Origin of the sequence: Lysinibacillus sp. FSL K6-0075, assembly GCF_038592945.1 — a bacterium.
GTDB lineage: Bacteria > Bacillota > Bacilli > Bacillales_A > Planococcaceae > Lysinibacillus > Lysinibacillus fusiformis_F.
The window spans coordinates 1384116-1496771 of the sequence record NZ_CP151947.1 but is presented as its reverse complement, the minus strand read 5'-3'; the positions used below and the strand labels follow the sequence as shown (position 1 = coordinate 1496771).

Annotated in this window: 139 protein-coding genes, 1 pseudogene and 1 riboswitch (1 of these 141 cut by a window edge); of the genes and pseudogenes, 34 read left to right on the top strand and 106 right to left on the bottom strand. The window is 37.1% G+C overall.

The annotated features are described in order from the left end of the window. Positions 1 to 236: 236 nt before the first annotated feature. Positions 237 to 821, top strand: coding sequence for a hypothetical protein (locus MHB65_RS07195; protein ID WP_342442923.1), 585 nt, complete (start codon positions 237 to 239; stop codon positions 819 to 821). An 80-nt stretch (positions 822 to 901) separates the two neighbouring features. Here MHB65_RS07195 and MHB65_RS07190 read toward each other — a convergent pair whose 3' ends face one another. The 42 genes from MHB65_RS07190 to MHB65_RS06985 all read right to left on the bottom strand — a co-directional run bounded on the left by MHB65_RS07190 (position 902) and on the right by MHB65_RS06985 (position 31571). Continuing rightward, on the bottom strand, positions 902 to 1348 hold the full coding sequence (locus tag MHB65_RS07190; RefSeq protein ID WP_342442922.1) for a hypothetical protein: 447 nt from the start codon (positions 1346 to 1348) through the stop codon (positions 902 to 904). Positions 1349 to 1469: 121 nt separating this feature from the next. Continuing rightward, positions 1470 to 1811 (bottom strand): aconitate hydratase, encoded by a 342-nt coding sequence (locus MHB65_RS07185; protein ID WP_342442921.1) that lies wholly within the window; start codon positions 1809 to 1811, stop codon positions 1470 to 1472. Then, on the bottom strand, positions 1804 to 2142 hold the full coding sequence (locus tag MHB65_RS07180) for a YolD-like family protein (protein ID WP_342442920.1): 339 nt from the start codon (positions 2140 to 2142) through the stop codon (positions 1804 to 1806). Before MHB65_RS07180 ends, MHB65_RS07185 begins: the two co-directional genes overlap by 8 nt. Positions 2143 to 2152: 10 nt before the next feature. Then, positions 2153 to 3412 (bottom strand): UV damage repair protein UvrX, encoded by a 1260-nt coding sequence (locus tag MHB65_RS07175; RefSeq protein ID WP_342442919.1) that lies wholly within the window; start codon positions 3410 to 3412, stop codon positions 2153 to 2155. Continuing rightward, positions 3409 to 3630 (bottom strand): transcriptional regulator, encoded by a 222-nt coding sequence (locus MHB65_RS07170; RefSeq protein WP_342442918.1) that lies wholly within the window; start codon positions 3628 to 3630, stop codon positions 3409 to 3411. Before MHB65_RS07170 ends, MHB65_RS07175 begins: the two co-directional genes overlap by 4 nt. Then, positions 3611 to 3901, bottom strand: coding sequence for a hypothetical protein (locus tag MHB65_RS07165; RefSeq protein WP_342442917.1), 291 nt, complete (start codon positions 3899 to 3901; stop codon positions 3611 to 3613). The genes MHB65_RS07170 and MHB65_RS07165 overlap by 20 nt, the downstream gene beginning before the upstream one ends. A 137-nt stretch (positions 3902 to 4038) precedes the next feature. Next, a complete protein-coding gene (locus MHB65_RS07160; protein WP_342442916.1) occupies positions 4039 to 4734 on the bottom strand; it encodes an N-acetylmuramoyl-L-alanine amidase in 696 nt (231 codons plus the stop codon). Continuing rightward, positions 4734 to 4991 carry a phage holin gene (locus MHB65_RS07155; protein ID WP_342442915.1) on the bottom strand — a complete coding sequence of 86 codons (258 nt, stop codon included), beginning with the start codon at positions 4989 to 4991 and terminating at the stop codon, positions 4734 to 4736. Before MHB65_RS07155 ends, MHB65_RS07160 begins: the two co-directional genes overlap by 1 nt. Further along, positions 4981 to 5280 (bottom strand): hypothetical protein, encoded by a 300-nt coding sequence (locus tag MHB65_RS07150; protein ID WP_342442914.1) that lies wholly within the window; start codon positions 5278 to 5280, stop codon positions 4981 to 4983. The genes MHB65_RS07155 and MHB65_RS07150 overlap by 11 nt, the downstream gene beginning before the upstream one ends. A gap of 346 nt (positions 5281 to 5626) precedes the next feature. Beyond that, positions 5627 to 5755, bottom strand: coding sequence for a hypothetical protein (locus MHB65_RS07145; protein ID WP_342442913.1), 129 nt, complete (start codon positions 5753 to 5755; stop codon positions 5627 to 5629). A gap of 47 nt (positions 5756 to 5802) precedes the next feature. Further along, positions 5803 to 6006 (bottom strand): hypothetical protein, encoded by a 204-nt coding sequence (locus MHB65_RS07140; protein ID WP_342442912.1) that lies wholly within the window; start codon positions 6004 to 6006, stop codon positions 5803 to 5805. Next, positions 6006 to 7847, bottom strand: a complete 1842-nt coding sequence (locus MHB65_RS07135) for a DUF6273 domain-containing protein (RefSeq protein WP_342442911.1) — start codon at positions 7845 to 7847, stop codon at positions 6006 to 6008. The genes MHB65_RS07140 and MHB65_RS07135 overlap by 1 nt, the downstream gene beginning before the upstream one ends. A gap of 1 nt (position 7848) precedes the next feature. Next, positions 7849 to 8493 (bottom strand): hypothetical protein, encoded by a 645-nt coding sequence (locus tag MHB65_RS07130; RefSeq protein WP_342442910.1) that lies wholly within the window; start codon positions 8491 to 8493, stop codon positions 7849 to 7851. After that, complete coding sequence (locus tag MHB65_RS07125; RefSeq protein WP_342442909.1) at positions 8490 to 8792, bottom strand: hypothetical protein; 303 nt, start codon at positions 8790 to 8792, stop codon at positions 8490 to 8492. The genes MHB65_RS07130 and MHB65_RS07125 overlap by 4 nt, the downstream gene beginning before the upstream one ends. After that, positions 8786 to 9466 carry a phage tail protein I gene (locus MHB65_RS07120; protein WP_342442908.1) on the bottom strand — a complete coding sequence of 227 codons (681 nt, stop codon included), beginning with the start codon at positions 9464 to 9466 and terminating at the stop codon, positions 8786 to 8788. The genes MHB65_RS07125 and MHB65_RS07120 overlap by 7 nt, the downstream gene beginning before the upstream one ends. Beyond that, positions 9459 to 10574, bottom strand: coding sequence for a baseplate J/gp47 family protein (locus tag MHB65_RS07115; protein ID WP_342442907.1), 1116 nt, complete (start codon positions 10572 to 10574; stop codon positions 9459 to 9461). Before MHB65_RS07115 ends, MHB65_RS07120 begins: the two co-directional genes overlap by 8 nt. Next, positions 10561 to 10869, bottom strand: coding sequence for a hypothetical protein (locus MHB65_RS07110; protein WP_342442906.1), 309 nt, complete (start codon positions 10867 to 10869; stop codon positions 10561 to 10563). Before MHB65_RS07110 ends, MHB65_RS07115 begins: the two co-directional genes overlap by 14 nt. A gap of 4 nt (positions 10870 to 10873) precedes the next feature. Continuing rightward, on the bottom strand, positions 10874 to 11530 hold the full coding sequence (locus MHB65_RS07105) for a phage tail protein (protein ID WP_342442905.1): 657 nt from the start codon (positions 11528 to 11530) through the stop codon (positions 10874 to 10876). A 15-nt stretch (positions 11531 to 11545) separates the two neighbouring features. Further along, entirely contained in the window at positions 11546 to 11959 is a 414-nt protein-coding gene (locus MHB65_RS07100) for a phage baseplate assembly protein V (RefSeq protein ID WP_342442904.1), read from the bottom strand. Beyond that, complete coding sequence (locus MHB65_RS07095; protein ID WP_342442903.1) at positions 11960 to 12982, bottom strand: contractile injection system protein, VgrG/Pvc8 family; 1023 nt, start codon at positions 12980 to 12982, stop codon at positions 11960 to 11962. Further along, positions 12979 to 13194, bottom strand: a complete 216-nt coding sequence (locus MHB65_RS07090; RefSeq protein WP_342442902.1) for a phage tail protein — start codon at positions 13192 to 13194, stop codon at positions 12979 to 12981. Before MHB65_RS07090 ends, MHB65_RS07095 begins: the two co-directional genes overlap by 4 nt. After that, positions 13187 to 16030 carry a phage tail tape measure protein gene (locus tag MHB65_RS07085; RefSeq protein WP_342442901.1) on the bottom strand — a complete coding sequence of 948 codons (2844 nt, stop codon included), beginning with the start codon at positions 16028 to 16030 and terminating at the stop codon, positions 13187 to 13189. Before MHB65_RS07085 ends, MHB65_RS07090 begins: the two co-directional genes overlap by 8 nt. A 147-nt stretch (positions 16031 to 16177) precedes the next feature. Next, the gene (locus MHB65_RS07080; protein WP_342442900.1) at positions 16178 to 16522 is read right to left on the bottom strand and encodes a hypothetical protein; all 345 of its coding nucleotides are present in this window, start codon (positions 16520 to 16522) and stop codon (positions 16178 to 16180) included. A gap of 21 nt (positions 16523 to 16543) precedes the next feature. Further along, positions 16544 to 17059 (bottom strand): phage major tail tube protein, encoded by a 516-nt coding sequence (locus tag MHB65_RS07075; protein WP_342442899.1) that lies wholly within the window; start codon positions 17057 to 17059, stop codon positions 16544 to 16546. Between the two features lie 11 nt (positions 17060 to 17070). Continuing rightward, positions 17071 to 18510, bottom strand: coding sequence for a phage tail sheath family protein (locus MHB65_RS07070; protein ID WP_342442898.1), 1440 nt, complete (start codon positions 18508 to 18510; stop codon positions 17071 to 17073). A gap of 2 nt (positions 18511 to 18512) precedes the next feature. Beyond that, positions 18513 to 18818: a hypothetical protein gene (locus tag MHB65_RS07065; RefSeq protein ID WP_342442897.1), complete on the bottom strand. Its 306-nt coding sequence runs from the start codon at positions 18816 to 18818 to the stop codon at positions 18513 to 18515. Beyond that, positions 18802 to 19296 carry a hypothetical protein gene (locus MHB65_RS07060; RefSeq protein WP_342442896.1) on the bottom strand — a complete coding sequence of 165 codons (495 nt, stop codon included), beginning with the start codon at positions 19294 to 19296 and terminating at the stop codon, positions 18802 to 18804. The genes MHB65_RS07065 and MHB65_RS07060 overlap by 17 nt, the downstream gene beginning before the upstream one ends. 4 nt (positions 19297 to 19300) lie before the next feature. Continuing rightward, a complete protein-coding gene (locus MHB65_RS07055) occupies positions 19301 to 19849 on the bottom strand; it encodes a phage tail protein (RefSeq protein WP_342442895.1) in 549 nt (182 codons plus the stop codon). An 8-nt stretch (positions 19850 to 19857) separates the two neighbouring features. Continuing rightward, positions 19858 to 20184, bottom strand: a complete 327-nt coding sequence (locus MHB65_RS07050; RefSeq protein WP_342442894.1) for a hypothetical protein — start codon at positions 20182 to 20184, stop codon at positions 19858 to 19860. A gap of 13 nt (positions 20185 to 20197) precedes the next feature. Next, positions 20198 to 20569: a hypothetical protein gene (locus MHB65_RS07045; RefSeq protein WP_342442893.1), complete on the bottom strand. Its 372-nt coding sequence runs from the start codon at positions 20567 to 20569 to the stop codon at positions 20198 to 20200. Between the two features lie 19 nt (positions 20570 to 20588). Further along, positions 20589 to 21635, bottom strand: coding sequence for a major capsid protein (locus MHB65_RS07040; protein ID WP_342442892.1), 1047 nt, complete (start codon positions 21633 to 21635; stop codon positions 20589 to 20591). 14 nt (positions 21636 to 21649) lie between these two features. Then, positions 21650 to 22018, bottom strand: coding sequence for a hypothetical protein (locus MHB65_RS07035; RefSeq protein WP_342442891.1), 369 nt, complete (start codon positions 22016 to 22018; stop codon positions 21650 to 21652). Further along, positions 22015 to 23073 (bottom strand): head maturation protease, ClpP-related, encoded by a 1059-nt coding sequence (locus MHB65_RS07030; RefSeq protein WP_342442890.1) that lies wholly within the window; start codon positions 23071 to 23073, stop codon positions 22015 to 22017. Before MHB65_RS07030 ends, MHB65_RS07035 begins: the two co-directional genes overlap by 4 nt. Continuing rightward, entirely contained in the window at positions 23063 to 23296 is a 234-nt protein-coding gene (locus tag MHB65_RS07025; RefSeq protein WP_342442889.1) for a hypothetical protein, read from the bottom strand. Before MHB65_RS07025 ends, MHB65_RS07030 begins: the two co-directional genes overlap by 11 nt. Before the next feature lie 15 nt (positions 23297 to 23311). After that, a complete protein-coding gene (locus MHB65_RS07020; RefSeq protein WP_342442888.1) occupies positions 23312 to 24928 on the bottom strand; it encodes a phage portal protein in 1617 nt (538 codons plus the stop codon). Between the two features lie 17 nt (positions 24929 to 24945). Then, entirely contained in the window at positions 24946 to 25179 is a 234-nt protein-coding gene (locus tag MHB65_RS07015) for a DUF6148 family protein (protein ID WP_342442887.1), read from the bottom strand. A 6-nt stretch (positions 25180 to 25185) separates the two neighbouring features. Next, positions 25186 to 26982 (bottom strand): phage terminase large subunit family protein, encoded by a 1797-nt coding sequence (locus MHB65_RS07010; protein WP_342442886.1) that lies wholly within the window; start codon positions 26980 to 26982, stop codon positions 25186 to 25188. Between the two features lie 2 nt (positions 26983 to 26984). Then, on the bottom strand, positions 26985 to 27494 hold the full coding sequence (locus MHB65_RS07005; RefSeq protein ID WP_342442885.1) for a hypothetical protein: 510 nt from the start codon (positions 27492 to 27494) through the stop codon (positions 26985 to 26987). A gap of 308 nt (positions 27495 to 27802) precedes the next feature. Further along, the gene (locus tag MHB65_RS07000; RefSeq protein ID WP_342442884.1) at positions 27803 to 28345 is read right to left on the bottom strand and encodes a hypothetical protein; all 543 of its coding nucleotides are present in this window, start codon (positions 28343 to 28345) and stop codon (positions 27803 to 27805) included. Positions 28346 to 28482: 137 nt separating this feature from the next. Continuing rightward, positions 28483 to 28710 (bottom strand): hypothetical protein, encoded by a 228-nt coding sequence (locus MHB65_RS06995; protein WP_342442883.1) that lies wholly within the window; start codon positions 28708 to 28710, stop codon positions 28483 to 28485. 207 nt (positions 28711 to 28917) lie between these two features. Further along, entirely contained in the window at positions 28918 to 29316 is a 399-nt protein-coding gene (locus MHB65_RS06990) for a hypothetical protein (protein ID WP_342442882.1), read from the bottom strand. 362 nt (positions 29317 to 29678) lie between these two features. After that, positions 29679 to 31571 (bottom strand): phage/plasmid primase, P4 family, encoded by a 1893-nt coding sequence (locus MHB65_RS06985; RefSeq protein ID WP_342442881.1) that lies wholly within the window; start codon positions 31569 to 31571, stop codon positions 29679 to 29681. A gap of 84 nt (positions 31572 to 31655) precedes the next feature. Here MHB65_RS06985 and MHB65_RS06980 point away from each other — a divergent pair, with 84 nt between their 5' ends. After that, complete coding sequence (locus MHB65_RS06980; RefSeq protein ID WP_342442880.1) at positions 31656 to 32228, top strand: DUF4145 domain-containing protein; 573 nt, start codon at positions 31656 to 31658, stop codon at positions 32226 to 32228. A 41-nt stretch (positions 32229 to 32269) separates the two neighbouring features. On the opposite strand, the gene MHB65_RS06975 is transcribed toward MHB65_RS06980, so the two are convergent. Further along, on the bottom strand, positions 32270 to 32647 hold the full coding sequence (locus tag MHB65_RS06975; RefSeq protein ID WP_342442879.1) for a hypothetical protein: 378 nt from the start codon (positions 32645 to 32647) through the stop codon (positions 32270 to 32272). Positions 32648 to 32808: 161 nt separating this feature from the next. Between MHB65_RS06975 and MHB65_RS06970 the strand changes: the two genes are divergently transcribed. Then, the gene (locus tag MHB65_RS06970; RefSeq protein ID WP_333880330.1) at positions 32809 to 32973 is read left to right on the top strand and encodes a hypothetical protein; all 165 of its coding nucleotides are present in this window, start codon (positions 32809 to 32811) and stop codon (positions 32971 to 32973) included. Positions 32974 to 33011: 38 nt separating this feature from the next. Here the strand turns inward: MHB65_RS06970 and MHB65_RS06965 are convergent, their stop codons facing one another. The 20 genes and pseudogenes from MHB65_RS06965 to MHB65_RS06870 all read right to left on the bottom strand — a co-directional run bounded on the left by MHB65_RS06965 (position 33012) and on the right by MHB65_RS06870 (position 43615). Continuing rightward, entirely contained in the window at positions 33012 to 34730 is a 1719-nt protein-coding gene (locus MHB65_RS06965; RefSeq protein ID WP_342442878.1) for a DNA polymerase B, read from the bottom strand. 14 nt (positions 34731 to 34744) lie between these two features. Then, on the bottom strand, positions 34745 to 35542 hold the full coding sequence (locus MHB65_RS06960) for a zinc-finger-containing protein (protein ID WP_342442877.1): 798 nt from the start codon (positions 35540 to 35542) through the stop codon (positions 34745 to 34747). After that, positions 35539 to 36612: an AAA family ATPase gene (locus MHB65_RS06955; protein WP_342442876.1), complete on the bottom strand. Its 1074-nt coding sequence runs from the start codon at positions 36610 to 36612 to the stop codon at positions 35539 to 35541. Before MHB65_RS06955 ends, MHB65_RS06960 begins: the two co-directional genes overlap by 4 nt. 1 nt (position 36613) lies before the next feature. Then, positions 36614 to 37525 carry a YqaJ viral recombinase family protein gene (locus MHB65_RS06950; protein WP_342442875.1) on the bottom strand — a complete coding sequence of 304 codons (912 nt, stop codon included), beginning with the start codon at positions 37523 to 37525 and terminating at the stop codon, positions 36614 to 36616. 4 nt (positions 37526 to 37529) lie between these two features. Further along, the gene (locus MHB65_RS06945; RefSeq protein WP_342442874.1) at positions 37530 to 37661 is read right to left on the bottom strand and encodes a hypothetical protein; all 132 of its coding nucleotides are present in this window, start codon (positions 37659 to 37661) and stop codon (positions 37530 to 37532) included. 5 nt (positions 37662 to 37666) lie between these two features. Beyond that, positions 37667 to 38923, bottom strand: coding sequence for a DEAD/DEAH box helicase (locus tag MHB65_RS06940; RefSeq protein ID WP_342442873.1), 1257 nt, complete (start codon positions 38921 to 38923; stop codon positions 37667 to 37669). Next, positions 38865 to 39161, bottom strand: coding sequence for a VRR-NUC domain-containing protein (locus tag MHB65_RS06935; protein ID WP_313469249.1), 297 nt, complete (start codon positions 39159 to 39161; stop codon positions 38865 to 38867). The genes MHB65_RS06940 and MHB65_RS06935 overlap by 59 nt, the downstream gene beginning before the upstream one ends. Before the next feature lie 88 nt (positions 39162 to 39249). Further along, positions 39250 to 39408: a hypothetical protein gene (locus tag MHB65_RS06930; RefSeq protein WP_342442872.1), complete on the bottom strand. Its 159-nt coding sequence runs from the start codon at positions 39406 to 39408 to the stop codon at positions 39250 to 39252. Positions 39409 to 39417: 9 nt separating this feature from the next. Beyond that, entirely contained in the window at positions 39418 to 39669 is a 252-nt protein-coding gene (locus MHB65_RS06925) for a DNA-entry nuclease (RefSeq protein ID WP_342442871.1), read from the bottom strand. Positions 39670 to 39780: 111 nt separating this feature from the next. Beyond that, positions 39781 to 39939 (bottom strand): annotated as a pseudogene (locus tag MHB65_RS06920) (AbrB/MazE/SpoVT family DNA-binding domain-containing protein); the annotation flags it as partial. Beyond that, positions 39936 to 40541 carry an HNH endonuclease signature motif containing protein gene (locus tag MHB65_RS06915; protein WP_342442870.1) on the bottom strand — a complete coding sequence of 202 codons (606 nt, stop codon included), beginning with the start codon at positions 40539 to 40541 and terminating at the stop codon, positions 39936 to 39938. The pseudogene MHB65_RS06920 and the gene MHB65_RS06915, both read right to left, overlap by 4 nt. A 5-nt stretch (positions 40542 to 40546) precedes the next feature. Next, entirely contained in the window at positions 40547 to 40777 is a 231-nt protein-coding gene (locus MHB65_RS06910) for a hypothetical protein (protein ID WP_112116255.1), read from the bottom strand. Next, positions 40777 to 41088 carry a hypothetical protein gene (locus MHB65_RS06905; protein WP_342442869.1) on the bottom strand — a complete coding sequence of 104 codons (312 nt, stop codon included), beginning with the start codon at positions 41086 to 41088 and terminating at the stop codon, positions 40777 to 40779. The genes MHB65_RS06910 and MHB65_RS06905 overlap by 1 nt, the downstream gene beginning before the upstream one ends. A gap of 16 nt (positions 41089 to 41104) precedes the next feature. Continuing rightward, on the bottom strand, positions 41105 to 41311 hold the full coding sequence (locus MHB65_RS06900) for an IDEAL domain-containing protein (protein ID WP_342442868.1): 207 nt from the start codon (positions 41309 to 41311) through the stop codon (positions 41105 to 41107). A 5-nt stretch (positions 41312 to 41316) separates the two neighbouring features. Next, entirely contained in the window at positions 41317 to 41547 is a 231-nt protein-coding gene (locus tag MHB65_RS06895; protein ID WP_342442867.1) for a hypothetical protein, read from the bottom strand. Then, positions 41544 to 41780: a DUF6877 family protein gene (locus MHB65_RS06890; protein WP_342442866.1), complete on the bottom strand. Its 237-nt coding sequence runs from the start codon at positions 41778 to 41780 to the stop codon at positions 41544 to 41546. The genes MHB65_RS06895 and MHB65_RS06890 overlap by 4 nt, the downstream gene beginning before the upstream one ends. Positions 41781 to 41825: 45 nt before the next feature. After that, complete coding sequence (locus MHB65_RS06885; protein WP_342442865.1) at positions 41826 to 41975, bottom strand: hypothetical protein; 150 nt, start codon at positions 41973 to 41975, stop codon at positions 41826 to 41828. 47 nt (positions 41976 to 42022) lie between these two features. Further along, complete coding sequence (locus tag MHB65_RS06880; protein WP_342442864.1) at positions 42023 to 42739, bottom strand: ORF6C domain-containing protein; 717 nt, start codon at positions 42737 to 42739, stop codon at positions 42023 to 42025. Positions 42740 to 43053: 314 nt separating this feature from the next. Then, positions 43054 to 43272 (bottom strand): hypothetical protein, encoded by a 219-nt coding sequence (locus MHB65_RS06875; RefSeq protein ID WP_328025077.1) that lies wholly within the window; start codon positions 43270 to 43272, stop codon positions 43054 to 43056. 109 nt (positions 43273 to 43381) lie between these two features. Further along, positions 43382 to 43615, bottom strand: coding sequence for a helix-turn-helix transcriptional regulator (locus tag MHB65_RS06870; RefSeq protein ID WP_342442863.1), 234 nt, complete (start codon positions 43613 to 43615; stop codon positions 43382 to 43384). 175 nt (positions 43616 to 43790) lie between these two features. On the opposite strand from MHB65_RS06870, the gene MHB65_RS06865 reads away from it, so the two are divergent. The 3 genes from MHB65_RS06865 (at position 43791) to MHB65_RS06855 (ending at position 46113) form a co-directional block, all read left to right on the top strand. Then, a complete protein-coding gene (locus MHB65_RS06865) occupies positions 43791 to 44450 on the top strand; it encodes an XRE family transcriptional regulator (RefSeq protein ID WP_342442862.1) in 660 nt (219 codons plus the stop codon). A gap of 84 nt (positions 44451 to 44534) precedes the next feature. Further along, a complete protein-coding gene (locus tag MHB65_RS06860) occupies positions 44535 to 45956 on the top strand; it encodes a recombinase family protein (protein WP_342442861.1) in 1422 nt (473 codons plus the stop codon). Next, entirely contained in the window at positions 45940 to 46113 is a 174-nt protein-coding gene (locus MHB65_RS06855) for a hypothetical protein (protein ID WP_342443795.1), read from the top strand. Before MHB65_RS06860 ends, MHB65_RS06855 begins: the two co-directional genes overlap by 17 nt. Before the next feature lie 50 nt (positions 46114 to 46163). On the opposite strand, the gene MHB65_RS06850 is transcribed toward MHB65_RS06855, so the two are convergent. Genes MHB65_RS06850 through MHB65_RS06835 form a run of 4 tightly spaced genes read right to left on the bottom strand, consistent with a single transcriptional unit; the run spans position 46164 to position 48492 of the window. After that, positions 46164 to 46547 carry a GntR family transcriptional regulator gene (locus MHB65_RS06850; RefSeq protein ID WP_342442860.1) on the bottom strand — a complete coding sequence of 128 codons (384 nt, stop codon included), beginning with the start codon at positions 46545 to 46547 and terminating at the stop codon, positions 46164 to 46166. Between the two features lie 21 nt (positions 46548 to 46568). Next, positions 46569 to 47348, bottom strand: a complete 780-nt coding sequence (locus MHB65_RS06845) for an ABC transporter permease subunit (protein ID WP_342442859.1) — start codon at positions 47346 to 47348, stop codon at positions 46569 to 46571. Between the two features lie 6 nt (positions 47349 to 47354). Then, entirely contained in the window at positions 47355 to 48257 is a 903-nt protein-coding gene (locus MHB65_RS06840) for an ABC transporter ATP-binding protein (protein WP_342442858.1), read from the bottom strand. After that, complete coding sequence (locus MHB65_RS06835; protein WP_342442857.1) at positions 48241 to 48492, bottom strand: PLD nuclease N-terminal domain-containing protein; 252 nt, start codon at positions 48490 to 48492, stop codon at positions 48241 to 48243. Before MHB65_RS06835 ends, MHB65_RS06840 begins: the two co-directional genes overlap by 17 nt. A gap of 183 nt (positions 48493 to 48675) precedes the next feature. On the opposite strand from MHB65_RS06835, the gene MHB65_RS06830 reads away from it, so the two are divergent. Together MHB65_RS06830 and MHB65_RS06825 are read left to right on the top strand one after the other, a co-directional pair. Beyond that, complete coding sequence (locus tag MHB65_RS06830) at positions 48676 to 49215, top strand: transcriptional regulator (RefSeq protein WP_342442856.1); 540 nt, start codon at positions 48676 to 48678, stop codon at positions 49213 to 49215. A gap of 32 nt (positions 49216 to 49247) precedes the next feature. Continuing rightward, entirely contained in the window at positions 49248 to 50108 is an 861-nt protein-coding gene (locus MHB65_RS06825) for a YitT family protein (RefSeq protein WP_205442227.1), read from the top strand. Between the two features lie 44 nt (positions 50109 to 50152). Here MHB65_RS06825 and MHB65_RS06820 read toward each other — a convergent pair whose 3' ends face one another. Continuing rightward, entirely contained in the window at positions 50153 to 51319 is a 1167-nt protein-coding gene (locus MHB65_RS06820) for a YbfB/YjiJ family MFS transporter (RefSeq protein ID WP_342442855.1), read from the bottom strand. 100 nt (positions 51320 to 51419) lie between these two features. On the opposite strand from MHB65_RS06820, the gene MHB65_RS06815 reads away from it, so the two are divergent. Together MHB65_RS06815 and MHB65_RS06810 are read left to right on the top strand one after the other, a co-directional pair. Beyond that, the gene (locus tag MHB65_RS06815) at positions 51420 to 52298 is read left to right on the top strand and encodes a LysR family transcriptional regulator (protein WP_342442854.1); all 879 of its coding nucleotides are present in this window, start codon (positions 51420 to 51422) and stop codon (positions 52296 to 52298) included. Positions 52299 to 52515: 217 nt separating this feature from the next. Further along, complete coding sequence (locus tag MHB65_RS06810) at positions 52516 to 52821, top strand: hypothetical protein (RefSeq protein WP_205442224.1); 306 nt, start codon at positions 52516 to 52518, stop codon at positions 52819 to 52821. A 6-nt stretch (positions 52822 to 52827) separates the two neighbouring features. Here MHB65_RS06810 and MHB65_RS06805 read toward each other — a convergent pair whose 3' ends face one another. The 6 genes from MHB65_RS06805 to MHB65_RS06780 form a co-directional block, all read right to left on the bottom strand. Further along, entirely contained in the window at positions 52828 to 54339 is a 1512-nt protein-coding gene (locus MHB65_RS06805) for an ATP-binding protein (protein ID WP_342442853.1), read from the bottom strand. After that, a complete protein-coding gene (locus tag MHB65_RS06800) occupies positions 54323 to 55024 on the bottom strand; it encodes a response regulator transcription factor (protein WP_342442852.1) in 702 nt (233 codons plus the stop codon). Before MHB65_RS06800 ends, MHB65_RS06805 begins: the two co-directional genes overlap by 17 nt. 53 nt (positions 55025 to 55077) lie before the next feature. Further along, a complete protein-coding gene (locus MHB65_RS06795) occupies positions 55078 to 55665 on the bottom strand; it encodes a DedA family protein (RefSeq protein WP_205442219.1) in 588 nt (195 codons plus the stop codon). After that, the gene (locus tag MHB65_RS06790) at positions 55665 to 56237 is read right to left on the bottom strand and encodes an rRNA adenine N-6-methyltransferase family protein (protein WP_342442851.1); all 573 of its coding nucleotides are present in this window, start codon (positions 56235 to 56237) and stop codon (positions 55665 to 55667) included. Before MHB65_RS06790 ends, MHB65_RS06795 begins: the two co-directional genes overlap by 1 nt. A gap of 191 nt (positions 56238 to 56428) precedes the next feature. Then, positions 56429 to 56902: a GNAT family N-acetyltransferase gene (locus MHB65_RS06785; protein ID WP_342442850.1), complete on the bottom strand. Its 474-nt coding sequence runs from the start codon at positions 56900 to 56902 to the stop codon at positions 56429 to 56431. An 86-nt stretch (positions 56903 to 56988) separates the two neighbouring features. Then, positions 56989 to 57354: a hypothetical protein gene (locus MHB65_RS06780; protein ID WP_342442849.1), complete on the bottom strand. Its 366-nt coding sequence runs from the start codon at positions 57352 to 57354 to the stop codon at positions 56989 to 56991. A 283-nt stretch (positions 57355 to 57637) separates the two neighbouring features. Between MHB65_RS06780 and MHB65_RS06775 the strand changes: the two genes are divergently transcribed. The 4 genes from MHB65_RS06775 (at position 57638) to MHB65_RS06760 (ending at position 61013) form a co-directional block, all read left to right on the top strand. Continuing rightward, positions 57638 to 58537 carry a hypothetical protein gene (locus tag MHB65_RS06775; RefSeq protein WP_342442848.1) on the top strand — a complete coding sequence of 300 codons (900 nt, stop codon included), beginning with the start codon at positions 57638 to 57640 and terminating at the stop codon, positions 58535 to 58537. A gap of 137 nt (positions 58538 to 58674) precedes the next feature. Further along, entirely contained in the window at positions 58675 to 59310 is a 636-nt protein-coding gene (locus MHB65_RS06770) for a TetR/AcrR family transcriptional regulator (protein WP_243456072.1), read from the top strand. A gap of 15 nt (positions 59311 to 59325) precedes the next feature. Further along, positions 59326 to 60219, top strand: coding sequence for an ABC transporter ATP-binding protein (locus MHB65_RS06765; RefSeq protein ID WP_342442847.1), 894 nt, complete (start codon positions 59326 to 59328; stop codon positions 60217 to 60219). Continuing rightward, positions 60216 to 61013, top strand: coding sequence for an ABC transporter permease subunit (locus tag MHB65_RS06760; RefSeq protein WP_342442846.1), 798 nt, complete (start codon positions 60216 to 60218; stop codon positions 61011 to 61013). The genes MHB65_RS06765 and MHB65_RS06760 overlap by 4 nt, the downstream gene beginning before the upstream one ends. A gap of 40 nt (positions 61014 to 61053) precedes the next feature. On the opposite strand, the gene MHB65_RS06755 is transcribed toward MHB65_RS06760, so the two are convergent. Beyond that, the gene (locus MHB65_RS06755; protein WP_342442845.1) at positions 61054 to 61650 is read right to left on the bottom strand and encodes a TetR/AcrR family transcriptional regulator; all 597 of its coding nucleotides are present in this window, start codon (positions 61648 to 61650) and stop codon (positions 61054 to 61056) included. Between the two features lie 116 nt (positions 61651 to 61766). Between MHB65_RS06755 and MHB65_RS06750 the strand changes: the two genes are divergently transcribed. The 4 genes from MHB65_RS06750 (at position 61767) to MHB65_RS06735 (ending at position 65210) form a co-directional block, all read left to right on the top strand. Next, positions 61767 to 62495 (top strand): ABC transporter ATP-binding protein, encoded by a 729-nt coding sequence (locus tag MHB65_RS06750; RefSeq protein ID WP_205442209.1) that lies wholly within the window; start codon positions 61767 to 61769, stop codon positions 62493 to 62495. Continuing rightward, positions 62492 to 63508 carry an ABC transporter permease gene (locus MHB65_RS06745; RefSeq protein ID WP_342442844.1) on the top strand — a complete coding sequence of 339 codons (1017 nt, stop codon included), beginning with the start codon at positions 62492 to 62494 and terminating at the stop codon, positions 63506 to 63508. Before MHB65_RS06750 ends, MHB65_RS06745 begins: the two co-directional genes overlap by 4 nt. A 129-nt stretch (positions 63509 to 63637) precedes the next feature. Beyond that, positions 63638 to 64510: an ABC transporter ATP-binding protein gene (locus MHB65_RS06740; RefSeq protein ID WP_342442843.1), complete on the top strand. Its 873-nt coding sequence runs from the start codon at positions 63638 to 63640 to the stop codon at positions 64508 to 64510. After that, the gene (locus MHB65_RS06735; RefSeq protein WP_342442842.1) at positions 64503 to 65210 is read left to right on the top strand and encodes an ABC transporter permease; all 708 of its coding nucleotides are present in this window, start codon (positions 64503 to 64505) and stop codon (positions 65208 to 65210) included. Before MHB65_RS06740 ends, MHB65_RS06735 begins: the two co-directional genes overlap by 8 nt. Before the next feature lie 19 nt (positions 65211 to 65229). Here the strand turns inward: MHB65_RS06735 and MHB65_RS06730 are convergent, their stop codons facing one another. Together MHB65_RS06730 and MHB65_RS06725 are read right to left on the bottom strand one after the other, a co-directional pair. Continuing rightward, the gene (locus tag MHB65_RS06730) at positions 65230 to 65994 is read right to left on the bottom strand and encodes a DUF4184 family protein (protein WP_342442841.1); all 765 of its coding nucleotides are present in this window, start codon (positions 65992 to 65994) and stop codon (positions 65230 to 65232) included. A 76-nt stretch (positions 65995 to 66070) separates the two neighbouring features. Then, positions 66071 to 66517, bottom strand: coding sequence for a DUF523 domain-containing protein (locus tag MHB65_RS06725; RefSeq protein ID WP_342442840.1), 447 nt, complete (start codon positions 66515 to 66517; stop codon positions 66071 to 66073). Positions 66518 to 66602: 85 nt separating this feature from the next. Here MHB65_RS06725 and MHB65_RS06720 point away from each other — a divergent pair, with 85 nt between their 5' ends. From MHB65_RS06720 to MHB65_RS06695, 6 genes are all read left to right on the top strand, one after another. Next, the gene (locus MHB65_RS06720; protein ID WP_342442839.1) at positions 66603 to 67148 is read left to right on the top strand and encodes a GrpB family protein; all 546 of its coding nucleotides are present in this window, start codon (positions 66603 to 66605) and stop codon (positions 67146 to 67148) included. 19 nt (positions 67149 to 67167) lie between these two features. Continuing rightward, positions 67168 to 67653, top strand: coding sequence for an 8-oxo-dGTP diphosphatase (locus MHB65_RS06715; RefSeq protein WP_342442838.1), 486 nt, complete (start codon positions 67168 to 67170; stop codon positions 67651 to 67653). 347 nt (positions 67654 to 68000) lie between these two features. Continuing rightward, positions 68001 to 69062, top strand: coding sequence for an iron-siderophore ABC transporter substrate-binding protein (locus tag MHB65_RS06710; RefSeq protein WP_342442837.1), 1062 nt, complete (start codon positions 68001 to 68003; stop codon positions 69060 to 69062). A 1-nt stretch (position 69063) separates the two neighbouring features. Then, on the top strand, positions 69064 to 70098 hold the full coding sequence (locus MHB65_RS06705; RefSeq protein WP_342442836.1) for an iron ABC transporter permease: 1035 nt from the start codon (positions 69064 to 69066) through the stop codon (positions 70096 to 70098). After that, positions 70095 to 71126 (top strand): iron chelate uptake ABC transporter family permease subunit, encoded by a 1032-nt coding sequence (locus MHB65_RS06700; RefSeq protein WP_342442835.1) that lies wholly within the window; start codon positions 70095 to 70097, stop codon positions 71124 to 71126. The genes MHB65_RS06705 and MHB65_RS06700 overlap by 4 nt, the downstream gene beginning before the upstream one ends. Then, the gene (locus MHB65_RS06695) at positions 71126 to 71926 is read left to right on the top strand and encodes an ABC transporter ATP-binding protein (RefSeq protein ID WP_342443704.1); all 801 of its coding nucleotides are present in this window, start codon (positions 71126 to 71128) and stop codon (positions 71924 to 71926) included. The genes MHB65_RS06700 and MHB65_RS06695 overlap by 1 nt, the downstream gene beginning before the upstream one ends. A gap of 498 nt (positions 71927 to 72424) precedes the next feature. Here the strand turns inward: MHB65_RS06695 and MHB65_RS06690 are convergent, their stop codons facing one another. The 3 genes from MHB65_RS06690 to MHB65_RS06680 all read right to left on the bottom strand — a co-directional run bounded on the left by MHB65_RS06690 (position 72425) and on the right by MHB65_RS06680 (position 75655). Continuing rightward, the gene (locus tag MHB65_RS06690; RefSeq protein WP_342442834.1) at positions 72425 to 72940 is read right to left on the bottom strand and encodes a DUF6886 family protein; all 516 of its coding nucleotides are present in this window, start codon (positions 72938 to 72940) and stop codon (positions 72425 to 72427) included. A gap of 14 nt (positions 72941 to 72954) precedes the next feature. Further along, on the bottom strand, positions 72955 to 73695 hold the full coding sequence (locus MHB65_RS06685; RefSeq protein WP_342442833.1) for a class I SAM-dependent methyltransferase: 741 nt from the start codon (positions 73693 to 73695) through the stop codon (positions 72955 to 72957). Between the two features lie 775 nt (positions 73696 to 74470). Continuing rightward, positions 74471 to 75655 carry a YbfB/YjiJ family MFS transporter gene (locus MHB65_RS06680; RefSeq protein WP_342442832.1) on the bottom strand — a complete coding sequence of 395 codons (1185 nt, stop codon included), beginning with the start codon at positions 75653 to 75655 and terminating at the stop codon, positions 74471 to 74473. Between the two features lie 116 nt (positions 75656 to 75771). On the opposite strand from MHB65_RS06680, the gene MHB65_RS06675 reads away from it, so the two are divergent. The 4 genes from MHB65_RS06675 (at position 75772) to solA (ending at position 80869) form a co-directional block, all read left to right on the top strand. Further along, the gene (locus MHB65_RS06675) at positions 75772 to 76662 is read left to right on the top strand and encodes a LysR family transcriptional regulator (RefSeq protein WP_205442192.1); all 891 of its coding nucleotides are present in this window, start codon (positions 75772 to 75774) and stop codon (positions 76660 to 76662) included. A gap of 194 nt (positions 76663 to 76856) precedes the next feature. After that, positions 76857 to 78224: a guanine deaminase gene (guaD, locus tag MHB65_RS06670; RefSeq protein ID WP_342442831.1), complete on the top strand. Its 1368-nt coding sequence runs from the start codon at positions 76857 to 76859 to the stop codon at positions 78222 to 78224. Positions 78225 to 78275: 51 nt separating this feature from the next. Beyond that, entirely contained in the window at positions 78276 to 79625 is a 1350-nt protein-coding gene (locus tag MHB65_RS06665; protein WP_342442830.1) for a solute carrier family 23 protein, read from the top strand. A gap of 128 nt (positions 79626 to 79753) precedes the next feature. Beyond that, positions 79754 to 80869, top strand: coding sequence for an N-methyl-L-tryptophan oxidase (solA, locus tag MHB65_RS06660; RefSeq protein WP_342442829.1), 1116 nt, complete (start codon positions 79754 to 79756; stop codon positions 80867 to 80869). 43 nt (positions 80870 to 80912) lie between these two features. Here solA and MHB65_RS06655 read toward each other — a convergent pair whose 3' ends face one another. From MHB65_RS06655 to MHB65_RS06640, 4 genes are read right to left on the bottom strand one after another with little or no spacing between them, the layout of a single operon-like run. Further along, positions 80913 to 81476 carry an HAD family acid phosphatase gene (locus MHB65_RS06655; protein WP_205442187.1) on the bottom strand — a complete coding sequence of 188 codons (564 nt, stop codon included), beginning with the start codon at positions 81474 to 81476 and terminating at the stop codon, positions 80913 to 80915. Between the two features lie 16 nt (positions 81477 to 81492). Continuing rightward, on the bottom strand, positions 81493 to 82578 hold the full coding sequence (locus tag MHB65_RS06650) for an FAD-dependent oxidoreductase (protein ID WP_342442828.1): 1086 nt from the start codon (positions 82576 to 82578) through the stop codon (positions 81493 to 81495). Next, complete coding sequence (gene ribD, locus MHB65_RS06645; protein ID WP_342443703.1) at positions 82575 to 83687, bottom strand: bifunctional diaminohydroxyphosphoribosylaminopyrimidine deaminase/5-amino-6-(5-phosphoribosylamino)uracil reductase RibD; 1113 nt, start codon at positions 83685 to 83687, stop codon at positions 82575 to 82577. Before ribD ends, MHB65_RS06650 begins: the two co-directional genes overlap by 4 nt. A gap of 15 nt (positions 83688 to 83702) precedes the next feature. Beyond that, complete coding sequence (locus tag MHB65_RS06640) at positions 83703 to 84434, bottom strand: GTP cyclohydrolase II (RefSeq protein WP_205442184.1); 732 nt, start codon at positions 84432 to 84434, stop codon at positions 83703 to 83705. A 269-nt stretch (positions 84435 to 84703) separates the two neighbouring features. Here MHB65_RS06640 and MHB65_RS06635 point away from each other — a divergent pair, with 269 nt between their 5' ends. The 4 genes from MHB65_RS06635 (at position 84704) to MHB65_RS06620 (ending at position 88512) form a co-directional block, all read left to right on the top strand. Next, positions 84704 to 85339 carry a TrkA C-terminal domain-containing protein gene (locus tag MHB65_RS06635; protein WP_342442827.1) on the top strand — a complete coding sequence of 212 codons (636 nt, stop codon included), beginning with the start codon at positions 84704 to 84706 and terminating at the stop codon, positions 85337 to 85339. A 158-nt stretch (positions 85340 to 85497) separates the two neighbouring features. Beyond that, positions 85498 to 86697, top strand: a complete 1200-nt coding sequence (locus tag MHB65_RS06630) for a glycine betaine/L-proline ABC transporter ATP-binding protein (RefSeq protein WP_205442182.1) — start codon at positions 85498 to 85500, stop codon at positions 86695 to 86697. Beyond that, on the top strand, positions 86690 to 87544 hold the full coding sequence (locus tag MHB65_RS06625; protein WP_016991840.1) for a proline/glycine betaine ABC transporter permease: 855 nt from the start codon (positions 86690 to 86692) through the stop codon (positions 87542 to 87544). The genes MHB65_RS06630 and MHB65_RS06625 overlap by 8 nt, the downstream gene beginning before the upstream one ends. Positions 87545 to 87627: 83 nt before the next feature. After that, the gene (locus tag MHB65_RS06620) at positions 87628 to 88512 is read left to right on the top strand and encodes a glycine betaine ABC transporter substrate-binding protein (RefSeq protein ID WP_342442826.1); all 885 of its coding nucleotides are present in this window, start codon (positions 87628 to 87630) and stop codon (positions 88510 to 88512) included. Between the two features lie 493 nt (positions 88513 to 89005). On the opposite strand, the gene MHB65_RS06615 is transcribed toward MHB65_RS06620, so the two are convergent. The 5 genes from MHB65_RS06615 to MHB65_RS06595 form a co-directional block, all read right to left on the bottom strand. Further along, the gene (locus MHB65_RS06615; protein WP_342443702.1) at positions 89006 to 89998 is read right to left on the bottom strand and encodes an IS4 family transposase; all 993 of its coding nucleotides are present in this window, start codon (positions 89996 to 89998) and stop codon (positions 89006 to 89008) included. A gap of 20 nt (positions 89999 to 90018) precedes the next feature. After that, complete coding sequence (locus MHB65_RS06610) at positions 90019 to 90330, bottom strand: hypothetical protein (protein WP_342442825.1); 312 nt, start codon at positions 90328 to 90330, stop codon at positions 90019 to 90021. Between the two features lie 193 nt (positions 90331 to 90523). Next, on the bottom strand, positions 90524 to 90838 hold the full coding sequence (locus MHB65_RS06605) for a multidrug efflux SMR transporter (protein WP_205442180.1): 315 nt from the start codon (positions 90836 to 90838) through the stop codon (positions 90524 to 90526). Next, on the bottom strand, positions 90838 to 91179 hold the full coding sequence (locus tag MHB65_RS06600; RefSeq protein ID WP_342442823.1) for a multidrug efflux SMR transporter: 342 nt from the start codon (positions 91177 to 91179) through the stop codon (positions 90838 to 90840). The genes MHB65_RS06605 and MHB65_RS06600 overlap by 1 nt, the downstream gene beginning before the upstream one ends. A gap of 126 nt (positions 91180 to 91305) precedes the next feature. Continuing rightward, positions 91306 to 91402, bottom strand: a riboswitch (guanidine-I (ykkC/yxkD leader). Positions 91403 to 91433: 31 nt separating this feature from the next. After that, positions 91434 to 92582, bottom strand: a complete 1149-nt coding sequence (locus tag MHB65_RS06595; protein ID WP_342442822.1) for a PstS family phosphate ABC transporter substrate-binding protein — start codon at positions 92580 to 92582, stop codon at positions 91434 to 91436. 239 nt (positions 92583 to 92821) lie between these two features. Here MHB65_RS06595 and MHB65_RS06590 point away from each other — a divergent pair, with 239 nt between their 5' ends. After that, entirely contained in the window at positions 92822 to 93295 is a 474-nt protein-coding gene (locus tag MHB65_RS06590) for a YbaK/EbsC family protein (protein ID WP_205442176.1), read from the top strand. A 536-nt stretch (positions 93296 to 93831) separates the two neighbouring features. Here the strand turns inward: MHB65_RS06590 and MHB65_RS06585 are convergent. The 3 genes from MHB65_RS06585 to MHB65_RS06575 all read right to left on the bottom strand — a co-directional run bounded on the left by MHB65_RS06585 (position 93832) and on the right by MHB65_RS06575 (position 96951). Beyond that, positions 93832 to 95085, bottom strand: coding sequence for a glutathionylspermidine synthase family protein (locus MHB65_RS06585; protein WP_205442174.1), 1254 nt, complete (start codon positions 95083 to 95085; stop codon positions 93832 to 93834). 23 nt (positions 95086 to 95108) lie between these two features. Continuing rightward, positions 95109 to 95765, bottom strand: a complete 657-nt coding sequence (locus MHB65_RS06580) for a hypothetical protein (RefSeq protein WP_342442821.1) — start codon at positions 95763 to 95765, stop codon at positions 95109 to 95111. A 136-nt stretch (positions 95766 to 95901) separates the two neighbouring features. Next, entirely contained in the window at positions 95902 to 96951 is a 1050-nt protein-coding gene (locus MHB65_RS06575; protein ID WP_342442820.1) for a DUF418 domain-containing protein, read from the bottom strand. 181 nt (positions 96952 to 97132) lie between these two features. Between MHB65_RS06575 and MHB65_RS06570 the strand changes: the two genes are divergently transcribed. Then, entirely contained in the window at positions 97133 to 97396 is a 264-nt protein-coding gene (locus MHB65_RS06570) for a Parvovirus coat protein VP1-like protein (RefSeq protein WP_342442819.1), read from the top strand. A 40-nt stretch (positions 97397 to 97436) separates the two neighbouring features. On the opposite strand, the gene MHB65_RS06565 is transcribed toward MHB65_RS06570, so the two are convergent. From MHB65_RS06565 to MHB65_RS06500, 14 genes are all read right to left on the bottom strand, one after another. Continuing rightward, the gene (locus MHB65_RS06565; protein WP_342442818.1) at positions 97437 to 98207 is read right to left on the bottom strand and encodes a GNAT family N-acetyltransferase; all 771 of its coding nucleotides are present in this window, start codon (positions 98205 to 98207) and stop codon (positions 97437 to 97439) included. A 96-nt stretch (positions 98208 to 98303) separates the two neighbouring features. Beyond that, on the bottom strand, positions 98304 to 98804 hold the full coding sequence (locus tag MHB65_RS06560; protein WP_342442817.1) for a pyridoxamine 5'-phosphate oxidase family protein: 501 nt from the start codon (positions 98802 to 98804) through the stop codon (positions 98304 to 98306). Positions 98805 to 99292: 488 nt separating this feature from the next. Further along, on the bottom strand, positions 99293 to 100105 hold the full coding sequence (locus tag MHB65_RS06555; RefSeq protein WP_205442167.1) for a sugar phosphate isomerase/epimerase family protein: 813 nt from the start codon (positions 100103 to 100105) through the stop codon (positions 99293 to 99295). Positions 100106 to 100191: 86 nt separating this feature from the next. Next, a complete protein-coding gene (gene iolE, locus MHB65_RS06550) occupies positions 100192 to 101088 on the bottom strand; it encodes a myo-inosose-2 dehydratase (RefSeq protein ID WP_205442166.1) in 897 nt (298 codons plus the stop codon). A gap of 223 nt (positions 101089 to 101311) precedes the next feature. After that, positions 101312 to 102322, bottom strand: a complete 1011-nt coding sequence (iolG, locus tag MHB65_RS06545; protein ID WP_342443701.1) for an inositol 2-dehydrogenase — start codon at positions 102320 to 102322, stop codon at positions 101312 to 101314. 88 nt (positions 102323 to 102410) lie between these two features. Next, entirely contained in the window at positions 102411 to 103424 is a 1014-nt protein-coding gene (locus MHB65_RS06540) for a substrate-binding domain-containing protein (protein WP_205442164.1), read from the bottom strand. Between the two features lie 65 nt (positions 103425 to 103489). Next, positions 103490 to 104455: a sugar ABC transporter substrate-binding protein gene (locus MHB65_RS06535; protein ID WP_205442162.1), complete on the bottom strand. Its 966-nt coding sequence runs from the start codon at positions 104453 to 104455 to the stop codon at positions 103490 to 103492. A gap of 47 nt (positions 104456 to 104502) precedes the next feature. Further along, positions 104503 to 105492, bottom strand: coding sequence for an ABC transporter permease (locus MHB65_RS06530; RefSeq protein ID WP_205442161.1), 990 nt, complete (start codon positions 105490 to 105492; stop codon positions 104503 to 104505). Positions 105493 to 105511: 19 nt separating this feature from the next. Beyond that, positions 105512 to 107014 (bottom strand): sugar ABC transporter ATP-binding protein, encoded by a 1503-nt coding sequence (locus MHB65_RS06525; RefSeq protein WP_205442160.1) that lies wholly within the window; start codon positions 107012 to 107014, stop codon positions 105512 to 105514. 18 nt (positions 107015 to 107032) lie between these two features. Then, complete coding sequence (locus MHB65_RS06520) at positions 107033 to 108031, bottom strand: Gfo/Idh/MocA family oxidoreductase (RefSeq protein ID WP_342442816.1); 999 nt, start codon at positions 108029 to 108031, stop codon at positions 107033 to 107035. Then, positions 108024 to 109016 carry a Gfo/Idh/MocA family oxidoreductase gene (locus MHB65_RS06515; RefSeq protein ID WP_205442157.1) on the bottom strand — a complete coding sequence of 331 codons (993 nt, stop codon included), beginning with the start codon at positions 109014 to 109016 and terminating at the stop codon, positions 108024 to 108026. Before MHB65_RS06515 ends, MHB65_RS06520 begins: the two co-directional genes overlap by 8 nt. A 1030-nt stretch (positions 109017 to 110046) precedes the next feature. Next, positions 110047 to 110982, bottom strand: coding sequence for an aldo/keto reductase (locus MHB65_RS06510; RefSeq protein WP_342442815.1), 936 nt, complete (start codon positions 110980 to 110982; stop codon positions 110047 to 110049). 12 nt (positions 110983 to 110994) lie between these two features. Continuing rightward, positions 110995 to 112161 (bottom strand): MFS transporter, encoded by a 1167-nt coding sequence (locus MHB65_RS06505; protein ID WP_243456068.1) that lies wholly within the window; start codon positions 112159 to 112161, stop codon positions 110995 to 110997. 44 nt (positions 112162 to 112205) lie between these two features. Beyond that, positions 112206 to 112656: the 3' portion of a DeoR/GlpR family DNA-binding transcription regulator gene (locus MHB65_RS06500; RefSeq protein ID WP_009370726.1), read on the bottom strand. It continues 308 nt past the right edge of the window; the window shows 451 of its 759 coding nt (coding positions 309-759); the start codon falls outside the window, past its right edge; it ends in the stop codon at positions 112206 to 112208.

Sequence of the window (112656 nt, the reverse complement as noted above, 5' to 3'; positions counted from 1 at the left end):
CGAAATGTCGATTATGCGGGAGTAAAAAATTAGTTAAAAAATTAAATGACCAAAGTAAAACTATTCAATGTTCACTATGTTGTTCACCCATTCCAATTAGGAACGGAAAAGGATATTGTGTTTACTGCGATGATGAAATATACGAAAACAGATAACTAACATGGTTGTCTGTTTTTTTATATGTACATTTATATTTCTCTTTCTTAAAATGGAAATATAGAGGGAGGAATTTACATATGAAGAAATTAATCTTTAGTGCGGCAATAATATTAAGCCTTGGACTAGCAGGTTGTGGAGAAGCTGAAAAGCCGATTCCTAAGAACGAAACAATAGAGTACCCCAAGCCTACTGGCGACCAAAAAATTGAATATCCGATACCAAAAGAAAATAACGCTGAACAATCTGAAACAGAAGTCGAAAAAAATGAATCCAACGAGAATCAACAATCAACCAATATTGTTGATACGTCTTTCTTTAAATTCGCAAAGTCTGTTGAAGTAATTGATAATCGTGCTTCACAAAACAATTTACTTGTATGGATTGACTACTCTGCAGATTCCGAACCAGGTATGAGTACGCTTAATACACTAAATCAAGCTTTCTATTTCTTACAACAATCTGATGTCATCAATACTGGTACAGTCACCCTAGCAATTCGTGTGGATGATGTTAAAGTAGCTCAATTTAATGTAACACCTTCAAATGTAGACTTTAACAACACTCAACTCGGTATGGCTGATATTGTGGTCAATGGTAGTGAGATCGAATATTTGAATGAAGGTGTTAAAGCATTTGGGCAAGTAATGGAGATGTGGGATTAAAATTACAAGTGCAAAAAAAGACCAGGTACTCAATCGAGCGCCTGGTCATCTCTTTTAATTTAAATAACGTTCTATTTCCTCTAACCAAGTTTTTCCACCATAAACAACAAAAGTTGTTTCATTACCTTTCGTGTCAAAATCTTAATTCTTTGAGAGATAAGAAGATTTAAGCCAAGCTCAGCTCGATCTACATCCTTCAAACTAATTTCCCAATATAAATTAGGATTAATATTCAGAGCATGAGCGCAAAAGATAAGACGTTGATTTGTTAATAGCAAACGTCCGCCATCTGATTTAGTTGCACTATAATAGATATTCGCCATGCCTGAGCGTATCGGTAGCTCATTCACACCCATCTCGATTTCATGAAAAAATATTTTTTTATAGGTTGGTTTAAATTCATTTAGATCATATGTAAATTGTTTCGTATCAGTGGTGATGATGTAACTCCCACAGTATTCACATGACTTATCGCTTGGGTTAAATACTGCAGCACAGTTTGGACAATTCAAAGCTTTAACCATCATTTCATCGCTCCCATGTATTTTTAAAGTCGACTAGTCTTTTATAGAATAGTATACTTTTTGTTACCAATAATACCAATGATTTTCACATTATAAAAACCAGGATCTCAAAATAAAGTCCTGGTCACTTTTTGACATAACTAACAATTAGCTTTTCGACTTGCGTTTTCAACGCTTGATTAGCATACCGAAGAATTACATCATTACCTGCAGTGGCAACTTGCACGTCGCTGAAGTAATCATCTACCCGTTTCCACCCTACAACACGTATACGTCGCTTGAATAGTTGTCCTTTGAGGTCAAAATATTCTTGTCGAAGTTCTTTCAATAAAGAATCCATTAGTGGCAAAAATACAATTTTCATTTTAAATTGTTCTAATTTATTGTAGTCAACTTGTAATGATTTGACTGCTAATTCTAACAAAAGATATTTGTGTAGCAATTGCCTCTCATCAGCTTTAATCATAATAATCAGCATCCAGGTGAGCTGATTGAATGCTATGAATTGGAATGTGTTTTGTTTTAAGTAGTGAATCAAGTATGAGTTCATTAGTATTTAAATTAATTGATTTTATAATTCCAGTCCATTGTGTTGTTTTACCTGCTGCCCATACATCTAATTTTACTTCCAGTAGCTGATTATAAGCTTGCTCAATTGTTTGTTGTATATCCTCCAATTCCCATTCAGTCAATTCTCTTTGTTGTACAGTAAAATCATTTTTATATTCTTTTAGAAAGTCCAGATGCTCAGGCATCATCATAGCTCCCCATTTGATATTGCCCCTGTCTTTTATCATCAAATCACTCCTATGCTAAATGTCCGCCAACCAAAGAATCACGGTTGATAGCTGTACCCGCACTCGTATATGAGACTGCTCGTAATAATGCAGTTGCTCCAAACTTATTACGAATCGCATCCATCGTTGGCCCAATAAGTTGACGTTGTGGCTTTCGCTCATCGAATAAATCTAATTGGATACTGTGCTCCCGATCTAAATTGGAAATACGGACAGATAACTGGCGTGCTGGTTCTCCAGCAAAATGTTCGTCAAGTAATTCAATGCAGACTTTATACATTTCAAGTGTCTCGTTTGTAGGTGCAGATATTGTTTTAGAACGATGAAATCCTTTAGTCATAGCATTACGGCTGTATGATAGACCTAAGCTAATCGTGCGGCCAACAAATCCAGCATCCCTCGCTCTTTTCATCACATCCTCGCACATCTCTAAAAGTACTACTGATATTTCCTTACGAGTGTGATAGTCCCGCATCAACATTTGCCCTTTTCCAAAGCTTAGTGATGGATTCTTGACTAAAGGTTCACCTAGTTTAGACAGATCTATTCCCCATGCATGGTGATACAATTGATTGCCCATTACGCCAAACTGCTTTTCTAATTCATCTAAATCAGCATTTGCTAATCCACCAACCGTTTGAATTCCCATCTTATTTAGGTTAGCTTCCATCTGCTTACCTATGCCCCACATTTCTGACAAAGGGCGTACAGGCCATAGTTTTTCGGGAATGTCTTCATACGTCCATCTAGCAAAGCCCGTTTTCTTTGCCGAAATGTCCAATGCTAATTTCGAAATAAGCATGTTAGGACCCATACCAACCGCTGAAGGTACGTTAAATTGATCAAGTATAGCTCGCTGAATTTCCTTGGCAGTTTCTTCAGCTGTGCCCCACAATTTTTCGGTGCCAGTTAGATCAACGAAGCTTTCATCCACACTATAAACATGGATAGCCTCTGGAGGAACATAGTTCGAAATCAACTTTGTAATTGACATCGACATCTGAATAAAGAAAGCCATTTTAGGTTCAAACAGCTTAATATCTGGATGCTTAGGAATTTCATAACGTCGATTCCCTGTTTTAATTTTAAATCGTTCTTTCATGACTGGGGACGCAGCCAACACCACACTGCCTGGTTGGCTAAAATTACCGACAATTGCAATTGGATCTTTCAGTATATCCAACCCTTCTAACATGGCGATACAGCTAGCGTAAAAACTTTTCATGTCTATACAAATGATTGGTCTATCTGGCATGTCTTCATAGTTCATACAACATCACGCTCTTTTCGGAAAACGGGGTTAACAGCGAGTATATTACTGATTAAAAAAGTACGCTTTGCTTGTTTGGTAAAACAATAAGCTTGTAATGTGTCTCCAACCATCTTGATAATCTTGATACGTCTTTTTGAGACTGCACCACCTTTGGCCATATACATCATATTTACCAATTGATTACGTTGCATCGCTTTAACTAATTGATCTCGCATCTCTATTTCCTCCCATAACCTCACGTAATTTTAGTAGCTGATTAATAACGACATCTAAGCTTTCCACTTGATTAAAAATAAATGTAACTGGAGCCTCATCTATTTTTACTTTTTCATTCGTGCCAATTTTTAAAGATGTACCTACAGGTAATGGATCTACTTCTAGGAATTGAACAATTCCTGGGCTTTTAAATCTTTTATATCCAATTTGAATTGAAATATCTCCTACTCCAAATAGCAGTTGTGTATTGTTGTTAGTTATTATTGGCACAATGTATTTCCCCTTTTATTACTCTATACAAGAACATCTGTTTGTATACATATTAGAACAAACGTTTGTATTTTGACAAGATAAAATTTTTACCAATAAAAAAAGCCCATTACCAATTAAGGTAACGGGACATTGTTTTAAACGCTACGTTGAGCAATGATAATTTCTAAGCCTTTTAAATCTCCATTAGTTAGTGTACCATCATCGAATTTATCTAGGTGTGATTTATCAATAAGCTTTTTGTCCACCGCTTGCTTTAAATAGTCACGTACTGCAGCTTTAAGTGTTTCATTAGTAAATCGCATTGTGTCATCATCCTTTACAATATTATTTGGTGTTGAAGGTTGCATATTTGATTTAACCATTTGTAAAAAACTGCCCCATGGAATAGGTGCACTTGTGGAGCGCATCTTACTAGGGCAATTTTTACCACTGTAAAAGTTATGCTGGACTACATCATTGACTGTTAGGTTCTCTTCTTTAAGAATTTTTGCAACTAGTGATGCTGTATTTTGTACAGTCCTTACATAGTCCCCATCAGCATTCACACACATCTCGATATGGATTGCTTCGTTATTCCCCTTTGTACTACCTGCTGCCCAACATTGATAATCATGTGTAAATGATTGAATAGCTTCTTTATCATCCGCAGTCCAGTGCCAACTTGCTTGGCGACTATTACCGTTAGCTTGCAATCGAGCGTGATTGTCTGCTCCACTACCCTTGTTGGTATTGTCTGTCTCATGGATACATATTTTTTTACGAGTGTTTTTACGTCCTCCTGTAACTTTAATAGCAACTGCTGTAGATACTAAATGCTGTCTGATTATCATTATTTATCATCCTTTGGCTTGTCATAATTCAAAGCTTGCTCGCTGTCTGAAGTACCTTTGGTAGTCGGATCGATAATAATACCAAGTAGGCCCAAGATGCTTAATACGGTCTCCGAAATGGCTGTAATTTGTGCATTGTAAATAGTAATATCGACATTAAAAATGCCTGCGATCTGATTCGCAAGCACAAGTAGTAATGCAATTAATGACACCCAAAATTGTTTATGTTGAAGACGTACTTTCCAGTTAATTTTCATCTCTTTTTACCTCCAAAGTATCAATTCTTTTATGAGCAGATTTTACACTTTCATCAATACGTGCAACTTCTTTATCTGTATTGTTCCAACGTTGTTCACTAGCCCTTAAATCTACTGCAATTGAGTTAACTGATTGGTTGATATTATCTAACTTTGTTTCGATTACCGCGCTTTTAAATGCTTCACTTTTCACATCTTTATCACGACTTCGATTGAATGTTAAAAACCCAATGAATGCACCTAAAACGGTACAAATTATGCCGATTAAAGCTATTGTTTGACTGTCCATGTCAGCACCTCACTAAATAAAATAAGAGCCCCTATAAAGGACTCTTAAAATCAAAAGCTTAGATTATTTAAGTAATCATAATCTCCATAACCCTTAGGCAATGGATTATCATTACTTTGAATTACTATTTCTAGATTTCTATCTCTCCTATTCTCCCAATACTCTACTCTCTCTTTTATAGAAGACAAAAGTCCAATATCAAAGATGCAGTATGCGTTCCGATCATGATCAAATACAATTATCTGATGTTTAGTTTCCACATTCTTCACCTCTCTCAATGATTTCTACTTTAATTATAGGTAAAGAAGTATTGAAATTTAACAGGCTATGGAACATATTAAAAAATTTATTCAGTTAAAAAGCCGAGTCCAGAATCCTCCAAAATTTCTTTAACACCTGGTTGTAAAGTAGAAGGTATTTCATTATATGCTGTTTTACCAAGGATTACACGTTGTGCGAAAAACATTGCCATCATGATCTCACCTCCTTTAAAGTACAAAACAACCCATTTTATAAAGCGCATCATTCATATACCTTCATCGCAATTTCTGCAATAAGGTCCTCCATGAATTCCATACGCTCTCCAAGGACTTTATTTTGTGCTGTAAGTAATTGCTTTTCCTTTTCTAATCTTTCTATCGTTTCTCCTGGTGTTTCACCATTACCAACCTTTATTGTTTCACCCATAGAGCCATCAGATTCACGCGGTTTATATTCTAAAGCCATTACTCAATCGCCCCCGATATTAAGTGGATTTTATGATTAATCGTTGCATCTGGACGTGTTGTGGAGAGTTTGAGAATGATATTGTCCTTCGGCTCAGTCGCTTCATAGAAAAACGTATCCTCTACAATACCAACCGCATTTGGCAGAGGAGCCGTGTTATTAGGAGTGAGCGTTTCATATTGCTCTTGCTCTCCTGCAAGTTTCATTGATAATTCGACTTTTAAATCAAGCTCTTCATCTCTTTCAATGAATAATAAAACGCCCTTTGCAGATCCAGCAGGAGGTTTAATTTTATACCTCCCCACAGCATGCAAAATAGGCGTTTTCACTTCATTCTTTTTAAGTTTTATGGTCTTGCTGGTCTTAGCGCCATAATTGTCAATTACCTCAATAATAATTGTATTTTCACCAACTACCAGTTGAGAAAGCGATACATCGAACTCCCAAGCACCGCCTGGACCACTATAGATTTCAACAGGATTTCCACCGTTAATTTTTCTTGTTACTTTAACATTTGCGTTTGCGTCTTGATCAGACGACGTACCGCTGACCTTAAATTTATCTGCATCGACAACTCCTGCAGTTATTACCGCATCAACAGAAATCAATGGTGCTCGGTTAGGAATAACATAAAATGTACGCTCTACTGTGGTAGATTGTCCACCTTCGCTGTCAATTGCCCAAACTTTAAGTGTATGGGCTACTCCATCAGCTAAAACTTCTGTAATAGCGACCTCTCCATCAAACAGTTTTGAGCCTTTAAAAATTAACTGTTTCGATAGTGATATTTGTGTCTGGCTCAGATTTGTTGTTAGCACTTTACGAGGTTCGTTGTTAATTTGGTAATACACTGTGACTGATTGATCTGCATCGGTGTCGTGAGCATTGCCTGCGATGTTAAATGTGTCGTTTTCGTATAACGTTTGATTGTTGGTTGGTGACGATAATGTAATAGTAGGTGTTGCGTTATGGACGACTGTTCCATTTATAAGATTGGTCTCGGGGTTAATACACAACACTGGTCTTACATACACTCCTGCCAGTCCCGGGGAATAGTCTGCTAATAAATGACCAGACGCCACAACACGATAAACAGAATTGTTCGTTGACGGTGTAAGAGTCCAAAAAGGTTCTGTAGGCTTTGACAATATCGTGTCCGCAAAATATTTCGTCCACTCGGAATGAGATAACAGTCCAACGCGTGCAGTTACTTTCACTTCAGATTCTTTGTTCGGAAGACCGGCGTTCCATATTTTTTGTAATACCAATGATCTATCTGCCGCGGACAACGCGTTGTAATATTCGTTATTTAAATAACTGCGTATGCTACTCGTACCAAATACATTTTGATTAGAATTATCGAATTTCATTTCGCCTACATGTGTATTTTTAAACAAATACCCTGTACTCGGTTCAAGTAACGTCCATGGACTGCCTGCGAAATTAATAACCGTTCCGGGTGCTTGGTCTTTTAGTTTGCCGTTTGCTAGGGAAATCCGTTCAATGATTGTCGTGAAGGTTAGGTTAGGACCACCGTTCGTATCTGTAACTATGGAAAATCCACTTAAATCATCGCTTTTATCAAACGTCACATCATTCCCCGATTTATATGCAGATGTTGTCCCTTTATAAGTCAGTGTTGTTGACTTTACCCTACCTTGAAGGTCATAAATCAACACACGAAGTCGATAACGGTATTTTTGGAAATCTAGAGTGATGCTTTTTTCCGGTCCTGATGTAGTTAGTACAATAAAACTTGTAGATCCGCCATTTCTCACTAAGTTAAACGCGGTTGAATACGTGGTACTGAAACTATTGCTATCTACTAGTTCCCAAGCCATTCTATACCACCTCCATTAGTTCGACATTAAATGTTTGCCACTTGCCAACGCCCATTTCAACATTTATGGTATCGATCGCCACATTACTACGAGCCACTTTAGCTCCCTTTTTGTACGCATTTTTAAGAGCTTGTACTGTGATTGTATCTGCACCAATTGCTGAGATTATAACGTCCTCGCTCGCTACATCATCAAAAATAGTGACCTGCGTAAATGGTTTAAAACCATCAACACTAGCCACTTTTAAGGTAGTTGTGCCAGCTATAACAGCTTCAATAATATCCGTTAAGGCTTTGTCTAATGTGATTTTATTTGAGCTGCCATCAAGTGTATCCGCAAAGGTTCCACTGTTCCCTGGAACACGGCCATCAAGTTCCATTTGTATCTGCATACGTCTGATGGTTGCTTTGAGCTCTACAATATAATCATGGGCTGAATAGATACCATCATCCATATGATTTAATCGCTTGGCACTTATTCTAGTACCTGTTTGTTTAGTTTCGTATTCAGGCAAGCCAGTTAATTTATTATAGATAATCTGACCATTTTCGTCCCTTTTGGGAATGTATTTTTCATCAGCGCCTATCTTATAAATACGATCTTCCCAGTTTAATAACTCATAGTTGTTTGAAACTATTAAACTCACGCTTGTACATCTCCTTTCAACGCAACAGATAGCGTAAATACAATCATCAAACCATCTTCACTAGGTTGTATTGATGTGGAATATCGATCTAATTCAATCCCCTGAGAATCAACTAACTTTGTAGTAGTAACTTGGCCATGCCCATCTTCTAAAAAAACATAAGTCTTTACCGTATTTTCTACAACCTCTTGCGAATGAAATGATTTAATTAAATCTTGTTCATCGATAGTAACTACAGCTTTTTTAGGCATCTCTTTTAAAAATTGCAACACACGATCTATAACAATCTGAGTCACCATTCTTCCATCACCTCACTAACAAATATTTCACCACATATCGGCAAATAGACTGGATATGAGTAATTTTCTGTTTTCATTTCAATCGAACTATCAGGTCCAACCCCAGGCATCCCTGCACAGTGGATTTCTCCGCATATCGGTAAATATACAGGATAGTAAGATGTAGCAGCTTCAAGCTCGATATATTGTGTTTGTTGCATTTTCACAGCTACATATTCCAGCCATGAACGTTTGTTTTTTGTGGCTTCAACCATTCTTTTTAGACGTTTCATATCCTCGTTAGCAATAAACGGCTCTTCTACTTCGATTTTAAATCGATACTCTTCGCCACCATATTCAAACCATTCAAAGACCTGTGCATTTTTATAAATGATGGACACCACATCTTCAATAGCACCCCTAGTCCCTTTCTTTCGGTGCCACTTTATTGATGCTTTTACAAGCTCTCTTTTTTGCTCAACAGGCAATCCAACTTCATAAAAATCAACGTGCTTTTCATAGGCTAGGAGATCCAATAAGGCTTCTGGCATCTTATCGATGTCAACAAGATTATAAATATCCTCTGCTTCTTGGTAAGCTTGGTTAAGTTGAATTTCTACAGCTTCAGCAATGGCCACGAGTACAGGATCTTGGCGCAAACTATAGGGCAACAATTTTAATAGTTCACTAGCCATTTGATAATCCTTTAAATGTTATATTTGTTGTAATCTCTTTAGCTACTTCTGTCTGCCCTACTTCAATAAACATCGGTGAATTGACTGAAACTCGTGCTGCCCCTTTTTGTTTTAGTTTTGCTATCAGTTCAGAAAAATCAACATCTCGCCCCATCTTAGAACGTTGCCAAACTAAATACTCATTGAATGCTTGGTTAACTTGCTTTTCAATGATTGGGGAAACAGTAGAATTCTCGTTTGCTATCCAATATTCAACTTCTACCGTGTAGTCAATAACTGTTGGTACTGCACCGCGTACTTTATCTGTAAGTGGCCGTGTGTATTTATCCATTAAATTTGCTTCTACTAACGCTATATCTTCATCGCTTGGTAAATTGCCATCAACCATTAAAATGTACACCACCACTTCACCAGGCACAGGAGAGTCAACTTGAACATCAATAATATTTTGGCTAGCAGCTTTGGTCCAATAAATGTAAGCACCTTCAGGGCCAGCAACTGAAAAACTTTCTGGCGCCAAACGGATTCTTTCAGCATAAGCATCATCGCTTTCTTCATCTGCGCCACCATTCGATATTGTTGTATTTTGAACAGCTTTCACATATGGTAAAGGCTCTACCAAAGTAGATATTTCACCAACTAAAAATCCATTTCCTATTTCTCCTGGCTCCGTACACGTTGCATCTACCGCAAACAAATGCACACCTTGCGGGATAACTTGCGCCTCGTTTGTAGCAAAGTATATATCTCCTACCTGGAATCTTGTTCCTGCAGGTATAGGTAATGTATCCACTCGATCTTCTTCAAGCACAAAGGCCATTGTTGTTATCGCATACTTAGCTGGTAAACGTTCTGTGGACATTTCTGCCCCCATGTGATCAAGTATGTCATCTTCGGCATAAGATAAGCGATTCTGACGCAAGCCATGCTCTAATTTGTTTCGTTCTATGGAAATAAATGCAGCAAAAGCCTGGATGAATTTAAGTCGTGGGTCTGCACGTTGTAGTGTGAGACCAGTTTTTTCCCTAACGTGAAATAATATTTCGCTTTCAATTTGCTCTGGTGCTTTTTCTAAAAAAAATACATCAGGTAAATTAAACCGACTCATTCACACTCACCTTCACTTTCGGTTTTAAACTCCCCATCAAACCATCCCCTGTAACTTCTATCGCTTCAATTACTGCTCTTGGTTCAAATTTGTGAATAGCTTCAGTTAGATTTGCTGTTATCCTAGCCTTTGCAATATCAATCGGTTTATCGATAACCGTCTTATCCCAACCTATCTCACGATCTAGTGGGCAACTCATAATTTCTGTAGCCATAATAAAAGCGACATTCTGTAGAACTTCCTCTACACCTGTCGCTCCAAAATCAATATTTTTCATCGGTTCTACTTCATACATGCTATCACCCTTTCTTTAGCGTCGAGTATGAATTGCTTGCCGTAATGTATTTTCCACCACCAAGAGAGTACCAACCATCCTTCTCTTCGTAAACAGTCAGTTTTTGGCCATCCATTGCATAACCAAGCACTTTATTATTAACGCCTGGTCCATTACGGATATGTACCGATTTAACCGTAATTGTGATAGTGCCAAGGGATTTTTTATTACTTGTAGCAGCCTTTTGCTGTGTATTTGTTGTTGTCTTTTTAACTTGCGATTTACTTCCATCGTATTCTTTTAAGGACAACGTTACTTCTGCAGAAAGAACATTCCCTTTTTGATCAATGTTTTTTAACCCTGCTGAACTATCAAGAATGACAAATTTGTTAGGTGCAATTGGCTTTTGACCCAAGATGAAAAGATGAGCTTCACCTTTACTTTTCATCCTTTCAAGTTTTGCAATCTCTTTCATTGGGTTAGTCCCATGTTCAGCACGCAATGAAATACGGTAACTTAAATCAATAAGGCCAGGACCATCAAATTCAAGCCTTGCTTTGTTTCGGTGAATAGAATGCTCTTCCCACTTAGCACTACTTTTCATTTCTAGATCGTTAAAAGTGAGTATTTTTTCTGGTGATACTTCGAAAATAACATCTCCGAAACTACCTATCTTTGCCACGGACAACACCTTCCTTTACTCTGAAGATGAGTTACCACCAGGAGTAAACGGTTGTCCATTTACTGTTACTGTCCCTTTAGTTTCTATGTTCAACTCACCTTCAATCTTTAAAAACATTTTATGTGCTTTAGCATCGTATTCAATATAGCTACCGTCCTCATACTCAATACATCGCTTTTCAGGATCTGTTCGAGGTGGTACTGTTCCATCTGAATAAAAGGCACCAATAATAAAACCTTCGCTTTGTTTAGTGAAAATACATAAAACATCTTCTCCTATTTTCGGCATCCAATAATCTTTATTCTTTAGTGTACCTCGATACAGAATACTTAATGGAGCTGATACCTTGCCATCTTGCTCTTCCATCTTGACACGCGCTGTGCCATTTGACGGATCAACCGAAGTTACTTCGCCAGTTTGAACCCGCATTTAATACCCCTCCAAACATCTCCGTAATTCTAATGTAATTTTACTTTTATTATGTTGCGCTCTAGATACAATGTATTTGCCATCCAATCGTCCAAAATCGGTTAAATTAAATGTCATGCCAGCATCTATATGAATTTCACTAATGATAACAAGACTAATAGTCGTGGCATCTTTATTTGCTTCTCTTAACTTTTTTTTAGCAAGTTTCTGAGCCTCTGCGACAGATTTAACCTCTTCTTTTACTACTAATGTACGGCCAACCTTCGGAGCCTTTGGTGGTGTAAATGTCGCTTTAATTGTTTTCTTCTTTTTTGCATTATGAGACTGTACACGACAGGCTTTATAGATACCAGAAAGAGTGGTCTTAAAACTCCAATCAAGCACCTGTACTTTACAAGTATCTTTACTAACTCGCCTAATCGTATCAACTGCAGGTTTCGCCTCATAATCTGCTTCATCTAAAACCACAATAGCCCCATTTGATAATTTAAGACATAACCCCTCTTCTTTACATAGACGATGTAAAAAGGCTAAATCTGTTTCTGATTCTTGCTCATAACGATCCTTTTTAGGATTTTCATTTGTCTCCCAATACAGTTTCAATCGATTGGCCTTGGCAATATCCCCAATAACCTGTTTAAGCGTTGCTTTCTCCCATGCTTTTGATTTTTCTTCACCACGTATGGATGAAGTTTCAGGGACTGCTAAAGCTTTTATGGTCATTTTAGTAGGTGGACCACCGCCACTCAGTTCATCCACTTCGAACCTTCCCAACTTTGTCTTTACCAACTCACTTGTCCAGTAGTATCGCTTTATTTCAACGTCCAAAACCGATCCTTTTGATGGAAACCAATCTTTCAACCAATGAGTATCAGCATCCTGCACAACAAGTTGAAGATCGTCTATTTCACCACTTAAATTATCAGTATATGTCCAATCTGCTAGATCGCCATCTAATATGTCAGTGATTTGCTTGTTATTGTAAACTACATGGATTCCTGTTCGTCTTGCATACGTTGTCATAGCTCATCATCCTCACCAAGCCAACTAGGACGCTCTGTATAAATTGCTGTATCGACAGTTGGAACATTTAGAACGACATCTCCAGAAAAAATAATAATATTTCGATGCTGTGGATTTGCCTCAAGCAAAAGAGGGAGCAAATATTCGCTCCCCCATAACTTGTATGCAATTAGGTCCCACGTTTCACCTTGGATAGTAGTATAACTATTCATATGCCGTCCTCCTTGATGTTGCACCTCCACCAGTTGGAACCTGTGCATTGTCAATACGAGCTTTTAGGCCGTTAAAAGCTGTTATTACAGCATTAGCAGCTGATTGAATACCCTGTATTGAATTAATCCAACCACTTGCTTGTCCAATGGTTGATGCTAGTGTAGACATATTCGAAGTAGAAAGATCAGTGGATGTTTTTAATGAGAAAAATGATGTTACAAAAGTAGTGCTCACTTGGCCAGAATACATCGTTAAATTATCCATATTTACAGCAGTTGTACTTGCGCTTGTTTGTAGCTTTGTAACTGATGTACTAATAGTTGCAAATGAAGTATTAGCAGCATCTAAAGTAGTCGAAAGTTGTGTCATTGAAGCATTTAACTTTGTTGTATCAATAGATTTTGTAGCCTCTGAACTCGCTTGTTTGCTGGATGAAGAAGGTGACGAAGCCTTACTTGCTTCACCACTTCCGCCTCTAACTGTATCTACAGTCTTTCCACCAAGCCATTTACCGCCAAAATATCCTGCTGCCCCACCAATCAATCCACCTAGCGCTGTTCCGATACCTGGCGCAATAGCAGTCCCAATCGCCGCTCCAACTTTAGCTCCACCAAGACCACCAGCCCATCCGCCTGCAGTCTCTGCACCTGTTTTGATTTTGTCGTTAGACCTAGCGATTTCAATTGCTCCCATAGCGAGACCAATTGGAGCAAATCCTTTGCCAATAAATTTACCTGCACTTCCTAATCTGCCCATTATACTTGCTCCACGTGAAGTTGTGGCAGTTGTGGCAGTTGCGGCTGTTGTTGCAGTTGTCGCACTTGGCGCAACTGTAGTGGCAGCCCCACGATAAGGTGTAATAGCTCCAGTCCGTTGTGGACCTACAGCTGGAGCAGGTCCTGTGGCTGTTGTTGAAGTTGTAGCATTCGGAACAGCAGTAGTAGCTCCTCGATAGGGAGTAATAGTCCCTGTTCGTTGTGGACCCACAGTTGGTGTCGCAGTTGCTGATGTTGTTCCAGTTGGTGGTGTTACGGTTGCAGCCGATGAAGATCCAGACCCAGACCTTCTATTTCTGAATTTATCCATACCCCATCTACCTGCTCCAACAGCCCCTTTAACAAGTGTTCCACCGCCCATCATCCATGCAGCTGCACCAAGTCCCAAAGCTCCACTCATATTGCCCTCTAATGCACTGGAAACGGCTCCAGTTGTTGCTCCAGTTATTCCAGCAATCCAAGCTTTACCTGCAATTGTTCCTAATTGCGTAAAAATTCTACCCATCGCTTCGCCACCTGAGCCACCTAACCATGCTTCAGCTTTTTCAACGGCCGTGTCTAACATGTATTCAACCTTTTCACCAAAGCCCATATCATTAAACAATTCATATTTCTGCATTTGTTTGTTGTACTCATTGATCATTTTTTGGGCATCAGCTGGATCCATGTTTGGTTCTATTTTTGGTTTAATTGGTTTGGTTGTACTAAATGGTGCAGTAATATCTCTCAATATCCTAGCGGCTGCTTCACCTGCTTTTTCAATACCACCCATGTTTTTTTCAATCATGCTAGAAACACCATCAAAAGTATCCTTCAATACTTCTAAAGATGGAGTGGCTAATGCAATTTGAGCTGACTCAATCGCCCCAAACATCTGCTCTTTCGCACCTGCGTAGTTATCTTTCATAATGGCAGCTGCTTTTGCTGCAGCACCTCCACTATTTTCAAGAGCATTGGTCATATCTTTAATTTTCTCTGGGCCAGACTCAAATAGACTTAACATGGCTGTGGATGCTTCTACACCAAAGATTGTGGCAGCATACTGTACTTTTTGAGTATCAGTTAGTTTTGCTGTAGCCTTTTCCCAATCTTTCGCAAGGGTAGTTAAATTTTTGAAGTTGTCTTTTGAATCTGTTGCTGTAATATTTAACTCTTTCATCGCGGCTTCAGCTGCTGCAGGTGGCTTAGAAAGTCTGATTAAAGCCATACGTAAAGCAGTACCCGCTTGTTCACCCGCAAGCCCTTTGTCAACAAGCAACCCTGTAGCAGCTGCTAATTCTTCTAATTTAATACCCAATGTGTTAGCAACTGGTGCCGCATACTTAAATGAATACCCTAAGTCGCCTACACCTGCAGCTGTCTTATTCGCACTCATGGCCATTACATCGGCAATTCTGCTAGCTTCTGTTGCTTCCATCCCATAAGAATTAATAGCTGATGTTACAACATCTGAAACTAAGGCCAAATCTTCACCAGACGCTTCTGTGGCTGCAATTAAACCTGGCATGGCAGCAATGATTTTCGTTGCATCAAAACCTTTTGCTGCTAGTTCATCCATTGCAACAGCTACTTCAGAACCTGATAAACTAGTTGTTGCACCTAAACGCAAGGCCTCTTTGTTTAAAGCCGCTATTTCTGCTCTTGTGGCTTCTGTTTTTGCACTAACTTTGGCCATTTGTGCTTCAAAATCAGCAGCAGTATTCAGAGAAGAAACCGCAACTGCAGTAGCAGCAACCGCTGATCCAACGGCTGCATATCCAGCTGCAGTTTTGGCAGTATTCATCCCATTTCCAAAAGTTGTTTTAAGGGCAGTAATTCGTCTTTGACTACCTTCTAACTGCCTCAATTCACGAGATAATCTAGCTGTACCTTCTGCATATTGGGATTGATGAATATTTCCTTGTCTAAATTCACGTCCTAACCGATTCATTTCACGTTGTGCTTCTCTGGCCCGATTTCTTAAATCGTTTATATTTGTATTAGCCCTTTGAAAAGCACTACCAAGAGATCTATCAACGGCACCATTTATTTCTAAAGTCATTTCATATGATCTAGCCACCGTTATCATCTCCTTTTTTGTTCATTAAATCGCCCCAACTTTTCAGAGTTAGAAAGGTCTTTTTTTCCCAATATTCTATAGAGGTAAAAGAATTTGAAGCTAGAACTAGTAGTAAGTTCATTACTTCTATAACCCCACCTTCTGGCCCTAGGATTGGAAGAAAAAATTTCGTGCTGAGAATGTAACTTCTGCAAAATCAATTAATCCCAATCGAATTAAATCATCTATTAAGATTCCTGATGCCTTAGATGCTAATCTTAATAAAACTTCTTGATTGTAAATTGAATCAAAACCTGCAGCATGACCTTCCACTTTCATCTCTTCATCAATTTGCATCATATCTGCACCTGTTAATTTGCCGTAATCCAATTTAATTTCATTTAAAAAAGTCCCATCATCTTTTTCGATAGGACTCACAAGTGTAACCACTTTAATATTTGGATTTTCTACAACTACTGTTTCTTCATTTTTTTTAACCAGTTTTTCTTCCATGTTTCATCGGCTCCTTTTAAATTAAATTCCTAGTGCTTCTCGGATTTTTGCACTGTAATCAATGCCATCAACCTTATAAATATAGTTATGACGATCATATTCCAGCATCACTTTACCATCGTACTCAAGCTTTATATAGTAAACCTCTACTTCTGTTGAAGCCTCATATGGTGAGCCCTTTGCAACTTTACCCATCGGATTCCCTAATACCGATCCATGAATAAGTACTCGAGAAGGTGTAATTTCTCGCTTGCGATTTTTGATATCATAGATTTGATTAGCCATCCGTAAGTCTATTTTAATACTATCTGGTTTATAGAAATCTACTAGCTCATTCGTGATAACACGCCAATTAAGTTTTAGCTTCATAGATTCTAAATGTCCATAGTTTGGCGCCTCGTACTCACCTAAAATCCCAGCTCCATTAACGGTCTCAGCCATGTACTTTAATTCAGGAAACTCTGCATCTGTTATACCTAAAAGATCTGGTTTATCATTTGCAAAAACCCTAAAATCATTAATCTTTTCTGGAAACATCTCTATACCTCCTAGTCAGTAATAAATAGCGTATTATAATAATTCACATCAAATTCTAAGATATTATCAATATCTTGGCCTGGTGTTGGTTCTGCCACCAAGTAACGGAAACGTATTTTCCCACTAATTAAATCCGTTACTGGGTTATCTTCTTCCCTAAATTCAACTCGCCCTCCGATAAGCACGCCTTGACCTTGTAAACCATTTAACCACATCCCCATCGTATCTAAGACACGATTAATTAAACGTGGATTATTTGGACTATCTACCATGCTCCAAGTTGTCAAAATAATTGTATTTCCTAGCCAGTTGTGAGTGATGCGAACAGGTGTAAAAATGTCTTTGACATCTGTATTTGCTGGAAATGCCCCAGTATAGTTACCCCAAGCACGCCATCCTCCAATAAAGTTAATAGCTGTTGTAATACCTTGGTCATTTAATAGCTCTGCTTGATCTGGTGATAAATCAATTTCTTCATGGCCATCCTCTGTTTCAACAAGCAATTTTGTTATTGGTAACGATTTATTGGATGGCGATTCATGAGGGAAATCTCCATTATCATAAGAAGTTTTCATAATGCGACAAGCGATTTCAGAGGACATGTGGTAGACTTTGTTCCCCAATCCTGCTTTTGGCCAACATACAACTTCGTTTTCACCTGTGTAGTTGTTTTGATTTTTCCATTCATTAACCTTTGTATAGGTATTAGCTTCAAGTGTATTTATATCATCTAAAGATTGTGCCTTGAAATAAGTATTTACTGAAGAAGCCTTCGCTTTCATAACAGCTGCCACCGTTGGATCTTTTGAAAATTTAGGAGCTAATACAAGTCCAGGTACCATACTAAGTTTCGGGAATACTGTGTTTAATAACTCTAATCCCGTACTCTTGCCAGTAGTAATATCATAGCCACCAATAATATGGTTGTTTGTAATTATTTCTGGAGTTAAGTGATCAAATTTAACATTTACAGATGTAACACTATCTTTTAAGAAAGCAATAATTACTTGGCCATCTTCATCAAATGAAGCAATGTAATCTTTATCAAGCTCCAATTCATTAGTGTTATTACTAACCACTAAAGAATCTAATAATATACCTTTAGATTCAATAACACCTTTTTTATTAACTACTGTAATTGATTCTTCTTTGTTCGCTTTATGCTTAGAAGGATCTAAAACATTTACAAAGACAACTGGCCCTACACTAAATTGTCTAAATGCTAAATCAGCCATCTCACATAGTGTGTAGTTTTCCCAGTCATCTGAATATCCTAGTGCTTTTGCGAATTCAGGAAATGAATAAGCCAAAACAGGAATATTTACATTTTCTGATGTTTCAGCAAGGTGGATAGGTGCTGTACCAAACACAACAGGAAGTGTTGCTGTAGCTACCACAGGTGCTGATAATGACGTAGGTACTTCTCTTACTCTCGAACCGTGACGTGCCATTTTTATTTCACCTCGCTAAAATAATCTTGAGTTTTCTTGTATAACATCGATTCCACTGAATTAGCATCTAATAAACATTTTTGGAACTCTGAAAGTCGTTCTGGAACAATAAACATTTCTTTAAATGCAGGTGATTTTTCCAGGTGCTCTTTAAAATGTTCTGGATAACCACCTATGAAAGAGCTGAATCGTTGTAATCCTTTAATTGGTGGCCCGACATATAACAGAATTTCGTGCTTAACGCTTTCTGTAATTACTTGGCCAACTTGTTTTGCTGATGCTTGTTGATCTTTAATAGTTGAAGGCATCTCCTGCTTCACTCCTATTCCATTTAACTTCTGGCGTCGCAAAGTTTACTTCCATAACCCCGCGCCAAAGTGGTTTCATTTGTTCTTCAAATAACGCTGCTTCTATTTCCCCTGTTAATTCACCTGGACCCACAAAACCCACTTCTTTTAAGGCAAACTTCATACGATTCATCACATGAAGAGTATCACGCCATCCTTGACGCTCATCTTTGCTGTAAGTACCAATTAACAGTCTAAAATTCATTACATTTTTTCCTTTTAAATCATCTTTTTCATATAAAAAACGGACAATTACAAATGGGTAATCGTCCTGTTCGGTGTCCTCTTCACCACGTCTAGCATTTTTCTTTGGTGGTAAATAGCCGTCATATACAGTTGGTGCCTTTAGCACATTTTCATCTTTTGTTTGGAGTCGCATTTCTCCTAATGCATCCGTCAAAAAAGCAACCAATTCATCAGTCATGTTTAAAGAATCCAATTATTTACCCTCCATATAGTAATCGTTGCATTTCATGTTCCATACGCTTATCTAATGTATCCTGTGCACGCGTTGCAATGTTTCTGATTATCGCATCATCACCCATCATTTGAGCGATAGAAGGGCCATATGCACCCTTTATAGGCAATCGACTATTACCTACTCGAGTAAACACATTGGTATGTGAATTGCCCATTTCAGCAACAAACCCTCTTTTGATTATTTTTTTGCTACCACCCTTTTTCACACGAGCACGAACTACTACATCTTTTCGCTGCGTAGGCGTTACATCAAACTTCATCAAGGGAATTACTGGTCCGCTAGTACGCACTTGTGCTGCTAGTTTACTAACTGTGGCTTTATTTATTTTGATAGCATTTTTTACATCAGAAGCTCGAATGATATACTTTGCTCTAATTTCTTGACTAGCCGCTGCTCTAGCAGTATCAGCCGATCTATTGATAGCGCGAGCCATTAATGTCCGTGCCTCTTTTGGTGTTTTTGCAAACAATTCTTCTAACTTTTCTACATGATGCATTTTTAGTTCAATCATATAGACACCTAGCTTTCATAAGCACTAATTACTATTCGTATAACACCCATTTCTTCTTCAGCCTCTTCAACATAATATTCCTCACCATCTAGAACTAACGAACTTCCGATCTTAGGAATATAAAAATCACTGCTTTTGACAAGGATTGTTTTAAAATTTGAAAACACTTCTTGAGTAGCGCTTAATTGATCTCTTCCGTATCCCTTTACACCACCAAGGTTGCTTTCAACTACAAGATCCAATTCTTGATCTTCTAACACATGTTTATCAGCCAATTCATTTGCATTAAAAAAAACATTAAAAAGATCTTTTTCTAATGTGTCCTTAAAGTTCATATGCTCCACTCCCTTAGTCTTCTAATTGATCTAAGAAATACGTAGATTTATCATTCTCAATAATAAGAGCAATTATTTTTTTCTTCGAGATGTTACCTGCAAATTCAAGACCTAACTCTTTAGCTCCAGCTTTTAATTCTTCTGGTTCAAAGTTTAAATCTAATATTTCCTCAACAGATTCTTCATTCTCCTCACTGACTTTTTGAGTAGAAGAATTTTCATTATTGCTCACAACGCCCACTTCTTTATACGATTTCTGAATGACATTTAAAAAGAGCAGTCTTTTCTCCGACTGCTCATCTAAGACCTCATTACTAATAAAATCATCCTTTTTATAGCTAATACCATCGTGCTTAATATTTGTTTTTGCAATATAACCTAACATTTGCTTCATCTCCTCATATTTAGACTACAGTCGCTACAAGCCATGAATTTACATTTTCAGGCTGAGGTACTGGACGTGAAGTTAAACGAACCATTGCCACATCATTGTCCATATTCCCCCAAAACTTAGGTACACGTGCAGCTTCGTATGTTACAAATTTACCACCCTGCTCCATTTGTGTTACAGCACCATACAAGAATCCACCTTGACCTGAATGACCGATTAATACCTTATTAGCTGGAACGAATGATTTTTCATTCCCCTCATCATCCAAATACCAATCATCATACGTATAAATCTCAACGCCTATTTCTGGTAATCTACCAATAAACGTAATCGAATCATTTTTCAATGTTGGCTGAATAACACCAAATGACATATTCAATTTATCAAAAATATCGCGAATGTCTTTGCTTTTTAAAAATGCCTCATAAGCGCTACGACCTAAAACAACGATATTTGGTGCAATACCACTGTTTTTCAGTACTTCTAGTCGCCATGCTTTTAAATCTTTGTATGGATCTGACTCAGCTGCAGTCCACAAGCTTGTACCTGATAACACTTTAAATTGATCAAAACCATAATCTATTTCCATTTCTATTTTTTTCTCATAATTATTATCAGAATAACCTTGCACAATTACTTTTCCACCAAATAAAAGCTCCGCGACCATCCATTCTTCACGTCGGTCAATATATTGCCCCAATTCCTCTAAATCTTTAGCAGTCATTTCTACTTGTCGCTGTTCTGGCGTTTTTGTTGAATAAATATTTTCACCCATACTACGATGTGAAATGTCATCAATTGCCATTGCTCGTTGTGGCGCAATACGTGGAGTATCAACCGATTTTGTAGTAAAACCTTCACGGCCAATCGTCACACCGCCAATACGTGGTGCAACAAATGGTGCCATACGGCGTTTTCCCTTTTTATAATCAAGTTCAACCTTATTTGTTACAAAAGTGCGGTCCTTAGTTCGTGGAAAGAATGTATCTCGCAAAAACGATGGCACTTTTGGCATCATTTCAATTGCTGGTAGTACCTCTACTGTTCCTGGATATTTCATGAATAATTGCCTCCTTAAAGCACGATTTTTAAGTAAATTCCGTATGTTTTTAGTTCTGATTCAATTGAATCAACTTTTCCCTCTCCAGCTAACACAAGCGCATCACGGTTAAAAGCACCTGACAGATACACTGTAGCGTTAATTGTATCTCCTGCCTGATCTCCAGTATCCACATCATCTGTTAAAATAAATTCTGGTTTCACTACAGCGTCACCGCCATACAGAACAGCGTTTCCAGCTTCATTTTTACCAACAACTGAGCCACGCACTAACACGCCTTGCCCCGCTACTAATGACACAATCGCCTTGTTAATCGGAAATGAAGCATCTGCAATTAAATGATCGAAGTTTCGCTCGTATACATCATTTACTAGTTTGTTCATTGCTTATTACCTCCCCACACATTCATTAAGCCTGCTGAAAACTTTTGTTCGCTTGTAGCTTGATTTTCAGGAGCTTGCTCACCACTAATATTTTGCAACTCTTCTGCATCTTGCTGAGCATTCGTATAAAACGCTGCCCCTGCTTCTTTTTGATTTTTTACAATTTGAACCGCTAATTGCTCAGCTGTTACTGGCTTGTCAAACTTAGCAGCTTGCACGAGAGCATCATTACCAACGGGCGCAATTTCCTCGATTGCTTTGATACGCTCATTTTCTGCTTTTACGCCTTCGTCATAACCAGTTTGTTTTACCTGGTTGAAAAGTTCTGGATGTTTGTTCTGTAATTCCTCTAAAGTCATTGGTGTACCTCCTTGATTATCAATTGACGGTTCTACCGTACTAGTATTTACAACATTGCGGATCGGGTCGTTTGCTAGCTCTTGGCGCATCTTATCAATTACAGCCTGAGGTAAAGCACCATTCACTAGCATGCTACTATTAGCATCTGCAACAGCATCGATTTCTTGTTCAAACATAATGTTATCTATAAAGCCTAGCTCTTTTGCTTGCTGGGCATTCATCCATGTCTCTTTGTCCATCATCATTTTCAACTCAGCCTCTGGTAATTTAGTGCGCATGATATAAGTAGACATCAGTGATTTATTTACGCTTTCTAATAATTCACCTGCATCATACATTGCACGATAATCACCTGATGCACGTGTGTTCGCATTGTGAATCATAATTTGGGCAACAGGAGACATTTCAATTTTGGTGCCAGCCATAGCAATTACTGATGCAGCAGATGCAGCTAAACCTACAATACGCACTTTAATTGTTCCAGCAAATGATTTTAAAGCTGTCCAAATTTCAGCTCCTGCAAACACTGAACCTCCGCCACTATTGATTTCTACAATTAACTCGTTCACATTACTTCTAATTGCTTGTTCAATAACCATATTGACTTTTGATGGACTTGTTGCAGGAATTTCAAACCAATCGTATATCCATTGATCAGAGTCGCTAATAATTGGACCTTTCACTTCAATTTTCATGTTCTTCACATCCTTCATTAATAGCAATTGAAGCATTTGCCCACATGGTTGTTTGTTGCAAATTTGTAAGCGCCAGTGCCTTTTCACGGCTTTCTGGACATACTTCATTAATTAAAAGAGCAAGTTCCTTGGCTTTTGTACGAATGGCATCATAACGTTTTGGTTGATCTGCTTTTGGTGAATGGTACATAAAAATATTTTCAATTTCTTTAAGTGTTGGCATCTTATCTCACCTCCTTTATTTGTCATCAGAATCGTCCTCGTCGTCTTTGTCATTGTCTGAACGATTCCTATAGGTATCTTTATATTGGCCAAAGCCTGCTTCACGACGTAATTTCTCTTCTCGTACTAACTTTTCGTGGTTTTGATAGTAATCAGTCCCTGTTAATTCAGCTGCTTCACGAGTACGGGTGCTGAATCCATTATCTACACGAATAACTGCACCGTTCGCTTCTTTTACTGGATCGAGTTGTCCTTGAGATGGTCCATTCCATTCAGCTCCACAATATGCTTTTTTAATCAGTGGATCATTGAAAAAACCGGGCGCATAAATGCGTCCGGTAGCAATTGCTTCAGTTAAAAATTCCTCATAAATCGGCTGACAAAAATTTGATGTCATAAAACTTCGATGATTTCTAAACATTTTCCACGCTTCTAATAATGCTCCTCGGCTTGCTGAATACGAGCTAGTGAAATGTTTCATTAGCACTTCATATGGGATTTCTAGCGCAACTCCAATTTGACGACAAATCGATGTTACAAAACCATCAAACGCAGTATTAGGTCGCCCTGGATTACTTTCGTGCACCTTCTCGCCTTCCTCTAAAAAGTTAACAGCACCATTACCTACTTCAATCGTTGAATCATTCTCACTATCAATTTCTTCCTCATATGCAAGTCCACCAAAACCATCCATATTTTGAGTGATATTATCTTTCGTGATGAAAATTGTATACATACCACTAATGACAGCTGCCATTAGTTCAGCATCACTATATCTTGATAGTTGTTTGAGACTTTCAATGACTGGTGATAAAATCGGCACCCCTCGTCTTTGCTCTGGCCGCTCCATACGTAATAAATGAATAATATTTGTGCGACCTGTTGTTTTACCAAATTTCTCAATACGCACCCATTTATTATTGTAGGCAGATAATGCTGATCCAGGATGCTTTTCAGCTACATGATACGCAATAACCTCGCCTTTTTTATCAATCTCTACACCGTTGATAATCTTATTATCAATATATGATTCAATCCCTGGTGTACAAATACGATCAGCTTCTAACAACTGCACCGTTAATTGATAGGGTGTGCCAGTTCTCTTATGGTATGGCATTGTTGCAAAAACGTCTCCAGACATCAACATTGATAAAAAAGCCAATTGTTGTAGCTGGTAAAAATCACACATACGCGTTACATCACAGTTTTTCGATTCAGACCATAACTCAAATTCGCGTTCAACTTTTTTCTCCCATTCAGCAGCTTGTTCTGGAGACATCTTTAACACTTCACGATCGACTTGAGAGTTTAAACGGAGACCAGGACCAACTACATTCGTCACTAATGTTCGCAATGCACCAGTAGCTAAAGGTGCCCCCATATGTAAATCTCGCGATCGTTCACGAAGCTTTGGTATATTACGTTCAATATCTTCTAAAGCTGATCCAGCCTGTGTTAACCAACCTTTCAAACTCTTTTTCTCTGAACTAGCACCGTGATTCGCATAACCACTATTTGAAATAGTTTTTCCCATTGATTCAACAGCTGCCAATTGCGCTCGATGAACCACTCTTTGCGCTCCTGCCTTGGGTGAAAAATAACTAATAACTTTATCCATCATATTTGCTTTCAAAGTAATTTCACCTCACTTTATAGATCACGGGGAATAAATCTTTTGGCACGACGTACACGGCCGCCTTTTTCTACAATTTCAAGCTCATCTACTTTCTTTTCCCAGAAACCAATCTGCTTACGTATTTCTGCTATATTTGCCCTCGTTAATGACCTAGAACCTATTGTGTAAGCTTGACCTTGTGAGACGGCCAATTCAGCATCAAGCCACGCTTCTAAATGTAACTTTGCTCTTTCCAATGTAACAACCATTATTTATCACCTTCTCTTCCTCACACGTTTCTTTTTACTGATCCCTAACGATATGGCATATTCATAATTGAAATTAGGATTTATAATTTCAAGTGCTGCTGTATTGTAAACACGCAAATCAAACGGCTCATTTCTAGTGCGAATTTTTACCCAAGTTTGATAAGGTATCCCTTTTTCATGTCTTGTCTCTAACTTTTCAGCTGTCAAACCAAGGAAATAATTCAATTCATATCCCCCCTGGCCTCGTGGGAAATGACAATAGTTCGGTCCAGGCTCTTCCACTTTCAAACTCGACATAACACGTGCCTTACCGTCATTAGTACCAAGACGTACAAGTAATGGTTTTAACGGCTTTGGTCGCGATGTACCTGCCAACAAAGGCACATATGCACCTTTCGCTTCGTTCATCCCTTTTATTGCGTATATCCTTCGTGCTTCACGAGCTTTGCAGAATTTGTATACTTCATGTGTGAAGTGACCACCACTATCGATACAACTGCAAGCAATTCCAAACTGCTTACCATTAGCCTTACTCCATCGCTTTTGCAACCATAAATCAAGTCGTTGCCAGGTCTCTTCTTCTTTTAAATCTCCATATAAAACATGGTATTCAATCCCCCATGATTCCCGACCAGCGCCCCAACCAACTACTTCAATTTCAAAGCGATCATCTTGCACATCGACAGCTGCGGTTAAAACTTTTACGCCATCTGGAACATCTGCGTCATATTTTTCACGACGTTCAAATAATATTTCTTCATCAACTTTTGAGCCGCTTTCTTCCCACGGATCTCCTAAAACAGTATTTACCCATGTTTTTAATTTTTCTTGGCCATCCCGTTTCGCTTCCAAAAAATCTCGCACAATTTTTTCCCATGTGACCCACGGACTCGAAAATTGATTCAAATGAAAGCCGCGTCGATGAGAGTGCTTCTTTTGCGCAACCCATTTACCTTCAGCACGTTTCCATTCACGTTCACTATGGAGGCAGCCGCATTCACTACATGCATGATTCACTTCGTCTACAATAAATTCGTTATCCTCAGTTTTACGATACTCAAATTTTATTTGCGCCCATTTGATTGGCTGGTAAGCATCGCAAGATGGACAAGACATTGACCACTGTTCCTTTGTGCTATCTTCATATAGTTGCTCTATACGAGATGTACCTTTATCTAGAGGCGTTGACACATAGACAAGTTTTTTGTTCGAAGGGAAAGTTGTTGTACGCATCTTTGCTAAATTTATTGGATCCCCTTCCTTACCAGCTGACACTGGATAACGGTCCACTTCATCACATAGTAAAATTCGAATTGGTCTACTTGATAAAGAAGTTGCAGCATTTGCACCAACAATCGCAATTGATCCGCCTAAGAAAGACTTCTCATCGATCGTATTGCCAGCATTTTGAGCCACTTTTTCTCGTAAAGCCTCACTTGCTTCAATCATTGTTGAAAGCCTTGTTGTAGAAAAATAACGAATCAATTTTTTATTTGGTAACATGAACATTATTGGGCACGGATCATAATCGATATGATAGCCAACCATATTTAACATAAATTCGGTTTTACCAACCTGAGCTGATGCCATAACAGCTACTTCCTCAGTATTTGAATCTGTAATGCAATCCATAATTTCACGCATATATGGTGCTCGGTTTGTTCGCCACGGTCCTGGTTCAGCGGATGTATCTGATGTTAAAATACGATAATTATCAGCCCACTCAGAAACTGTTAAATTAGGTCTTGGTGACCACAATTGCGCTAAATCTTTAAATAAATTAATTGTCTTTTTTGCAATCAATTTTATTCGCTACTTTCTTTCACAAACATCTGCGGCGAATAATCCACTAAAACGGTCAAAGCATCTTCTATTTCGGCCCTTAATGTTTGTTCAATCGTTTTAGTGGACTCACCTTCTAAGTTTCCAGCTATTCGTGCAGGTAACGTCAATAACTTCGATTTAGCGCTTAAAACCATGTCACCCATAACTAGCCGTACATCTTCTGTTGAATGTAACTGTCCCCGTAGCTGCTGAAGCTGAAGCTCCGTTTTTTCCTTCTTTAAAATTTCATGTTCTGTTTTGGCATCTACATATCGTGGCTTTCCAATTTCCTCTTTTCCACCTGAAACATGTTCAATATATGCAAGAATATTTTCGGCCATATTGTATTTTCCACGACCGCATTGTGTGAGAACGCCATCACGTGTTAATTGACGGATCCATTGCGGTGTTTTTCCAACCAATTTTGCAAATTCACTTGTTCCAATCTCCAAATTAGCTAGGTCATCCACTTTCGCTTTAGATTTTGACATTTCTCACACCTCACTTTCGCTTCAACACTTGTATTTTTGCTTCACTTTTCAATTCATTAGATGAAGGATTTTTTTCAAACTTGTAACTTTCCACCCTCGCAAGCGAAAGCGAAAGTAAAAAATTTAGAGAAAAAATAGCTGACTTTTGGGGCTCGCGAGCCCCGCACGGATTATAAAGGCTCAGGAGGACCCAAGATTAAATTGTGTACCCATTTGACACAATTCAAAGTCCTACTGGCAAAGTCCATTCGATACATTAATTGGACTTCAGGGCATAATAAAAAGCCACTCATTAATAGAGTGACTAATTATAGTTCTTGGTTAGGTAACTTTAATTGTTCTTTCATTATTGTTATTGAGTCTGTTAATATATCACTTATTTCGTGATAAAAATCGTTTGCCTTATTATATTCACCTTCTTTAAACGCCCATCTAATTTCAAGTATTTTAATATAAAGTTCCTTGTCTGCATAAATTTCGTTATTTGTAATAAATTCAATTAAATCTTTACGCTCGTCATATTTTAATGTATTGAAATCATGTGCGCCATATTTAAATATAAACATAGCAATCATTGAATTTAATGGATGATACAGTTTAAACAACTGCTCTTTTATTGCATTATTTTTTAATTCTTCATCTCTTATTCTCTGTTGTTCTTTTAACGTTTCATTTACTTGATCAGTTGATTTTTCTAACGTTAACTTAACCCCTAATAAAGTTAACAAACCAGAGATAACTCCGCCTATTATTGCTCCGAAATATGTAGAAAGTGATGATATCCATACATCTTCAGTCCCTCTAACTTCAACAGTATATTGATGCTTCAGCATCAACGAGTTAATTATCACAGGACCTCCAATTAAAAAGATAATAACGATTATAAAACCTAAAAAAATGTGACTTTTTGTGATTATATATTTTTATCCCATTTCATTTTTTAAGTGAAAAAGCCACACCTTGTTAGATGTGACTTTTATAAGTATTATTACCTTGATACATGTGAACTATTTTTGTTTTTACATTCTGGACATATTGCATCGAATCGAATATCTTGCTTTGGTCCTTCCGTAGACATAAAGGAACCAACTATTACATTTTCAGCAACTGCACCATCAGCACTTGTAGACATTGAGACAGTTGGGTCATCACTTCCTACTACAAGAAACTCATTAGAACAATACTCACATTTAAGATTTTTGCTAAAAGGCATCATAACTAATCACCACCCATCTACCTATATCATAGGATAAATGGAATGGATTGTCATTATAAAAAGAGACTACCAATTTAGTAGTCTCTACATGGAGTAACCTTTAATGGCAAACCTAGAAATAGTCTCTCCGAAAACTATTACACTACCATCATATAACGATTTTTCAATAGTTTCAGCCACTACATAGTAAGGTACTATTTTAATACATTACTTAGATGATACTTTTTCAGCGTATTGCATCATACGCATAATATTAGCGTGTTTCATCTTAATATAGTTTGTACTGTAATTTAATTCACTGGCAATTGTTTCAAGCGTCTTACCCTCCACATGCTTACGATAAAGTATTTTATATTCAAGCCCTTCAAATGTGCTAATAAGTTTTTTCAAATCATGAAGATCATTTAATTTATGAGCTAATTCATATTCGATTGCTTCTATCTTTTCTTCTACATTCGCGCCGAGTGATTCAGCTTCTAGCTTGTACTTACCTAGGTCATATGGATTTTCCCAACGTCTTAACTCACGTTTGGTTTTACTAAGATTGTATTCAAGGTAAGTTATTTGTTCCTCAAGCTTTCGATAGTCTTTCAACCATTCGTACATGTACAGCACCTACCTTATAAATTGGTTACAAATTGTGTTACAACAAGTTTCATGCTGTATGTAACCTTCTTAATGTTGATATATCAACGGTTTGAGCAGATTGGTTACAAATATACAGATTTTTAAGCGCATTTCCTTTATATATTTTTTTATTTCTTTCTTTTTTTCTTTTTATTTATTTTTTATATACTTATATCTATTATTTATTTGTAACTAAAGAAATAATATTAATATAAATATATATATAATAAGGGTTTGTGACGGTTACAGATGTATTTTTTAACTTGTAACCGTCATTCATTGAAATATAGGGATAAACCATTGATATATAAAGGTTTATAACCGGTTACTGATACTTCTTCTTATCCTGTTACTTCATCCGTAACTTTTATATAGACACGTACGGAATTCCCCATAGCTTTTACCACTTTTGATTCCCAGCCTTCCTTCTTCATCCTACGACCGAATTCGGTATTTCCAGCCGGTTTATGCCCTTCATCTTCACAATAAGCTACATACATTGCGTAAACGTCCCTGGTTCTCTTTCCATCAATCTCATCACTATATTGATACAAAAATGAAAGAGCACTATCAGATTGAATGAAATATTCAATCGTTTGTTGTTCAATCGTGGCTGATTCAGAAAGCTTATTACCGTTTTTGCGTATTCTTTTAATGCCTTCGAGTGCTAATTTTAGTATGTAAGACTTAGCTGCATCACTCGAAAGCTTTTCGTCTAAATTTTCATCGATCACTTTAACTTCTGCATCACAAGGAATGACTACTAAGCGCCTACCAATACCACCTGACTTATCTTTAAATTGTGGCATCTTGTTACAAGTAAAAATGAGTGTCGCCTTTGAGCGTATGGTGATAGGGACTGAATAGATTGGACGCAACATAACTGGATCTCCAGATGCCAACGTTTTAAAGTTGGCTGACTTGTCGAGGTATGACGCGTCAATATCATCAGCGATGTTCATTAATTTACCTGACATTCCATATACGGCTGTGTCGTCATCGAATTTATCTAATGGCACGTTCGTTTCAAGTCCATTTGTGAATGCGGTCAGCATTTTTAATAGTGTGGATTTACCGTTGTTCCCTTTCTCAGACTTATAAAAGAAAACTTTATGCGGAAAACCTTTAGTCATTAAAATATGGCCAAACATTTCTTCAATCACAATCCTTAAATCTTTTCGATTACAGGTAAAGAAATCTAAGAATTGATCCACATGCTCATCATAGGCATCTTCATCGTATTGAACATCTAAAAAATACGGTGTGAAGCCAGCATCGATTATTATTGGTTCACCGTCATCGATAATCACACCATTAGGCAGCTGGATAACAAAATCATTGTCCTCTATTACATTCGATTTGATTTTAAATAGTTCCATCAACTGCTTATGTTGGGCTGGCTTCAATTTTATATGCTTGTCTATTTCTCTTAGTAGCTTATTAGAATCGGTAATGTAACGGTCCAGCTGCTTAAAGTAAATTTGATTGTTGTAATAATGAAGATCCAGACGTTTTGCCAAAACTTCGCTGGTCATAACCATATCTTTTGGATTAAGCCATTGCTGTGAACTAGGTGCCGGCTTCTTATCTAAAACTGACTTAATTGTGTTATTAAGCTCGTCATCATCCATTGACTCAGCAAATACTTTTGTATTGATAAAAGTTGCTAGTACCTGCAGCGTTTCATTATCGATCATATCGGTGCCATATTGCTCTAACGTTGTGAGCAAATGACTGTATATTGCGCTATTGCGCCCTTGCCCTTCTTTAATGCCTAGTAAATTATGTTTTAATTTAGAAGGATACAAGAGCAAAGGAAGCTCTGGTAACGTACTCACATCTTCAAGATAATGAGCATTTTCCATCGGCCGAAGTTTGCCATTTTGCTTAATCGTAGCCTGTGAGCGAGTACCCGTTTTATAATCGACCTTTAATCCAGCTACTGTTGTTTTATCTGTGTAGTTTTTAATAGGTGTGGTCATTCCCTCAGCCTTTGGACGCTTATACCAAAGGTGAAAACCTCGACTCGTCTCTACACGCAAGGCTGGATAAACAGAATAGATGTATTCGGCCGCATCTGAGCGAGTATCAAAGTCCACCACCACTATATCTTTTGTTAAAATGACACCTGCATCTTTATAATTTTTGTGATCCGTAGAAAATATGTCGAATGAGTGTTTAGGCTTCTTTTCTTCTAGCTCGATATAGCGCAATGGTTTTATAGTAGACTTCAAACCGTAGCACCTCCTTTCAATCAACTCTTTATATAAGATTATTTTTATGGTATTATTTACCTAAATTATTTAATTGGAGGAAATATGAATACAAATGAACTAATTTCATCTTTAGTAAATTCCTTAGCTTGGCCAGTTTCTTTAATAGTATCTATATGGATATTAAAGAGACCATTAAATAAATTACTATCTACAATCACACGGGTGAAATATAACGAGATTGAAATCGACTTTGGTGAAGCTTTAGATCGGGTTGCTGAGAATTTAGATGTAAGTAATAACGAAAATAATGAAACGTTATCTTTTGTACAGGAAGATCCTGCAATACACAACATTGCTAAAACATATCCATCAGCTTTAATCATCATGGGTTTTAGTAAAATAGAAATTGAGCTAAACAACATCATTGATAATCTAGATATTCCAGGCAATCGATCATCAAGAAGATACAATCCTATTGAAAAAATTGACCTCTTAAGAAAACAAGGTATATTAGATAAAGATTTAGCAAAATCGATAAATGAATTAAGACATCTTAGAAATGAAGCTGTCCATCTTCCACCATCGGAAACAAACATCACAACAGAAAATGCACTTGAATATTATCAACTTTCAGAAAAGGTAATTTCCGATCTACAACAATCTAGTAACAAATAATAATGATTTAAAACTCTAACTGATACATTATTTTGTATCAGTTATTTTTCCTCTAGATCATCAATACTCATTTGTTGAGGTTGTATTAGTAATGAAATATTTGTACCTGCAGCTGGATAAATAGCGTTCACTCGGTCTACATCCTCTGTTGCCACATTAAATTTAAGCACAGTCTTTTTATTGTCACGCTGCAAGTTCACAAATTCAGCTTGAATGGGCTCATATGGTCCCTCACCATCAGAAATTGTTAAAATGGTCATTTTACCTGTTAATCTTAAAAGATCAGCAGCATGTTTTGTTTCATCGGTTAAAATATGAAACATTAAAACTTCCTTTTTATCATCCTTTTGCATTTTTTTAAAAAGTACATTAATTTGAATGTCTTTATTCGTTTCATTAGTTGGTGTAGCTGTTTTCATAATATTAGCCTCCTAGTATTTTTTTGATTTTTTAGTGCCAACTGTCCATCAATTCTCTATCAACTTCCCTTATTACACATGGCTCTTTTCACTCATCTTCATTCAAATTGCTAAATTTCCTAAATTTATCTCCGATATTGAATGACAAGGAGGTGGTATTCATGAAGAGAACATTAAAATTTTTGCTAATTTTATCAAGTATAGTATTACTAAGTGGTTGTGGTCTTTTTGATATGATCGCTAAGCAAAGCGAAGAAAATCATAAAGATACAATGGATTGGCTACATGAAAGAGCTGATAGAAATTCAGTAAAAGATGATAAATAAATAATAATAATTGTATCCTGAGTATAGCCAAGACATTTCTACACAAATAATTGGTTTTGAATCATTTTGACATACCAATTCAAGTCAATTTTCCTTTTTTCAAAATCTTTTAACTCACCATTCCACACAATAGCTTGCTCTGGACTATTAGAAACTTTTTGATATTTTTCATCACGTACTTTATAAACACCACCACGTTTTGGATCGGTTGTTGCAAAAATACGATTTACCTTTTGGAGCTCTATCATTTGCATTTTGCCATCCTCAAACGCTTCACATGTCATACCCTCAAACTTCCCTTGCTTGGCCACTAACTGAAATGCTGTTAAATCCTTCTTGAACATATTAATAACTGTTTTTTGAATGGGTATATCATGCATGTAGTAATTGACCAGGGCTGTATCGATAATTGATAAACTATTACGCTCCCAGGTCCCACCTTCGAAGTTTTTCATAATTCCTTTTGCCACGATTTTCCCATCAGAATATCGGACACAATAATTATTGGCATCACGCTGAGCAATTTTATTAATTTCATTTATTTTAAAATGTATTTCATAATGTTTACTGAATCGCTCAATGACTTCATCGATAAAAGGACGGAATGATTTGTCCTCATACTTAACAATTAAGCCATCTGTATTTGATTGTATAAGCTCTATAAATGGCTCCAATAACACAATTAGATGTGTAAGAATAAGTTGGCCATTTACTACGATGTTGTTAAATTGTTGCGGATCAAACAGTGCATTAAATTCTGACTTACAAGCACCTACTGCAGCATTGAGCAAAATTTTATAAATTTCCTCTTTTGATTCACCTGCAGCTTGGTACCTTAATCGATCCTGGTATATTTTTTCGTATCGTTCAGGCATCTTAGCTGCTCTACTAATAAATCCATTGTTAATCTTTAATGTTGGAAAATAAGATTTTGCATCGATGTGAAGAAAATACCCTTCGCCTAAATAATTTTCTTTAGCTGCATGCAATCCACCAAAACCATACGTGTGTATTAATCCAGCAAGCTTATATTCAAATTGTCGTTTTTCTAAATCAGTAACGGATCCGCCTTCTAAATAAGAAACGTGGATATTGTTATAAAAATCGACAACTGATTTTGGCAATTCATTAATTTTGAGTCGCTTGTCATAGCTAAGTTTCAATCGATCACGTTTGTGGTCCTTCATTTTAAAAGCCTTTAATACTGTAGAAGCTAGATTTGCACGTGTCTTTTTTACATCACTTGGATGTAATTTGAACGTCTCAATAATTTCAAACTTTGAAGCAAAATAATCTTCACGTTTTTGAAAGGCCGCACCAGTTGCTTTTACATCGTTTTCACAGTAATCAAGAATCGTTTTTATTTCATCAGGTGTTAATTTTTCTTGATCAAAATCCACTGGTGTTTCAATGATATTCATGCCTAAATTGGCCATGGCCTCTTTTAAAGAAAGAGATTTATTTATTAATTCTTGCTTTACGTCTAATGTAAGAAAGCCGCAATTTACTTTTCGTTTAAATGTGCCACCTATAATTTGTTTGCTAATTTCATATGGATCCTGATTGGTTAAAATAGCCCATAAAATGATGTCATCATAATGATAATTATTGAAGCCAACAAGAATATCTTTTGAAGAAAGAGCGCTTTGTAGGCGCTCTTTATCATTGTGTATGCGTATGATTCTATTGTTGGCCAGATTTAAGATGACACACATCCAATCGTTAGGGAAAACCTCGAAATCATACACTTTAAACATGCTGTGTCAGCTCCTTAAAACGGTTCTGGCTGTGAAAGTGAGAAGTTGACGAATGTGCCGTTTTTAGATTTAGAATGTTTAATGTCCATCTCACATTGAGTACCCAGTGCTTCTTTAAATGCGTTTACTAGGTCTGTTTCAAGTGAACCGAATACAGATGGATCTAATTCAATATCAAGAGCTGATGCACATTTCATCGTTTGTTTTAATGCACGTTCCATCATTTTTTCGGTGAAGAAGATCATTCCAAAATGTTTACGATTTTCATAACCTTCATTTAAAATTTCAAGGTCTAGTTGTAACCATTCTGTACCTTTATCATTTACACGCCATTGTACCTCTGAAAGTACAACATCGTAGCCACCTTCTGGTAGTGCCTCATAATCATCTACTGGTGATGTTTTAGGATCAAATCCCTCTGCTAATAATTTTTGAGCCATAGCTGCTAAGTTACTCATATTCTTCGTCTCCTTTGGTAATAGTGATAATAATTTTTTACATTGTTCTTTATCAAACATACCGATATGTGCAGTTTCTCTTGTTAATCCCATCATATCGGCTAATTGTTGATAAGCTTTTGAACGACTAACTTTTCCATATTTCCAACGCACATCAAATCGTGCATGGCACAATTTACGTAGTTCTCTCAATTCAGCATTTGCCATTGTGCCAAGAGGTGTTTTACCTCGACCATGTGTACCTACCCTGGCATCACATGGCCTACATACATATAAGTTGGTGCGATAATCTGTGCCATAAAAATCTTTCGAACTGATAAATTCAGCTGGTTCTTGGCAGTATGGACAAATCATTTTGTACGTGGAGCTCTCGGTGCACGTGGCGCACCTGGTTTAGCTGTACGTGGTGCTTTTATGGTTGTGTTTGGTGCATTGGCTGGCGGTGGGTTGTCATTAACATATTGTTCGATGTTTTGTTTTTCATAATCTTCTTTGGTACGCGGATCATAGATGTCTTTGTCCAAAAAATCTAATGACTCACCTTTTTCAACTTTAATAAATTCCCCTGAGCCTTCATGTTGAAAATACAATGTCTCAGTTGCTAAATTATCGTTTGGCTTTACTTCAACTGATACACTTGAACCATCTTCTAGCTCAACCGATACTTCCTCAGCGATTTGAGTTAGTGTTTTCTTTTCTTCAACTGGCTTTGATGGTTGTGGAGGTTCACTAGCTGAACCTTTATCAAATGCACCGATTACAGAATCTAATATTTTTAAAATACGCTCATCCTCGATCCAATCACGTTGATAATTTTTACGGCGGTCCACAACACGGCGAAGATACTTTTTACCGATTTTTTGACACATGATGTTCAGATCACAGTTACCATTTACAACGTTTAGATCTTTATCTCCTAATGAGGGAATTGGCTTTTCTAAAGTACCCTCTAATTTTGTGGCATAACGACTAATGTAAATAACATTCATCGGCAGTGCTTTAAGACGGACCACAATTGAGGTAATGAATGTTTTGCGTAGACCCCAACCTTTGCCGTATGGTACATCCCCTACATAGTCAACACCATTTTCTTCACAAATTGCTTGCTCAATGAGTGTGACTAAATCGTCAATTACATCGATAACCACCGTCTCAAAACCGTGTCCGCCTTTCTCCAGGTCTTTAATGAGCTCTAACATCTGCTCAACAACAGTGGTTTTTATTGTACCTGTCTTTGGATCACGCTCATTTTTTAAATCAACCGATGGTGTTTCAATTTGTGCAGCGTTCCCATCTGTATTGAAAATGACTGGATTAGGAAACTCGCTTGCTAGAAAAGATTTACCATTCATAGTTGGTCCCCAGATGAAATAATTACGTGGTGTTTCAATTGTTTTCTTTGGTCTGTTTGGTGGTAGTGCCATATTATTGAACCTCCTTCGTTTTTTTCACAGAAACTTTTGTATAACCCTTTTTAGGAGAAGTCTTTTCAAACTTTTTAGCAATACGTGGGTGTGATTCACGTAGAGCTTTGGTATCTATTGAAGTGGCTTCGGTCGGTAACACTAAAGTGATGATGCAGCGATCCGTTTCAAAAGATTTCACTTTATGGTCCATCATTAATTGATACAACTTGTCCTTCATGGCTTTATATTGTGATTCAGTTTCTTTAAAAGACTGTATTTGTAATTCAAACTTTTGAACTTCACTGGCTACAATAGCAATCTCATTTTTTTCTTCTAAAGTAATAGAATAATATTCAGCCTCAGTCATATCAGGTTGTCGTTTTAAAGCTTCACAACGTTTCCAAAACAACTCTATGGCCTGTAATATTTGGTTTGCATATGCTTCATCAAAATGGATTACTTCAATTTTTAAAAGCTCTGGATCAAATTCAGCATCAAAATTGTCTGGACGTTCATATAATGCCAACCATCCTGCAGGTAAATTGAATACGTACATGTAGAGTTGCATTTGTGCTTTGTAAGCTTCCATTGTTGGCTTTTTACCATGCGTTTTAATTTCAAGTAATAATAATTCCGTTTTATCTGCACCATCACAGTTACCACGAATACAAAGCTCTTTATCTATCACCGTGTCTGGTTGAAAGTTTGTTTCGTTGATTACATTAATGTAGTCACGAATTTGTGGCTCCATTGTTTGGCCATAAACTGTATATTCATTACCTTCAAATACAGTTGGAACTAAGCCAGTTTTTTCTTTTGCAAGTTCAAATTGTGACTTGTACTTGCTAAGACCTAAAATAATTGGAACATCCGAACCACCAACAAAAGAACGGCGGTTTTCGATGACGTTTTTATCATCTGTTTGGAACATGTATTTATTCCTCCTCATCCTCTACTAAAATTCTGGCATCTGCCCATTCAGCCCCGCATCCAATACACACTCTGTCACCATCAATAACGGTTGAACCAAAACAAGAATCACAATATTTACACTCATAATGTGCCATGCATTTCACCCCTCCATATACTTCACAAATAGCTCGTCCGTGAAGTCTTTCTTTGTCTCCAAAGCACCATATATCAATTCCTCAATCGTATCTTTGGTAATAAAATGATAGACTGTAACTTTTTTATCCTGGCCATTGCGATACGCTCGACCTAATGACTGCTCATAATCTTGCAAGCTATACGTAGGCGTATAAAAGATAACTAGATTGGCATATTGTAATTCAATACCTGCAGCACCAGCCTGGTATTGAACAAGCGTTACACTACCTTTTAACTTTGGCCATGTATTACGAGCTGGCAATTCAGACCGTTGGCCACTTACCTCAAATACTTTTTTCTTCAATTTGCCCAACAATAAAAGCAATGCTTCTTTTTCAGCTTTAAAGTTATAGAAAATAATGATGTTTTCATTTGTACTTTCAGCAAGCATTTCAATATATTCAAGTTTGTTCTTTTGATTGGCATAGAATCGTAAACCCTGTGCCAATTTTGGATAAGTGTCATAGACAACTTTTTCACCATTAACCTCTAAAATGCGATCTTTCTTTAGCTTCAAATACTCAGTGGATCGTTTGAAAAATACATCTTCAATTAACATTGGTGGCAAATCCAAACAATCATCTTTCGATAGCTTTACACTAAAAGATTGATACATTTGCTTGAGTATATTTTCACGTGTCCACCCCACTACCCTATTTACTCGGCGTTGGCCTAGATACAGCGTGTCAAAGATGCCAAATTCACGCTCAAACTGCGTTTTACTTTGTGCCAAATTAAACATGATGAAATAGTTTATTGTGTCCCCCCACCCATTGCTGGATGGTGTGGCAGATAAAAGTACAAAGTACGTACTTGCTTTAACTAAGTTATTTGCTGCCTTACCACGTTGTGAAGTAGATGTTTTCACGTAATGGCATTCATCGAATATGACAAACCAACCTTTGTATTTCTTCCAGTCAGCAAATAACTTGCCATAAGACAAAAGATCGTAACTAATTTCAATGCCGTAATAATTAGCGACTGTTTGAATATCCCTATCCCATCCCCCTTCTTTAATTTTTTGTGGTGGTGCCACAATCAAAAGGGGCTCACCATTGTTATGAAGTAAATAATGGTGGATAGATAAAATAGTTTTCCCTGTGCCAGTATCAAGTGCATATAACCAATTTGGGCGGGCTGCCTTTAATACATCTTTTTGGTATTCATATAACATGGAATCGGTCGAGATTAACTCGGACATCTTCGACACTGTATGCGACAAATGCTACACCCCCTGCAGCTTGAATTTTTTCGATATTGTATTTTTGGAGCTCGCTCACAACGCCACCTGGTCGCTTCACTTCAATGCCAACAAACTTTCCATTGATACAAGCAAGAATGTCAGGTACACCCGACTTCTGAAACATGTCACCATGTACCTTCATCCACCAATAGCCATTTGATTCGAGCCATTTCTTTATTTGATTTTCTATTGTTTTTTCGAGTGGTTTTCTCGTCATACTAGGAAACAACCTCCCGATTTGATATAATGACTTTTGAAAAGACTTGTATGTGAGCCTACAACCGTTCCAGCGGTATAGGCTCATTTTATTTTGCAAGGAGCATTTCACCCTTTAGATGCTCTGTAAGGTAATCATCTAAATTATTTTCTAAGACAACTGATTCACCGAAAATATAATAAATATCTCCTTTTTGAATTTCAGTACCATACATATCTTCGCTTGGATAATCTTCAACTGTCTTCAAACAATCCACCTACCAATGCTTATTAAGATTTTTATAGTAATGGAACAAATCTTTTTTTCTTAAATAATCCACTTTTGAACGAATGGTGTGTTCTGTCCTTCCGATTGCAAATGAAATTGTTCTAGCGTGGTCCACCTCGTAAAACTTACAAATGTATTCAAGTTCAGATTCACTAAAAGGTTTACCATGAGAAAAATGAAACTCTGGATGGTACTGCATACGTCCATGTTTGTCATAAGTAATATCATCCTTAACATTCATTAGACTCAGCCCCTACCGAATTAATTTAATGGCGCGATCAATGGTTCCAAGCATATTTGGATCATTAGTGTCGTTGGCCATCTTCTGCAACTCAAGAATGACATCCTCTTTCTCTGTTTCAGGTTGATATTTTTGGATAACAACCTGTCCACCATTCACAAAGATTTCTAATGGATCTCCTTCTTCAATTCCTAGAGTTCTACGGATCTCCTTCGGGATAACCACACGTCCTAAATCATCGATTCTACGAACAATTCCTGTTGCTTTCATTTTGTTTTCTCCTTTCGATTAAGAGCGCCCATTTTTGTATAAATATTTGCAATTACAACACCTGTCTTAGTAAGTTCAGGATCTAGATGAAATAATTTATTTTGATTCATCCTCGCCAGTTGTGCTTGAGTAATCAACTGCATGTTCTCTAGAGTAATATTTTCCTTATTTCTATCAAGGAAAATAAGGACATGTCCTTTTGGTATTGGACCGTTTACTTTTTCCCAGACGACTTTGTGTTTGTGTCGCCATCGCTCATGCCAAGCACCTGTATCAGAAACTTTAATTAGCACATAACCATCACGATCTATACGTTCAGTACCGACAGGTTTATAATTTTTAGGTTTATTTCCTTTTTGAAAAGAAGTTCTATTTGTTTGACCAGGAAACTTTTTACCCTTATTTACAGGTGAACTGCCTTTCTCAAAATAACCAGTTCGACCACTAGTAATATTGTGATTTGTTAAACAAGCCTTTAATTGATTCATGTTGATATTTAATTGAAATTCTTGATTGAACAAAAACAGCAGATCTCTTTGACTATTTGATGGATAATGCTTACGTAAGAATTCTTTTTGCTCATGCGTCCAGGTATGTCGCAATAACCTCACCCTTCCAACATTTTTGGTTTTTGAAGATCTTTTGACTTGTACTCTGTATAAAATTTTTGAGCTTGCAATACTATGGAACCGTTAGAGATTATTTGGTTTGCTACACTGGTAACAGCTTTTGCCCTTTCGATTTCCTCTGTTAATTTGTCGCCAGCTAGATCTTCATCACTCAAACGTTCCAGCTGTGCAAATAAATGATTGTTTAAATCACCTAATGTGTTTCGCATTATTCTTCACGCCCTTTCACTGGTAGATCAAACCACTTGGCAACAGCTAACATGCCACCCAAAAAGTCTTTTTCGAACATAATGTCAGATTGAGAATATTTGTCGAAGAAGTAATTGAATTTTTCTACTGGTGTTTCATTTACTTCATAACCGATATATAATGCTCGAATCAATTCATCGAAGGTTAAATTTCCAAATCGGTCTATGCACTCAATTGGTTCGCTGGTTGCTATCTGGTGAATGAGCATTGCAGGCTTAGTAATTTTATCTAACTCCTCTGCAACCTCACGACTAACCTTCACCTTGTCCATTAAGGTCACCATCCTTTCAACTAGTTAACTGCATGAATAGCTCACGATCATTATTAGAAAGAGCCATATCGATCAAATGTTGACGGTTCATTTCTTCAATTTCATTTACTAATTCAAGGGTTGCTGGCTTTAAGATAATGCCATCTTCCTTAATCAAATGCCCTTCATTTACAGCCATTTCAATAGCTTTAGCTGCGGCTGCTCTAAATAAGTCCTCAAACACCTAAATCACCCTCCATATTTCAAAGTCAGTTCTTGAATATCAGCGAAGCACACATATTTATCTCGCTTATTGCCTACATCAATATAAATGCCTCTCGATGTGATACGTGTTATTTCACCATGCCAACACCCTCCACAAACACCTTTAGAGTTCCAACTGCAACGTACTTGATTGCCAGCAAATATCTTGTCATTACCTGCGCTTTGGACATAAAACTCACCTGTGTATTTGTTCATCCCTTGTCACCCCCTCTCATTGCCGCATAAACTTTCTGAGCATAGGCTACTTGCTGCCAAATATACGGATCAGTTTCTTTACCGCCACTTGCTAACCAGTCACCTATGCGACCTTTAACATCTAATAGGACAGCTATAGGTAACTTGCTAGCAACCGTACGCAATAAATACAGTGGCGAAATATTCATCAATGCTTCACCTACTAATTCCACTGGAACAGGTTTAATGTTCATTTAGTCACCCCTTTGAAAGCTTGTACAAAACTTCCTTAGACTGCGCTATTTTGCGCAATCTTTTCTATAAACCGTGATTCCTCCAACTGTTAGATTAGTTAGCTTCAAGTCCACCCCGTACTTTCGAGACCAAATAGCCTCTACAATTGGTAGTAATTTGCGAACTTTTTCCTCTGTAATTTTGAAGCCTTCCATGTTCACCCTCCTTTTTATCAGAATATGTCGAAAGGGCTTGTCTGATTTTATCCAAAAACTAATTGACTATTGCATTGGTCTATTTCCATCTGTAATGATGTGGATGGGCGCCATAGGCTGATAAATTTTAACGCTTCATCATGCTTCACTTTCGGAATATCCCCGTAACGTGGAACTTTGAAATATTGCTTGAACTCATTCCAGAAGGCGGAGAATACCTTTTTGCTGATTTCTTGGTAAGCAACTGAATCTTTTCCACCTAAAGCTTGTATAATAGATTGTTTGGCAGCTTGTTGAATTTCTTGTTGTTGCAGACCATCTATTCGCATACTACCTTTTAGATAGTCCACATCTGTTTTGATTTCTTTAATAGCTTGTTCATGTTCCAGTGCTGCCTTTAATGCAAGTTCCAAACTGTTGTATTTTGGTGGTTGTTCAATCACCTTGTAATACTCGTCCACCAACAATTCGTAGGCTTCCCAAGCTCTATCTGTATTGAGTGATTTGGCATGCAACCACGCTCCTTTTTCTGTCCATAAATACAGCGTTTGGGCATTTTTCGAACCTAAATCAATTTGATGTTGGTTTAAAAACTCTTTTTTCTCCTCTCCAGTTAAAGAAAAGAAATGTTTGCCCTCTTTATAGCGTTCTTTGTTTCTATTGAAGTTATTTACGATAAGCTGTTTGTCAGCTTCATAGTTTTCAGCAAGCTGTGCTGTTGTTAAAACACGTTTACCACGTAATTCAATGACTGTTAAATTCAAATTGATTTCCTCCTTTCGCCTACCTTTTGTTACAATTTGGATAGAAAGGCAGGTGATACATATGAATTTTTATTTCCAAGACTTTGCAAGTGACCTTGTAGAATTCGAGATAATTAGAAACCTAGAAGTCGTCGGAACAACTAGGGGACTTTTTAATCGCGAGAGTGGTTCAGACGTTTGGCAGCTTTACCCGGACGCCAAAATACAAACCGGAGATATACTTCGCGACACAAAAAGAAGCAAGACTTATCAAATCAATAATTTTGAATTAGATAGCTTTGCAGGGTCTGATTTCTACCAAGTTTTTTTCACGGTTATTTCTTAATTATTTTTCTGCCCATAAACAGGTAGAAATTGTGACTGTTCTTTGCGAAATGATTTAAAAGTTCATGAAAGTCTTCCTCTGAATAGTTTTCGATTTCAGCAGAGAACAAAAACTTCACTTTAGTTCCGTGTTCAAGCGTTTCTGTGTATTCCTTAGATTCAGCAGTAGTCACCGTTGCAGCGGTGTCTACTTTTTTGTCTTTCTCCATCCTTACTCCCCCTTAACTTTTCCGTCTAACGTTGCTACCGTCGCATAAGCTATAAGTTACGACTATACCGTCATTGGCTCGGTATCACAGCGCATTCGATGATTAGGAATCAAGCTATTCTTTCGAGTTTCCGAAAAAACTCGGACTGTTTGCCAAAAAAAATATTTTCAATTGGAATTTTATAAAACTGTTCGATATTCAACATAAATGTTCGAGGTACATTTGTTGAATCTTGTTCATACTTAGAAAGTGTATCTTTATTGATTCCAAACATTTTTGCTGCTTCTGTTAAAGTTAAACCTGCATTAACCCTAGCCGCTCGGAGCGTAATTCTAATCGACATAATTTCACCTCTTTCGTTCTGTGTGGTTCTATAATATCCGAGTTTTTTCGGAATGTCAACCGATTATTTTCGGAATTAAAATAAACATTATTCAACATTCCGTTTTATTTCGGATTTTTTATTGTTTTTCCGTATTTTTTCGGATATAATATAAAGGTAGGGAGGAGGTGAAACAATGATGGAAAAAGAATTCGATAGAGATTTACCATTAAAAAAACAAATATCCGAAAATATCGAAGCACTTAGAAAATTAAAGGATTTTACATTGATTAAACTAAGTGAGGAAAGTGGTATATCTAAAAGCACTTTATCAGATTACAAAAATTGCAAAACGCTAATAAGTCCAGGTAATGTTGAAAAATTAGCAGAAGTATTTAATGTTCCGAAATCTGCCATTGACCCGTCTTTTAAAAGTAAAGGTATTTCAAACCTAATACCTGTACAACCTAACTTTGTGAAAATACCAATCTTAGGCGTTATCGCATGTGGCGATCCTATCACAGCAATTGAAAATCACGATGGGTATAGATATGAACCTGAGGAAATTCTACCTAAAGGGAATCTATTTTATTTAAAAACGAAGGGCGATAGTATGGAACCAACTATCCCTAACAATTCCTATGTATTAATAAGAGAGCAACCCGAAGTAGAGTATGGGGAGATCGCTGCGGTGCTCGTGAATGGTGATACAGAAATGACGTTGAAGCGAGTAAAGAAGCAAGGAAGCTCGATCTTCCTAATGCCCGATAACCCAAAACATGATCCAATTTTGGTTGATGATAACAACCCAGCTAGAATTATTGGAAAAGCAGTACGTTACACACAAGATCTTTAATACTTAGCGCTAAGCATTAAAAAGTAAAAGAGCAGACTCATTTGTCTAGCTCTTTTCTTATATCTTTTATAAAAGGAGGTTCTTATGAAATGTGTAATTTATGTCCGTGTTAGTACAGATGAACAAGCTAGACACGGATATTCTATTGCAGCACAAATTGAAAAATTAGAAGCATATTGCATCTCTCAAGGTTGGGAACTGGTGAAACAATTCATAGATGACGGTTACTCTGCTAAAGATTTAAACCGTCCACAATTTAAAGAGATGATGGATGTTGTAAAAAATGGTGGCATTGACGTTGTATTGGTCTATCGATTAGACAGATTAACAAGGTCTGTTGTAGATCTTTACTCAATCCTACAAGAATTAGACAAATACGAATGTAAATTTAAAAGTGCAACAGAAGTTTATGATACAACCAATGCTATGGGGCGTTTATTCATTACACTAGTGGCAGCTATAGCGCAATGGGAACGTGAAAACACCGCAGAACGTGTGAGAATGGGAATGGAAAAGAAAATTAAGCTAGGTCTATGGAAGGGTGGAACTCCACCGTACGGATACAAAATAGTAGATAAACAGCTAATTATTAATGAAGATGAAATTGAGGTTGTAAAAGAAATATTTGAGTTATCTAAGACACTTGGTTTTTACACGATTGCAAAACAATTGTCTATTAAAGGCTACCAAACAAGAAAAGGTAGCGACTGGCATGTTGATTCTGTAAGAGATATAGCAAACAATCCTGTTTACGCAGGTTATCTGACATTCAGTGAGAACCTCAAAGAATATAAAAAACCTCCTCGTGAGCAAAACTTATACGAAGGTAATCACGATAGAATAATATCAAGAGAAGAGTTTTGGGCACTACAAGACATATTGGATAAACGAAGAACATTTGGAGGAAAACGAGAAACGAGCAATTATTATTTTTCATCTATTTTAAAATGCGCAAGGTGTGGTCATTCGATGTCTGGGCATAAGTCAGGTGATAAAAAGACATATCGATGTTCAGGGAAAAAGGCTGGAAAAAATTGCTCAAGTCATATCATTTTAGAAGATAATTTAGTCAAAACAGTATTCTCTAAATTTGATGAACTTATCGGTCAAATTGCATCTAAAGAGCCACAACAAACACACCCTACTAATCGACTTGAGGTATTAAAATCTGACTTAGCAGCTATTGATAAATTAATGCAAAAAAAGAAAAGTATGTACGAGGTTGATGTGATAAGTATCGAGGAGCTTATAACCTCTACTGATGAGTTGCGTGCTAAACAAAAAGAATTACAGCGTGAATTAGACAATATCCAGCAAAGTGATAAACATAATAATGCTAATTTTAAATTCATTGTCGAAAACATTGAAATGTTATGGGCGGATGCAAACGCCCAAGAACGTAAAAAAATAATGAATTCGCTATTTAATCAACTGGTAATTGATACACAAGATGAATATCATAGTACTAAGCAAGCAAGAGAAATCATAATTGTTTCAGCTAAATGATTTGTCTTTCATTGGTGGTGGTACACTAATTCCATGGGCACTAATCCCAGCCGCTGCTATTTGTAATGTCAGCCCATTTGAGCTGGCAAGGCGTAACTTAATCCCAGTAGTCATTGGATTGGTTGTGACAACGATTGTAGCGGTATTCTTGATATAAAGACAACAAAGAGATGGCCTATTTTTGGAAGCCATCTCTTTCACGCTGTTTTAACTATCCGCATAATATTTTCGAAAAGATTCATGAAATATCTGCTTTAATTGAAATCCATTAATCCCCAAATTATTAGCTTCTACCATGATTTGCTCGACACCCTTCGCTACTTGTTGAATGGAAAAATGCATGGCTTTACTAGAATCTACTATTATCAATGCTGTAGAATGCGGTTTAATGGTGATGATGCCTTTCCTTTGAAGCTCTTTGTAGCTTTTATGAACCGTATGCAAATTGAGGTCTGTTTGTGCTGCTAAATTACGAATAGAAGGCAAATGATCCCCCTGTGTTAAATTTCCAGTCACTATTGCTAAAAGGACCTGCTGTGTTAATTGCTGATAATATGGAATTTTACTTCTTCGATTTATTTTTACATTCATTTGTCGAGAATTCCCTCCATATTAAAATTTCTTTTTGGCAATAAAATGATGCATGATAGCCATCATGAATAGTACAAGTAACAGTGTGACAACAATATTAAAGCCATACCATGTTTCTACGTCACCTGTCATTAATATCGTGGTAGCATACAAACTATTACTAGCAGGATTCATTACATCTAAGATTGGATGTAAGCCAGCACAAAAACGACAAATAAATAAGACACCAATACTGATTAAAGCAATAAATGGTGAACTATTAAAAAAGGTACTGATCATGGCAACAAATGTAATGACAAACAACAGCCAAATACAATAAAATGCTAAAGCGATCAATGCACGAGTGATCGGTACAGAGGTAAATAAATAAGATGTATAGCCAAAGGACATTGCATAGCCAAGCGTAATACATAGAACAGCTAAAACATAATGAGTAAGGAGTTTACTATTTAAGTAGGACGAGATAGATACTGGCCTTGTTAGAATAAATGCCATCATCCCATTGGCCTTTTCTCCTTGAATAATCCCCATCGTTGCAATGGCAAGGATGATTATACCTAATTGATCAAATTGCGAATTAAGGGTTGAGGCAAGCACTTCTTCTCCCCCTGGCTTTGCCATTGTAGGATCAATTATAATCCCTTCAACACCACCCATAGATTGTAAAATAGCAGGCAAAAAATACATCATGATCGGCTGAGTCAAACCTAGGAGGATATAGACAATTGGTAGCCAAACAACTTTATATTCCTTTGTCATTTGATTCATTTCTTTTCTACTTAATGCTAGAAACGTATTCACTTCACGTTACACCACCAATTCTAAAAATATTTCTTCTAAGCTTTCTTGAATGCCAAGATCAAACTTTGTAAATACCACGTTTGAATCCAATCCGTACTGTAGCAATCGATGGGCATCTGCTTCCAATTGATTGACATATACTTTAAAACCATCACCGCAACTTTCGATTTTCTTTACATATGGTAACTGTTCAATCGTTGTGAGCCACTTAACATCTTTCTTCTGAATCATTAAAAAGATAGCTGGATCTTGATAGCGATTAAGTAACTCTAATTTTGTCGCATCTTCTATTTTGTAACCATTTTTAATGACCACAAAGCGCTCACAAACTTCCTCCGCATCGCCTAAAATATGCGTAGAAAGTAAAATGGTCGTTTCTTTTTTTATGTCTTTTAATAGATTCAGCACTTCACGTCTACCAATTGGGTCTAGTGCTGATACTGGTTCATCCATAATGATGAAAGCTGGCTTGTGTAATAAAGCTTGTGCGATGCCAAGACGCTGCTTCATCCCCCCTGAAAATGTTCCAACATGAGCATCTGCTTCTTTCCCTAAGCCCACCTTTTCTAAAAGAATTGGAATGTCTTTTTGTAATTGATTTTTTGAAATACCAGAAAGTGTCCCCATAAAGGATAAGGTTTCAGATGCTGTCATCCACGAGAAGAAATTAGGATACTGTGGTAAATATCCAATATGATTTTTCATCTTTGAAATTTTTTGTCCATCAAGTACAATGTCCCCTTCATCTGCATAAAGAATGTCAGCAATGATCTGAATTAATGTGGATTTCCCTGCCCCGTTTGGTCCAATAAGCCCTACACATTCATTTGAATCTATAACCATTGAAAAATCGCTCACGGCCGCTTTCTGTTTAAATTTTTTCGTAATATTGTTAATTTCTAAGCGCACGTTTATTGACACCCTTTCTACCAATCACGAAATATAGAACAGAACCAATTGTATTAAAGAACAAAATAATCATTGCCCACATCAGTATATTTTCTCTTGTATCTCGGTGTTTATATAAATCAATTAGTGCAACAGTGATAAGTAAAAAACCTACGAGTACAAATGGTAAAAGGATTGGTAGTATGCTTACCCAATCAATTTGATTTAAGTCTTCAAAACCATAGTGTAATTTCATTTTTATAGCTCCCTTCATTATCATTATCAATAATGATAACAAATGGATGAAAAAATTTCATTACCTTTTTACTGTACATCTGAAAAAAAAATCTATAGTATATTTTTTGATAATGTTCTCATATTGATAACATTTGAATGCTTCCCTTGATACTATCTCATTTTCTAGTAGGAGGATCGGTTTATGCGCAATAAAGCAGAGGTATTAATGCACCCTGTGAGAATGAAAATTTTACAAGCTCTGATGCACAATAATGAAGAGGGTTTAAGCACATTGGAGATGATTTCTGTCATTAAGGATGTACCACAAGCTACTCTATATCGTCATATCCAAATTTTAGTCGATGAAAACATCATAAAAATTGTGAAAGAGCGAAAAGTTCGTTCTGTTACAGAGAAGTTTTATGCATTAAATGAAGGAGCAGCAAAACTTAGCAAGGAGGATTGGACCCAACTCACAACCAAGCAAAAATTAAATTATATTTCCTACTATCAACTGGCTTTACTATCTCAATATCAAAATTATTTGCATTCACTTGATGAAAAAGAAAGCACGACAGATTTAGCAACATTTTCTTTAATCGACCTAACGTTAACGAACGATCAATTCAAAAACTTTGAAAATGAATTAAACGATTTATTAACTAAATACTATAATATGACCGACTCAAATAAAGGTTCTGAGACTAAAACAATTGCTCTAAATATTATTCCAAAACCTTAGGTACTATTGACGTAAAGAAATGGAGAAGATTTATGAAAAAAGGAAAGTCACTAGAAAATATACGAAAATTCATTATGATAATTATTGGTGCAGTTATTGCCGCTTACGGACTAGAGGCCGTATTAATTCCAAATGCGGTTATTGATGGTGGTGTAACAGGTATTAGTATTATGGGTGCTCACCTCTTTGGTATCCCGTTAGGCGTACTGCTCTTTGTATTAAATATTCCGTTCATTTATATCGGCTATAAGCAAGTTGGAAAAACCTTTGCCTTAATGAGTAGTGCCGGCATTGCAGCTTTATCGATTTCGACGGTTTTATTACATGATGTCAAAACCATTTTAGGCCCAAATGATCCTCTCCTAATTGTCTTATCTGGTGGTATGCTGCTTGGTGTGGGTATCGGGATTGTCTTACGAAATGGTGGCGCTTTAGATGGCTCAGAGGTTTTAGCTGTATTATTATCACGTAAGATTCCATTTTCAGTCGGCGATATTATATTATTTATCAATGCCTTTATTTTCTTAGGGGCAAGCTTTATCTTTGGCTTAGAGAGTGCTCTTTACTCAGCGTTAACTTACTATATTGCCAAAAACGTTATTGATATTATCCAAGTTGGTTTAGAGAAATCAAAAGAAGTTCGTGTGGTTAGTGCAAAATCAGAGGAGATTGGCGACGCCATCCAAGCTCGCTTAGGACGTGGTGTTACCTATACACATGGTCGTGGTGGCTTCTCCAATGAACCAACTGAAATCTTAAACTGTGTCATTAACCGTATGGAAGAAAATAAATTAGTTTCGATTATTAAGGACATTGACGAAGGCGCTTTTGTTGTCATTTCTGATGTATCCGAAGTTCGTGGTGGTAACTTTAAGAAGCGAGATATCCATTAATGTAAAAGTAAGTAAGGCATGATGCGCCTTACTTACTTTTTTATTTAGTTACTACTATCATATTTTACGCCCCCTATTAAACATAATGCCCCCAGCATTACTACTAAGGAAGCCCCGATTAATGCATACTGATAGCTATTTGTAAAATTCGCAAGTGTTCCTGCAATGGATGGTCCAATCACTTGTCCAAGTGCATAGCCTGCCGTTAAATAACCTATTATTTGATGACTATTAACTGGTACAATTTGTCTTGCTAATGTTGTCCCAACCGTTGTAATACCCATAAAGGTTGCCCCAAAAATAAAGGCACTAGCATAAAGGATCATCGAATTTGTAGCTAATGCAGGTAAAACAATGCCTATCGCTTGCAAGAACATAGAGATGAGTAAAATTTTCACATAACCATAACGCTGTGCTAGCTTAGACCACACGATACATGAGGGAATTGCTGCCACGCCCACAGCAAACCATACAAAGGCTGCATCCCCATGAAAGCTTGTCGACTCCTGTGCAATCGATACAATAAATGTACCCGTGACAATATAGCCAAGTCCCTCTAAGCTATAAGCGATGATTAACCACTTCATCCAAGACGGAGGAGGCGTTTTCTGTGAAATAATTATCTGGCTTTCCGCTAGTTGTTTACTTGGTGGAATGGGTTTGATGAATAGCACAATCCAGACCAACAATACAAAACAAAACAGGGCTAGTGCGATCCAAGTTCCATTCCAATTGAACATGGCATGTATTGGAGAAACGATCACGGCACTTAATGCAATACCCATGCCAACCCCACTATAAAACAGCCCTGATAGTTGCATATTCCTACTGCTAGATAACTGGTCTAATACAAGGCTTGTCATGACAACAAAAATAAAAGCACTCATAACACCTGAGATAAACCGTAATATGTACCATATTATGATGGCATTTGTAAAACCCATGAACGCCGTTGTTAAAATGCTGATAACAAGTGCAATTCGCAAAAAGGGAATACGTTTATTCCCTATTGGTAAACGTCCTGCCACCCAGGCTCCAACCAGATAGCCTAAGTAATTACTAGTTGCTAAATAACCTGCTGTTGCACGGCTAAATTCAAATGCTTCTTGCATATACGGTAAAATAACCGTATACGAAAAACGACCGATGCCCATAGCAATTACTAAAGCAAAAACGCCACCGATTAAATATCGAACGGTTTGCTTGTGCATAACATCACTCCTTCTATTTCACTATATCGAATATCTAGGTATCACAAATAGACCCAATTCGTTATAATAAGTATCAAAAAAATTGATAGTTGGTGACTCTATGAATATTAATGATTTAACGACCTTTCGAACAGTCGTCCAAACTGGTAGCTTTTCAAAAGCTGCCACAGCACTTAATTACACTCAATCCAACATCTCTATGAAAATCCAAAGTCTTGAGGCACTGTACGGTACAACATTCTTTTATCGTGGGCATCGAGGCATACGGCTAACATCAAAAGGGGAACAATTTTACGAGTTAGTCTTAAAAATGCTTCATCTCTATGAAAAATCTTTTGAAATCATACAGGATACAGAGGAACAACGAGGCGTTTTACGAATTGGTTCGATGGAAACAACTGCTGCACTGCATTTACCAGCGCTGTTAACAACATTCCATCAAGCACATGAACAGGTGGATATCACCATATTAACAAGCCCCTCTCAGCACAATATTGAACGGGTAGAAAACTATGAACTAGATGGTGCATTTGTTACGGGACCTGTTTATAAAGAAAATATATGGATGAAAGAGTTTGTCTGTGAAGAGCTTGTTATTCTCACATCTAGCAAGCAAAAACCCATCAAGCATCTACGGGATTTAGAGGGTAGCACCGTAATTACATTCCGCCATGGCTGTTCCTATCGAGCCATCTTGGAACATTGGTTACATGAAGACGGTGTTCAACCGCAGAATCGAATGGAGTTTGGTACGCTTGACGGTATTATTGGCTGTGTTGCTGCTGGGTTAGGTATTACCTTGCTCCCTCGTGCCATTGCGGAAAAATATATGGCAACACAAACATTGACATTGCACGAGATAAAGAACAAGCAAGCACATATTCCTACATGGTTTATTTATCGTAAGGATGAAGTGCAGTCCCCCATACTAAAGTATTTTTTAGAATCTATCGAAGCTTATGACTATCCAACGGTTTGACGGTTTTATCCGTCTGTTTTAGGGTTCTATCCACCGGTTTTAGAGTTCTATCCGTCAGTTTTCGGATTCTATCCTACAATTTTTTGAATCTATCCGTCTTCCTATTGAAAAAGCTGTTCAGCCCATCATTCTCTGCTGAACAGCTCTTCACATGTTTTCTTTTGACGACTGAATGCATTTCCTTTAGGCTGTAATTAGACACTGAAGGGAGTTTTCTATGGATATTTTTATCGCTAGTAACCGCCAATTACCTATCCGCTACTATGTGCAGGAAGCGATTTGGATTCGACGTGGTGGAAGTATTAAGCTGCCAGATTTAACACTGCCATTTTTCGTCGAGGTAGAGATTAAAAATCAATATAATTTACATATCATCGCAGATTATATTATGGACTTTCAACGACAATACAAGCAGACAGAAATCCAATTATTAATTAGAAACACAGCTACCCTAGCTACCCTGCAAGATATGCTTTCACAACATGTACAGACACAACATGCCATTACCATTCTTCCATTATAGTCAAGGCTATTGGGCTGTTAATGGCAATGTGATAATAAAGTACAGTGTCTCGTTTTTATATTTAGCGTGAATCGTTCCTCCGTGAAGCTCCACAATGCTCTTGGCAATCGCTAGTCCAAGCCCTGAGCCCTCAGTAACATTTGTTCTCGATTGATCCTTTTTATAAAATCTCTCAAATAAACTACTAAGCTCCTCTGATGTAAAGGCATCACTTTGATTCGCCACACAGATACGCACATGGTTTTTTTGTCCTTCAAGAGAAACCATAATTTTTCCTTCAGCTGTACTATAATTGATCGCATTGATGAGTAGATTATCAAATACTCGCACAATCTTTTCCGAATCCAGCGACGCAATAATTCGTTTTTCTGGAAAATGTTTTATAAAAATACGTTGTTTTTCCTCTGCTAATGGCACTAATTCTTCCATTAGTTGTTCGAGCAGCTCATTTACACAAACTTGTTGTCGCACTAAAGTATTTTTATCATTCGTTAGCTTGGTATACTCAAATAAATCATCTATTAAATTCTTTAATTGCTCGGATTTCGAAAAGGCTATTTTCAAATATTCGTCATATTGCTCTTTCGTCTCATACTTCTCTTCTCTTAATAAACGTAAATAACCCATAATCGAGGTAAGAGGCGTTCTGAGGTCATGTGAAACATTAGTAATGAGATCATTTTTTTGTTGCTCAATTTTTCTTTCCATCTCGATACTTGTCATGATTTCTTCCGCCATTTGATTAATATTATCAGTTAGTAAAGCAATTTCATCCTGCCCTTTTTTCTCAATACGAAAGGCTAAATTCCCTTTTGCGATTTCCATAACCCCCTCCGCTAATGCCTCAATTTGATTCATTTTGCGTTTTGTTATATAGAAAAATGATACGATAAACAAAATAACACCAATGAAAAAAGGTATGGGTCCTTCACTCGTACTTGTGATGGCTTCACCCTGTGGTAGCCCACTAACAAAGAAATAATAATTTTTTTCTTGTAAGGTCAACGGCACTAATGTAGTAAATTCCTTACGAGAAGTTTCGATCACATGATAGGCATTTTCAAAAGGCTGATTCATTGTAAAATCCATGACATGCCTAATTTCTTCATGTAAATCGATTTGTTGCTCTTTTACCTGCTTTGTTTTATATAAGATCTTACCTGTCTCATCTGTGACGACTATTTTTAAAGCATTGTCTTCATTTTCTATTTTTCCGTTTTCTTGATCAATCAATTCTCTTAACGCTTCAACACTATTTTCTTGGGTCGCCAATTCTGCTGTATCCTGTGCATGGTAATACATCATCTTCATACTGCCACTATAATCCACGATCACAGTTTCATTGATATTCTCAAAAAATGGCACTACTGCACGTGCCACTAAAAAGCTGCCAAGCGCACATAATAAAAACGTTGTAAATAGTTGAATACGAATGCTACGTTGAATATTATTTTTTATTTTCACACCAATATGCTTTAGAAACCTTGGGAACCTTAAAAGCCTAAAGATCTTTTTCAACTTTATACCCTACTCCCCATACGGTTTTAATATATTGAGGATTTCTTGGATTTGTCTCAATTCGCTCTCGAATTTTTCGAATATGTACCATTACAGTATTTTCTGATTGAAATGCCTCCTCTTTCCAAACTTTTTCATAGATTTGCTCTGCACTCATGACGATGCCTGGATTACTAACAAGCAATTCCAAAATAGCAAACTCTCTTGGCGTTAACTTTACTCTTTCATTGTTCACAAAAACTTCATGCGTCGCTGTATTGATCCGTAAATCACCAACTTCCATCTCCTCATTATTGCTACTATTAATACCACTCATTTTCAAATAGCGACGAAGCTGTGATTTAATGCGGGCAATCAGTTCTAACGGATTAAAGGGCTTTGTCACATAATCATCAGCACCTATCGTTAAACCAACAATCTTATCCATATCTTGAGATTTGGCAGTCAGCATAATAATAGGCATTTCTGCTATTTCTCTTACCTTCATACACATTTCAATGCCATCTACTTTAGGCATCATCAAATCCAATACAATTAAATGAACCTTATGCTTCTTTACTAACTGCAAACCCTCTTCTCCATCACATGCCTCTAGCACATGAAACCCCTCATTTTTCAAATAAATGGCGATAAGATTTCTTATCTCCTTTTCATCATCTACAATTAAAATTGTTTCATTACTCATCTAATCCCACCATTAATCAAATATTTTCCAATAATCACGTTTCACCATTTTACCTATTTTTTTATTTTCCGTATATAAAAATAATAAAAACAGCTGACAATCAAGATGAATACCCCAAAGTAAATACCATATTTCGTAGCAATCACAGAAATATACTCGATCTGGCTACCGAATAATAAACCAAGTGTAAAATAAATCAATGTCCATACAAAGCCCGTTGTGTAGGAAAATAAGGCATATGTTTTAAAAGACATATTATTCATTCCCACCAAGTAAGGAAGGATATGTCGAACAATCGGAATAAAATAACTCAGGACTAACGCAAAGCGTCCATATTGATCTAGCAATTCTTTCGATTTGAGTAAGTATTTTGCCTTTTTCTTTTTCACCAATTTATCGAGTACACGATGACCAAATAGTTTACCGAGAACAAAGCCTAGAGAAAGCCCCGAAACAACGCCTAAATAAGTGAGTAAAAAAGATTTCCATACGACCATTTTTTCTAACGAAGATAGAAAGCCACCACTCATGACAATCATTTCATCTGGTAGCGGCATGCCTATAATACCTAGCCATAAACTAAAAAATAAAGCAAAATAGCCATATTGTTCGATAAATAGTAACAGATCCTGTAGCTCCATTAACTGACCCTCGTATTTCCAAGCCTACAGCTCAATACATAGGCTGGTGGCATATTGATCCATACTTTTTCATGAGAAATATCCTGAAAATAGGTTTGGAAGAATGATTTTTTCACAAGTGAATATTGGAAAGTAATGAATTTTCCATTGTGCAAACAATCCTTCACATTTCTTAAAATACAACAGGATACTTCCGCCTTTAAAGATGTAAATGGTAGCCCAGAAATAACATAGTCTATTTTTTCGATAGTCAACTCAGTCATATATTGCTTCAAATTTTCTGCTGAGCCATGAATCACTACAACATTGGCTACATGAGCAAACTGCCGACGTAGTTTTTCACAAAAAATCGCATTATTTTCTATAAGAACCAGCAATGTAGCTGGCTTTTTTCTTTTCACAAGCTCCGTTGTAAAGGACCCCATCCCAGGACCCAGCTCAACAATGCATCGAGCCGTTTCAAAGCAAATAGGTTGCACCATTTTATGCGCTAATTTTTTAGAGCTAGGTGATATGGCGCCTATAGTTTTCGGATGTTTTATAAATTCAGTAAGGAAGGTGATGAGCTGCATATAGTTTTCTCCTCGCTTTGCTTTCATTGTTGATGGTTCTAACTATAAAGAGCATTTCTTAAAGATTTGCAAGGAGAATTCTTAACTTTTTCTTAATAATTTACATTATTTAGTTAGTAGGCAAACAGTATTCTCATAGGTGTAAACAAAAAAGTCGCTCATTTCATACATGAGTGACTTGATTGATTAATTTATATATTCATCTTCATTTTTCTGCTTATACTCTCCATCCCTAAATGCTCATAAAACTCAATTGCATTGGTATTGAATTCCCAAACATTTAATTCTATAGATGTAGCTCCCTTTGCTATTGCCCATTCTTTACAACGATCAAATAATCGTTTTCCAACACCTTGTTTTTGTATTTCTTTTTTTACACCAAAATCATGAATATACGCATATTTACGCTCTATTAAAGAATGAAATGGAGGTGCACATTCAATGCAAACTACAGCAAAACCTATAATTAAATCACTATGCTTGGCTATAAAAATCTCACTATTTTGATCTTCAAGTAATTCTTTAAAATACATATTGGACATAACAGATTCAACATTTTTAAAAACAGTCTGTTCTTTCATAACATGTTCTTCGTGCCCTTCTCGCACAAGATCATTGATCGCAATATAATCTTCATACTTAGCTGTATAAATAGTAATAATCATATTTCACACCTCCCAAAATAACCCTTTTTTTATATTATAACAGCAGTATAAAGGTATGATTCTTTCTTATATGACATGTTGTAATTTTAATCTTTTTCTTTGTTTCTCATGATTCCCTTACTAATTCCTCTTATAATTAACTGTCCTAAAACATAAAAAAATGAAACAAAGATAATGGCTACATCTCTTCCAAAAGGCTTAAACCAACTTCCATCATCATCTATAAAAAAATGGCCAAATATCAAAGAAATAGCTGTCATTAAAAAATTCATGGCAAAGAACAAAATTAAATGACGATTTCTGGATACCACACCTACTACAATGATGAAAAAAAGAAATAACGGAAATAAGAAACTAGCCTCTTGGTTAGAAAGATGACTATTATACTCGTAAAAATGAAATAAGAACGGAAATGGAAATAACAGCAAAATTATTTGAATAAGTCTTTTCATTTCAACTATACCTCCTTGAAATATAAAATGATTAATTTAGTGTAATTTTACACTAACAATCCCCTTTTATCTATATAAAATAAATGTATACAACGGTAATCCTTCTGTATCAACTTTGTGCTGAACATCAGTACCATTTCCCTTAAGATTCATAAAAGATTAAAAGGTACTTCGTTCTAATGACTATTTCCTACATAAAATAGGCATACAATTGCTGCCAATCGAATAGAAACCTATATAGAGAACATTTAGTCACGGGAAAAATAAAGTGGGGTGTGAAAGGATGCTTAAAGTAAATGATGCAAAAGAAATGGTACTTGAAATTGTGCAAGATGACCCATTGTTTGTTGCACTACAACATACGCCTTTAGAGGAAAACCTCTTTAATGATGGGTATTTAGCAGAGCTTGATGAATCGAAACACTATACAATCGCAGAAGTCGCGGGCTGGTTTGATATTACAGACGCCATGCTTCGCTACTATTTAAAACCGTTTGAACAGTACATTTTTGATAATGCTTCACCCAATACAAATAGCAATATTCGTTTAAACCTACCTGCTATATTAAGATTGCGAATGATTTTATTATTGAAGGATGAGTATCGTGTGAGGGGGATTAAATTATTGTTAGGTATTGATGATAACGGTCAGTTGCTGAAACACCAAATTACCGCAACGACCATGGATTCTGAGGATTTATCACATAAAATTGATTTGCTCGGAAACGTCCTACAGCAGATGATTCAAACAGGCCTATTTCAGATTCTACCCAATGAAGAGCAAGGAACTTTACAAGTAAACATTAATCAGGATTTTCTTGCTCAAAATATCGAACGATTTTCTTCTGAATCTGCCCTTCAAGTAGAGGAAATTCAAAAGGAAACATCGGAGCTAAAACAAGAAAATGAACATCTCCAAAAGCAAATTTCCGAGCTACAAGAAAATAGCGTAAAGGACATTGTCCAAAAGATTAGAGAGCGTCATATAGAAAATGAAATTGTTTCTACTTTACGTACAGAAGCATTACAGCAATTTTCTCAAAATAATAAAGTCGGTTTTTTCACCAAATTTTTCAAGTCCACTCAAATTGAAATGGACAAAGAGCAATTTGTTCTAAGCTATATTTCAAAACATTTAGAAGAACGTTTAGAAATTGCATTGAACGATTATTATGATAAGTAAACTGGAACAATGGAGAACATGAGTGAGACTATTAGAAATGGTCACAGTCATGTTCTTTTTTATTTTTCCAAATCACATTGACCACAGTAGTCAATTTCAATATAATGGCATAAAATATGACGGAAAGGAGTAAAAAATTGTACCAAGCTTTTATGAATTTAGCAGAAGATAAACGTCAAGCAATCATTAATGCTGCCTTAAAGGAGTTTTCAATCAATCACTATGCTACCGCTTCAACAAACAAAATTGTGAGCAATGCCAATATTTCAAAAGGCATTTTATTTCACTATTTTGGTAGTAAAAAAAATTTATATCTATTTTTATATGAATATACAACCAATACATTCTCCGAAGCGCTTAATCGTCAACTTGATTTAACAGAGCCTGATATTTTTAAGCGTTATGAACAGATCATGAAAGTTAAAATTGATCTCATGAAGCAATATCATGCTCTGTTTGATTTTTTGAAAAAGACCTATGCTGAAACAAGCTTTGAGGTCCGAGATGAATTAAATCATTATAATGCCACTATTCAAAAAAGCTCCTATGCGATGGTATTTGAAGGAATTGATACTGGTTTATTCCACGAAAACTTGGATATCAAAAAAGCAATCGATACAATTCAATGGGTGACAGATGGCATTAGTCATCGTTATGAGGAAAGGTTAAAAGCGCATGCAGATAATCAAGAGCTCTTTAACGAATTAATCGAGCAATGCATGGTAGAGGCAAGTGAATATTTTCTATTTTTGAAGACATTATTGTATCAATAAAATGGGGTGATTGGCATGTCCATGATTGAAGTAAACCATTTAACAAAAAAGTTTGGTGATTTCTATAGTATACAAAATGTTCATCTACAGATTTCAAAGGGTGAAGTGTTCGGTTTTTTAGGACCAAATGGGGCAGGAAAATCCACAACCATTCGCCATTTAATGGGTTTTTTACAGCCAACTGAGGGCTCTTGTTTCATTAACGGTCTAAATTGTCGAGAAGCATCTGCAATCATTCAGCAATTTGTTGGCTATTTACCTGGAGAAATTGCATTTATAGATAAAATGACGGGTAAACAATTTATTCACTTTATTGCTAAGTTAAGAGGTATGAACGATTACACGCATGCCGAGGAATTAATGCACTACTTTGAATTAGATGCTTCTGGGCTCATAAAGAAAATGTCGAAAGGTATGAAGCAGAAGGTTGGCTTAGTTTGTGCCTTCATGCATCATCCCGAAATTGTCATTTTAGATGAACCTACTAGTGGTTTAGACCCGCTCATGCAAACAAAATTTATTGACTTTATTTTAGCTGAAAAGGACAAAGGAACGACCATTTTCATGTCCTCCCATATGATTGAAGAGGTAGAGAAAACTTGTGATCGTGTAGCGATTATTAATGCAGGTAAAATCGTGGCGACTGAAACCATTGCAGACTTAAAGAAACGTAAATCCAAAAAATACATGCTTGCGTTTCAAGATGAGCAAGAGCTTACTCGCTTCCTTGATGAGAAATACGCACTTGAACGAATCTCCTCTACAAAAGTTATGATTACTATAACAGGAGATCTTCAAGCATTTCTTCGTGCTATATCCAACTACAACATTATAGACTTAGATGTTATTTCACAATCACTAGAAGATATATTTATGCATTATTACGAAAGTGGAGGTACTCAATCATGAATCTTACCTTATTCAAGCATGAGTTTTTTGCCTCTCTTAAACTATTCACCATTATTATTGGTGTACTAATGCTATATATTGTCAGTGTGATTTACATGTATAATCCGGAAATGACGGACACGCTAAAAAAATTAACGGACACAATGCCTGAAATGATGGCGGCCTTTGGTATGACCAGCATCGGCGATACCTTAATAGAATTCCTCTCTGCCTATTTATATGGATTTTTATTCATGATTCTTCCTATGGTATTTTCGATCATGTTAGCCAATAAGCTCATCATGGGCTATATTGACAATGGTTCAATGGCATACTTACTTGCAACACCGAATACACGTTTTAAAATTGTCTTTACACAAGCACTATTTTTGATCATTAGTCTTTTTACTCTCCTTGCTATTACCACACTGGTCATGATCGTCTTTGCAGAAATATTGTTCCCTAATGAGCTGGACATAACAGCCTTATTACTACTAAATTTCGGGCTATTTTTGTTGCACTTTGCCATTAGTGGATTCTGCTTTCTTATTTCCTGTAGCACTAAAGATTTAAGAACATCTTATGCCTATAGTGCAGGCATTCCCATTGTTTTTTACCTTATTGAGGCACTCAGCAATATGGGTGGTTCATTAGAAAAATTACAATACTTCACAATCTATTCATTGTTCGATTCCGTTAAACTAATTCACCAAAATAGCTCCTGCTGGTGGATGCTAGGTACACTTTTACTCATTGGCTTGCTTTGCTATAGTTTAGCGATTCATTTTTTTGTAAAACGAGATTTACATCTATAATTCCTAACCGCTACAGAGCAAGTGCTGTAGCGGTTTCCCATTAAATAGTAGCTACTACATTTCCTAAAAAGCTTAATAATCGAAAATGTAGAGCAACCATTTCTTCTACTGTTAAGTTCTCGTTCCCCTTGTCTAACCACTCCTGAATCACCCCTAAAATGGCTGATGCTATAAAGGCTTGTAAGTATTGCTGAAACTCTGGATCTTGTGCTTCCTTGCGGATAAGTGATAGTCTGTCCAAAATATGACTTCCGAAGATCGTTTTCATCTTTTGCGTAAATGCAGGACTCCCCTGCTCTCCTAATAACATACGAAAGGCTGGTGCGTGCTCCTTTATACACGCTATCACCTTGATAAACGGCTGATAGAGTTGCCCCATTTTTACTGTTTGAAAAGCATCCACAGGCTGAACATGTTTAACATAGCGCTCTAACTCCAGTAATAGCTCCTGCTGCAAATCCTCCATCACATCATATTTATCCGTATAATGTAAGTAAAACGTGCCACGATTGATTTCAGCTGCTAACGCTAAATTCTTTACTGTCACACGCTCAAAGCCTACCTCCTCTACTTGCTGGATAAAAACCCTTTTAATGGCTTGCTTCGTTTCAAAATTCATCTTTTCATGTACAGACACATATTTCCCTCCATTTACTTAACACTTGCTGGCAAACTGTTGATTGTATTTGCTCACATGCTACCGTAAAATTTTTATCAAATCAACATTGTGTTCAGTGAAGGAGTGAGGTCCATATGGGCAACCAGGCAATCTCTATTAAATCTCTTGAAAAACGATTTCAACAAAAGCAAGTTATTGCCCCCCTTTCTTTGGATATTCCTAAGGGACAGCTAATGGGCTTACTTGGTCCGTCAGGCTGTGGTAAAACAACGCTAATCAAAATGATTATGGGGATGCTAAAGCCTGATCATGGCACTATTCAAGTGTTAGATTTGGATGTTCCACATCAGCAATTATTGAATGATATCGGCTATATGGCACAATCAGATGCACTTTATACAGATTTAACCGGGGAAGAAAATCTACATTTTTTCGCTAAGCTTTATTCATTATCGAAGGCGGAACGAATAGAAAGAGTTGCCTATGCTGCTAGCCTTGTTCGTTTAACAGATGACTTACGACTTAAAGTGGTAAATTATTCAGGAGGAATGAAACGTCGATTATCCCTTGCTATTGCCCTTATTCAGAATCCTAAACTATTAATTTTGGATGAACCGACAGTGGGAATTGATCCTGTCTTAAAAAAGGAAATTTGGCAAGAACTTATTCGTTTAAAAGATCAAGAACAAAAAACGATATTAGTGACGACGCATGCGATGGATGAAGCAGAAAGATGTGATCAATTGGCCATGCTGAGAAGTGGGCATATTATTGCACAAGGTACACCACAAGAGTTAAAAGATCATTATCAAGCAAAAGATTTTGATGAGGTGTTTTTAAAAGCTGGAGGTGACGTTCAATGAGAATAGGTGCTATCGTCACAAGAATCATCCAACAAATGAAACGAGATAAGCGGACACTTGCTTTATTATTTTTAGCCCCGCTTCTTGTCTTGTCCTTAATGTATTTTATTTTCAATAGTAACGAGGCTTCTGTCACACTTGTGGTCTCTAATGGGCCCGCCCCATTGATCGACAAATTGAAAGAGACTGATTTTACCATTATCGAGGACAATGCTTTTTCAAAAAAGCAGCTACAGGATAAAGAGTATGATGGTTGGCTAGCAATAGAGCAAAATGATAGTAAGTTAACTTTATTAAATGATGACCCTTCTCAGGCAAAGGCATTAACGATGCAACTGGCACAAGTTTTACAGCCAACACAAACCTCTATAGGCAGTATGGAAACGGACTATATTTATGGTGATAAGGATACGGCTATTTTTGATATATTTAGTCCTATGCTCATTGGTTTCTTCGTGTTCTTCTTTGTCTTTTTAATTACCGGCATTGCCCTATTAAAGGAGCGTACTTCAGGAACATTGGAGCGTTTACTGGCGACACCTATTAAACGCTCAGAAATTGTAGCAGGCTATATGGTCGGTTATGGTTTATTTGCCTTCCTGCAAACGATTATTATCGTCCTGTTTGGTATTTATGTGCTAGATATTGTCCATGTAGGCTCCATCTGGCTTGTCCTACTCATTAATATGGTGGTTGCCCTTGTATCGTTATCCTTAGGTGCATTGCTATCTAGCTTTGCTGCTTCAGAATTTCAAATGATGCAGTTTATTCCGCTTGTTATTGTTCCTCAAGTATTCTTTTCGGGTATTTTTCCGCTCGATAGTATGGCGGAATGGCTTCAAAATATTGGACGCATCATGCCTCTTTACTATGCTGCTGACGCATTGAATGGCGTTATGTATAAAGGTTATTCATTTCCTGATATTGTAATGAATCTCAGCATTCTTGCTTGTTTCGCCATTGTTTTCATTACGTTAAATATTATCAGTTTAAAAAAATATCGTTCGTTGTAAAGTAAACAGTAAGAATCTGTTAATCATTAAACAGATTCTTACTGTTTTTTATAATGGTTTCTTTTGCCATATAACCTACTATTCTCTTACAATAAGCTTAGTGAATTTAACAAAAGTAGGTGCAGATTTATGAATATGTTACTCGCCGTACAAAACATCACCAAGCAATACAGAGGCACTACCATTTTAGAAAGTGTCTCTTTTTCCATCCATTACAATCAAATTACTGCTATTTTAGGGAAAAACGGCTCTGGCAAAAGCACCCTATTAAAAATAATTGCGGGGCTAATCACGCCCGACTCTGGTTCTCTTATTCCTTCCAAACACCCTTTAAAAATTGGCTATGTACCAGAAGTTTCTCCTTCTCATATTTTATTTACCCCTAGAGAATACCTTGAGCATATGGGGCAAATCTGCGGAATGGGTAAACAAGAACTATTATCGAGAATAAATTATTTACTCGAACTATTTCACTTAGAAGATGTACAAGATACTAGAATAGCTCATTTTTCTAAAGGAATGAGGCAAAAAATGATGATTACGCAGGCCATGCTTAATGAAACAGATTTATTGATTTTAGATGAACCTCTGTCGGGACTAGATCTTAAAACACAAAGTGAATTGGAACAGACACTTCTGAGCCTCAAACAACAAGGTATGACGATACTCTTAACCTGTCATGAAACAAAACTACTGGATCATGTTGTTGATACAACTTTAATGATTGAAAATAAAGAAGTAAAAGAAGCTAATTTATCAGTGCATCATGCAACCTATAATCAATTGATTTTTGAGATTTCTAATCTTGCATACTTACAAGACATCTCTCCTTTAATCGAAATTCAAAACCAATTACAACTAGCCAATGGTTCTTATGAAGTTATTACTCATATTCAAGCACAGCAAACTAACCATCTCTTACAACAGCTGCTCTATAAAAATGTTACTATTAAACAAATAGTGCCAATCAATGTCAAGGAGAAATTCATACAAAATGATTAGTTTAATGCGATATCAGTTAAGCAATTATGCTAGAACCTATCAGTATGTTCCACCTTTTTCAATTTTTATTTTATGTCTTGTTGTCAACTATACATTTGTCCCAAATCCTATATTAGATAGCTTTTCATTTACCTCAATTGTTATCTTTTTCTTAATGGGATGGTTCACCATCACACTGTTTCATTCAGAAGATGAGGGGCAAAAAGTGATTACAATATTACATGCGAATGGTTCAACACGTTATAATATTAGCTTATTTATAATCTGCATGTTGATTGCTTTATGCTTAAGTATGATTTCTGTGATCTATCCTACCGTCATTCACGCTTTTGCTGAAGAACCAAGTTTTCTACACCTATCACTTGGATTTCTCGCTCATTTTAGTTTAGCGTTTTTAGGAATGGCACTCTCTGCTATGTTTACAAGAGAGCTTGTCAAAAGTAAACAAAATACTTGGTGGGGTGTTATCAGCGTATTATTGTTTGCTGTAGTAATAGCAACGTTAAAAGACTCGATCCTGCATATAAAAGGCATTATTTGGTTTCTACCCCCACTTTATCTTTCTTTAGAAATGATGACTATTGGAGATCAAATAAAGTCCATACCTAGTAAGTTCTATTGGCAATTTATCTGGATACTAGTTTATGCTATTTTCATTATCTATTTATTTTTCTTTTTGTCCAAACTAAAAAAGAATTAATGATTAAAAGGACTCCCAATTAAGGAAGTCCCTTTATTCTGGATGTTGTTAGTTTTTGACGATAAGTTTTAAATAAACAAATCGTTAGTAAGCTACAGAAAAATGAATCGATGATACGGATTACCCATGTACCATAACTGCTTAGTGAAATCTCATTCATAATGTACCAAAAACAAAAATACAAAAACGCTAGACCTAGTATCTGCATCCAAAAACAAAATTTTTGTGTTGTATGAATCGTTTGCAAAGTTTCCTTCGGCTGATTGTTTGTTCTGAAATAGACATAGCTGATTATCAGCATAAGACCAATGAATGTACTGCCATGCTGTAAGTATTTATAAACAGGAATCTGCAAGCTGAATAGTGGCATTATTTCAGATAAAATAGCTAATTGCGATACCATATAGCCATTTCTATGTGTAAAGGAATCCCAGATAACATGTGTTAGCATACCAAATAGCGCTGAATAGCCAAATACGATGACATTGAATAATTTACTCTTGGAAGTTTTTTGGATAGTTGTATCCTGTAAAAATAAAGGTAAATGATTAACTAGATGTTGATGAATAAACGCACGGTATAGTGTATAGATCAAGATAATAAGAGGTAGATTCAAAATGAAAAAACCTGTCACACTATGACCGATTGCTCCTATTGGTCTGCCTCTAAAAAAATATTCAAAATCAGGTGCCATACTTCCTAGGACAAGTGCTGAAAAATGGATGTATTTGCTTTGTCTTGAAAAAGGTAATATTGCTGCTGGATGTGCAAAGGTTAATGGCATATCACCCACCTCCCATCTGTTCAGACGTTTCTTATGGTGAAAAGATACTCCTCACTATAAAAAAAATCGCATTCCCTCATAGAAATTGTTCTTCTGATAAAACCTCAATTCCATGTCTTCGAAGCAATGCCGTAGTTACCCCTTCTCCAACTAGTTTTATTCCATTGAACTCACCATTATAAATCTCTGCACTGCCACAGGATGGGCTATATTCCTTTAAAATGACATGAGTCGCTCCCACCTCAAGCGCTTTTTGTAAAGTTACATAGGCCCCCTTTAGATATAGCTCCGTGACATCTCGTCCAGAACTTTCAACCACTGTTGCGTTGCCATCAAGAACATCCTGTCCATCGCCTCCTACAATTTCAGCGGGCTCACGGGGCGTCGAAAAACCTCCCATCAGCTCTGGGCAAACCGTGACAGCTTTATTTTCTAACACAAGCTTTTGTATTTTTTCATCTAGGCTGTTGGTGCCATTATAACGAACATTGAAACCTGCTAAGCAAGCACTTATTAGAATCATCGCTTTCTCACTCCTTCTCCTATCTTTATTCCACTATAACATGCGTGATACAATATTTTTATGAAGACCAAGGGAGGGGGAAAAAATGTCCGATCCTATTTTGATTTTGCCTTATACAGATGAATGGGCTAAGGAATTTCATAGCATAGGCTGTCAATTGCGTGAGGCCTTAGGAGACATAGCGCTGAGAATTGATCATATTGGCTCAACCGCTGTAACAGGGTTAGCAGCGAAACCAGTGATTGATATACAAATATCCGTCGCATCGTTTACACCATTGACAGTATTTAAAGCTCCATTAGAATCTCTCGGTTTTATTTATCGAGCGGAAAATCCAGATAAGTCTAAACGCTATTTTCGAGAGGCTCCAGACCAAAGACGAGTACATATTCATGTTCGACAGGCTGGGAGTTGGACAGAGCAGCTTGCTTTATTATTTCGAGATTTTTTACGCAGTGATCCAGAACACTGTCGGCGCTATGAGCAGGTAAAATATGAATTGGCTAAGAAATACACACATAATCGTCAACTTTATACGGATTCTAAAGAAGCGATCATATGGGAAATTTTAAAACAAGCAAATCATTGGAGTCAGCAGACTGGCTGGTCTCCTGCCAATTCAGATAGCTAAAGAAAAAGGAGGAACAAACTTGGCTGAATTTACAATTTGTTTTCTGAAGAAGGGTGATTATATCCTTTTACTAAATAGAGATAAGCCACAATGGATGGGCGCGTGGAATGGTGTAGGTGGTAAAATTGAACAGAGTGAAACGCCATTAGCTGGTGCACTTCGAGAAATCAAAGAAGAAACAGGTATTACGGTTGAGGATATCACCTATAAAGGTAAAATTACCTGGACAGATGGCGTTGTGAACTATGGTTGTATGTATGCCTTTATTGCAGAACTACCTGAATCTTTTACATATGTTACTCCCATAAAGGTAGCAGAAGGCATTCTTGATTGGAAGAAGCTGGATTGGATTTTTCACCCTGAAAATGTAGGTATTGAGGATTTAAAATATTATTTACCTACAATGCTCAATGAAACAACTAACTATGAATTTATCTTTACTTATCAAGACAAGAAATTAGTTCATGTCTCTTCAACACCAATTGAACAAACATCTACTGTCTAGTACAAACAAGCCTCGTCTATGCAATCCCAGCATGACGAGGCTTGTTTTTTAGTGTCTTGGCTGTACTTTGCCAGTTCGACCAATTCAAGGCGCTATATGTGAAAATATGGATGGAGATTTCCGTGACTAAATACCTAACTCGATTTGTTTTGATAACCATGACCTGAGGAGCATTTTCGCTTTTTTCTAGCTCTGTCTTCATATTTAATATTGAATTACGATCATAAAGCTAAAAAACGGCAATTTTTTTTAAAATTTTGTTGACTTTTATTGAAATTAGTAATATTTTTGTCTAAGTGATAAAGATTATCATTATCGTTTTTTAAAAATAAAGTGAGGTTGGGAAAATGTCAAAAATGAAAAATTCTATGTTCGTCGTAATGCTTTTATCATTTATGGTTTTAGCTTTAGCAGCATGCTCTGATTCATCTAATAAAGACACTGCTAAAAAAGAAGAACAAACAAAAGATAATACATCAGAAACTACTGATGGACAGCAATATCCAATTACAATTAAACATGCTTTTGGTGAAACGGTTATTGAAAAAAAGCCTGAGCGTGTAGCAACAATTGCTTGGTCTAACCATGACGTAGCACTAGCACTTGGTGTAGTTCCAGTAGGTTTCTCTGCTGCTAACTATGGTGTACAAGATGGTAGTGGTATGCTTCCTTGGACTGCTGAAAAATTAAAAGAGCTTGGTGAAGAAAATCCGAATATCTATCAAGATACGGACGGTCTAGACTTTGAAGCCATTGCAGACTCTAACCCGGATGTCATTCTTGCTGCATACTCAGGTATTACGCAAGAAGAGTACGATACTTTAAGCCAAATCGCACCTGTTGTTGCGTATAAAGAAATTCCTTGGGTAACTTCTTGGCGTGACCAAGTTACATTAAACACGCAAGGTATGGGTATGGAAGCTGAAGGTCAACAATTAATCAAAGACACTGAAAAATTAATCCAAGATAAAGTAAGTGAACATCCTGAAATTAAAGGTAAAAAAGCTGCATTCGCTATGTTCACTGCAACGGACTTATCAAAATTCTATATTTATACACCTGCAGACCCACGTGGTGAATTCTTAAACGAATTAGGTATGGAATATCCTGAAAGCCTTAACAAGCAAATTACTGATGATAGCAGCTTCTATCTTGAATTAAGCGCTGAAAATGCTGATGCTTTATCTGATGTAGAAATCTTTATTGCTTATGGAGATGATACAACTTTACCAGCCTTACAAGCTGATCCAATTTTAGGGAAAGTACCTGCTATTCAAAATGGGCATGTTGTTGTTATTGGTGATAACACGCCACTTGCAGCTGCTGGTACCCCTAGCCCACTATCAATTGCCTATACAATTGATGAGTATTTATCATTAATCTCAGACGTAGCAAAAAATATTAAGTAATATGAATAAGATACAAGCTACCGAACAGAAGCAGTTATTTATCCCTAAACATTTTGGAAAAGTTTTGCTCTTTCTCATCATTTTTCTTGCGATATGCGTAATTGCTTCGTTACTATTCGGTTCTCGTACAATTGGCTGGACTGGACTGATGGATGGCTTGTTCCATCCTGATGTCGAGTCACATGAAGCCGTTGTTATTCGAAAACGAATCGTTCGAACAATTTTTAGTTTACTGTGTGGTGCGGCATTAGGTGTTTCTGGGGCACTCATGCAAGCAGTAACACGTAATCCAATTGCAGATCCAAGTATTTTAGGGGTAAACACAGGGGCATCCCTTTTTGTCGTTTGTGGTATTGCTTTTTTAAACATTAGTTCAGCAAATCAATATATCTGGTTAGCAATAGCGGGGGCAATTATCACTGCTATTTTTGTATTTGGAATAGGTTCTATGGGTGCAAGTGGCGCTACACCTTTAAAGCTTGTACTTGCAGGGGCTGCTACTAGTGCCATTTTATCTTCATTGGTTGTCGCGGTGATGATTCCTCGTACAAATGTAATGGATCAATTTCGATTTTGGCAAGTTGGTAGTGTAGGTGCCGGGAGCTGGGATGCTATACAGCTATTTATTCCATTTTTAGTTGTAGGTATCTTGATTGCCCTCTTCACTGCCCCAGCACTAAATGCTTTAGCACTTGGGGATGAAGTGGCAACTGGTTTAGGTGTTCGTACTGGTACACTACGGATGTCTGCAGCACTTGGTGGTGTCCTTTTATGTGGGGCTGCTACAGCTTTAGCAGGACCGATTGGCTTTATCGGTTTATTAGCAACCCATGTTGTCCGCCTTCTTATTGGACCTGATATACGTTTTATCCTGCCTATGTCTGCCTTAACAGGAGCTATTATTTTAACGTTTTCAGATGTATGTGGTCGACTTCTCGGCAGTCCTGGTGAGTTAGAGGTGGGTATTTTAACAGCCTTTATAGGTGCCCCTATCTTGATTTTAATTACGATGAAAGCGAAAATGCGTGCGTTATGATGAATGAAACATTGATATCCATAATGGAAGGTAGAAAACAAAGAAAAAGACGTTTTGTCATAATAACTTCTGTACTAACTCTTATTTCCATCATACTTTGTGGCACAATGCTAATGCTTGGTAACACGATTTATCCTGTCGAGGATGTTGTCCATGTTCTCTTTGGCCAACAAGTACAAGGTGCTTCTTTCGCAGTAGGTACAATTCGATTACCACGCATGCTAGCTGGTACATTTGCTGGCTTTGCATTCGGTGTTGGTGGTTATATTTTCCAAACCATGTTGCGCAATCCTTTAGCAAATCCAAATGTTATCGGTATTACAGCTGGTTCAAGTGCTGCTGCTGTATTTTGTATTATTGTCCTACAAGCAAGTAATATTGTTGTATCTATTGCTTCAGTTATTGGTGGTTTAGCTACTGTACTAATTATTTATGCTTTATCAAGAGGCTCTTCTTTTTCAATTGGCAGATTAATTTTAATCGGGATTGGCATTCAAGCCATGCTCAATGCATTCATCTCTTATTTAATGTTGATTGGCAACACACATGATATTCCAAGCGCCATGAGATGGTTAAGTGGGAGTTTGAATGGTGCAAAAATGGAGACGCTATTTCCATTAATAATCATTGTCATTGTTTTTACACCTGTACTTTTATTTTACGGGAAACATTTAGAAATGCTTGAGCTTGGTGAACAAACATCCACCTCTCTAGGTGTAGACACAAACAAAACACGAATCATTTTAATGATTAGTTCTGTATTAATCATTGCACTTGCTACAGCAACTACAGGACCGATTGCCTTTGTTGCATTCCTTGCTGGACCAATTGCCAAAAAGTTAGTTGGTGTCGGGTTTTCAAATATATTTCCAGCTGGTCTAATTGGTGTTATTTTAGTATTGGCTGCTGATTTAATTGGGCAATTCGCATTTACAGCTAGATATCCAGTAGGTGTTATTACAGGAATCATTGGTGCACCTTACTTAATTTACTTGTTAATTCGAATCAATCGAAAGGGAGATATATGATGAAACCAACACATACGCTTCAAGCTGAGCATATAACATCTGGTTACGAGCAGAAAACGATTTTAGAAAATGTCAGCATTGCTATTCCAAGTAACAAAATTAGCATTATTATTGGTGCGAATGGTTGCGGGAAATCTACTTTATTAAAAACAATGGCACGTCTCATTAAGCCAACTGGTGGTCACGTCATGCTAGATGGCAAATCAATTCATCAAATGCCACCAAAGCAATTAGCTCGTGTGTTAGGGCTTTTACCTCAATCCCCTATCGTTCCTGAGGGAATTACAGTTGCTGATTTAGTCGGACGAGGTCGATTTCCTCACCAAACATTGTTTAAAGGATGGTCCAAACAAGATTATGAGGCAGTTGCAGAAGCACTTGAAATGATGAACATTACAGAATTTGCTGACCGCAATATTGATGAACTATCAGGTGGTCAGCGTCAACGTGTATGGATTGCTATGGCATTAGCACAACAAACTGATATCTTATTTTTAGATGAGCCGACAACTTTTTTAGATATTACATATCAAGTTGAAATTTTAGATTTACTAACAGATTTAAATAAAAAATATGGTACAACCATTGTCATGGTATTGCATGATATTAACCTTTCTGCCCGTTATGCAGACTACTTATTTGCATTAAAAAATGGTCGTTTACTTGCAGAAGGTTCACCAAAAACTATTGTGACAAGCGAGTTAATTAAAGAAACATTTGATTTAGATAGCATGGTCATTGAAGACCCTGTTTCGAAAACACCTTTAATCGTTCCTGTTGGTCGTTATCATGCAGTCTAGCTAAAAAGGGAATGTTGTTCATGTCACTAGCAGAAAAAGACCTTTTGGCAAAGCGAGGGGTTGATTTCCGTTCCGCCAGCGTCCCTTCCAGGAGGCGTCCGATGAGCCGCTTCACTCACTAGTGTTCGCTGTATGCTCTCATCTGTGACGCTAAATTCTCTAGGAGTGTCGGTGGCTCCACTCCAATCAACCATGTGCAAAAGTGTCTTTTCCTTTTTCATACTAGCAGTAGTGAACACCACTATGAACGATGCACATAATCCCTTTAGAAAGATCTAATTTTGTCTTACTGGAAGACGAGATTGAAAATTTGTTTGAATATAATCTTCACTTACTTGATATAGCCGTATCGATCTCCCTTTCAACAAAGAGATGATGGTGGGGTTTAACAGTATTACACGATGAATATCACCCTGCTTATCGCAGTTAGCTGTATATCTTTTTCTAATAGACAAACAAGCCTCGTCCATGCAACAGTAGCATGACGGGGCTTGTTCTTTATCCTCTAGCCTGTGCAAAACGCATTCTGCACATCGACCAATTTAAGCTTGTATGCTGGATTTCATCATGGATTTCCCACAAGCTATTTACTATACGTAATTCAACATTCCAATCCCATAATGCTTTAGCTATATCGTTGACTTCAGAGACATTAATGGGTATTTGTGTTAATTCACTTGTATAATAGCCTGCATTATCATCCTGTAATATGAAGCCATTACTATCAAACTCATATAGGTAAAGTCTCGTATTCTTCAATATTTCAAACCATTTGTTTTCAATGACCACTACATGAGAGGCTTGCGCTAGATAATGCCTTCTATCCTGTTCTGTTGTTTGTATCCCTGCATGAAAACAAACACGAGGACAATCTCTCGGTGTTAAATAGTTTGGCAAGCATCTCTCGTTGATTGCCCAAACAAGCCCTTTGGTGGCATCTAAATCTGGTCGTTCAGGTAAACGAGGATGAAAAATCGTTATTGTAGGATCTTCACTGACATGAAATAAACGCATGGATTCACTCTCCTTCATTTTCTTAGTTTAAATACTAGAAAATCTGCACAATGCAAATCTTCCTCAAATTGCGGATATTTTTCTAGCATGTCTTGTGATGGCCTTGGCTCTACAATGTTTTCAATGGTAAAGCCAGTTTGAATAATGGCTTGCACATAGCTTGTTAATGTTCGATGGTATAAAACTATAGGTGGTTCAGCATCTAGTTGTTGATAGGCACCCTCATAAAAATAACGCTGGACTTTCCAATACTGTTGATCTAGCTGCTCATGTCTCATCCATCCACTATTTGGTGTCACAAAACACGGATGCAGAATCGAAAAGATAAAAATGCTATTCGGTTTTAATAGTCGATACATCTCACGTATCGCAGCCTGATAATCCTCTAAATCTTGGAAAACCATATTCGAAACAATACCATCAAATTGTTCATTTGCTAAAAATGATAAATTTTCACAGTTCCCGTGTAAAAATTGAATAGCTTTCTGCTGTTGTGTTCTTTCCAAAGCAATCTCCAGCATTTTTTGAGAAAAATCAACAGCCGTCACGCTTGCCCCTTTCTTCGCTAGTAATCTACTTAAATAGCCTTCTCCACATCCTGCATCTAATACATGCTTTCCGTCTACCTCTTCCAGCAAAGAAAAGATAGTGGGATTTAACAGTACTACACGATGAATGTCACCCTGCTCATCGTAGTTAGCTGTATACCTTTCCGCATATTGATTCCAGCTTTGAATAGCTTGTTCTGTGTTCATATATAGTCCTCATTTCAAAGTAGAATCGTAACGTTACGTCCTTTGTGCACTTGTCTATTTTTCCATATAAAGAAAAAAATATATAGACTTTTATTATATTTTTTAATATCATGTAGATAGAGGCACGGCTTCTTTAAGTAAATGAGAAAGCCAGAAATCCAAATAGGATTTCTGGCTTTCTTAGTGTTGAAAAACAAAACAGTCAATTGAAAGGTAGAAATGGATCCGTTGCAAGCTACTTGCTTTCCTGTGGGTGAGCGCCGAATCGCTTCCTCCGCTACCGCTCCGTTTAGAGTTTTGCCTGTCTCGCTATCCCACGGGAGTCAAGTAGCCTTCCACTTCAACCTACAAAAGTGTTACCTTTTTAGCGAAGATTTCCCAATAAAGGGAAGGTCTTCAATACTCATTTTATGGAGAGGTGTTGTCATTCATCCCTTCTCTACATTGAAAATAAAAGCCTATCCTTTTTCTAATCATACAAATCAGGGGCTATTTTAATCGCTACGCCTAGTATGAAAAATAAAGAAAAGACACTTTTGCAGAATGGTTGATTGGAGTGGAGCCAGCGTCACTCCTAGGGGATTTAGCGTCACAGAGGAGACCCTGGAGCGAACGTAAGTGAGTGAAGCGGCTCCTCGGACGCCCCCTGGAAAGGACGCTGGCGGAACGGAAATCAACCCCTCGCCTTGCAAAGTTGCTATTTCTGCCGTTGACATCATCTTTTTTCAACAACATAAAAGCCAGAAACCCAAATAGGATTTCTGGCTTTTATGTGTTATATAGAAATTGTATGTTCTGCAACAGCTTCTTTTTTTATAGTGAGCCATCTACCAATTACCATAACGAGCAACGCAAGAAACACAATGACACCAGCAAATATAAGTGCTGCTTTATAGCTACTATAAACTTCAACCAGCTTTCCTGCGACGATCGGTCCGATAATTTGTCCAAAAGCATAGAAGGTTGTTAATAAGGATACAACGAATCCGCTTTGTGTCGGGAAAAGCTGTCGTGCATAGGAAGTAGTTAGCGTGACAATCCCTACAAATGTTAGACCGAATAAAAATGACGCTAACAACACACTCCATACGGTTTGTGCAAAAACAGGTAACAGGATGCCTATCACTTGAAGTATGTACGCCACAAACAAAATTTTTATAGCTGAAAACTTCTCTAATAGGATTGTCCAAACAGGAGCTGATGGAATAGCCGCTAATCCCACAATGACCCAGCTATAGGAGGAGTAAGCTTGAAGAGAAGGGATATTATGAATAATATCGACTAAAAAAGTCCCTGTAATAATATAGCCTAACCCCTCTAAGCCATAGGATAAAATCAGCCATGGCATAAAACCCTTTGTCATTTTTGTATCAAGCGTTTTCGTAACTTTTGTGATGTCCTGCACCGCTAAACTTCTCCATAAATAATAGGTAATAAATAAAAAAATCGCTGATAAAATCCCTAATCCTAACCATGTACCCTGCCAAGCAAATCTTATTTCTAAAGCAGGTACACATAAACCTGAAATAGCAATGCCCAAGCCTATACCACTAAATACATAGCCAGACCAGCGTGATAATGAATGTTTCGCCAAGTAATCCATAATAATACTAGACGTTAAAACAAAAATAATACCCCCTGTAATGCCTGCAATTAATCGCAGAACTAGCCAGACACTATATACTTCTATCAAGCCCATTAATACAACGGATAGGACATTGATAACAACACTTGCCAATAAAACATTCTTACGTTGACGATAAATGAATCCTGCCCAAAATGCACCAATGAAATAACCAATATAATTGCTTGAAGCTAAAAATCCAGCCACTTCTAATGAAAATCCTACATCACGACGCATAAAGGGTAGAATCGGTGTGAATGCAAATCGACTAATCCCCATTGCAACAACCAATAATAAAATTCCTCCAAAGACAATCCCTATGTGTTGTCGATTCATGATGATCCCCCTCTCATATATTCTACTGTAATTAAAAGGATACAGAGCGCAAATTAATAAATCTAATATATAATGTATATAAAATCATAAAAAAAATTTATGAAAGGTGTAACGACATGAATTTACATGCTCTGCGGTTATTTACAAAGGTGGCTGAACTCAATAGTGTTTCCAAAGCAGCACAGACGCTTATGATTAGTCAGCCTGCAGTAACCATCCAAATTCGAAATTTAGAAAAAGAGCTGGGTTTGACTCTGCTAGAAGCCAAAGGTAGAGGCATTTCGCTAACTCAAAATGGTGCTTTTTTATACAAACAGGCACAGCGCTTATTTGATTTAGAAACTGATATTGAAAGTAAAATTGAACAACTTAAAAATACGGGCAATGAAGAATTGCAAATTGCCTCAACACATGTTCCCTCCCATTTTTTATTGCCCAAATGGTTAGCTCATTTTAAACAAGTTTATCCAGCGACACATATTCATTTAAAAACCGCTAATTCTCAGCAAGTTATTGAGGATTTACTCCATTATAAAGCTGATTTGGCCTTTATCGTCAAAGAAGATGGGCATCATGCTGATATTAATTATCAATTTCTCATGAATTTAGATTATTGGTTTATTGTGCCGTACAACCATCGTCTAGCTGGTCAAACGATTTCCCTTGCAGAACTTATGCAGCAGCCCTTTGTCACAAGGGAGGATGGGAGTTCCACAAAAGAATATTTAAATGCTTTATGTAAAGTGCATAAAATCCCTCCACCGAAAGTAGGGCTACAACTAGATGGAATTAATGAATCGATTCATGCCATTGCAGCAGGTTTTGGTACGATGCTAGCTCCATCCATAGCAGCCTCTAGCTTTATTCAACAGCAACAAGTTGCCCGCGTTTTTATTAAAGACATTGATATTCAACGCCCTATCTACCTTTGTACAAGAAAAAATGAATTGCATCACTCCGCATCCTTTAATAATTTTCTTCACATCATCAATGAATCGATCATGTAGAAAGAAGGCACTCTCAGATAGGTGCCTTCTTTTGTTATCTATCAACGCTTGTCAAAGCTGTAAAAATGTAGTTGCAAAGGTGTATTTTTTTCTTTAGCCACAGCACCAATATTCGTTTTTTTATAGACTTAATAGTTTGTATAGCCTATAATAATCCGTGTTATTATCAATAAACGAACATTAAGGTGGTTTTTATGACTGAATATACGCATATTTTCAAAGGGACAGCTTTTACTAGTAAATCTGCTACTGACGTTCACATTTTAAAAGATTATTTATTTTTCATTAATGCTGACGGCATGATTGTTAAAACAGTCGCTCCTGAACACGCGGATTACCAACAACTATTCACTACATATCAAGATCAAAATAACTTCCATGCATTAGCTGAAGGGCAATATTTCCTACCAGGATTTGTCGATTTGCATGTACATGCACCTCAATGGGCACAATCTGGGACAGCTTTAGACATTCCTCTATACGATTGGTTAAACACATATACTTTCCCTATCGAATCAAAATTTTCCGATTTAGCATTTGCTCAAGAGGTTTATGAGGATTTAGTAAGCACACTACTTGCCAATGGTACAACTACATCATTATATTTTGCGACGGTTCATAAGGAGGCCAGCGTACTTTTAGCGAAAATCTGTGCTGAAAAGGGACAGCGAGGATTAGTCGGAAAAGTAGTCATGGATGATCCTGAGCAAAATCCTGATTTTTATCGAGATGAGAACACAAAAACTGCATTAGCGGATACGGAGGAATTTATTTTAGCTGTAAAAGATTTAGCCAAAACAGCTAAACAGGGTGTTTATCCTGTTGTCACGCCTCGCTTTATTCCAAGCTGTACTGATGGTGCCTTAAAGGGCTTAGGTGAATTGGCTGCGAAATACGATACACATATTCAATCTCACTGTAGTGAAAGTGACTGGGAACACGGCTACGTCAAAGAACGATTCCAGAAAAATGATGCAGTTGCCTTGCATGACTTTGGTTTGTTAGGTGATAAATCTGTCATGGCTCATTGTAATTTCTTAAGTGATGAGGATGCCCGATTATTTGCTGAAACTGGCACTGCCATTGGTCATTGTCCAATCTCTAATGCCTATTTTGCTAACAGTGTGATTCCAATCGCCCGCTTCCATGCTATGGGCGTTGATATTGGATTAGGCTCAGATGTTTCAGGTGGATTTTCTCCAAGTCTTTTTGATAATGCAAGACAGGCTGTTATCTCATCGAGAATGTTAGAGGATGGTGTAGATACAACCATTACCGCCGAAAACCGTGGTGTGCCAAATTCACGCATTACGATTAATGAGGCCTTCTATCTCGCGACAGCTGGTGGTGGAGAAAGCTTAAGTCTTCCAATTGGGCGTTTACAGGAAAACTATACATGGGATGTACAAATTATCGATACAAAAATCCCTACTGCTAAGCTTCCAATTTTTGATCAAAATGAAGATTTACTCGATATCTTCCAAAAAATCATGTATCTTGTACGCCCAGAAAATATCCGTGAGGTATGGGTGCAAGGAAGTAAAGTTCATACGAGAGACTAATCATTCTCTTATATTCTAATAAAAATCTATCATTTTGAGGTGTACAACTTCGTGGAAACACAACATAGAAAACTAACTAATCAATCAAGACCAACACAATTAACCGTATTACCAGATGAAAAAATCTCGTTCGGTCAATCCGCTCTACTCGGTTTACAGCATGTTATGGCTATGGATGTTTACGTCGTACCATTTTTAATTGCCATGCTAATCGGTTTACAAACTGGTCAGGCCAGCGCACTCATTCAATCAACCTTTATTGCAGCTGGGATTGCGACGATTGTGCAAACACATTTTTGTATGAAATTACCGATGGCACAAGGTCCATCCTATGTTCCACTTGGTGCCATTGTTGGAATCTATGCAGCAAGTGGTAGTGGTGATTTAGGTTGGAGTACTGTGCTCGGTGCTAGTTTAATTGGTGCCATTTTAGTTATTATTTTAGGCTATACAGGCATCTTCAATAAAATTGTCCAAACATTTATTCCACCAATTGTGGGTGGAACGATTATCTTTGTGGTTGGACTGTCCTTAATGCCTGTCGGTTTAAGTGATAATATTTTTAATGGAGCAGGAGCATCCATTAATCAAAACATCTATTTAGCGCTGATTTCAGCATTTGTGTTAATTATTTGTGTTATGTTAGGCACAGTCTTCCATCAAAAAGGACGTCTATTCCGAATTGCTTCTGTCATCATTGCCTTAATTGCTGGTAGTATTGCAGCCAATATCATGGGTATTTTAGATTTATCTCCTGTATCGCAAGCAAAATGGTTTAGTATGCCACAAATTCCATTTGCAGATTTTAGCTTTAGTTTTAATATTTCTGCCATTATCACAATGGTCATTATTTATATTGTCTTAATGGCAGAAACAACAGGAACATGGTTTGCCATTAGCAATGTTATCGACCAACCATTAACTAATAAGCAAATTAATCGTGGTGTTATTGGTGAAGGTATTGGCTGCTTTATTGCTTCTTTACTTGGTTCCACTCCTGTTACTGGTTACTCTACAAATGCAGGTGTTATCTCAATTACAGGGATTGCGAGCCGTCGAGTATTTATAGCAGCAGGTATTTGGTTTATCGTCTTCGGCTTCTCTGGAAAATTAGCGGCACTCATTTCAGCGATTCCTTCGGCTGTTATTGGCGGTGTATTTGTGATCGTCTGCGGTATAATTGCCATTAGTGGTTTGCAGGTCATGAAAAATGAACATATTGGCGAAAAGGAAATGTATGTCATTGCGATTCCTGTTATTTTAACGTTAGCTTTGACATTATTGCCTGATGATTTCCTATATTCATTACCTACAACCGTTCAATATTTATTTGGGTCGCCTATCGCAACGGCAGCGCTAGTAGCGATTTTCCTTAATAAAATTCTACCAAACTCAAAATAGCAGGTATCCACAACGCACAGCACCTCTAGTCCATTTGGATTTGCAGGTGTTGTGCCTATTTATTTTCTAAAATTTCTGTTTCCTTTTCTGTTAATCTGTTATACTAGAGTAAAAAAGTAGGGATTAGAATGGACTATGATGTCATAATAGTTGGTGCTGGCTCCATGGGGATGGCGGCTGGTTATTATTTAGCAAAGGAAGGTAAAAAAGTTCTTATGTTAGATGCCTTTACTCCCCCACATGAAGAAGGTAGTCATCATGGAGATACAAGAATCATTCGCTTTGCTTATGGTGAAGGGGCTAGCTATGTACCTTTTGTAAAAAGAGCTGGTGAGCTTTGGTATGAGCTAGAGTCATTAGTAAATGAAAGCTTATTTTTACAAACCGGTGTGGTCAATATTGGCGAACCAACATGTGCCTTTATTCGAAATGTGAAGGCTAGTGCAGCACTCTATGATTTAGCACTCGAACACTATTCAGCTGCTGAGGCGATGAACAAATGGCCAGGGCTATTCTTGCCAGCAAATTTAGTTGCTTGCTTTGAGCCGACTGCAGGCGTCCTTCGTGTTGAAGCATGTATTCGAGCATATAAAAAATTAGCCTTAGAGGCTGGTGCAAGCTTACAGACAAATGAAAAAGTATTGGCTATCCAAGCTGGTGATATTGTACAGGTTCAAACAGTACATAATAGCTATAAAGCAAAACACTTAATAGTAACGGCGGGTGCATGGGCAACAGAGTTACTACAAACAGTAGACGTGAGCATACCCGCCACACCAACGCGCAAAACCTTTGCATGGTTCGAGGCGGATGAGCAGCTATATCGTGATGAAGTTTTCCCAGCCTATTGCTTTGAACTTGCAGATTCGACCTACTACGGTTTTCCAAGCATTGATGGAGCTGGGTTAAAGCTTGGACGACACGATGGCGGTGATGTGGTCAATCCGAACGACCCTCTACGTCCATTTGATGCGTCTGATACAGTTGATTTACAAAATTTCATTGATCAGTTTATGCCTCAGCATGGAACGCTTAAATACGGAAAAACATGTAAGTATTCGATGACACCAGATGAAGATTTCATTATCGATTTTTTACCTGAACATCAGAATATTGTCATTGCTGCAGGCTTTTCTGGTCATGGCTTTAAATTTAGTAGTGCTGTTGGGGAAGCCCTTGCGGAATTAGTTGTAGAAGGCAAAAGTAAACAAGATTTATCTACCTTTAAGCTTAGTCGATTTTAGCAAAAAAAGGATTGGTACAACGGTTAGTCGTTGCACCAATCCTTTAATTTTGAAACATGGTTTGAAACGCTTGCCAATCAAATAAACGCGGAAGATTCACATGCTGGTTATAGGATTGATTTTTTAAGATCACCTTAGTTTTCACATCATGAAGCGTTTCAAGTACTGCTGGTTTATCATCTACATAAATATCTAAAGCAAGCTCTTTTATAATGGCTACTTTTTCTGCATCTTGCATGCCACAGAAAAAATGACCGTCTGTTATTGGAAAGCCCTGTGCTTCCATCCACGCTTTTGTTTGCGCACAGTATTGTTTTGGGCGAGATGTAATATAGTAAATATCATGTCCTTGCTCTGCTAAAGTTTGGAGCGTTTTTAATGCCCCTTCAAAAGATGGGCAGTCCGTAAAATAGATCTCTTCTAATACGCTATTCCACATGGCTGAACCTTCCTCGTCTGTTAATCCAAATGGTTCATGAATTTCCACTCGCTGTATCGCTTGAAAGGTTTCAAAGGAAACATTTTTACCAAGCTTTTTATTATAGAGTGAAAAGGCATGTGCTCGTAAATCAATTAATGTGTCATCTATATCAAAGCCAAACTTCATCTAGTTGTTCGTCCTTTCAAGAAGCCTTGTTTATAAAGTTAGAAGCAAATGTCTGCTCTTTTTCAATTTGTTTTGCTAATACTTCCTCAATGGCTTGCTCACGCATTTGTTGAAAATCTTCTACGTTAAAATGTGCTAGCGTGTCTTTATTTAGCAATGATGCAAGACAATCTGCATCTTTCAGTGCACTATTCAGCCCAAAAGCGCCAGTTGGTGTCATTGTGTGAACGGCATCCCCTAACAAGACAAGGCCCTTTGTTCCCCAACTATTACAATGGCTACTAAAGACATCAAGCAAAACAAAATCTTGCCAAGACGTTATCTGTGCCTGTACGGACTCCGCTAATTCTGGAAATGCCTCCACAAGCTGCTGGATAAAGGGTGTAAATGCTTGTTTTCGGAGCTGAGGGAAACTACCTTGTTCGATATTCCAGCCTATTTGAATATAACCACCAACTTGCGTAAACAATGACAGCTGCTTATCATCGATGAGTGCCATTTTTATAGATGGCTCCCAATCAGTGGGTGCAGGAATTTTAGCCCACAATAAATCAAAGCCATGCTTCTGTTTCTGAACATCAATATGTGCTTCCTTACGAATGGTAGAATAACGACCATCAGCACCAATAATTAACTGGCTATCGATCTTTATAGGGTCTCCGTTTTTTGTCGCCAAAACGCCTCTATAATGACCTGAAGCATCCACAATCAGCTTTGTTACCTTTGTATGTAGCAAGCATGTAAAGTTAGGGAACGGTTGTGCTTTTTGTAAAATTCCTTTTAATAAATTGGCCTGAGGTACATGAATGCCTAAATGTCCTATAGCTTTATCTGGAAGAATCGTTTTAAATGCTCTGCCACCAGCATAATACTCAAGCTTCTCCATTTGTAAAATGCCAAGTGCCTCGACTGCTTCAAAAAGATGGTGACTTTTTAAAACAGCCTCACCTTCCTTATTTAAATGCTCGCCACGAAATGCCTGACCAAGTGCTGCATTTTGCTCTAGTAGGATTACTGACAGCCCTTTTTTAGCAAGTAGGTAGGCTAACAGTGCACCTGCTGGCCCTGCCCCTACTATACAGATATCTGCTTGATAGTTCACTTTTCTTCACCTTGCTTTGGATAAGCAATAATACGCAAATCCTCGCCTATTTTATCAAATGAAGCAAATTCAACATCCCATGCCTCATGCATGAGAGAGGGATTATAGCCAGCAAACGGTGTTAACGATAGATTCCCTCCTAGAACTTTAGGCGCTATATATACCACATATTTATCGATTGCACCTTGCTGTAAAAAGGAAGCATTCATTTTACTTCCGCCTTCTAGCAAAATATCCGTTATGCCGTGTGCATAAAGCTTTTCAAGCATCTCATCAATCCGAAGCCCATATTCATTTTTTCGAACAGATAACACTGTAACACCTTTTTCTGTAAATAAATGAATCTTTTCTTGGCTTACGTCGTCACTACAAACCAGAATCGTTGGTGCATCCTCCGTATTTAACACATTTGCATGGTCAGGTGTACGTAGAGAACTATCGATAATAATACGTGTTGGATTTTTTCCGTATCCTTCTTTTAATCTTGTTGTTAAAGAGGGATTGTCAGCAATAACTGTACCCACGCCAACTAAAATTCCATCTACTTCATGGCGAAGATGGTGAACATCTTCACGTGCTGCCTCACCTGTTACCCATTTTGAATGCCCTGTATGCGTGGCAATTTTCCCATCTAAAGTCATGGCAAATTTCGAAATAACAAATGGGCGTTTTGTAAGCATATTGTGAATAAAACGTTCATTTAAACGGCGCGCTTGTTGCTCTAAAACACCTACTTCTACCACTATTCCCGCTTCTTGCAGCAATTGAATACCACGACCTGCTACAGTTGGGTTTGGATCTTGCATAGCAACTACCACTCGACTGACACCAGATTCCTTCACTAGATTCGCACAAGGTGGTGTCTTACCATAATGTGAACAAGGCTCTAGCGTTACATATAATGTAGCACCCTGTGCATGCTCTCCAGCCATTCGAAAAGCATGCACTTCAGCATGTGGCTCTCCTGCTTTTCTGTGTAAACCTGTGCCTACAATCACGCCGTTCTTCACGATTACAGCCCCAACAAGTGGATTAGGGTTCGTATTTCCTTTTGCACTAGCTGCTAAATCTAGTGCCAGTTGCATATATTTTTCATCTACATTCATCATCATCGCAACCTCCACCTATTGCTTTTCGCGTAAATGTCCAGATTTTTCAACTTTCGTTTCTAAATAAAAACGATTCGTCTCTGTCAAACCGCCCCATAAAGGAACATGCCCTTCCGCAGCCATGCCGCGAGCCTGTAATGCAGCCAATTTCTTCGGATTATTTGTAATCAGGGTTACTGGTTTGGTACGTAGCGTAGCTAACACCGCAAGTGCTTCTTCATAGGAACGTGTATCGTCTGGGAAGCCAAGTGCATGGTTTGCTTCAACTGTATCTAGCCCTTCCTCTTGCAATAAATAGGCAAGAGATTTAGAGAATAGTCCAATACCACGACCTTCATGATCAGCTAAATAAAATATGGCACCACAGCCATGCTCTACAATCATTTTCATGGACTCATGCAACTGGTAACCACAATCACAGCGCTGACTGCCAAAAATGTCACCTGTGTGACAAATACTATGCATTCGGATTAAAGCATCTTCTGAGTGGGTAAAATCACCATATACAAGCACAGAAGATTGTTGCAAAAAGGCTAAATTGGCAGCAGCTAATCCATCAATGATTTCTTCTTTTGTTAAATTTGCATCGATTTTAAGCCAGTTATACCATTGAAAAGTTGCAGAAAAATCACCTTGTTTTACAGGCAAATTCACTGGACCAACTAGGCAAATATTTTCTGTGTTCGTATGCTTTACTATTGTCATTTTATCTTTCACTAAGTCCATCACTTTAGTCGTAATTGTCATATTAATCTCCAACCTTCTATAGAAACAGTTGGCTAAATTCACCAACTGAGCACATGTATTTTCACATCACTTACATAACGTAACTTAGTTTATAATAATAACTAAAAAGTGTCAAACAACAGCTATTATTCTTTCATTATAATTGTTAGAGACGGAAATTTTATTATTACTTTTTCATCATATACTACTAGCTTATGGAGATGCTATTTTTTCTGTGCAGGCTAGTCTATAATAAGCTGTGGTACTGTAATGACGAAAGGAAGTTTAACATGAACTTAGAAAAAACTGTTCAACTAAAGCAACCAAAATATCAACAAATAGCCATCGACCTCGCCTCCAAGATTGTCGAAAGAAAATACAGCATTGGCGATAAAATATATGCAAGATCCTCTCTTGCCAGTCAATATAATGTTTCAGCTGAGACTGCAAGAAGAGCTATTGCCGTTTTGCAAGACTTAGAAATTGTTGAAGCCTCTAAAGGTAGCGGCGTAATTATAAAATCGTATGAAAAAGCGGCTCAATTCGTCAGACAGTTTCATGATGTCCAATCGATTCATGAAATACAAAATGAGCTTTTGACAAGTATTCAAAAGCAACATCAAGAATTGATTAATTTGCAAGACAAGGCAAAGCAACTAATTAGTCGCACAGAGCATTATCGATCAGTCAATCCTTTCATTCCCTATCAATTAGAAATGACAGCTGATAGTCCATGCATTCATCAAACTGTACAAGCTTTAAATTTTTGGCAAAATACTTCTAGTACCATCGTTGGTATTAGACGTGGCAATGAATTATTACTATCACCTGGTCCTTATGTCTCATTTAAAGAAGGTGACATTATTTATTTTGTTGGAAATGATGAAAGTTTCGCCAGAGTTCAAAGCTTTTTATACCCAAATTAAAATCCGTTTAAGCGCTGATATAACAGCGTTTAAGCGGATTTTTTCTTATTCGTCGATTTGACAAAAGTAACAACCCTTTGCTACAGTAAGGTTGTTACTTGTTTATTTTTGGGTATCGTTATCCTCACATAGTAATATTCTACGAAAGGAGTGCTTCTATGGAAAAAATTAAAATAGAACACGTATCGAAAGTGTTTGGCAAACATATTCCCCAAGCACTAGAACTCGTTAAGCAACAAAAAAGTAAGACTGATATCTTAAAAGAAACAGGTGCAACTGTTGGTGTATACGATGCAAGCTTTACTGTCAACGAAGGAGAAATCTTTGTGATTATGGGATTGTCGGGAAGTGGCAAATCCACGCTTATACGGCTCTTAAACCGCCTTATTGAACCAACGAGCGGAAATATATATATCGATGGAGAAAATATTTCTACTATGGGAAAAGAAAGTCTACGGTCTGTAAGACGAAACAAAATGAGCATGGTTTTCCAAAACTTCGGTTTATTCCCCCATCGTACATTACTTCAAAACACCGAATATGGCCTTGAAATTCGAGGCATTTCAAAAGAAGAACGGCAAGCAAAAGCTGAACAAGCTTTAGAAAATGCCGGATTACTCGCATACAAAGATCAGTATCCAAGTCAATTATCAGGTGGTATGCAACAGCGTGTTGGCTTAGCACGAGCCCTCGCAAATGATCCTGAAATACTGCTAATGGATGAAGCATTTTCTGCACTTGATCCATTGATTCGTAAAGAAATGCAAGATGAGCTACTCGATCTACAACAAACATTGAAAAAGACGATTTTATTTATCACACATGATTTAAATGAAGCATTACGCATTGGGGATCGCATTGCCATTATGAAGGATGGCTCTATCATTCAGATTGGTACGGGAGAAGAAATATTAACCAACCCAGCAAATGATTATGTCAAAACATTCGTGGAAGATGTGGATCGTTCAAAAGTATTGACAGCTGAAAATGTCATGGTACGGCCAGTTTATGTCAATACAGACCTAGATGGCCCTAAAGTGGCACTAAAACGTATGCGTCAAGAAGCTGTTAGTTTATTAATGGCTGTTGATAAAAATAGACATTTAAAAGGCTATATCACTGCAGACGATGCACTGGCTGCAGCTAAGAAACAAGAGCAAACCGTCCATTCTATTGTGCAATCAGAAGTGTTAACAGTTCCACCAGATATGCTACTACAGGATATTTTAGGGATGATCTATAATTCTCCTACTCCTATTGCCGTTGTGAAAGATGGTCGCTTGCTTGGTGTACTAATTAGGGGCGTTGTCATCCAAGCACTGTCAACGAGCGATGAGGAGGCCGAAGCACATGAATAACTTTTTAGATAATATTCCAACATTACCACTAGCTCCGTGGGTAGAATCAGCTATGGACTGGTTGACGAGTAATTTTTCAGCGTTCTTTAACTCTATTCAGCAATTCGGAAAACTACTCATGAATCAGGTCACTGATTTATTAATTAGTATCCCAGCCATTATTCTTATACTTCTTGTCGTGATATTTGCCTTCTTCGTTTCAGGCAAAAAGTTAGGGCTTGCTGCATTCTCATTAATAGGCTTGTTGTTTATCTATAACCAAGGATTATGGACTCATCTTATGGAAACAACCACGCTTGTGATCTTTTCCAGTATTATATCCATCATCATCGGTATTCCACTTGGTATCCTAATGTCAAAATCAACGGTAGCTGAAAACATTATTAAACCAATACTAGATTTCATGCAAACAATGCCTGGCTTTGTTTATTTAATTCCGGCTGTTGCCTTTTTTGGTATTGGTATTGTACCTGGTGTCTTTGCATCCGTTATCTTTGCTTTACCCCCAACTGTACGTATGACAAACCTCGGTATTCGTCAAGTACCAAAAGAATTAGTGGAAGCTGCAGACTCCTATGGTAGTACAGCTAGCCAAAAATTATTTAAAGTAGAAATTCCCCTTGCTAAATCAACAATTATGGCAGGGATTAACCAAACCGTTATGCTGTCACTTTCTATGGTAGTTATTGCCTCTATGATTGGGGCTCCAGGTCTAGGACGGGAAGTATTAACGGCCCTACAACGTACCCAAGTTGGGAATGGCTTCGTTGCAGGTTTAGGTTTAGTTATTTTCGCAATCATTATTGATCGCTTAACACAAAGCTTCAATAAAAAGAAAGCATTATAGAAACGTCATCTTTCTTGCTACCATCCATGCTCCGATGGATGGCGGCAGTCTGATACAAAACGATGAAGAGAAAGGGAGATTCGATGAAACTGAAAACACTATCAAAGTTAGGAATGGCACTAGGCCTAGGCTTCATGCTTGCTGCATGTAGTGGAGGCGACTCAGGCTCAAGTTCTGGTAAAAACAGTGATTCTAAGGAGGTAAACCTAGCCTATGTTGAGTGGGATACAGAAATTGCCTCAACGAATGTTGTTGGGCAGGTACTCGAAGATTTAGGCTATGATGTAACATTAACTCCTTTGGATAATGCGATCATGTGGGAGGCTGTCTCGAAAGGAGAAGCTGATGGAATGGTGGCTGCATGGCTACCACATACACATGCTTCACAATATGAAAAATATAAAGCTGATTTAGATGAGCTAGGTGAAAACCTTGCTGGTGCAAAAATTGGTTTAGTTGTACCAAGCTATATGAATGTCAATTCTATTGAAGATTTATCTAATGAAGCAGATCATACAATCACTGGTATTGAGCCAGGTGCGGGAATTACGGCTGCGACAGAAAAAGCATTAGAAGAATATGATAATTTAGCAGATTGGAACTTTATTACTTCTTCTTCTGGCGCGATGACAACGGCATTATCTAAAGCGCTCAAAGATAAGGAAGAAATTATTGTTACAGGCTGGTCACCACACTGGAAATTTGCCAAATATGATCTTAAATACTTAGAAGATCCAAAGGGTGTATTTGGTGGAGAAGAAACGATTAATACATTCGTTCGTAAAGGCTTAAAAAAAGATTTACCAGATGTATACTCAGTTCTAGATAATTTCCATTGGACAGCAGAAGATTTAGAAAGTGTTATGTTAGAAGTAATGGATGGTAAAGATCCAAAAGATGCTGCGAAAGAATGGATTGATGCTAATCCAGATAAAGTGGCTGAATGGACAAAAGATGTAAAAAAATAATATAAAAACAGGCACTTCCGCTTATGCAGGAGTGCCTGTTTGTTGTTGAAAAAAGATCATGTCACTAGCAGAAAAAGACCTTTTAGCAAGGTGAGGGGTTGATTTTCGTTCCGCTATTCTGCAAAAGTGTCTTTGCTTTATCTTTCATACTGGTCATAGTGAACAAAATAACCCATTATTTGTATTATTAGAGGATCGATAGGCTTTTATTTTCAATGTGGAGAAGTGATGCGTGACAACACCTCTCCATAAAGAGTAGTGAAGACCTTCACTTTATTTGAAAACTTTTCTAAAAAGTTAACATTTTTAAAGGTTGGAGTGGAGGGCTACTTGACCATAGCCGTGTCCTTAAAAAACATCAGACATCCTACGCCAGATTTTCGTGTGTTTATCTTCTGTTTAAAATGGGTATTACACAAGGAGTGAGGGAAAAATGACCTCACTAAATAAACTATACAAATTATCCATCCAAATATTGGGTTTACATCGACTTTTAAGAAGTTTTGCGTTTTTTACACTTTAGGCAAAATGACGAAACGTTTCGGGTGAGCGTATCGAAATAGACATATAGCTGTTTTTTCGAATGCCACATACTTTTTAAAAGTCGATTTATTTGTTTCGCAATCAACCGGACCGTCTTTCTTTCACTAATCCTCCGTTTTCTTGTCACCCACAGATCATTTCTCATCATTCCCATGATCATTTCAGTCAATAAAAGCACAATACTTTGAAGATAGAAATGACATAACCATCGTTCAATCTTCACCTTCTTCATCTTATCGACTTCTAAATCTGATTTCCATGTTTTAAATAAGAGCTCGATTTGCCAGCGTAATCGGTAAAGTTCATGAATTTCACTTGCTGGCATATCCTCTGGTACATTTGTTAAATAGATGACCACTCCAGGTATTTGTTCTACTTCATTTTTATGGACTTGCCCTTGTTTCTTTTGACGTCTTCTTTTTTCCCGCTTGTGTAGCTCTTTTTCCTGTTCCTCTGAGAGGCGATAGAGAATACAACGTGCAGGCATTTTTTCGTGTCGTCCTACAAATAATTGGGACCACTCTTTGTATTCGCCACGTACCATTTCTAATGCGATTTCTTCTAAATGAATTTGTTTGTAACGGCGACTTTCAATCAATTTCCCATTTGGATGACGAGGTGGATGACTTACTTCGACAAACAATTGCGTATCTTTTTTCGTTTTTGTGATATAGAAAGCACCTTTTGCGTGCACCTTTTTAAAAAAATCGAATTGAAAATAGCCTAAATCCTGTAGAACCAGTTCTCTCTCCTGAATCAAAGGTAATCGCGTCATTCCTGCTGGATTATCGGCATCACGTCCGTTCATTAAATCAAAATAAAGTAGCTGTTGGGTTAAATAATCAAACTCCACTTGCACTTTAACAGACGAACAATGGACACCCTGAAAATTTCCCTGATAGGCATCTGGCAATTTGATCGTTGTGCTATCTAAAATACGTATTCGAGTAAATGTGTATCCCGTTAGCTTGGGGAAGGCGAGTTGAAGCTGCGTTTTGAATAATCGTCCAAAAAAGTAACAGCCCGTTCATCAAAGCGTTTATTAAGAGCCGATTTCGTCATAAATATATCCTGCTCCGCCAAGTCCGTACAAAGCGTTTCAAGCGAATCACTGATAATCTCACTCTTTTTCAAAAACAGAAAGTGTAAAAATTGTGCCGCACTAAACGAACGCTCGCGTTGAATAAAACCCGATAATCTACCCACCTCTTTTACTTCATTTTTCCCAAGTATCTGAAAAAGTGGCGCAAGTAATTGAATATTTTCTGGTTTCATTTTGCTGGACCTCCTTTATCAAGTGTACTTATCTATACCTTGATAAGAGAAATATTAACCCACGAATAAAGGAAATCACTAAGGACACGGCTATGGGCTACTTGACTCCCGTGGGATACGGAAACCATTTTCACCATTCACAAAAATTCTATTGATTGTTTTTTTTCAACACTATGCAGGAGTGCCTGTTTAATTATGATAGCAATTTCAACATTATTGCTGCTCCTAATACAAGGACAATACAAACCATGCGTCGCCAGTCCTTTGATTCATTAAAAAATAGCATACCTAGCAAGGCTCCCCCAGCAGCACCAATTCCTGTCCAGATCGCATAGGCAGTACCCATTGGCAATGTTTCCATCGCATAGGCAAGGCCTGCAAAACTTAAGGTGAATGCACCAATCAACAGCCCTAAATTTTTCATACTCTTCGTCTTATTATATTTACTAATCATATACACGCCCATCATCTCACATAACCCTGCAACAACTAATGCCATCCATGCCATTATTCAGTCACCTCTTGTTCCTTAGGCTCTCCCGTTACAAGCTTTAAGCCCACAACCCCTGCAAGTAACACAACAATACATACTATTTTTGCTAATTTCCACGGTTCTCCAAACAGTAAGCTATCTGCACATACGGTACCCGCTGTCCCTAATCCGACAAAGATAGCATAGACTGTCCCAACTGGTAAATGCTCCCCCGCTTTAATGAGCAAATAAAAACTAATAAAAATAGCAATAGCTGTCCCAATCCATTCCAGCACACTTGTTGCATGCTTTAAACCAATGACCCAGCCTACTTCAAAGCAAGCTGCTATTATGACACTGATCCACTGTTTATTCATCCTAAATCCCTCCATTTGATAAGACACGGCCGAATAACTGGTTAATCCAAATACTTTTTCAGCATTCGCCAAATAATTAGATTTTAGCCAAACAAAAAAAGCCTGAAGAAACTGTTTATAAACAGTATCTCCCAGGCTTTTATCCTTCCGTGTCACAAAATCAATTTGTGGTTTTCTCTCGGACCAGACTAGCAATAGCTACGGAACCCTAGAAAACTTTTTATTCGATTATTACTCTTAGTATAGCAAACTATTTAATGATTTTCCACTGGTACATAACCGACCTTTTCTACCATCGCTTGCCCTTCCTCAGAAAGTATCCAATCAATCAGTTTCTGAGTATTTTGATTTTCTGTACCAGCTGTGATGGCAAAAAATTCAGATACTAAGGGATATGTACCATTTTGAATATTCTCTTTTGTTGGTGCTACTCCGTCAATGGATAGTAATTTGATTTTTTTATTACCAACCATCTCTGTAGAATAATATCTAAACGTAAAGCCCATGGCATTTTTATAATTTCGATATTGTGACACTTCACGAATGATTCCACCCATTCCTGATGCAACATCTTCAGTCGGTGCCTCCATGATTGGCGTATTGCCCATCAATTTTTCTAGTGTCGTTTGGCTTCCACTATCTGCTGGGCGTTGGAAAGCACGAATGGCCTCATCCTCACCACCCACTTCACGCCAATTCGTTATTTCTCCAGCATATATTTTTTGGACCTGCTCAAGTGTTAAATTATCGATTTTATTTTTACGGTGCACAAAAAAGACAAATGCCTCTCGACCAATTGGCGTCATATCAAACGTAAGACCTTCCTTTTCTGCTTGCCATTCTTGTGAGGTGGACGGTGCTGCCGCAAAGATCAAATCAACATCTCCTGCAATTAAATTTTGATAGGCCTCTGGTGTACGGCTTACTTGAACTCTACTATTATATGGAGAATAGTCACCTTTGGGATAAGTAGCCTCCACAAAAGCCGCATACAAAGGATACATGGCTGTTGCACCATCTAACCGAGGCAAAGGCTCTGTCAATTGTAAGGAAGCTTTTTCATTAGATTTTACCACTTCATTGCCAAGCGTAAATGGCTGATAAACGGTTACATCCATTTCCGCATCCACAGTAGGAATACTCATTTTATAATAATATTGAATTGGTTTAATGGCGGCAATCAATAAGGCGATTCCCATCACACCAAATAGCAAGCCTCTTCGTTTTTTTGTGTTGGTCCATTTAAACATGCTACAAACAATCCAGACAAATAAACAAGCGGGTACAGTAAAGACTAAATTAATTAAATGCATGCCACCACTCAATGTGATAATGAGTGCGACCATTAATGTCACAACTGATAAACCAATTAGAATAGATACTATTTGTATAAACTTAAGCATACAAAAACCTCCTTAGTGTAATTTTACACTCCTTACACCAATGGTAATCGAAAGATAAAGCATTCACAACCATATATTCTGAAAATTATGGTAAAATTAATTTTGTCTTGATTTAACAAAAGCTTTTTGTATGAATGTAGAAAACTCGCCTCTATAGAAAAGGGAGCTTCTCGAATAATCTCAAAAAATCTCGACAACCTATGCTAAGGCATAATTGATATGAGTAGGAGGATGTACATATGGCAATTGAAAAAGCACGTCACCATTTAGCACAATGGCATGTAGAACACAAAATACAAGAATTAGAAGAAAGCTCCGCAACAGTTGAATTAGCAGCCCAGGCGCTTGGCTGTGAGCCTGAACGCATTGCAAAATCTTTATCTTTCCTTGTGAATGATGGTGCGATCTTAATCGTTGCTGCAGGTGATGCTAAAATTGATAATGCAAAATATAAAGCCCTATTTGGTACGAAGGCAAAGATGTTATCCAAAGATGATGTGGAGACGATGATTGGCCATGATGTCGGAGGTGTGTGTCCTTTTGGTGTAAACGAAGGCGTAGCCATTTATTTAGATGAATCACTGAAACGTTTTACTACAGTATTTCCAGCCTGTGGTAGTAGCAATTCAGCCATCGAGGTAACGATTTCAGAGCTCGAAACGTATGCACCCTATAAAGAATGGATTGATGTCTGTAAAGGTTGGAATGAATAAGGACTAAACGAAACGATTGGCGAAACTTTTAAAAGTCTCACCAATTTATGTTGTTGAATAAAGTTAATGTCACTAACAGAAAAAGACCTTTTGGCAAAGCGAGGGGTTGATTTCCATTCCGCCAGCGTCCTTTCCAGGGGGCGTCCGATGAGCCGCTTCACTCACTTCCGTTCGCTCCCGGGTCTCCTCTGTGACGCTGGCTCCACTCCAATCAACCATTCTGCAAATTCCTTTTCTTTCATACTAACCGTAGTGAGAAATGTGGAGAGCGATGCGTGACAACACCTCTTCATATAGAGTAGTCAACACCTTCACTTTATTTGAAAACCGCTGCTAAAAAAACATTTTAATGGGTTGGAGTGGGAGGCTACTTGACTCCCGTGGGATAGCGAGTCAGGCGAAACTCTAAACGGAGCGGAGCGAAGGAAGCGGTTCGGCGCTCGCCCACAGGAAAGCAAGTAGCCTGCAACGGAAATTCATTTTCACCTTCTACAAAAATGCTATGGGTGGTTTTGTTTTTCAGCACTATAAATTTGTTATTCCTTGTAACCAACGGCTAACCAATGTGAATCCCATTCTGTAATTTGATTGCCTACCCGACAGCTTAAACCACATGCTTGATTATCCGCCACAAATGAACCAATTAGCCACTTCTTAGCGTGATATCCCTCTTTTAACTGTACTGTTATGCTAGGCATCTCCACATACTGTTGGTAAATAAACAAATTATCATCATAATGTGTGGATGTGGAAGCATTTACTCTCTGCCCACTTCCTGCGTAAATTTCTACAGTATTTCCCTCACGAGAATAAACAGGCTTCTTCACATAGGGTATATCCTCTCGTATAAATGGTTCTGCTGTAAGGTATGTAGGGAGCATATATTGCTGGATAGCTGCTCGTTCCTCGGAAGTAAAGAGTAATGGATCATTTCTCCGCTCCCATATTAACCATAATAAGATTTTCGATTGTAATACATAAGCAGCAGGTGGATTAATAATTGCCAGCTGTCTTTTTTTGACAAGCTCTAAAAGATGCAATCCAATGCGATCACCATCCGATGCCACATCATCTAGTAAAAACTCTACAGGGTGTGCGGGTCTAAATAAAATATCAATTTTCTCCATTGTGGGTGTATACAGACCTTGTGCTACCTCAGACGTGTCACTAGAAAAGATGATCAGTTCTTGAATGGGCACATACTCCATATCAAAAGGAATACAGTGTTTGATAAATTGTACTTGGCAATACTCCTCGTAGTCCTCCTTCGCTGTTTTCCCCGTGATAACAATCTTTGGTTTGTTGACATCTTGTAAATATTGGATGGCAGCAAAAAGAGCACCCGACAATGTTTTTTGTAAGGCTGTTACATCATTGGGATTTTTATAGCCAAAATGCTGACATAGTGCGTCATTCATCTCAAAGGTTTCTTGTACAAGAAAAGGTGTTTCTCCATTTAACTCTAAACATTTAATGTAGCCCTCCTCTGTACAAATAAAATCAAATCGTGCCAGAACTGATTGCTGCTGTAAATAATCTAGTTGAATATATGGTATCATTTCGGGTCGAATTCCTAATGCTAACAGTTGATCGACCGATAAATGTTTAAATTGTTTCCCAACTTTTAAAAAAATGCGCCAAAGGATTTGTGTTGCATAGTGAAGTTGATCAATTTGCTGCTTTGGCAATTCTAAAACATCATATAACGCATACTCCAAATCCTCAAAGTCAGGAAAGAATTTAGGGAATTTCGAGTAGAATGCTTGTCGTTGCTGTGTATGATTCATCATCGTTTTTGCTTCCTTTCCAAACTTTACGAGGAGGACGAGCCGCCACGAGATGCCCCGCCTGAACCAAAGCCGGATTTCCCTGTACTTGAGGAGGAGCTATTAGAGTAGGAATTGGAGCTCTTAGATGAACTATCTGTCGAATAGGAACGTTGTCCACTCGAATAAGAATTTGATCCACTTGAAGTAGAGCTACCTGAAGTTGAACCAGCCTTATTTTGCGTACTGTTTGTTATACCATTTGTTGATTTACTTTCATCTTTAGCGCTCGATGATGATCGTGGCACGGCTGAACCACCACCACTGCTCTGCTCCTCTCGATCTATGCCATTTTTTAAATTGCGACTTTTATATATCGCACTACCTATCATTGCGCCAGCCGTTGCATACATCAGACCATTAAAGAAATGCTGTGCATAGTAAGGTGAATCTTCATCGATACATTCAAAGGAACCATCATCACCTTCTTGCCATTCATCACAGGCATCAGCCATTTCACTAGTATAAACACTTTCTAATTCATTACTTGTAGTTGCTTGATTTTGATCTTCTGCTACCTGATTCGAAGTAGTTAAAGAGGTTTCCTCCACTGTCTGAGTTTCACTATTTCCACATGCTGCTAGCTGTACAGCCATCAAAGATGCTGTTGTCACAGCCATATATTTTTTTATTTGCTTTGCCATATTATAAACGCTCCTTTATTTCGAGTACCTAGTTTACGATTATCTCCTATTTTAGGTTTCATTTTTTACAAAAACATACAATTTATTTTAGCAGAAAAAATCCCAAACAGTAGGATTGTTTGGGATTTACAGTATTTTATGATTGTTTGGACACGACTTTTTTTCCATAAGTCATATATCGCCATAATTTTTCAAATGGCCCTATTGTAAAGAACTTAAACCAAATCACGCTAAAAATTATTTGAATGATAAACGTAATACTCGCTATCACTACAATATCTGATGGTGAAACTACTTCTAGCCCCATTAATGAAATGATGGCAGTTCCAATAAAGCTTTGCGCTAAATAATTTGTAAAGGCCATTTGCCCCACACGTCCAATTGGCTGAAGTAGCTTCGCTATTGTTTTATGTTCTAATACAATAAACAAACAACTTAGATAAAAATACGTTGTTGGAACAACCCCTAAGCCAATGATAGATTGAAGCTGTTGGTCATCTGCTTGTGAGGCAAACCAAATCCATAATGAAAATCCAATAAAGAATGGGAAAGTACTGTAAAGCAGCCGTTTTATTTTTTGACTATGCGCTCCAATATGCCCAATCCAATCAGCTTTTGCTACTAAAAATCCACTTAAAAACATAATAAAGATGGCTACGGAATCATTGCCTAAAAAGCCAAAAATAGCTGACGAAATCGCATTAGTCGGCATATACATTTGTCCTAATAGCGCAAGAATATGCAGTGTGATAATGGTAAATAACCATTTAGAAATAGTTGAAACCTTCGCCGAATAAAATGGGAGCAATAAAAATCCAATCACTGCGTAAATGGCTAGGATAGAGCCCCAAAAAATAAAAATATGAATAATACCAATACCCAATAAAGCAAATAAGCGTCTTGCAAAGCGCCATTTCGGTCTATCCCCACGCGCTTCTGCACGTGAAGCAAAAATATAAAAACCAACCCCAAATAGGAATGAAAAGATAGAGAAAAATTTCTTTTCTATAAAAATATTAATAAGTGAATCAATCACCCCATTGATACCACTCATATCAGGCATTGGTGCACCCTCCATTAAAAGCTGGTAGGCGCCTACATTAATAAATAAAATACCAAATAACGCTAATCCTCGTATAATATCTAAGGAAATGATTCGTTCTTTTTGTGTAACGGATGGATTCATGTTGAAAAAACTCCTTATCTTTTATGCTATAACTAGCATAACTTCCCATCCTTACAGCTAATTTTTTTTAAGCTTACAGGAACCTTAAATCAAAAAGAATAGTCTTATAGTTTTTTATCCTCTTCTACGAAGAAACGTTACATATTTTATAGTAAAAACATCGAAAAGAGAGGTTTAGAAGATGAATAGAAATCGCAAGCTCGGTTTTTGTTATCCTGGCTATCGATACTGTGGTCCTGGTTGCTCAGGACCAGGCGCCCCTACAAATGCAGTGGATGCTTGCTGTAAACTGCATGATGAATGCTATGAACGCCACGGTAGCACAAAATACTGTGATGAATTGTTTCAACAATGCCTCCGCCCCCATATGAACGCACCAAATAAAATGGCTAGAGATGCCAGACTGTTCTATCGTGTTTTCGAATTACGCAATCGTTTCTTTTAACTACAGACAAAGCTCACGGTGTTTTCGAAAGCAACGTGGGCTATCTTTTTGTATAAATCGCATATTTTTGCGGAGTTGTAAAACCAAGCTTTGTGCCTAAATGAATGGATGCCGTGTTTGAAATATCACAATCCCAACAAGGCGTTAGCTGGTTGGCAAGACAATGATCTATAAATGTTTCCGCAATGCTGCTTGCTAATCCTTGTCCTCTAAAATTTGAATCTGTCATAATATCAATTTCTGCATATTCATTCGATTTAAAAATAGAGACAGCTTCACTAATGATCTGCTCTTTATGTACTAAACAAAAGCCAAAGCCATTTTCGAGGAAATTAGAGGTAGCATCCCAATATTCCTCATAATATGTCTGATCAAATTCCAGTGAATTGTTAATAAGATGGTCAGTAATAGACTTGACTTCGTAATGTCGTTCCCCACGCTTCTCTTGATGATTATAAATAGTTTCATCGAATGTAAATGTGTAGCGTTCTAATTTTCTAAGCTGGTCATTTAGCAATTGTTCAATTTTAATATTCCACTGCTCTGAATAAGAAAATAAGGTAAAACGTTTCTTTTGCTTTATGGCCTGTTGGAAGCAGTAGACAAGCTGTTGATCAATCGAAGTCTTACTTGCATCGCCATATACATAATAGATTCCTGATTTCGTGTGGAATAATAACGATTGGTAAGCAACTGTATCCATATAGACAGTTCCTTCTATAATTTGATCTAGTATACTATAAACAAATGTTGGTGCTGTTTTTATTGTTTGTTTTATAAGTGGGTAATGTTCTTCCGTGACAGTCTTCATATAAATTCCTCCATTCTTTGCAGTTATATTCTTTCACAATATTGTGAAATAGAAAAGACTAAGAATGATAGAACTCAACCATTCTTAGTCTTTTGATTAGTGATACATGCCGTGATTAATTTTCCCTGTCAATTTTTCTATTTGTACTTCAAATAGCTCAATTTTTGGCATAATCGGATAGCCTTCTCTTTCAAATGTCCATTCTGGATTGCCATATTTCTCTAGCAGCGCATCAAAGAACCATTCTTTCTTCGATTCCTCTTCAATTCTTACGATGTGTCCAAACAGCACCACACTTTGGTAAACGAGTGCAGATTGACAGGCATATTTTTTACTTGGATGTAAATCGCCCATATCGCTCACTTCTATACAAACTTTAGGATTTTGTTTGATATTTGACCAAAAATGACTCTCTCGAAGATTACCAATATGCAAATAGAGTTTGTCCTCCCCCTCATACACATAGACAAACGGAATAACATAAGGAAAACCTTCTTCATCTACTGTTGCAACATGCGCCACTTTTCCCAATTTTAAGTATTGCTGTGCTTCCTCTTGTGAAATTTCAACACGCTTGTTTTGAATCGTACCTCTCATCCTTCCTTAACCCCCTCATGAAAATATGTAACGATTAAATAAATGCTACTGTTACATCGTTTATTTTAAACATATATACATATTACATCTTTAACACAATAAAAAGAAAGGTTCTTCACTAAAATATGGATTTGGCTAAGAGGCATATTCGAATGAGATTATTCATGTTAAAATCAATCGCCATATATAGGTTGTTTAATACAGCTAACTTGAATTGTATAAACTCGCTTTGTCCGATTTCTATGTAGTTTTTATAGGTAATAATGGATAGCCTAAAGTAGCTTCTAAATATTCTTTCACAATGTTTCATTTCTCTATTTCCACATAAAAACACCCCAAAAGTTAGATTTTAACTCTAACTTTTTGGGGTGTGGTACCTATACAGGAAGCTGTTTTTAGCTCTGTTAATTTCCTAAGCGTGGAAGCTGATTCCAATATATCTTCTATATCAGTTGATGTGTCTTATGTTATTAAAAACTTTGTTACTTCTAATTATCCCACTCTTTGAGCTTTGCTAATGAGGTTTTATAATAACCGGCCAGCACTTGAAGATAGTCTTCTCCTTTAACGGCTGTAAAAGGATTTGGTCCCTCTGCCATCATCTCCATAATAATCGGCCCTGTATAGTTGATTTCATGTAAAGCTTTGATTTGTCCCTTTAGATCAGCATGACCATTTCCAATTGCTTGACGATTAGAATCTGCTATATGATACATACCTAACTTGCTTCCTACTTTTTTTAAGACCTCGATAGGATTAGCTTCTTCAATATTCATATGGTATGCATCTAATAAAACATATAAATGAGGACTATTTACTGCATCAATTAATGCTAAAGCTTCTTGTCCTGTTACAATTTGGTGGTTTTCATAACGATTTAGCACTTCAAATACAACGTCAATATTTAAAGTGTCTGCCTTCTCCATCACTTTTTTGGAGCTATCAATAAGGAGCTGCCAATCTTTCTCTACCTCTCCACATCCCGCTATTTTTCCTACATCACCATGCAAACAAATACGGCTTGCTCCTAACTCTTTTGCCCAGCTTAATAAATCTAAAAAGTATTGCACTGCCTTTAAACGTATCTCTTCATTTTCACTAGAAATATCTACATTATCAGGTGTAACTGACACTACTTTCAAGTCATATTTAGCTAAAATAGTCGCCAATTCTCCCGGGTTTTGTGTTAAATCTCCTTGAACTTCTACGCCACTTACACCAATTTCCTTTGCTAATTTACATTTTTCCTCAAGCGAAATATCTCCAAATGACCATAAACATAAACCATAATCTCTGCTCATTTCTTTCTCCCCTCTACTAAACTTTCTTGCCTGTAGACCTTTTTACTAGATTTTGCTACACTTCAACAAATATCATAGAACTATTCTTATAACCCTGTTAATTCCCCAATATAGATGCGAGCCATTTTTGCATATTGGAATGGGTTTGCCTTTGCAGGGTCTTGTTCAGCCTCTACAACAAACCAGCCTTTATAATCAATCTCCTTTAACACTTGAAAAATTGGCTCAAAATCAATATTCCCATCGCCAGGTACAGTATACACCCCTGCCTTTACTGCCTCTAAAAAGCTTAAGTCATTCTCTTTTACCGTCTGAAGAACTTCAGCTCGTACATCCTTTAAATGCACATGATGAATACGTTCTCCATGCTTTTGTAATACTTCTAAATAATTCTGTTCTGCAAAATATAAATGACCGCAGTCAAATAATAGTGATACCAGGTCTGGATCTGTCTCTGCCATTAAGCGATCAATTTCTGATACATTTTGAATACCTGTCCCCATATGATGGTGATAAACAATTCGCATGCCTTTTTTCTTGGCAATTTTACCAAGTTGCTCTAACCCTTTAGTAAGCAATCCCCATTCCTCTTCATTAAATACAGGCTTATTACGAATAACACCTACATCCAGCTTGCCTTGAATGCTCTTACCTTGCTCAGATACAACGATAACCTTTGCGTCCATAGCATGTAGAAAATCACAATGCTTTAAAAATGCCTGCTCTGTTTCCTCATATGGTGCAGTCGTTAAATATGCACTAAACCAAGCAGATGCTACTTGTAAACCACGTATATCTAAATATGAATGTAATATTTCTGGATTTTTCGGAAATTTATTACCTATTTCACAGCCGGTATATCCCGCTAAAGCCATTTCACTAATACATTGTTCAAATGTCACTTCTTTCCCTAACTCTGGTAAATCATCATTAGTCCAGCCAATTGGAGCGATACCTAATTTAATATTTTCTTTACTTAACATAAAATGAACCTCCTCCATGTATATAAGCGATTTGAAAATTTATATGTATCTCTTTATTACTAGAAAAAATAGGAGTAGCCTTTCAATTCACTTGAAAGACCTCTCCTAAATAACTTTTAGAGGCCCTTTATTTCCAGCAAATATATGACTTACTTGTGAAATAAGAAGAACCCATTTCAAATATTGTTAATAAAAATGGACAATCAACATATCTGAACCTATTTTACACTTCTAATAAAGAAGCAATTTTTACTGACTGACCTGTTTCCATTGATTTTTTTGCAGCTTCAGCAATCATTTCTGCTTGTAATCCATCATTTCCTGAACAGACTACTTCTGTATCATTGACAATGGCCGCTACAAATTGCTCTATTTCAGAAATATAAGCTTGTGTATAACGTTCTAAGAAAAAGTGATATGGTTTGTCTGTCATGATACCGTCTTCACTGAAATAGGTAACATTTGATGGGCGGTTATTTTCAGTAACTAGCGCACCTTTATCGCCAAATACTTCTAATCTTTGATCATACCCATAAATGGCTTTACGACTATTTTCAATTGTTCCGATGCTTCCATTGGCAAATGTTAATAACACAATTGCTGTATCAATATCGCCAGCTTCACCAATCTTTTCATCGATTAGTACAGCACCCTTAGCATGTACTTCCACAACATTTGACTGCATGATATAACGAGCCATATCAAAATCATGGATCATCATATCGATAAATAGGCCGCCAGAAGTTTTAATATAATCAATTGGTGGTGGCTGAGGGTCACGTGACGTAATGCGTAACGTATGCGTAGAACCAATCGCCCCGTTTGCAACTTGATTTTGAATTGTACGGAAGTTGGTGTCAAAGCGACGATTAAATCCTACTTGTAGCTTAACGCCTTCTTCTTTAACAACCTCTAATGCTTCTCGCGTTGTTTCAGTTGAAAAGCTAATAGGCTTTTCACAGAAAATATGCTTTTTAGCACGTGCAGCAGCTTTAATTAACTCACTATGTGTAGTCGTTGGGCTACAAATAAATATGGCATCAATTTCTGGATTTTGAATAATATCCATTGGTTCATTTGTAATATATTCAATATTTCTTTGCTCTGCCCATTCGCGAACATTATCAATATATACGTCTGCAACTGCCTTTACCCTAATCGTTGGCATTGTAACTAAATTATCAATATGGAGTTGTCCAATACGGCCAGCTCCAATAACTCCAATATTAATCATCATTTTTTCTCTCCTTTTTAGGTAACCGCTTAACTCAAACAACTTTTTAAAGGACTTATATGAAATATTGCACCTCAATATAAATCCTTCAATCTTGGTTATATGATTTTACACTTTGTCTTTCAATTAATTTCGGCGCTAAAACGATTTGTTCAAACGGTGCACATTTCTCTTCTTCAATAATTTTTAATAATTGATAGATCGCAAGCTGCGCCATTTCTTCGACAGGCTGCTCAATGGTTGTAAGCTGTGGCTGACATAGCTGCGCATAAATGGTATTATCAAAGCCAATAACCGATAAATCCTCTGGCACTTTTAGACCTTTCTCTAACGCTGCATTAATTGCAACGATAGCGAAGAAGTCCGTTGTCGCAAACAACGCGGTTGGATGCGGCTCGAAAACCAACAATTGCTCAGCTGCCATCTTTGCTTCAGCTAACTCAGAATTACATGAAATAATCTTGGACTGTTGAACAGCAGATTGATGTACCTCAAAATAGTTACAAAAGCCTTGAATACGCTTTTGTTCACTATCCCTTGATAAATCACCTATGATTCCCACATGATGATGTCCCTTTTCTAATAAATAACGAGCTGCAATATACCCACCTTCGTAATTATTAGTTGTCACACTGGCAGTTTCATTCGGATCTGCATATACAGAGAACTTTAACACTGGTGTATTACGCTTATTAATTTTTTTTAATACATCACTATCAAGCTGCTCTGTTGCAATAATAATACCGTCTACCTGTTTCTTTAACAGTAAATTAATATATTCCTCTTCTCTTTCTGACTGATTATACGTACTACAAATAATAATGGCATATTCAATTTCACGCGCTTTATTTTCTAAAGCGCGCGTAATTTCTCCAAAAAAGGGATTTGCTATATTCGGTACTATTACACCAAGCGTTTTCGTTTTTTTTCCTGACAATGCTTTAGCAATAATGCTCGGCTCATAATCCATTTCTTCCATTACTTCCTTAATATGATTACGGGTTTTTTCGCTGATTTGACCTTTGTTGTTTACTACCTTTGAAACAGTAGCAATCGATACATTCGCTTTTTTTGCCACATCATAAATAGTTGATTTTTTCATTGAATACTCCTTTTATTTAATGATGCCCTTATAACCTATAATCGCAATCATATTATAATATCTATTTATTTACTAATAGATTTTAAGAAATCTAAATGCTCTTGTGCATTTTCTTTTGTAATAATAGTAATGCCACTATCTATACGGCTATCGATAGATTCGCCGGATATTGCTTTGACAGCTGTTTCTACACCTTGATAACCCATATTGTAAGGATTTTGTGCAACTGTTCCTGTTAAACCATTATCAAGAATTGATTTTACAGCTTCTTCTGTACCATCTGTACCAAATATTTTAATATCTAAATTTTTTGCTTGTACAGCACGTAATACGCCCAGTGCCATATCATCATTTGCTGAAAATACACCTTTAATATCTTGGTCTTTTTCTAAGATATTTTCCATAACAGACATCGCTTTTGTTTTATCACTATCTGCAGGTTGCTCCGATACAATAACCATTCCAGCTTCCTCTAACGCTGCTTTAGCACCTTTAATTCGCTCATCTGTTGCTGGATTCCCTAGCGCGCCTGAAATAAGAACTACCTTATCACCTTTTTGAAGCATGTTTGCTAATTGTTTGCCGCCTTCTTGTCCTGCACTAAAGTTCTCTGTTCCGATAAATGTAGTTTTACCGTTAAATGTTGCATCTGAATCAATTAATACCACTGGAATATCTTTTGCTGCTCTTTCCAATGCAGGAATTACTGTATCTGGCTGCGTTGGGGAAATTAAAATCGCATCAGGCGATTGACTAATTTGATCTTCTAGCATATTTACTTGCTGAATAACCTCAGACTCAGCTGAAGGCCCAACAATTGTCACATTGATACCTAGATCCTCACCTGCTTTTTTAGCACCCGCCTCTACATATTTCCAATAGGGACTCGATGTCGTTTTTAATACAACTGAAACATTTTTATCAGCATCCGAATTTGAGCCTGAAGATGATGATTGATCATCATTACATGCTGCTAAAAATAACGAACTCACTAAAGCAAAAGATAGAAATGGCGTTAAAACTTTCTTCATAGTTAATAGCCTCCATATTCTTTTCTATTTATTTTTTCATACACACATTAATTAGCTTTAGATTTACGCTGACGTAAAACATCTACGAAAACTGCGGCAATAATTACTACACCAATTACGGTCATTTGGAAATCTGCCGAAACATTCAGTAAATTCAGCCCATTACGAAGGACCGCTATAATCAATGCTCCGATTAACGTCCCCCATACAGTTCCTACTCCACCGAAGAAACTAGCACCACCAATAATAACAGCGGCAATTGCATCTAATTCATAAGAAAGTCCTGCTAATGGGAAAGCGGAGTTTACACGTCCTACCATTACTAAACCCGCTAAAGCTGCCATAAAACCACTAATTGTATAAACAATAATTAAAACACGATCTACATTAATCCCTGATAAGCGCGCTGCTTCTTTATTGCCGCCAATCGCATAAATATAACGTCCTGTTTGAGTACGTGTCAGAAAAATATGGAAGATAATATACACAGCAATAACTAATAAGAAGCTTACTGGAATAGGCCCTACAAATTCACTACCTAAAAATTGAACTAAGTACGGGAAGCCCGCAATTGGTGCAGCTGCCGTAATAATTAATGCGATACCTCGCGCAATATTCATCGTTCCTAATGTTGAAATAAATGGATGCGGTAAGCGTAGTTTTGTTAATAGTAAACCATTTAATAAACCAAATCCTGCGCCAATCAATAAACAAACGGCAATACCAGCGACTGCACCCATTTGCATGTTAACTGAAACAATCCCCATAACCATAATCGAAACCGCTAAAATCGAACCTACAGATAAGTCAATACCAGCTGTTAAAATTGGTAGTAACATCCCAATTGCTAGTAGAGCATTTATAGATGATTGTCTAGCAATATTCATGAGGTTGCTGACCGTAAGGAATTTATCAGTCGTCATTGTCAAAACAGCCATTAAAATAATTAATGCTAAAAGCGAACCAAATTTACTTAATAGCTTCTTCCAGCCTTGTTCTTTTTTTTCTACTTTCAAAGTTTCAATTAATTCACTCATCTTATTCCTCCTTTAAACGCTATGCCCCTATTGTTGCTGCTTTCATGATGGTTTCTTGTGTTGCTTCAGCAATTGGTAAATTCGCTGTAATATCCCCTTGATTCATTACTAAAACTCGATCACACATTCCTAAAATTTCTGGAAGATCTGATGAAATCATTAGTACAAGCGCACCTTCATCCACTAAATGATTCATTAAGCGATATACTTCAACTTTTGCCCCAATATCGATTCCTCTTGTTGGCTCATCAAAGATGAAAATTTTAGCTTTCGTACAAAGCCATTTAGCAATGACTACTTTTTGCTGATTTCCGCCACTAAAGTTGCGTGCATTTAACTCAATGCTGCCAGGCCGAATTTGCAATTCCTTCACATATTTTGCTGCCTCTTTGCGCATTTTAGCTGGGTTTAATAGCTTTCTAGATCCTTTAAATGCCTTCATATTGGCTAAGCAGACATTAAAGTCAAGTGGTAAATCTAACAATAGCCCCTCTGATTTTCTATCCTCGGTAATAAACGCAATGCCTGCTTCAATTGCTTGGCGAGGGTTAGTAATTTTTTGCTTCACACCATCAATGTAGATTTCTCCCGAATGTCGTTTATCAGCAGCAAAAATTGCTCTCGCTAATTCTGTTCGGCCCGCTCCTACTAAACCAGAAACGCCCAAAATTTCTCCATAATGAACTTCCATGTTTAAAGCAGGTGAATTGGCAGTCACTTTAAAATTCTCAATTTTAAAACCTATTTCGCCTCGCACAAATTCTTTTTTCGGGAATTTCTCATCAAGAGAACGGCCAACCATTAACTCAATCCAATAATCTTGATGAGTTGTAGCTACTTCTACAGTTTCCACACCTTGTCCATCACGTAAAATAGTAATACGATTTCCTAAACGTTGAATTTCTTCAAAGCGATGTGAAATGAAAACAATGGCCATTCCCTCTGCTCTTAGCTGTTCAACAATTTTATAGAGCTGTTCTACCTCTACACCACTTAAACTCGATGTCGGCTCATCCATAATTAACACTTTAGCGTCTAAAATAAGTGCTTTTGCAATTTCAACAAGCTGTTGCTGACCAATACCTAATTTATTTAGCTGAACTGTCGCCAATTTTGGATCTTGTCCTAAACGTACTAATAACTCCTCTGCTTGCTTAATCATTGTCGATCGATCAAGCATTCCGAACTTACCACCTTTTTTTAGCTCTCGCCCTAAAAAGATATTTTCGTATACTGCTAACTCTGGAATAACGTTTAGCTCTTGATAAATGGTTGCAATACCAAGCTCCATGGATGCTATTGGTCCAGTAACACGAACAGGCTTCCCCTCCCAAATCATTTCACCTTTATCCATTGCATAGGCACCTGTAATAATTTTTATCAGTGTAGACTTTCCAGCACCGTTTTCACCTAATAACACATGTACTTCTCCGCGTCGAACACCTAAGTTCACCCCTTTTAATACATGGTTACTTTGAAAGCTTTTATAAACATCTTTCATTACAAGTATTTCTTCAGGCATCGTCAACACTCTCCCCTTCTAGTGCTCGATTGTTATTATTTTTCCTTGGTCTTTAAATGAAGCCGTTGCTGTGTAAGCAATCTGTAGGGCCTTAATACTATCTTCAACAGTTACAGGTGACAATGCCCCATTCATAACCGCCTCAGCGAAAGCGCTTAACTCATTGACATAAGCAGACTCGAAACGCTGTGGGAATGCAGGAATAATTTCATGCAGATTTCCTTTAGGTGTTAAAATATTGACATTTGATTTTTTTGTACTTCCGATAAGAAGTGTACCTTCTGAACCAATAATTTCAGTTCGAATATCATAGCCATAATACGCACAACGGCTTCCTTCTATATCGCCCGCAGCACCATTTGCAAATTGTAGATGTGTAAAGCCTTGGTCTACATCATCATATTGTGCAAACTCAGGATATTTGATATTACAACCAAAGGCAGAAACGGCTTGCACTTCTGCTCCCATTAAAAAGCGTGCTAAATCATAGTCATGAATACATAAATCGATATATAATCCGCCACTACCTGGAATAAAGCTTAAATCTGGTGCAACTGGATCTCGACTAATCCCTTTAAAATAAAGTGGCTTGCCAATTGCTCCTTCCTCAATCATTCTCTTGGCTTCAACATAATCCTGATCAAAGCGTCTCATAAAGCCTACTTGACAAAATACGCCACTCTTGTCGATCTCCTGTTGAATTAACAAAGATTCTTCCATGTCAATTGTTAATGGTTTCTCTACAAAAATAGCTTTTTTAGCTGCAATCGCTTTTAAGATTATTTCATAGTGTGTACTTGTAGGAGTAACAATTACTACCGCTTGAACTTGCTCATTGTTCATAATTTCGTCTACATTGTTCGTAAAAAGTGGAATGCCAGATTCTGTTGCAACAGCTTGTGCAACTTCTAAAGAATAATCACAAACTGAAATTATATTAATATACTTAATTTTCTGTAAATTCATCACGTGCCAACGACCTAATCTTCCTAATCCAATAACAGCTACATTAAGCATAATAAATATCCTCCACTCTGATAAATTTTCCATTTTTATAAGCTGATTTATAGGCTTGCTCTAAATAATGCGACATTTCAAGTGATTGCTGCAAATTTTTTTCAGAGGACACTTTACTATCCACTTGCTGTTCAAAGTGTTCAATTTGTCTCAAATATTGATCATCCTGAATTTTGTGCTGTTCTAACAAATCTCCTGCATTATTGTAGCGTTCTACAATTCCGACGCCACTTTTCGAAACATCAGGACGGAAACTATGTGAAACTTTTAACAAGCCTTGTTCTCCAATAATTTCATAGTAATCAAGAAATGGCATTTCCATCGAACAAGTAAAGGTTGCCATTTTCCCATGTTTATCAAACATTGTACAAACACTAGTACGATCAACATCTGTTTCAGAAAGAGTATTGCTTACCATGCTAATGACTGCGGGCTTAAAGCCAATTAACTGTGTAATTGCATGCATACAATAGCAGCCAACATCATACATCGCTCCTCCTCCTAATGCTGAATTTAATCGAATATCCTGCTCATTTTCTAATAACCATGAAAAATGGGATTTAATATGTACAATATCTCCAATTAGAGGCAATAATTCACGCATCTTTTTATGCTGCTTATGATATTGGTACATAAAACCTTCTAAAAAATAATGACCTGTTTCTTGTACAGTTGCTGCAATTTGTTTCATTTCTTCTAATGAAATCGTAGCTGGCTTTTCCACTAACACATTCTTATAAGATTTTAATGATTTGATTACCATATCATGATGTAATGCATTTGGTAGGGGGATATATACGGATGTTACATGTTCATCAGCTAATAGGTCTCCGTATGTGGCATAGACATTATCAATTTGAAAACGTTGTGCTTTTTCTTTTGTTTTGGTAGCAAGTGCATATGGTTTAGAATTAGCCGAGCGGCGAATTGCTGGAACAACCTCATCAAATGCAATATTAGCAGCACTAATAATTCCCCAATTCATGTTTATCACCTCTTTATAATAATAGGAAAATAAATCTAGTTAAGCGCTTACTTAAATTGAATATTACAAAATTGCGAAAAATAAATCAATATATAATTTTCTCGTAAATAGCACAATTTTCTCTGTTAAACCATTTTTAACTTTACCGAAATAGTAAAAATAATTAGTGGTAACTACTATAAACTTTCTAAATACCTAGTATTTTCAATACAAGGTCGTATTCCTAAGAAATAACCAGACTACTATAATTATTACACTAATAAAATTTAATTCTCATTAAACTTTTTTAAAAAAACCATAACTTTATCAATTTATACTAACAAATTAACCGTAATCGGATATAAATTAACCATAATTGCAATCGATATCTCCAAAAAAATAACTATTATTCATTCAATTTCACAATAAGATAATCATTTTTTAACAAATTATTTATCAACACTCTTATGTAAATTATTGAATTCACGTGCAGAAAAAATATATATCTTTATCTGCAAGCATCCCACTAACGATCATTCTTTCTTATCCTTCTATTAAACGACTAATATGATCATATATTCTTTTGACAATAGGGAATGATTTATCAAAAGGAGCAGAATTTATATCCTGCTCCACAACCGCCCAATCGTTATAATCTATGTCTTTTAACACCTAAACAAATGCTCCAAATCGAAGACACTTTTTCTGGCTCACACGTAATATCCTCTATTACTACTTTTGCAAAGACCAATTTTCAGCATTCATTTTTCCACGAACAGATAAATCACAGCTTTAGCTTTAAACATGCAAATATAGAACACACTCATGGTGCAAATAAATAAACTCGATAGGATCTACACGCATTACAGTTATCAAGTAAAAAATTATAAAAAAGGACAATGCAACCATTTGATATCGATATTTATTCAACGTCAATTAGTTGCAATTCTCAGAGCATTTCTCCTATATTTTCCACAGATTAAATAATCAACATATGATATATTAACTATTTTTTCGGGTTATATACATCTCTCTTAAAATAGCTGATTATTTACTTGTTAAAAATCGTATCTATAACTTGAATTTCTTTATCTGTTAATGGTACATTCAAAGTTTCCAAATTCATTAAAAGTTGCTCTGCTCGCTTTGCACCTGGAATAATGACATCGATGACTTCACGTGTTAAATACCATGCTAGTACAAGATGAGCAATTTCAATATTTTTTTCGGCTGCCATTGGACGGAGCTGCTCTATCTTTGCTAAGTTTGAAGAAAATACATTATTTTGAAAGTATGGTAGCCCCCTGCGTAAATCATCAAATGTTGCCTGTTCATTAAATTTACCTGTTAGCAAGCCTGATGCTAGAGGGAAATATGGCACAAATGAAATTTGCTGTTCTTTTAAATATGGGAATAGCTCATGTTCCGCGTCACGCGACAGTAAATTATATTCACCTTGTACAACATCTACATAGCCATCTTTATTTGCCTCTTGCAATTGCTGTAATGAAAAATTTGATACACCAATTGCACGAATTTTCCCAGCATCCTTTAACTCTTTTAGTGCACCAACCGCTTCATCTTTTGGTGTATCCTTATCCGGAAAATGTATATAAAACAGATCGATATAATCAGTTTGAAGTCGTCCAAGAGCCTCATCCACAGCCGTTTTTAAAAAGGTAGGATGATTATTAAATTGTTCCCCTTCATGATTTAATCTATGGGCAGCTTTTGTCGCAATAATCGTTTCTGCTCGATTCCCCTGCTCCTTTACTACTTCACCAATTAGCTCCTCGGAACGCTTTGGACCATAGATAAAGGCAGTATCAATAAAATTGACCCCTTGTTGAAGCACTGTATGTACCAATTCACGTCCCTCTGCCTCATCTAAATTTGGATATAAATTATGCCCTCCTACTGCATTCGCCCCAAAACCAATTGGATTCACATAAAGCTCTGTTCGACCAAGTTGTACTTTTTTTACCATAGTTAACACTCCTTATTCCATCGTAATTGGTTTTATCTCTCTAGACCATATAAGGCTACATATAAATCCTAATATGCTGATACAGCCTGAAAAATAAAAGCTTGCTTCTAAGCCAAATGAAGTATTGAGCAATCCTGCTACAAACGGCCCTACAAACATTCCTATTGCATAAATAGCTTGATAAGCCCCCATCGCTGTTGCTCGCTTGGCATGCGGTATTTTCTCTACCGCCATTCCTAAAAATAATGGGAATAGCAAACCTAAGGCAAAGCCATTCATCATTTGTAAAAATAAGAATAGTATTTTCGTTTCGATAAGAGCCATCAGCATCGTAAATATAGCTGTTGTTAAAAAGGCTAGCTGCAATATACGCCACTTACCAATTTTCAAGATAAATGGTTTCCCACTCATTAATGTAGCGATGGCATGGGGAATCATAAAGGCAAATACAACAAGACTGATTTCAGCTGGTCGTAATCCTTTAGATAATGCATATGCTGTAGTAAATCCGAACATTGTTGTAAAAATAATACTATGAGCAAATATAGAAAGTAGAGAAACTTTCAATAACATCGGTTCTCTTACAACCGTGCCCAATTCACGCAACTTAATAGGCTTATTTACTGGTCTTTTATTCTCTTCTGAGATAAAGAAAGAAAGCAATAGCCCAATACCCCCTAATATTGTACCAATCCAATATGGCGCATCCCATCCTAACTCCTCAACAAGCCAAGCACTAAGCGCCATTCCTAGCAATTGTGCAAACACAAGTGCAAATGATAGATTTCCCATTGCGCTATGTAGCTTGTCATCTGCAGCATAATTAGAAAATAAAATCGTAAAAGCAACCCATGTTGCTGCAGCAATTCCAGCTAGTGCACGGGAAATTAATACCCATTCTAAGCTTTCTGTTAAAGCAAAGGCTAAACAACTTGCTGTACTAATAGCCATTCCTAGCACAACAAATAGTTTTCGATTATTTAATAAATCCGAGCTAATACCCGTCGGCACACGAAATAAAAATTGCATCAAGCCATAACTAGCTAACACAATACCAGTAAAGGTAAATGTTCCTCCCAGATGCTCAATGTACGGAGATAACATCGGAATATATAAAAAATGAGCAAACCAAAAGATAAATGCAATAACTAAAAATAGCAATTGATCCCATCTCTTCACCTTATCACTCCGTATACTTTTAATCATTCATTATAAATAAATGATTATTTTTCAGGATATAAAATTTTGTAATTATATTCTTTACTATGATGCAAATATATGTTGTCTGGTTTTCGGTCAGTCACTAAGTAATCAATTTGATTAAAATCACAATAAGTAGTTAATGAATATTTCCCAAATTTACTATGATCCACTAGCACAAAAACTTGTTCACTTCTCTCAATGACTTTCGCTTTGATAGGTGTTTCTAATGGAGCGGAATTTGTAATTCCCTTTGGCAATGAAATACCTGTCGATGCCATAAAAGCTTTATTAAAATTATATTTACAAAGGTTTTCTACCCCCTCTGTACCTACATAAGATCGAGTAGAACGTTCAAACATTCCACCCATTGAATAAATACTTAAATTCGGATAGTATGTTGCATCCAACGTAAAGTCAAGATTATTTGTGATAATGGTAATTCTTTTATCTTTAATAAACTCAAGCATTTCC

What these genes read in the sequence shown, in the direction of transcription:
- MHB65_RS07195 (WP_342442923.1), top strand. Translation starts at nt 237, where the DNA reads ATGAAGAAATTAATCTTTAGTGCGGCAATAATATTAAGCCTTGGACTA.
- MHB65_RS07190 (WP_342442922.1), bottom strand. Translation starts at nt 1,348, where the DNA reads ATGATGGTTAAAGCTTTGAATTGTCCAAACTGTGCTGCAGTATTTAAC.
- MHB65_RS07185 (WP_342442921.1), bottom strand. Translation starts at nt 1,811, where the DNA reads ATGATTAAAGCTGATGAGAGGCAATTGCTACACAAATATCTTTTGTTA.
- MHB65_RS07180 (WP_342442920.1), bottom strand. Translation starts at nt 2,142, where the DNA reads ATGATAAAAGACAGGGGCAATATCAAATGGGGAGCTATGATGATGCCT.
- MHB65_RS07175 (WP_342442919.1), bottom strand. Translation starts at nt 3,412, where the DNA reads ATGAACTATGAAGACATGCCAGATAGACCAATCATTTGTATAGACATG.
- MHB65_RS07170 (WP_342442918.1), bottom strand. Translation starts at nt 3,630, where the DNA reads ATGCGAGATCAATTAGTTAAAGCGATGCAACGTAATCAATTGGTAAAT.
- MHB65_RS07160 (WP_342442916.1), bottom strand. Translation starts at nt 4,734, where the DNA reads ATGATAATCAGACAGCATTTAGTATCTACAGCAGTTGCTATTAAAGTT.
- MHB65_RS07155 (WP_342442915.1), bottom strand. Translation starts at nt 4,991, where the DNA reads ATGAAAATTAACTGGAAAGTACGTCTTCAACATAAACAATTTTGGGTG.
- MHB65_RS07150 (WP_342442914.1), bottom strand. Translation starts at nt 5,280, where the DNA reads ATGGACAGTCAAACAATAGCTTTAATCGGCATAATTTGTACCGTTTTA.
- MHB65_RS07145 (WP_342442913.1), bottom strand. Translation starts at nt 5,755, where the DNA reads ATGATGGCAATGTTTTTCGCACAACGTGTAATCCTTGGTAAAACAGCA.
- MHB65_RS07140 (WP_342442912.1), bottom strand. Translation starts at nt 6,006, where the DNA reads ATGGCTTTAGAATATAAACCGCGTGAATCTGATGGCTCTATGGGTGAA.
- MHB65_RS07135 (WP_342442911.1), bottom strand. Translation starts at nt 7,847, where the DNA reads ATGGCTTGGGAACTAGTAGATAGCAATAGTTTCAGTACCACGTATTCA.
- MHB65_RS07125 (WP_342442909.1), bottom strand. Translation starts at nt 8,792, where the DNA reads ATGGTGACTCAGATTGTTATAGATCGTGTGTTGCAATTTTTAAAAGAG.
- MHB65_RS07120 (WP_342442908.1), bottom strand. Translation starts at nt 9,466, where the DNA reads ATGGCTAGTGAACTATTAAAATTGTTGCCCTATAGTTTGCGCCAAGAT.
- MHB65_RS07115 (WP_342442907.1), bottom strand. Translation starts at nt 10,574, where the DNA reads ATGAGTCGGTTTAATTTACCTGATGTATTTTTTTTAGAAAAAGCACCA.
- MHB65_RS07110 (WP_342442906.1), bottom strand. Translation starts at nt 10,869, where the DNA reads ATGTATGAAGTAGAACCGATGAAAAATATTGATTTTGGAGCGACAGGT.
- MHB65_RS07100 (WP_342442904.1), bottom strand. Translation starts at nt 11,959, where the DNA reads ATGCGGGTTCAAACTGGCGAAGTAACTTCGGTTGATCCGTCAAATGGC.
- MHB65_RS07095 (WP_342442903.1), bottom strand. Translation starts at nt 12,982, where the DNA reads ATGACAACGTATGCAAGACGAACAGGAATCCATGTAGTTTACAATAAC.
- MHB65_RS07090 (WP_342442902.1), bottom strand. Translation starts at nt 13,194, where the DNA reads ATGAATAGTTATACTACTATCCAAGGTGAAACGTGGGACCTAATTGCA.
- MHB65_RS07080 (WP_342442900.1), bottom strand. Translation starts at nt 16,522, where the DNA reads ATGGAAGAAAAACTGGTTAAAAAAAATGAAGAAACAGTAGTTGTAGAA.
- MHB65_RS07075 (WP_342442899.1), bottom strand. Translation starts at nt 17,059, where the DNA reads ATGTTTCCAGAAAAGATTAATGATTTTAGGGTTTTTGCAAATGATAAA.
- MHB65_RS07070 (WP_342442898.1), bottom strand. Translation starts at nt 18,510, where the DNA reads ATGGCACGTCACGGTTCGAGAGTAAGAGAAGTACCTACGTCATTATCA.
- MHB65_RS07065 (WP_342442897.1), bottom strand. Translation starts at nt 18,818, where the DNA reads ATGCCTTCAACTATTAAAGATCAACAAGCATCAGCAAAACAAGTTGGC.
- MHB65_RS07055 (WP_342442895.1), bottom strand. Translation starts at nt 19,849, where the DNA reads ATGATTGAACTAAAAATGCATCATGTAGAAAAGTTAGAAGAATTGTTT.
- MHB65_RS07050 (WP_342442894.1), bottom strand. Translation starts at nt 20,184, where the DNA reads ATGAACTTTAAGGACACATTAGAAAAAGATCTTTTTAATGTTTTTTTT.
- MHB65_RS07045 (WP_342442893.1), bottom strand. Translation starts at nt 20,569, where the DNA reads ATGTTAGGTTATATTGCAAAAACAAATATTAAGCACGATGGTATTAGC.
- MHB65_RS07040 (WP_342442892.1), bottom strand. Translation starts at nt 21,635, where the DNA reads ATGAAATATCCAGGAACAGTAGAGGTACTACCAGCAATTGAAATGATG.
- MHB65_RS07035 (WP_342442891.1), bottom strand. Translation starts at nt 22,018, where the DNA reads ATGAACAAACTAGTAAATGATGTATACGAGCGAAACTTCGATCATTTA.
- MHB65_RS07030 (WP_342442890.1), bottom strand. Translation starts at nt 23,073, where the DNA reads ATGAAAATTGAAGTGAAAGGTCCAATTATTAGCGACTCTGATCAATGG.
- MHB65_RS07025 (WP_342442889.1), bottom strand. Translation starts at nt 23,296, where the DNA reads ATGCCAACACTTAAAGAAATTGAAAATATTTTTATGTACCATTCACCA.
- MHB65_RS07015 (WP_342442887.1), bottom strand. Translation starts at nt 25,179, where the DNA reads ATGGTTGTTACATTGGAAAGAGCAAAGTTACATTTAGAAGCGTGGCTT.
- MHB65_RS07005 (WP_342442885.1), bottom strand. Translation starts at nt 27,494, where the DNA reads ATGTCAAAATCTAAAGCGAAAGTGGATGACCTAGCTAATTTGGAGATT.
- MHB65_RS06995 (WP_342442883.1), bottom strand. Translation starts at nt 28,710, where the DNA reads ATGATGCCTTTTAGCAAAAATCTTAAATGTGAGTATTGTTCTAATGAG.
- MHB65_RS06990 (WP_342442882.1), bottom strand. Translation starts at nt 29,316, where the DNA reads ATGTACGAATGGTTGAAAGACTATCGAAAGCTTGAGGAACAAATAACT.
- MHB65_RS06980 (WP_342442880.1), top strand. Translation starts at nt 31,656, where the DNA reads ATGAATACAAATGAACTAATTTCATCTTTAGTAAATTCCTTAGCTTGG.
- MHB65_RS06975 (WP_342442879.1), bottom strand. Translation starts at nt 32,647, where the DNA reads ATGAAAACAGCTACACCAACTAATGAAACGAATAAAGACATTCAAATT.
- MHB65_RS06970 (WP_333880330.1), top strand. Translation starts at nt 32,809, where the DNA reads ATGAAGAGAACATTAAAATTTTTGCTAATTTTATCAAGTATAGTATTA.
- MHB65_RS06965 (WP_342442878.1), bottom strand. Translation starts at nt 34,730, where the DNA reads ATGTTTAAAGTGTATGATTTCGAGGTTTTCCCTAACGATTGGATGTGT.
- MHB65_RS06960 (WP_342442877.1), bottom strand. Translation starts at nt 35,542, where the DNA reads ATGATTTGTCCATACTGCCAAGAACCAGCTGAATTTATCAGTTCGAAA.
- MHB65_RS06955 (WP_342442876.1), bottom strand. Translation starts at nt 36,612, where the DNA reads ATGGCACTACCACCAAACAGACCAAAGAAAACAATTGAAACACCACGT.
- MHB65_RS06950 (WP_342442875.1), bottom strand. Translation starts at nt 37,525, where the DNA reads ATGTTCCAAACAGATGATAAAAACGTCATCGAAAACCGCCGTTCTTTT.
- MHB65_RS06945 (WP_342442874.1), bottom strand. Translation starts at nt 37,661, where the DNA reads ATGGCACATTATGAGTGTAAATATTGTGATTCTTGTTTTGGTTCAACC.
- MHB65_RS06935 (WP_313469249.1), bottom strand. Translation starts at nt 39,161, where the DNA reads ATGACGAGAAAACCACTCGAAAAAACAATAGAAAATCAAATAAAGAAA.
- MHB65_RS06925 (WP_342442871.1), bottom strand. Translation starts at nt 39,669, where the DNA reads ATGAATGTTAAGGATGATATTACTTATGACAAACATGGACGTATGCAG.
- MHB65_RS06910 (WP_112116255.1), bottom strand. Translation starts at nt 40,777, where the DNA reads ATGCGAAACACATTAGGTGATTTAAACAATCATTTATTTGCACAGCTG.
- MHB65_RS06905 (WP_342442869.1), bottom strand. Translation starts at nt 41,088, where the DNA reads ATGGACAAGGTGAAGGTTAGTCGTGAGGTTGCAGAGGAGTTAGATAAA.
- MHB65_RS06895 (WP_342442867.1), bottom strand. Translation starts at nt 41,547, where the DNA reads ATGAACAAATACACAGGTGAGTTTTATGTCCAAAGCGCAGGTAATGAC.
- MHB65_RS06890 (WP_342442866.1), bottom strand. Translation starts at nt 41,780, where the DNA reads ATGAACATTAAACCTGTTCCAGTGGAATTAGTAGGTGAAGCATTGATG.
- MHB65_RS06885 (WP_342442865.1), bottom strand. Translation starts at nt 41,975, where the DNA reads ATGGAAGGCTTCAAAATTACAGAGGAAAAAGTTCGCAAATTACTACCA.
- MHB65_RS06875 (WP_328025077.1), bottom strand. Translation starts at nt 43,272, where the DNA reads ATGGAGAAAGACAAAAAAGTAGACACCGCTGCAACGGTGACTACTGCT.
- MHB65_RS06870 (WP_342442863.1), bottom strand. Translation starts at nt 43,615, where the DNA reads ATGTCGATTAGAATTACGCTCCGAGCGGCTAGGGTTAATGCAGGTTTA.
- MHB65_RS06865 (WP_342442862.1), top strand. Translation starts at nt 43,791, where the DNA reads ATGATGGAAAAAGAATTCGATAGAGATTTACCATTAAAAAAACAAATA.
- MHB65_RS06860 (WP_342442861.1), top strand. Translation starts at nt 44,535, where the DNA reads ATGAAATGTGTAATTTATGTCCGTGTTAGTACAGATGAACAAGCTAGA.
- MHB65_RS06850 (WP_342442860.1), bottom strand. Translation starts at nt 46,547, where the DNA reads ATGAATGTAAAAATAAATCGAAGAAGTAAAATTCCATATTATCAGCAA.
- MHB65_RS06835 (WP_342442857.1), bottom strand. Translation starts at nt 48,492, where the DNA reads ATGAAATTACACTATGGTTTTGAAGACTTAAATCAAATTGATTGGGTA.
- MHB65_RS06830 (WP_342442856.1), top strand. Translation starts at nt 48,676, where the DNA reads ATGCGCAATAAAGCAGAGGTATTAATGCACCCTGTGAGAATGAAAATT.
- MHB65_RS06825 (WP_205442227.1), top strand. Translation starts at nt 49,248, where the DNA reads ATGAAAAAAGGAAAGTCACTAGAAAATATACGAAAATTCATTATGATA.
- MHB65_RS06820 (WP_342442855.1), bottom strand. Translation starts at nt 51,319, where the DNA reads ATGCACAAGCAAACCGTTCGATATTTAATCGGTGGCGTTTTTGCTTTA.
- MHB65_RS06815 (WP_342442854.1), top strand. Translation starts at nt 51,420, where the DNA reads ATGAATATTAATGATTTAACGACCTTTCGAACAGTCGTCCAAACTGGT.
- MHB65_RS06810 (WP_205442224.1), top strand. Translation starts at nt 52,516, where the DNA reads ATGGATATTTTTATCGCTAGTAACCGCCAATTACCTATCCGCTACTAT.
- MHB65_RS06800 (WP_342442852.1), bottom strand. Translation starts at nt 55,024, where the DNA reads ATGAGTAATGAAACAATTTTAATTGTAGATGATGAAAAGGAGATAAGA.
- MHB65_RS06795 (WP_205442219.1), bottom strand. Translation starts at nt 55,665, where the DNA reads ATGGAGCTACAGGATCTGTTACTATTTATCGAACAATATGGCTATTTT.
- MHB65_RS06790 (WP_342442851.1), bottom strand. Translation starts at nt 56,237, where the DNA reads ATGCAGCTCATCACCTTCCTTACTGAATTTATAAAACATCCGAAAACT.
- MHB65_RS06785 (WP_342442850.1), bottom strand. Translation starts at nt 56,902, where the DNA reads ATGATTATTACTATTTATACAGCTAAGTATGAAGATTATATTGCGATC.
- MHB65_RS06780 (WP_342442849.1), bottom strand. Translation starts at nt 57,354, where the DNA reads ATGAAAAGACTTATTCAAATAATTTTGCTGTTATTTCCATTTCCGTTC.
- MHB65_RS06775 (WP_342442848.1), top strand. Translation starts at nt 57,638, where the DNA reads ATGCTTAAAGTAAATGATGCAAAAGAAATGGTACTTGAAATTGTGCAA.
- MHB65_RS06765 (WP_342442847.1), top strand. Translation starts at nt 59,326, where the DNA reads ATGTCCATGATTGAAGTAAACCATTTAACAAAAAAGTTTGGTGATTTC.
- MHB65_RS06760 (WP_342442846.1), top strand. Translation starts at nt 60,216, where the DNA reads ATGAATCTTACCTTATTCAAGCATGAGTTTTTTGCCTCTCTTAAACTA.
- MHB65_RS06750 (WP_205442209.1), top strand. Translation starts at nt 61,767, where the DNA reads ATGGGCAACCAGGCAATCTCTATTAAATCTCTTGAAAAACGATTTCAA.
- MHB65_RS06745 (WP_342442844.1), top strand. Translation starts at nt 62,492, where the DNA reads ATGAGAATAGGTGCTATCGTCACAAGAATCATCCAACAAATGAAACGA.
- MHB65_RS06740 (WP_342442843.1), top strand. Translation starts at nt 63,638, where the DNA reads ATGAATATGTTACTCGCCGTACAAAACATCACCAAGCAATACAGAGGC.
- MHB65_RS06735 (WP_342442842.1), top strand. Translation starts at nt 64,503, where the DNA reads ATGATTAGTTTAATGCGATATCAGTTAAGCAATTATGCTAGAACCTAT.
- MHB65_RS06730 (WP_342442841.1), bottom strand. Translation starts at nt 65,994, where the DNA reads ATGCCATTAACCTTTGCACATCCAGCAGCAATATTACCTTTTTCAAGA.
- MHB65_RS06725 (WP_342442840.1), bottom strand. Translation starts at nt 66,517, where the DNA reads ATGATTCTAATAAGTGCTTGCTTAGCAGGTTTCAATGTTCGTTATAAT.
- MHB65_RS06720 (WP_342442839.1), top strand. Translation starts at nt 66,603, where the DNA reads ATGTCCGATCCTATTTTGATTTTGCCTTATACAGATGAATGGGCTAAG.
- MHB65_RS06710 (WP_342442837.1), top strand. Translation starts at nt 68,001, where the DNA reads ATGTCAAAAATGAAAAATTCTATGTTCGTCGTAATGCTTTTATCATTT.
- MHB65_RS06705 (WP_342442836.1), top strand. Translation starts at nt 69,064, where the DNA reads ATGAATAAGATACAAGCTACCGAACAGAAGCAGTTATTTATCCCTAAA.
- MHB65_RS06700 (WP_342442835.1), top strand. Translation starts at nt 70,095, where the DNA reads ATGATGAATGAAACATTGATATCCATAATGGAAGGTAGAAAACAAAGA.
- MHB65_RS06695 (WP_342443704.1), top strand. Translation starts at nt 71,126, where the DNA reads ATGAAACCAACACATACGCTTCAAGCTGAGCATATAACATCTGGTTAC.
- MHB65_RS06690 (WP_342442834.1), bottom strand. Translation starts at nt 72,940, where the DNA reads ATGCGTTTATTTCATGTCAGTGAAGATCCTACAATAACGATTTTTCAT.
- MHB65_RS06685 (WP_342442833.1), bottom strand. Translation starts at nt 73,695, where the DNA reads ATGAACACAGAACAAGCTATTCAAAGCTGGAATCAATATGCGGAAAGG.
- MHB65_RS06680 (WP_342442832.1), bottom strand. Translation starts at nt 75,655, where the DNA reads ATGAATCGACAACACATAGGGATTGTCTTTGGAGGAATTTTATTATTG.
- MHB65_RS06675 (WP_205442192.1), top strand. Translation starts at nt 75,772, where the DNA reads ATGAATTTACATGCTCTGCGGTTATTTACAAAGGTGGCTGAACTCAAT.
- guaD (WP_342442831.1), top strand. Translation starts at nt 76,857, where the DNA reads ATGACTGAATATACGCATATTTTCAAAGGGACAGCTTTTACTAGTAAA.
- solA (WP_342442829.1), top strand. Translation starts at nt 79,754, where the DNA reads ATGGACTATGATGTCATAATAGTTGGTGCTGGCTCCATGGGGATGGCG.
- MHB65_RS06655 (WP_205442187.1), bottom strand. Translation starts at nt 81,476, where the DNA reads ATGAAGTTTGGCTTTGATATAGATGACACATTAATTGATTTACGAGCA.
- ribD (WP_342443703.1), bottom strand. Translation starts at nt 83,687, where the DNA reads ATGATGAATGTAGATGAAAAATATATGCAACTGGCACTAGATTTAGCA.
- MHB65_RS06640 (WP_205442184.1), bottom strand. Translation starts at nt 84,434, where the DNA reads ATGACAATTACGACTAAAGTGATGGACTTAGTGAAAGATAAAATGACA.
- MHB65_RS06635 (WP_342442827.1), top strand. Translation starts at nt 84,704, where the DNA reads ATGAACTTAGAAAAAACTGTTCAACTAAAGCAACCAAAATATCAACAA.
- MHB65_RS06630 (WP_205442182.1), top strand. Translation starts at nt 85,498, where the DNA reads ATGGAAAAAATTAAAATAGAACACGTATCGAAAGTGTTTGGCAAACAT.
- MHB65_RS06625 (WP_016991840.1), top strand. Translation starts at nt 86,690, where the DNA reads ATGAATAACTTTTTAGATAATATTCCAACATTACCACTAGCTCCGTGG.
- MHB65_RS06620 (WP_342442826.1), top strand. Translation starts at nt 87,628, where the DNA reads ATGAAACTGAAAACACTATCAAAGTTAGGAATGGCACTAGGCCTAGGC.
- MHB65_RS06610 (WP_342442825.1), bottom strand. Translation starts at nt 90,330, where the DNA reads ATGAAACCAGAAAATATTCAATTACTTGCGCCACTTTTTCAGATACTT.
- MHB65_RS06605 (WP_205442180.1), bottom strand. Translation starts at nt 90,838, where the DNA reads ATGGCATGGATGGCATTAGTTGTTGCAGGGTTATGTGAGATGATGGGC.
- MHB65_RS06600 (WP_342442823.1), bottom strand. Translation starts at nt 91,179, where the DNA reads ATGAATAAACAGTGGATCAGTGTCATAATAGCAGCTTGCTTTGAAGTA.
- MHB65_RS06595 (WP_342442822.1), bottom strand. Translation starts at nt 92,582, where the DNA reads ATGCTTAAGTTTATACAAATAGTATCTATTCTAATTGGTTTATCAGTT.
- MHB65_RS06590 (WP_205442176.1), top strand. Translation starts at nt 92,822, where the DNA reads ATGGCAATTGAAAAAGCACGTCACCATTTAGCACAATGGCATGTAGAA.
- MHB65_RS06585 (WP_205442174.1), bottom strand. Translation starts at nt 95,085, where the DNA reads ATGATGAATCATACACAGCAACGACAAGCATTCTACTCGAAATTCCCT.
- MHB65_RS06580 (WP_342442821.1), bottom strand. Translation starts at nt 95,765, where the DNA reads ATGGCAAAGCAAATAAAAAAATATATGGCTGTGACAACAGCATCTTTG.
- MHB65_RS06575 (WP_342442820.1), bottom strand. Translation starts at nt 96,951, where the DNA reads ATGAATCCATCCGTTACACAAAAAGAACGAATCATTTCCTTAGATATT.
- MHB65_RS06570 (WP_342442819.1), top strand. Translation starts at nt 97,133, where the DNA reads ATGAATAGAAATCGCAAGCTCGGTTTTTGTTATCCTGGCTATCGATAC.
- MHB65_RS06565 (WP_342442818.1), bottom strand. Translation starts at nt 98,207, where the DNA reads ATGAAGACTGTCACGGAAGAACATTACCCACTTATAAAACAAACAATA.
- MHB65_RS06560 (WP_342442817.1), bottom strand. Translation starts at nt 98,804, where the DNA reads ATGAGAGGTACGATTCAAAACAAGCGTGTTGAAATTTCACAAGAGGAA.
- MHB65_RS06555 (WP_205442167.1), bottom strand. Translation starts at nt 100,105, where the DNA reads ATGAGCAGAGATTATGGTTTATGTTTATGGTCATTTGGAGATATTTCG.
- iolE (WP_205442166.1), bottom strand. Translation starts at nt 101,088, where the DNA reads ATGTTAAGTAAAGAAAATATTAAATTAGGTATCGCTCCAATTGGCTGG.
- iolG (WP_342443701.1), bottom strand. Translation starts at nt 102,322, where the DNA reads ATGATTAATATTGGAGTTATTGGAGCTGGCCGTATTGGACAACTCCAT.
- MHB65_RS06540 (WP_205442164.1), bottom strand. Translation starts at nt 103,424, where the DNA reads ATGAAAAAATCAACTATTTATGATGTGGCAAAAAAAGCGAATGTATCG.
- MHB65_RS06535 (WP_205442162.1), bottom strand. Translation starts at nt 104,455, where the DNA reads ATGAAGAAAGTTTTAACGCCATTTCTATCTTTTGCTTTAGTGAGTTCG.
- MHB65_RS06530 (WP_205442161.1), bottom strand. Translation starts at nt 105,492, where the DNA reads ATGAGTGAATTAATTGAAACTTTGAAAGTAGAAAAAAAAGAACAAGGC.
- MHB65_RS06525 (WP_205442160.1), bottom strand. Translation starts at nt 107,014, where the DNA reads ATGCCTGAAGAAATACTTGTAATGAAAGATGTTTATAAAAGCTTTCAA.
- MHB65_RS06520 (WP_342442816.1), bottom strand. Translation starts at nt 108,031, where the DNA reads ATGCTTAATGTAGCTGTTATTGGATTAGGAAGATTAGGTCGTTGGCAC.
- MHB65_RS06515 (WP_205442157.1), bottom strand. Translation starts at nt 109,016, where the DNA reads ATGAATTGGGGAATTATTAGTGCTGCTAATATTGCATTTGATGAGGTT.
- MHB65_RS06510 (WP_342442815.1), bottom strand. Translation starts at nt 110,982, where the DNA reads ATGGTAAAAAAAGTACAACTTGGTCGAACAGAGCTTTATGTGAATCCA.